This window comes from Streptomyces sp. NPDC079020, from assembly GCF_044542225.1.
In the GTDB taxonomy this organism is placed as follows: Bacteria; Actinomycetota; Actinomycetes; order Streptomycetales; family Streptomycetaceae; genus Streptomyces.
Genome location: NZ_JBITUB010000007.1, coordinates 228417 through 343759 on the forward strand (window position 1 = coordinate 228417; position 115343 = coordinate 343759).

General features: G+C 72.4%; 88 protein-coding genes, 1 tRNA gene and 1 pseudogene (2 of these 90 cut by a window edge). 38 read left to right on the forward strand and 52 right to left on the reverse strand.

Going from position 1 to position 115343, the window contains the following annotated elements; all coding sequences use genetic code 11:
- The 7 genes from ACIGJO_RS17135 to ACIGJO_RS17165 all read left to right on the forward strand — a co-directional run.
- A protein-coding gene (locus tag ACIGJO_RS17135) for an anti-sigma regulatory factor (RefSeq protein WP_266925709.1) crosses the window boundary here: on the forward strand, positions 1-255 show its 3' portion. Its footprint begins 204 nt before the window's first position; the window shows 255 of its 459 coding nt (coding positions 205-459); its start codon lies off the left edge, out of view; the stop codon is at positions 253-255.
- The gene (locus ACIGJO_RS17140; RefSeq protein WP_399958656.1) at positions 249-686 is read left to right on the forward strand and encodes a hypothetical protein; all 438 of its coding nucleotides are present in this window, start codon (positions 249-251) and stop codon (positions 684-686) included. Before ACIGJO_RS17135 ends, ACIGJO_RS17140 begins: the two co-directional genes overlap by 7 nt.
- Before the next feature lie 151 nt (positions 687-837).
- Positions 838-4566, forward strand: coding sequence for a DUF4132 domain-containing protein (locus ACIGJO_RS17145; RefSeq protein ID WP_399958658.1), 3729 nt, complete (start codon positions 838-840; stop codon positions 4564-4566).
- Positions 4563-5723, forward strand: a complete 1161-nt coding sequence (locus tag ACIGJO_RS17150; RefSeq protein WP_399958660.1) for an AAA family ATPase — start codon at positions 4563-4565, stop codon at positions 5721-5723. Before ACIGJO_RS17145 ends, ACIGJO_RS17150 begins: the two co-directional genes overlap by 4 nt.
- On the forward strand, positions 5723-8107 hold the full coding sequence (locus tag ACIGJO_RS17155) for a DUF5682 family protein (RefSeq protein WP_399958662.1): 2385 nt from the start codon (positions 5723-5725) through the stop codon (positions 8105-8107). The genes ACIGJO_RS17150 and ACIGJO_RS17155 overlap by 1 nt, the downstream gene beginning before the upstream one ends.
- Positions 8104-9288 carry a VWA domain-containing protein gene (locus ACIGJO_RS17160; protein ID WP_399958664.1) on the forward strand — a complete coding sequence of 395 codons (1185 nt, stop codon included), beginning with the start codon at positions 8104-8106 and terminating at the stop codon, positions 9286-9288. The genes ACIGJO_RS17155 and ACIGJO_RS17160 overlap by 4 nt, the downstream gene beginning before the upstream one ends.
- The gene (locus tag ACIGJO_RS17165; RefSeq protein ID WP_399958666.1) at positions 9285-11426 is read left to right on the forward strand and encodes a hypothetical protein; all 2142 of its coding nucleotides are present in this window, start codon (positions 9285-9287) and stop codon (positions 11424-11426) included. Before ACIGJO_RS17160 ends, ACIGJO_RS17165 begins: the two co-directional genes overlap by 4 nt.
- A 24-nt stretch (positions 11427-11450) precedes the next feature.
- Here the strand turns inward: ACIGJO_RS17165 and ACIGJO_RS17170 are convergent, their stop codons facing one another.
- Positions 11451-12797 (reverse strand): 6-phospho-beta-glucosidase, encoded by a 1347-nt coding sequence (locus ACIGJO_RS17170; RefSeq protein WP_399958668.1) that lies wholly within the window; start codon positions 12795-12797, stop codon positions 11451-11453.
- Between the two features lie 255 nt (positions 12798-13052).
- On the opposite strand from ACIGJO_RS17170, the gene ACIGJO_RS17175 reads away from it, so the two are divergent.
- Positions 13053-14378: an SGNH/GDSL hydrolase family protein gene (locus ACIGJO_RS17175; RefSeq protein ID WP_399958670.1), complete on the forward strand. Its 1326-nt coding sequence runs from the start codon at positions 13053-13055 to the stop codon at positions 14376-14378.
- 100 nt (positions 14379-14478) lie between these two features.
- Here the strand turns inward: ACIGJO_RS17175 and ACIGJO_RS17180 are convergent, their stop codons facing one another.
- The 5 genes from ACIGJO_RS17180 to ACIGJO_RS17200 form a co-directional block, all read right to left on the reverse strand.
- Entirely contained in the window at positions 14479-16158 is a 1680-nt protein-coding gene (locus tag ACIGJO_RS17180) for a cytochrome P450 (protein WP_399958672.1), read from the reverse strand.
- A 165-nt stretch (positions 16159-16323) separates the two neighbouring features.
- Entirely contained in the window at positions 16324-16938 is a 615-nt protein-coding gene (locus ACIGJO_RS17185; protein ID WP_399958674.1) for a GTP-binding protein, read from the reverse strand.
- Positions 16919-17290, reverse strand: a complete 372-nt coding sequence (locus tag ACIGJO_RS17190) for a DUF742 domain-containing protein (RefSeq protein WP_399958676.1) — start codon at positions 17288-17290, stop codon at positions 16919-16921. The genes ACIGJO_RS17185 and ACIGJO_RS17190 overlap by 20 nt, the downstream gene beginning before the upstream one ends.
- On the reverse strand, positions 17287-17694 hold the full coding sequence (locus ACIGJO_RS17195; protein ID WP_399958678.1) for a roadblock/LC7 domain-containing protein: 408 nt from the start codon (positions 17692-17694) through the stop codon (positions 17287-17289). The genes ACIGJO_RS17190 and ACIGJO_RS17195 overlap by 4 nt, the downstream gene beginning before the upstream one ends.
- A complete protein-coding gene (locus tag ACIGJO_RS17200; protein WP_399958680.1) occupies positions 17691-19349 on the reverse strand; it encodes a sensor histidine kinase in 1659 nt (552 codons plus the stop codon). The genes ACIGJO_RS17195 and ACIGJO_RS17200 overlap by 4 nt, the downstream gene beginning before the upstream one ends.
- A gap of 724 nt (positions 19350-20073) precedes the next feature.
- On the opposite strand from ACIGJO_RS17200, the gene ACIGJO_RS17205 reads away from it, so the two are divergent.
- On the forward strand, positions 20074-20835 hold the full coding sequence (locus ACIGJO_RS17205) for an IclR family transcriptional regulator (protein ID WP_399958682.1): 762 nt from the start codon (positions 20074-20076) through the stop codon (positions 20833-20835).
- A gap of 18 nt (positions 20836-20853) precedes the next feature.
- Here ACIGJO_RS17205 and ACIGJO_RS17210 read toward each other — a convergent pair whose 3' ends face one another.
- Together ACIGJO_RS17210 and ACIGJO_RS17215 are read right to left on the reverse strand one after the other, a co-directional pair.
- Positions 20854-21360: a MarR family winged helix-turn-helix transcriptional regulator gene (locus ACIGJO_RS17210; RefSeq protein WP_399958684.1), complete on the reverse strand. Its 507-nt coding sequence runs from the start codon at positions 21358-21360 to the stop codon at positions 20854-20856.
- Positions 21357-23066: an FUSC family protein gene (locus tag ACIGJO_RS17215; RefSeq protein WP_399958686.1), complete on the reverse strand. Its 1710-nt coding sequence runs from the start codon at positions 23064-23066 to the stop codon at positions 21357-21359. The genes ACIGJO_RS17210 and ACIGJO_RS17215 overlap by 4 nt, the downstream gene beginning before the upstream one ends.
- A 92-nt stretch (positions 23067-23158) precedes the next feature.
- Between ACIGJO_RS17215 and ACIGJO_RS17220 the strand changes: the two are divergent.
- Positions 23159-23407: pseudogene (locus ACIGJO_RS17220) on the forward strand (solute carrier family 23 protein); the annotation flags it as partial.
- A gap of 61 nt (positions 23408-23468) precedes the next feature.
- Positions 23469-23696 (forward strand): hypothetical protein, encoded by a 228-nt coding sequence (locus tag ACIGJO_RS17225; protein ID WP_399959024.1) that lies wholly within the window; start codon positions 23469-23471, stop codon positions 23694-23696.
- A gap of 77 nt (positions 23697-23773) precedes the next feature.
- Here the strand turns inward: ACIGJO_RS17225 and ACIGJO_RS17230 are convergent, their stop codons facing one another.
- Entirely contained in the window at positions 23774-24691 is a 918-nt protein-coding gene (locus tag ACIGJO_RS17230; RefSeq protein WP_399958688.1) for a phospholipid scramblase-related protein, read from the reverse strand.
- A gap of 72 nt (positions 24692-24763) precedes the next feature.
- Here ACIGJO_RS17230 and ACIGJO_RS17235 point away from each other — a divergent pair, with 72 nt between their 5' ends.
- The 4 genes from ACIGJO_RS17235 (at position 24764) to ACIGJO_RS17250 (ending at position 28003) form a co-directional block, all read left to right on the forward strand.
- Positions 24764-25192 (forward strand): hypothetical protein, encoded by a 429-nt coding sequence (locus ACIGJO_RS17235; RefSeq protein ID WP_399958690.1) that lies wholly within the window; start codon positions 24764-24766, stop codon positions 25190-25192.
- Between the two features lie 130 nt (positions 25193-25322).
- Positions 25323-25991 (forward strand): DUF3105 domain-containing protein, encoded by a 669-nt coding sequence (locus ACIGJO_RS17240; protein ID WP_399958692.1) that lies wholly within the window; start codon positions 25323-25325, stop codon positions 25989-25991.
- Positions 25992-26038: 47 nt separating this feature from the next.
- Positions 26039-26662, forward strand: coding sequence for a DUF305 domain-containing protein (locus ACIGJO_RS17245; RefSeq protein WP_399958999.1), 624 nt, complete (start codon positions 26039-26041; stop codon positions 26660-26662).
- A 114-nt stretch (positions 26663-26776) separates the two neighbouring features.
- Entirely contained in the window at positions 26777-28003 is a 1227-nt protein-coding gene (locus ACIGJO_RS17250; protein WP_399958694.1) for an ROK family protein, read from the forward strand.
- Between the two features lie 299 nt (positions 28004-28302).
- On the opposite strand, the gene xylA is transcribed toward ACIGJO_RS17250, so the two are convergent.
- Complete coding sequence (gene xylA / locus ACIGJO_RS17255) at positions 28303-29469, reverse strand: xylose isomerase (RefSeq protein WP_399958696.1); 1167 nt, start codon at positions 29467-29469, stop codon at positions 28303-28305.
- Between the two features lie 211 nt (positions 29470-29680).
- Between xylA and xylB the strand changes: the two genes are divergently transcribed.
- The 6 genes from xylB (at position 29681) to ACIGJO_RS17285 (ending at position 37197) form a co-directional block, all read left to right on the forward strand.
- Complete coding sequence (gene xylB / locus ACIGJO_RS17260; RefSeq protein WP_399958698.1) at positions 29681-31171, forward strand: xylulokinase; 1491 nt, start codon at positions 29681-29683, stop codon at positions 31169-31171.
- Between the two features lie 70 nt (positions 31172-31241).
- Positions 31242-32516 carry a VWA domain-containing protein gene (locus ACIGJO_RS17265; RefSeq protein WP_399958700.1) on the forward strand — a complete coding sequence of 425 codons (1275 nt, stop codon included), beginning with the start codon at positions 31242-31244 and terminating at the stop codon, positions 32514-32516.
- Positions 32516-33418 (forward strand): hypothetical protein, encoded by a 903-nt coding sequence (locus ACIGJO_RS17270; protein WP_399958702.1) that lies wholly within the window; start codon positions 32516-32518, stop codon positions 33416-33418. Before ACIGJO_RS17265 ends, ACIGJO_RS17270 begins: the two co-directional genes overlap by 1 nt.
- Before the next feature lie 146 nt (positions 33419-33564).
- Positions 33565-35145: an aspartate:alanine exchanger family transporter gene (locus tag ACIGJO_RS17275; protein ID WP_399958704.1), complete on the forward strand. Its 1581-nt coding sequence runs from the start codon at positions 33565-33567 to the stop codon at positions 35143-35145.
- A gap of 116 nt (positions 35146-35261) precedes the next feature.
- On the forward strand, positions 35262-35711 hold the full coding sequence (locus tag ACIGJO_RS17280; protein WP_399958706.1) for a hypothetical protein: 450 nt from the start codon (positions 35262-35264) through the stop codon (positions 35709-35711).
- A gap of 118 nt (positions 35712-35829) precedes the next feature.
- Positions 35830-37197, forward strand: coding sequence for a cytochrome P450 (locus tag ACIGJO_RS17285; RefSeq protein WP_399958708.1), 1368 nt, complete (start codon positions 35830-35832; stop codon positions 37195-37197).
- A 116-nt stretch (positions 37198-37313) separates the two neighbouring features.
- On the opposite strand, the gene ACIGJO_RS17290 is transcribed toward ACIGJO_RS17285, so the two are convergent.
- The 14 genes from ACIGJO_RS17290 to ACIGJO_RS17355 all read right to left on the reverse strand — a co-directional run bounded on the left by ACIGJO_RS17290 (position 37314) and on the right by ACIGJO_RS17355 (position 59095).
- Entirely contained in the window at positions 37314-38303 is a 990-nt protein-coding gene (locus ACIGJO_RS17290; protein ID WP_399958710.1) for an ABC transporter substrate-binding protein, read from the reverse strand.
- 1 nt (position 38304) lies between these two features.
- A complete protein-coding gene (locus tag ACIGJO_RS17295) occupies positions 38305-40329 on the reverse strand; it encodes an ABC transporter permease (protein ID WP_399958712.1) in 2025 nt (674 codons plus the stop codon).
- Positions 40329-41474, reverse strand: coding sequence for a glycine betaine/L-proline ABC transporter ATP-binding protein (locus ACIGJO_RS17300; protein ID WP_399958714.1), 1146 nt, complete (start codon positions 41472-41474; stop codon positions 40329-40331). Before ACIGJO_RS17300 ends, ACIGJO_RS17295 begins: the two co-directional genes overlap by 1 nt.
- Complete coding sequence (locus ACIGJO_RS17305; protein WP_399958716.1) at positions 41471-43045, reverse strand: GMC family oxidoreductase; 1575 nt, start codon at positions 43043-43045, stop codon at positions 41471-41473. Before ACIGJO_RS17305 ends, ACIGJO_RS17300 begins: the two co-directional genes overlap by 4 nt.
- A 200-nt stretch (positions 43046-43245) precedes the next feature.
- Positions 43246-44748: an aldehyde dehydrogenase family protein gene (locus ACIGJO_RS17310; RefSeq protein ID WP_399958718.1), complete on the reverse strand. Its 1503-nt coding sequence runs from the start codon at positions 44746-44748 to the stop codon at positions 43246-43248.
- Between the two features lie 136 nt (positions 44749-44884).
- Positions 44885-46723 (reverse strand): HEXXH motif domain-containing protein, encoded by a 1839-nt coding sequence (locus ACIGJO_RS17315; RefSeq protein ID WP_399958720.1) that lies wholly within the window; start codon positions 46721-46723, stop codon positions 44885-44887.
- 74 nt (positions 46724-46797) lie between these two features.
- On the reverse strand, positions 46798-46989 hold the full coding sequence (locus ACIGJO_RS17320; RefSeq protein ID WP_329946679.1) for an aldo/keto reductase: 192 nt from the start codon (positions 46987-46989) through the stop codon (positions 46798-46800).
- Positions 46990-47090: 101 nt separating this feature from the next.
- Positions 47091-48191 carry a caspase family protein gene (locus ACIGJO_RS17325; protein WP_399958723.1) on the reverse strand — a complete coding sequence of 367 codons (1101 nt, stop codon included), beginning with the start codon at positions 48189-48191 and terminating at the stop codon, positions 47091-47093.
- Positions 48188-49357, reverse strand: a complete 1170-nt coding sequence (locus ACIGJO_RS17330; protein ID WP_399958725.1) for a hypothetical protein — start codon at positions 49355-49357, stop codon at positions 48188-48190. The genes ACIGJO_RS17325 and ACIGJO_RS17330 overlap by 4 nt, the downstream gene beginning before the upstream one ends.
- A 108-nt stretch (positions 49358-49465) precedes the next feature.
- Entirely contained in the window at positions 49466-53800 is a 4335-nt protein-coding gene (gene fxsT / locus ACIGJO_RS17335) for an FxSxx-COOH system tetratricopeptide repeat protein (RefSeq protein ID WP_399958727.1), read from the reverse strand.
- Positions 53800-54852 carry an AAA family ATPase gene (locus ACIGJO_RS17340; RefSeq protein ID WP_399958729.1) on the reverse strand — a complete coding sequence of 351 codons (1053 nt, stop codon included), beginning with the start codon at positions 54850-54852 and terminating at the stop codon, positions 53800-53802. Before ACIGJO_RS17340 ends, fxsT begins: the two co-directional genes overlap by 1 nt.
- Complete coding sequence (locus ACIGJO_RS17345; protein ID WP_399958731.1) at positions 54849-56339, reverse strand: hypothetical protein; 1491 nt, start codon at positions 56337-56339, stop codon at positions 54849-54851. Before ACIGJO_RS17345 ends, ACIGJO_RS17340 begins: the two co-directional genes overlap by 4 nt.
- Positions 56340-56552: 213 nt before the next feature.
- Entirely contained in the window at positions 56553-57806 is a 1254-nt protein-coding gene (locus ACIGJO_RS17350) for a cytochrome P450 (protein ID WP_399958733.1), read from the reverse strand.
- The gene (locus ACIGJO_RS17355) at positions 57803-59095 is read right to left on the reverse strand and encodes a cytochrome P450 (protein WP_399958735.1); all 1293 of its coding nucleotides are present in this window, start codon (positions 59093-59095) and stop codon (positions 57803-57805) included. Before ACIGJO_RS17355 ends, ACIGJO_RS17350 begins: the two co-directional genes overlap by 4 nt.
- 311 nt (positions 59096-59406) lie before the next feature.
- Between ACIGJO_RS17355 and ACIGJO_RS17360 the strand changes: the two genes are divergently transcribed.
- Positions 59407-59889 carry a hypothetical protein gene (locus tag ACIGJO_RS17360; protein WP_399958737.1) on the forward strand — a complete coding sequence of 161 codons (483 nt, stop codon included), beginning with the start codon at positions 59407-59409 and terminating at the stop codon, positions 59887-59889.
- Positions 59890-60011: 122 nt separating this feature from the next.
- Positions 60012-61841, forward strand: a complete 1830-nt coding sequence (locus ACIGJO_RS17365; RefSeq protein WP_399958739.1) for a hypothetical protein — start codon at positions 60012-60014, stop codon at positions 61839-61841.
- A 46-nt stretch (positions 61842-61887) separates the two neighbouring features.
- On the opposite strand, the gene ACIGJO_RS17370 is transcribed toward ACIGJO_RS17365, so the two are convergent.
- Complete coding sequence (locus tag ACIGJO_RS17370) at positions 61888-64059, reverse strand: tetratricopeptide repeat protein (RefSeq protein WP_399958741.1); 2172 nt, start codon at positions 64057-64059, stop codon at positions 61888-61890.
- 235 nt (positions 64060-64294) lie between these two features.
- Here ACIGJO_RS17370 and ACIGJO_RS17375 point away from each other — a divergent pair, with 235 nt between their 5' ends.
- From ACIGJO_RS17375 to ACIGJO_RS17405, 7 genes are all read left to right on the forward strand, one after another.
- Positions 64295-65014 (forward strand): response regulator transcription factor, encoded by a 720-nt coding sequence (locus tag ACIGJO_RS17375; protein ID WP_399958743.1) that lies wholly within the window; start codon positions 64295-64297, stop codon positions 65012-65014.
- A complete protein-coding gene (locus tag ACIGJO_RS17380; RefSeq protein ID WP_399958745.1) occupies positions 65007-66959 on the forward strand; it encodes a sensor histidine kinase in 1953 nt (650 codons plus the stop codon). Before ACIGJO_RS17375 ends, ACIGJO_RS17380 begins: the two co-directional genes overlap by 8 nt.
- 165 nt (positions 66960-67124) lie before the next feature.
- Positions 67125-67562, forward strand: a complete 438-nt coding sequence (locus ACIGJO_RS17385; RefSeq protein ID WP_399958747.1) for a hypothetical protein — start codon at positions 67125-67127, stop codon at positions 67560-67562.
- 85 nt (positions 67563-67647) lie between these two features.
- A complete protein-coding gene (locus ACIGJO_RS17390; RefSeq protein ID WP_399958749.1) occupies positions 67648-68376 on the forward strand; it encodes a class F sortase in 729 nt (242 codons plus the stop codon).
- 115 nt (positions 68377-68491) lie between these two features.
- Positions 68492-69472, forward strand: a complete 981-nt coding sequence (sph, locus tag ACIGJO_RS17395; protein ID WP_399958751.1) for a sphingomyelin phosphodiesterase — start codon at positions 68492-68494, stop codon at positions 69470-69472.
- Positions 69473-69568: 96 nt separating this feature from the next.
- On the forward strand, positions 69569-70357 hold the full coding sequence (locus ACIGJO_RS17400) for an N-formylglutamate amidohydrolase (RefSeq protein ID WP_399958753.1): 789 nt from the start codon (positions 69569-69571) through the stop codon (positions 70355-70357).
- Between the two features lie 211 nt (positions 70358-70568).
- A complete protein-coding gene (locus ACIGJO_RS17405; RefSeq protein ID WP_399958755.1) occupies positions 70569-72065 on the forward strand; it encodes an amino acid permease in 1497 nt (498 codons plus the stop codon).
- Positions 72066-72080: 15 nt separating this feature from the next.
- Here the strand turns inward: ACIGJO_RS17405 and ACIGJO_RS17410 are convergent.
- Positions 72081-72168 (reverse strand) — tRNA-Leu (locus tag ACIGJO_RS17410).
- Between the two features lie 242 nt (positions 72169-72410).
- On the opposite strand from ACIGJO_RS17410, the gene ACIGJO_RS17415 reads away from it, so the two are divergent.
- On the forward strand, positions 72411-73715 hold the full coding sequence (locus ACIGJO_RS17415; RefSeq protein WP_399958757.1) for a DUF2254 domain-containing protein: 1305 nt from the start codon (positions 72411-72413) through the stop codon (positions 73713-73715).
- A 205-nt stretch (positions 73716-73920) separates the two neighbouring features.
- Here the strand turns inward: ACIGJO_RS17415 and ACIGJO_RS17420 are convergent, their stop codons facing one another.
- The 17 genes from ACIGJO_RS17420 to ACIGJO_RS17500 form a co-directional block, all read right to left on the reverse strand.
- Entirely contained in the window at positions 73921-74985 is a 1065-nt protein-coding gene (locus ACIGJO_RS17420) for a sugar phosphate isomerase/epimerase family protein (RefSeq protein WP_399958759.1), read from the reverse strand.
- Between the two features lie 54 nt (positions 74986-75039).
- Complete coding sequence (locus ACIGJO_RS17425) at positions 75040-76437, reverse strand: nucleotide pyrophosphatase/phosphodiesterase family protein (RefSeq protein ID WP_399958761.1); 1398 nt, start codon at positions 76435-76437, stop codon at positions 75040-75042.
- On the reverse strand, positions 76434-77609 hold the full coding sequence (gene eboE / locus ACIGJO_RS17430; protein WP_399958763.1) for a metabolite traffic protein EboE: 1176 nt from the start codon (positions 77607-77609) through the stop codon (positions 76434-76436). Before eboE ends, ACIGJO_RS17425 begins: the two co-directional genes overlap by 4 nt.
- 4 nt (positions 77610-77613) lie before the next feature.
- Positions 77614-78462: a TatD family hydrolase gene (locus tag ACIGJO_RS17435; RefSeq protein WP_399958765.1), complete on the reverse strand. Its 849-nt coding sequence runs from the start codon at positions 78460-78462 to the stop codon at positions 77614-77616.
- Entirely contained in the window at positions 78462-79127 is a 666-nt protein-coding gene (locus tag ACIGJO_RS17440) for an EboA domain-containing protein (protein ID WP_399958767.1), read from the reverse strand. Before ACIGJO_RS17440 ends, ACIGJO_RS17435 begins: the two co-directional genes overlap by 1 nt.
- Positions 79121-79978, reverse strand: a complete 858-nt coding sequence (locus tag ACIGJO_RS17445) for a sugar phosphate isomerase/epimerase family protein (protein WP_399958769.1) — start codon at positions 79976-79978, stop codon at positions 79121-79123. The genes ACIGJO_RS17440 and ACIGJO_RS17445 overlap by 7 nt, the downstream gene beginning before the upstream one ends.
- Entirely contained in the window at positions 79975-81207 is a 1233-nt protein-coding gene (locus ACIGJO_RS17450) for an SCO3242 family prenyltransferase (RefSeq protein WP_399958771.1), read from the reverse strand. The genes ACIGJO_RS17445 and ACIGJO_RS17450 overlap by 4 nt, the downstream gene beginning before the upstream one ends.
- Positions 81204-82325 (reverse strand): inositol-3-phosphate synthase, encoded by a 1122-nt coding sequence (locus ACIGJO_RS17455; protein WP_399958773.1) that lies wholly within the window; start codon positions 82323-82325, stop codon positions 81204-81206. Before ACIGJO_RS17455 ends, ACIGJO_RS17450 begins: the two co-directional genes overlap by 4 nt.
- Before the next feature lie 97 nt (positions 82326-82422).
- On the reverse strand, positions 82423-86130 hold the full coding sequence (locus ACIGJO_RS17460; protein WP_399958775.1) for a ThuA domain-containing protein: 3708 nt from the start codon (positions 86128-86130) through the stop codon (positions 82423-82425).
- A 335-nt stretch (positions 86131-86465) separates the two neighbouring features.
- Entirely contained in the window at positions 86466-87470 is a 1005-nt protein-coding gene (locus ACIGJO_RS17465) for a sugar phosphate isomerase/epimerase family protein (protein ID WP_399958777.1), read from the reverse strand.
- A gap of 12 nt (positions 87471-87482) precedes the next feature.
- Complete coding sequence (locus ACIGJO_RS17470) at positions 87483-88706, reverse strand: Gfo/Idh/MocA family protein (protein WP_399958779.1); 1224 nt, start codon at positions 88704-88706, stop codon at positions 87483-87485.
- A 47-nt stretch (positions 88707-88753) separates the two neighbouring features.
- Positions 88754-89788, reverse strand: coding sequence for a substrate-binding domain-containing protein (locus ACIGJO_RS17475; protein ID WP_399958781.1), 1035 nt, complete (start codon positions 89786-89788; stop codon positions 88754-88756).
- 71 nt (positions 89789-89859) lie between these two features.
- Complete coding sequence (locus ACIGJO_RS17480; protein WP_399958783.1) at positions 89860-90912, reverse strand: ABC transporter permease; 1053 nt, start codon at positions 90910-90912, stop codon at positions 89860-89862.
- Positions 90909-92465, reverse strand: coding sequence for a sugar ABC transporter ATP-binding protein (locus tag ACIGJO_RS17485; protein WP_399958785.1), 1557 nt, complete (start codon positions 92463-92465; stop codon positions 90909-90911). The genes ACIGJO_RS17480 and ACIGJO_RS17485 overlap by 4 nt, the downstream gene beginning before the upstream one ends.
- Positions 92466-92579: 114 nt before the next feature.
- On the reverse strand, positions 92580-93761 hold the full coding sequence (locus tag ACIGJO_RS17490; RefSeq protein WP_399958787.1) for an ROK family protein: 1182 nt from the start codon (positions 93759-93761) through the stop codon (positions 92580-92582).
- 269 nt (positions 93762-94030) lie between these two features.
- Positions 94031-94708, reverse strand: coding sequence for a GntR family transcriptional regulator (locus ACIGJO_RS17495; RefSeq protein ID WP_399958789.1), 678 nt, complete (start codon positions 94706-94708; stop codon positions 94031-94033).
- Positions 94709-94772: 64 nt separating this feature from the next.
- Positions 94773-95732, reverse strand: a complete 960-nt coding sequence (locus ACIGJO_RS17500; protein ID WP_399958791.1) for a beta-ketoacyl-ACP synthase III — start codon at positions 95730-95732, stop codon at positions 94773-94775.
- A 616-nt stretch (positions 95733-96348) separates the two neighbouring features.
- Between ACIGJO_RS17500 and fdhD the strand changes: the two genes are divergently transcribed.
- On the forward strand, positions 96349-97197 hold the full coding sequence (fdhD, locus tag ACIGJO_RS17505) for a formate dehydrogenase accessory sulfurtransferase FdhD (protein WP_399958793.1): 849 nt from the start codon (positions 96349-96351) through the stop codon (positions 97195-97197).
- 54 nt (positions 97198-97251) lie between these two features.
- Here the strand turns inward: fdhD and ACIGJO_RS17510 are convergent, their stop codons facing one another.
- Positions 97252-98337, reverse strand: coding sequence for a bile acid:sodium symporter family protein (locus ACIGJO_RS17510; RefSeq protein WP_399958795.1), 1086 nt, complete (start codon positions 98335-98337; stop codon positions 97252-97254).
- A gap of 117 nt (positions 98338-98454) precedes the next feature.
- Between ACIGJO_RS17510 and ACIGJO_RS17515 the strand changes: the two genes are divergently transcribed.
- The 4 genes from ACIGJO_RS17515 to ACIGJO_RS17530 all read left to right on the forward strand — a co-directional run bounded on the left by ACIGJO_RS17515 (position 98455) and on the right by ACIGJO_RS17530 (position 103201).
- On the forward strand, positions 98455-99339 hold the full coding sequence (locus tag ACIGJO_RS17515) for a LysR substrate-binding domain-containing protein (protein ID WP_399958797.1): 885 nt from the start codon (positions 98455-98457) through the stop codon (positions 99337-99339).
- Between the two features lie 436 nt (positions 99340-99775).
- A complete protein-coding gene (locus tag ACIGJO_RS17520; protein ID WP_399958799.1) occupies positions 99776-101575 on the forward strand; it encodes an AMP-dependent synthetase/ligase in 1800 nt (599 codons plus the stop codon).
- Positions 101576-101730: 155 nt separating this feature from the next.
- Positions 101731-102567: an aldo/keto reductase gene (locus tag ACIGJO_RS17525; RefSeq protein WP_399958801.1), complete on the forward strand. Its 837-nt coding sequence runs from the start codon at positions 101731-101733 to the stop codon at positions 102565-102567.
- Between the two features lie 163 nt (positions 102568-102730).
- A complete protein-coding gene (locus ACIGJO_RS17530) occupies positions 102731-103201 on the forward strand; it encodes an RICIN domain-containing protein (RefSeq protein WP_399958803.1) in 471 nt (156 codons plus the stop codon).
- Positions 103202-103229: 28 nt separating this feature from the next.
- Here ACIGJO_RS17530 and ACIGJO_RS17535 read toward each other — a convergent pair whose 3' ends face one another.
- Positions 103230-104177 (reverse strand): class I SAM-dependent methyltransferase, encoded by a 948-nt coding sequence (locus ACIGJO_RS17535; RefSeq protein ID WP_399958805.1) that lies wholly within the window; start codon positions 104175-104177, stop codon positions 103230-103232.
- 144 nt (positions 104178-104321) lie between these two features.
- Here ACIGJO_RS17535 and ACIGJO_RS17540 point away from each other — a divergent pair, with 144 nt between their 5' ends.
- The gene (locus tag ACIGJO_RS17540) at positions 104322-105287 is read left to right on the forward strand and encodes a LysR substrate-binding domain-containing protein (RefSeq protein WP_399958807.1); all 966 of its coding nucleotides are present in this window, start codon (positions 104322-104324) and stop codon (positions 105285-105287) included.
- Positions 105288-105378: 91 nt separating this feature from the next.
- On the opposite strand, the gene ACIGJO_RS17545 is transcribed toward ACIGJO_RS17540, so the two are convergent.
- Positions 105379-105684, reverse strand: a complete 306-nt coding sequence (locus ACIGJO_RS17545; protein WP_399958809.1) for a 4a-hydroxytetrahydrobiopterin dehydratase — start codon at positions 105682-105684, stop codon at positions 105379-105381.
- A gap of 106 nt (positions 105685-105790) precedes the next feature.
- On the opposite strand from ACIGJO_RS17545, the gene ACIGJO_RS17550 reads away from it, so the two are divergent.
- Complete coding sequence (locus ACIGJO_RS17550; protein WP_399958811.1) at positions 105791-106630, forward strand: helix-turn-helix domain-containing protein; 840 nt, start codon at positions 105791-105793, stop codon at positions 106628-106630.
- Between the two features lie 19 nt (positions 106631-106649).
- Here ACIGJO_RS17550 and ACIGJO_RS17555 read toward each other — a convergent pair whose 3' ends face one another.
- The 6 genes from ACIGJO_RS17555 to ACIGJO_RS17580 all read right to left on the reverse strand — a co-directional run.
- Positions 106650-107396 (reverse strand): YoaK family protein, encoded by a 747-nt coding sequence (locus tag ACIGJO_RS17555; RefSeq protein ID WP_399958813.1) that lies wholly within the window; start codon positions 107394-107396, stop codon positions 106650-106652.
- Between the two features lie 108 nt (positions 107397-107504).
- Positions 107505-109868 carry a protein translocase subunit SecD gene (gene secD / locus ACIGJO_RS17560; protein ID WP_399958815.1) on the reverse strand — a complete coding sequence of 788 codons (2364 nt, stop codon included), beginning with the start codon at positions 109866-109868 and terminating at the stop codon, positions 107505-107507.
- Between the two features lie 36 nt (positions 109869-109904).
- Positions 109905-110555 (reverse strand): hypothetical protein, encoded by a 651-nt coding sequence (locus ACIGJO_RS17565; RefSeq protein WP_399958817.1) that lies wholly within the window; start codon positions 110553-110555, stop codon positions 109905-109907.
- Positions 110552-111412, reverse strand: a complete 861-nt coding sequence (locus ACIGJO_RS17570; RefSeq protein ID WP_399958819.1) for a rod shape-determining protein MreC — start codon at positions 111410-111412, stop codon at positions 110552-110554. Before ACIGJO_RS17570 ends, ACIGJO_RS17565 begins: the two co-directional genes overlap by 4 nt.
- Positions 111413-111549: 137 nt before the next feature.
- Positions 111550-113673, reverse strand: coding sequence for an NAD-dependent DNA ligase LigA (gene ligA, locus ACIGJO_RS17575; RefSeq protein WP_399958821.1), 2124 nt, complete (start codon positions 113671-113673; stop codon positions 111550-111552).
- Between the two features lie 36 nt (positions 113674-113709).
- Positions 113710-115343 carry the 3' portion of a phage holin family protein gene (locus ACIGJO_RS17580; protein WP_399959001.1) on the reverse strand. It continues 598 nt past the right edge of the window, so only the last 1634 of its 2232 coding nucleotides appear in the window; the start codon falls outside the window, past its right edge — the gene reads right to left on this strand; it ends in the stop codon at positions 113710-113712.

The following is a 115343-nucleotide window of genomic DNA, read 5'->3' on the forward strand; positions in this document are numbered from 1 at the left end:
GCGGTCGTGCACACCGCGAGCGCGCGTGTGGTGTGCGAACTGAGATGCCTGGGCAGGCGCCTGCGCATAGCCGTACAGGACCAGGGCCACCAGCCGGGCGGCCCGCGACTGCGCCGGGCGGCCGACGACGAGCACGGACGCGGCCTGCTGCTCGTCGACGCGATGAGCAGCGCCTGGGGGTCCCACGACGCGGGGGACGCCTCCGGGCGCATCGTGTGGGCCGAACTGCCGCACGGCACGGAGCAGCCATGCTGAGAAACGCCATGTCCCGTCTGCGCGCGGCGCAGCGCTCCCACGACCAGCGGGAGGCACACGGGGGCCGGGTGCGGCTGCCGCTGCCGCCCTCGCTGTCGGCCAGCCTCGGCTGCGACGCCGTGGGGGTGCCCGCGCGGTACGGATTCCGGCTGATGTCACACCTGCCGCGCACGGGATGCGTGTTCGCGGACGCCGAGCGATGGTGGTGGATCGTTCCGGCAGGGTCGGACCTCGATCTGGACTGGCCGGAACAGATCTCCTACGAGACCGGGGCATATGTACCGGCGGCGCGGACCCGGCTGATCCATGCCCCCGACAGCCTCACGCCGTACACCCCGCCCATTCCGCTTTTCCTGATGGTGTGCCAGGTGACCGGGGTGACCCCGTCCTGGGCCGCCACCGGGCGCCCGAGCGTGGTCTCCGCACCCTGACGCGGTCCCCGGCGCGGCACCCCCGCGGCGCTGCCCGGGGCCGGTCGGGCACCCCGTCACGCTGCGTTGTCAGTGGTCGGCCCTACTGTGGCAGCACTGATCGAAAAGCCCGCGACGGAGCGGGCTGCCGGGGTGTGAAGGGGGCGTTCCTGTGCGGCGCTGGGAGTATGTCGAGGGCACTGCTTCGAAGTTCTGGGAGACCGGGGCGGACGGACTCACGGTCACCGTGCGGTACGGACGGTGCGGGAGCGACGGACGGACACAGACGAAGGAGTACGCGTCGGCGGACGCGGCCCTGGCGCAGATCCTGAAGACGATCGCGGAGAAGGAACGCAAGGGGTACCGCGAGGTGGGTGCGGCGGGGGCGGGTTCCGCGTCGGCTCCGGCGGCTTCCGCTTCCTCCGATACCGCGGGCGCTTCGGGTTCCGCCGATGCCGCGGGCGCTACCGGTTCCGCCGGCTCCCCGCCCTCCCCGGGTTCTTCCGGAGCGACCGGGTCCGGTGACGTTCCCGGGACCGAGGACGTTCCGGAGAACGGGGACTCTCCCGCGGGCGCCCTCCCCGACGAGGACACCTTCGAACTCCCGGCCAACTGGCGGCGGGTGCTCCACCCCCGCAGGGGTGGTGTGCCGCGGGCGCCCGGCAAGGCCCGTCGCCAGGTGCTGGAGGCGGTCGAGGCACGGGTGGCGGAGGATGCCGCGTGGATCGAGGAGTTCCTCACCTCGCCGCGCACCGATTCGGCCCTCGCCGCCAAGGTGCGTTCGCACCTCGCCGGTGATCCGTCCCCCGCCGGCGCGGCCGCGCTGGCCTCGATGGTCAGGATCTCCGCGCCGCACTCCGCCTGGGCGGACATCTGGGCCGCGCGCCACGGGCTGCCGTTCGCCGCGTGCGCGGCCGTGGAGTTCCTCCACATCAACGCCCGCTGGAACCAGAACGGGCGCGCGCGGAGCCGGCCCATCCTCCAGATGTCCGGCGCCGTCGGACACACCTACTGGTTCAACGAACGCCGCCCCGCGCTCGACCGAGTCCGGGCCCTGATCGCGGCCGCCGACGAGGAGACCTACCGCGCGACGGTCGCGGCGCTCGCCGACTGCCGCGCCACCGCTCAGCGCAGGATCGTCGCGGCGTATCTGGCGCCGAGCGAGAGCGCCTGGGTCGCTGATCTGTGCACGGACACCCAGGTGACCGGCGAGCGCGACCAGACCTTCCTGTCCATGGTGTTCTCCTCGCTCGACTCCGCCGAGCAGGTCGAGATGTTCAGCGACAGGCCCGGCTTCGGCCACAGCGTCGCCCTGATCGCGACCGTCGCGGAGGGCATCGGCACGGCTGTCGCCCCCCTGCTCGCGGAGGCCCTGGGCGGGCACTACTACGCGGACGGGGAGAAACTCGTCGCCCAGGCGCTGACCGAGATCCCGACGGACGAGGCCTTCCTCGCCCTGCTGCGCGACTCGGACAGGAAGCACTCCCGCGCGGCCCTCCTGGACGCGATGCGACGCTATCCGGTGCGCGCGCTGCGGCTGCTCGGTGCCGACGTGCGGGACTCCGCCGGAGCGACGTCCAAGACCTCGCAGAAGCTGCTCCTCGGCCACATCGGGGCCCACCGCGAGCTGGTGGCGTCCCTGCTTCCGGCCCTCTCCCCCGAGCTCGTGGAAACCGTCGAACCGCTGCTCAACCCCGTGGACCGGATCGCCGACGCGCCCGCGCACGCGCTGCCCGCCGTGCTGACGTCCCCGCCCTGGTCCAGGCCCCGTACGAAGGTCAGGGCCGTGGTCGTGACCGGACTGGAGGCGGTGGGCGAGCCCTCGGCCCGCTGGGAACGCGACGAGCGGGAGGCCTGGGCGGCATGCTCCAGCTGGTACACCCGTAAGGAGGACATCCGCGACTGGGACAAGGAGTTCGAGCAGCTGCGTCACTCCCTGGACTCCGACGGCCTTCACCCCGCCTGGGTCTACATCCACGGGCCCGAGGACCTCGTCGCGCCGCACCTCGCCACATGGGACCCGACCGATCTGTGGGACGGCGAGGACACGCTCAAGCCCATCGCCGCCCGTTTCGGCCTCGCCGCCCTGCCGTTGCTGCTGCGGGCCGTGCCCCGGCAGCCCGGACGGCTCGCGCCGCTGCTGCTCCCGTTCGCCGATGTGCGTGTCGCCCGGCACATGGCCGACTGGGCCGTGCGGCTCAAGTCCACGGCCGCGACCGTGCGCAGCTGGTTCGTGCGGCACGGGGCCGGGGCCGCCGGGCTGCTGGTCCCGGACGCGGTGGGCAAGGCAGGTGCCGCCCGGCGCTCCGCCGAGCACGCGCTGCTCCAGATCGCCGCCATCCACGGTGAAGCGGTGGTCCGTGAGGCAGCCGCGTCGTACGGCGAGCGGGCCGCGGAGGCGGTCGGGGGGCTGCTCTCCGCCGATCCCCTGGAGCGGGTCCTGCCCACGAGGATGCCGGAGGTACCGGGGTGGGCGGAGCCCGTGCTGCTCCCGCAGATAGTGGTCCGCTCCGGCGGCGCGCTGCCCGAGCGGTCGGTGCGCGACGCCGTGATGATGCTGGCCCTGTCCAGGCCCGGGGACGTGTACGCGGGCGTCGCCGCGCTCAGGGAGACCGCAGAGCCCGTCTCGCTCGCGGAGTTCGCCTGGGCCCTGTTCCAGCAGTGGCAGCAGGCCGGCCAGCCGGCCTCGGAGTCCTGGGTCCTGCACGCCCTGGGCCTGCTGGGCGACGACGAGACCGTCCGCAGGCTGACTCCGGTCATCAGGGCCTGGCCGGGAGAGGGCGCGCACCACCGGGCCGTCGAGGGGCTCGACGTGCTCGCCTCCATCGGCAGCGATGTCGCGCTGCTGCATCTGAACGCCGTCTCGCAGCGGGTGAAGTTCAAGGCGCTGAAGGTCCGCGCCCAGGAGAAGATCGCCGAGGTGGCGGCGGGCCTGGGACTGACCGGGGAGCAGCTCGCGGACCGGCTGGTGCCCGACTTCGGGCTGGACCCGGACGGCTCGACGGTCATCGACTACGGCCCGCGGACCTTCACGGTCGGCTTCGACGAGCAGCTGAGGCCCTACGTCCTGGACGCCGACGGCAAGCGGCGCAAGGACCTGCCGGCGCCCGGAGTCCGGGACGACGCCGAAGCGGCCCCGGCGGAGCGCAAGCGGTTCATGGCCCTGAAGAAGGATGTGCGGACCATCGCGGCCGATCAGGTCCGGCGGCTGGAAGCGGCCATGGTGGGTGGCCGTACCTGGACGGCACAGGAGTTCCGCGAGCTGTTCGTCGGCCATCCCCTGCTGTGGCACCTGGTGCGCCGGCTGGTGTGGCTGAGCGACCACGCGGGGGCGCGGGTGTCCTTCCGGGTGGCGGAGGACCGTACGTTCGCCGACGCCGGGGACGACGGGTTCGCCCTGCCCGACGGGGCGACGGTGGGCCTGGCGCACCCCCTGCACCTCGGGGACGAACTGACCGTCTGGTCCGAGGTGTTCGCGGACTACGAGATCCTTCAGCCGTTCCCGCAGCTCGGCCGTGCGGTGCACTCGCTGACGGAGGAGGAGGCCGGAGGCTACCGGCTGCCCCGGTTCGAGGGACTCACGGTGCCGATCGGCAGGGTACTGGGCCTGGAGCGGCGGGGCTGGCAGCGCGGGGTCCCGCAGGACGCGGGCGTGGAGCGCTGGATCTCCAAGCGGCTCGGCGACGACTGCTATCTCGTGATCGCCCTGGACGAGGGAATCGCTGTCGGCGTCGTCGACATGTTCCCCGACCAGAAGCTCGAAACGGTCTGGCTCGACACCGAGCCCACGGACCACTGGAGCAGGCGCACCTACGGCCTGCGTTTCGGCGCGCTCGATCCGGTGGTCGTCTCCGAACTGCTCGGCGACCTGGCGGAGCTCACCGAGGGAATCGTGGCATGAGCGTGGGGATGCGGGCGGGGAACGGTGGGGCCGCGAGGCCGGGTGACGCCGTCGCCGCCGGGGCGAGCGGACCGGCGGATGTGCAGCGGCCACCGGCCGAGGTGCGGTACGCGGACGAGCTGGCCGCGCTGCGGGCCGGGGACAGCGATCCGCGCCCGCCGGGCTGGGAACTGAGCCTGCGGGCGGCCCGGCGGTTCGTCATCGGTGACGGGAGCACGGGCGTCAGCCGCAAGTTCGTCGGCAATCCGTCGCTCGTCGACCGGGCTCTGGTGACGCTCGCGACCAGCCGCGGGCTGATGCTCGTGGGGGAACCGGGCACGGCGAAGTCCTTGCTGTCCGAGCTCATCGCGGCGGCGGTCAGCGGGATCTCGACGCTGACGGTGCAGGGCGGCGCGGCCACCACCGAGGACCAGATCAAGTACGGCTGGAACTACGCCCTGCTGGTCGCCGAGGGCCCCTCGCCCCGGTCCCTGGTCCCCGCCCCGATGCTGCGCGGCATGGCGGAGGGCCGGATCGTACGGTTCGAGGAGATCACCCGCTGTCCGCTGGAGGTCCAGGACTCGCTGCTCTCGCTGCTGTCCGAGCGGGTCGTGGCGATTCCCGAACTCCCGGGCGACGACGGCATGGTCTTCGCCCGTCAGGGGTTCAATGTCATCGCCACCGCCAACACCCGGGACCGGGGTGTCAACGAGATGAGCGCGGCCCTCAAGCGCCGGTTCAACTTCGAGACGGTCTTCCCGATCCCCGACCTGGACACCGAACTGACGCTGGTCGAGGCGGAGGTGACCACCCTGCTGCGGCGTTCGGGGGTGGAGCCGCCGCCGGACCGGGATGTGCTGGAGGTCCTGGTCGGCACGTTCCGGGAGCTGCGCGCGGGTGCCGGTTCGAAGGGCGGCGCGGGTCCGGACCGTCCTTCGGCGGTGATGAGCACGGCCGAGGCGGTGTCCGTCGCCCACGCCGTGGGAGTGCGCGGCTGGTTCCTGCGCGGTGAGCCCGGCAGCGCCGCCGATGTCGTGGCCGCGCTGGCCGGTACGGCGGCGAAGGACAGCCCGGAGGACCTGGCCAGGCTGCGCCGCTACCTCGAACAGCAGGTGCCCCGCCGCCGCGGCCCGCAGTGGCAGGCGCTGTACGACGCACGTCATCTGCTGGCCGACTGATGCCCGCCGTCTACCTGGGAGTGCGCCACCACTCCCCCGCCTGCGCCCGGCTCGTCGAGCGGACCATCGGGCAGCTGCGGCCCGCCCATGTGCTGGTGGAGGGCCCGGCCGAGATGAACGGCCGGCTGGACGAGCTGCTGCTCGGGCACGAGCTGCCGGTCGCGGTGTTCAGTCACTACCGGGACGCGGACCGGTCGGCCACCTCGTGGGCGCCGCTGTGCGACTACTCCCCCGAGTGGGTCGCGCTGCGGGCCGGCCGGGCGGCCGGGGCCGAGGTCCGTTTCATCGACCTGCCCGCCTGGCACCCGGCGTTCGCGGACCGGACCAACCGGTACGCCGACGCGGAGGCCCGGTACGCGGAGGCGACGGAGCGGCTGTGCCGGCACTTCGCGGTCGACTCGACGGACGCCCTGTGGGACCGGCTCTTCGAGGTCGAGCCGGAGGACGGACTCGCGGAGCGGCTCGACGCCTACTTCTCCCTGGTGCGCGGCGACGCGGAGGCCGATGGCCGGGACCGGGTCCGCGAGGCGTACATGGCGGCATGGGTACGGTCGGCTCTCGCCGTGTCCGGTGGGCGGCCGGTGCTGGTGGTGACCGGCGGCTTCCATCAGCCGGCGCTGCGCGCACTCGTGGACGACGCCCCCGGAGCGGGCGGTGCCGGACAGGGCGGTCCCGGCGTACCGGCCGATGCCGCGGACGCCTCGGCGGCCGGCCCGGAGGAATGGGCCACCGGTGCCGACGGGTGGCCCGAGGTTCCCGTGCCGCCGGCCGGCGCGTCGGCCGGGAGCTTCCTGGTTCCGTACTCCTTCCGCCAGTTGGACTCCTTCTCCGGCTATCAGTCGGGCATGCCCTCGCCCGGCTACTACCAGCGGATGTGGGAGTCGGGCCCCGAGGCCGCGGCGGACGGGCTCCTGCGCGTCGTCGTCGAGCGGCTGCGGGCCCGCGCGTACGCGGTCTCCACGGCCGATCTGATCGCCGCCCGGAGCCTGTCCCAGGGCCTCACCGCACTGCGCGGCCATCCCCGTCCGGCGAGGATCGATGTCCTGGACGGGCTGGCGGGCGCACTGATCACGGACGATCTGGACGGGCCGCTCCCCTGGACGTCGCGCTCCGCGCTGGCGGCGGGCACCCATCCCGCCGTCGTCGAGATGGTCGCGGCGTGCAGCGGCGACCGCACGGGGCGGCTGCACCCCGCCACCCCGGCGCCGCCACTGGTGCACGATGTGGCGGCACAGCTGGCCCGGCTGCGCCTGGACCGCCCCCCGGGGACCGTGTACAGCCTCGACCTCATGGATCCCGAGGATCTGGAGCGCAGCCGCGTCCTGCACCGTCTGCGGGTCCTCGCGGTGCCCGGCCTCACCCGGACCGCGGGCCCCGAGCACGGCGTCGACCCGGTGTTCACCGAGCGATGGGAGTCGGCCCCGGCGGCCGGGCGGGAGGCCGCGCTCGTGGAGGCCGGGGCGTACGGGGCGACGCTCGCCGATGCCGCCGTGTCTGCCCTCACCGGGCGCACGCACGGCATCGGTGCGCGGGCCGACGCCCTGGCCGGTGCCCTGTTCGACGCCGTGCTCTGCGGCGCGGGCGCCCTGTCCGGACCGCTCCTGTCCGAACTGGCGGACCGGGTGGGCGGGGTGAGGACACCCGGGCCGCTCGGCGAGGTGCTCGCCACGGCGCTGGGCCTGTGGCGTCATGACCGGGTGTACGGCGTCGCCCGCGGCCCGCTGCTCGGGGCCGTGATCGACGGCGCCGTGGTCCGGCTGCTCTGGCTGGTCGAGGGGGCCCGCGGGGCGGCGGGCGTGGACGGCCCCCGGCTGCGCGCGGTGGCCGCCTTGCGGGACGCGGTACTGCACGCGCCCGGACTGCTCTCCGTGGAGCGGGAGACCGTCACCGGGATCGCGCTGCGGATCAGCCGTGACCGCTGCGCCCCGCTCGATCTGCGCGGCGCGGCCTTCGGCCTGCACCGCGCGCTGGGCACCGGCGCCCCGGAGGATCCGGGTGAAGCCGTGCACACGGTCGCGGCCGGCGGTGCGGACGCGGTCGGTGACTGGCTGGCCGGGCTGTTCGCGGTGGCCCGCGAGGAGGTGACCGGCTCGGCGGCCGGAGGTCCCGCGTCGCTGATCGCGGTGCTGGACGACTTTCTCGGCAATCTGCCCGACCAGGACTTCCTGTCGGGGCTGCCCGCGCTGCGCCAGGCGTTCGCGTACTTCCCGCCCCGGGAGCGCGAGCGGATCGCGGCACGGCTCCTGGAGCGGCGCGGACTCCATGGCTCCGCGCGTTCGCTGCTGCGCACCACCGCCGACCCGCTGCTGACCGTCCGGGCCGCCGCCCTGGAGAGGGACGTGTCCCGCCTGCTCACCCGTTACGGACTGGGAGCCGCACCATGACCTCGCCCGAACCCCTGGCCCGACCCGAGCCCGTGACCTCGGATGCCGTCCCCGACGCGGGACTTGAGCGCTGGCGGCTGGTGCTGGGATCCGCGGCCGAGGCGCGTACCGGGCCACTGGGCCCGGGGGCCGCCGCGCAGGACGCCGCGCTCGACTGGCTCTACGGCCGGGACCCCGATCTCGAACGGCGTGGCGTCCGGCGCTCCGGTTCCGCGCCGCGCACCGGAGGTGACGGCCCCTCCGCCGTGACGGCGATCGACTGGCTGGAGGACATCCACCGGCTCTTCCCGAAGGAGACCATCGAGCGTCTGGAACGCGATGCCGTGGAGCGTTACGGCATCCAGGAGATCGTCACGGACCCCGCGGTGCTGGAGCGGGTGGAGCCGAGCCCCACCCTGCTGCGCGCCGTGCTGCGCACGAAACACCTGATGAACCCACAGGTCCTGGCGCTCGCGCGGCGCATCGTCGCCGCGGTCGTCAAACAGCTCCTCGCCCGGCTGCGGCCGGAGATCCGCCGCGCCTTCCACGGCACCCGCTCCCGCAGACCGAGCCGGGTGCCGCTGGCGAGGGACTTCGACTTCCGGCAGACGGTGCGGGCCAACCTCGCCCACTATCAGCCCGAGGAGCGGCGCGTTCTCATCGACCGCGCCCACTTCCACTCCCGTACCCAGCGGCATCTGGCCCAGTGGCAGCTGATCCTGCTGGTGGACCAGTCCGGCTCGATGGCGGGTTCGGTGATCCACTCCGCGGTGACGGCCGCATGTCTGTGGGGGCTCCCCGGGCTCAAGACCCACCTGGTGGCCTTCGACAGCAATGTGGTCGACCTGACCTCCGATGTGACCGATCCGGTGGAGCTGCTGATGCGGGTGCAGCTCGGCGGGGGTACCGATATCGCGCGCGCCGTGGCGTACGGGGCGGGCCTGGTGGAGAATCCGCGCCGGACGATCGTCGCCCTGATCACCGACTTCTACGAGGGGGGCGATCCCGTGCGGCTGGTTCGCTCGGTGCGTGCCCTCACCGAGCAGGGCACCACCGTGCTGGGGCTCGCCGCGCTGGACGAGGACGCGAACCCCGACTACGACCGTGAGCTGGCGGGGCGGCTGGCCGGGGCCGGGGCGCACATCGGCGCCATGACACCGGCCCGGCTGGCCGAGTTCGTCGCCGAGAGGCTGGGCCGATGACCGGCACCACCGCGGACCCAGGCACCGGCACGGCCGCGGCGGGCTCCGCCGCCCGCCGGGACCTGCTGGCCCTCACCCCGGACACGCTCGCCGCCCTCGCCAACAGAGGTCTGGTCAAACGCGCCACGAAGGAACTGGACGCGGGCGCGGTCCCCGCCGTCACCACCGATCCGGATGCCACCGTGCGCGCCCGCTTCGAGGACGGGACGGCCACGGCGCTGCCGCCCGGCGCGGGGCTGGACAACGGTGCCTGCAGTTGTGCGGCTCCCGGTGTGTGCCGACACCTCATCATCCTGGTACTGGCCTATCAGCGCACGGCCGCACTGTCGCCGGACCGCCCCCCGGCCGCGGCACCGGGGACAGGAACCGGCGCGGAATCGGACCCGGAATCCGGCTCGGGAACGGGCGCGGGGGCGGAATCGGAAACGGAATCGGAAACGGGCGCGGGGGCGGACCGGTCCGTGGAAGCCGGATCCGGCCCCACGGCGCACTGGTCTCCCGGTTCCTCGGACGACGCGGCTCTGACGGCCGCCTTCGGCGCGCGTGCGCTCGGTTCCGCCCGCCGCGCCTTCGGGCGCGGATACGCCGCCCGCGTGCACCGCCCCACGCCGGACCGCCCCGAACCATGGGTCGAACTCCCCACCTGCACCGTGCGCTTCCCGGTCCCCGGGGAGATCGCGTACGCGCTGACGGACGCGGCCACCGCGCTGAAGGGCGAGGTGGTGATCCTCGCCGTCTGGGCGTTCCGCGAGGCGGACCGGACCGGTGAGCTCATCCTCCACCTGGGCGGCGGCGCCACGGCCCACGCCACGGCCTGGCCGCAGCTGGACAGGGTGGCCGGTCTCGCCGACGAGCTGCTCCTGTCGGGCACCGCGCACGCGAGCCCGGTCCTCGGGGGCGCACTGGCCCGCGCGGGCGAGGAGCTGTCCTCGGCCTCCCTGCACTGGCCGGCCGGTGCCGTCGCCGAACTCACCGACCAGCTCTCGGCGTACACCGCCCGCGACGCCCACTACCGCCCCGAACGGGTCGCCGAGCTGCTCACCGAGATCCATGCCCGACGCCGGGCGGCGGCGCTCCCCGGCGTTCTCGGCACCCGGGAAGCGGGTGACACCCCGCTGCGCCGGGTCGGACTCACCTCTCTCGGCTGCCGGATACGCGGCGCCGGGACGGGCGCTGTCGCCGAGGTGTACTTCGCGCACCCGGGCGCCGCCACCGTGCTCGTGCTCCGCAAGGAGTGGGCCGCTGCCGAGGGGCAGCGGCCCACCGGGCACCGGCTCGCCACCCGGCGGGTCCTCGGTACGACGCTGGCCGCGCTGGCCACCGGCAGCCTGATCAGCGAGAGCGTGCGGCGCACGGCGAGCCGTGCGCTGACGGTCTCCCGGGGCCGGCTGGGCACGACCGGCATCACCCCGGTCGGCGCCTCCTGGGGGGATCTCGCCGCGCCCTTGCTCGTACGGGATCTGGCGGCCCTGACCGCGGCCTGGGACGGCAGACCGCCCCGGATCATCCGGCCGCGCATCGAGGCGGAGACCGTGCGGGTCATCGCGCTGTCGGACGTGGAGAGCGTCGGCTACGACCCGGCCGAGCAGCGGCTGGAAGCGGTCGTCCGGGACGCTGCGGGCACGCGGGCCCTGGTGTGTTCGGGCTACCGGCCGGAGTGTCCCGGTTCGCTGGACGCCCTGGCCGACGCGCTGTCGGACGGTGCCACCAGGATCAGCGGCGCCGTGCACCGTACGGGCGGCGGCATCCGGATCGACCCGATCGCGGTGCAGACCCCGGCCGGGGTCGTCGTGCCGGACCTCGCTCCGGGCGACGGCTCCACGGCGCTGGCCGCGGTGGAGCGGTATGCGCCCGATCCGCTGACGTCGGCGCTGGAGGAGGCACTCGCCGCCCTGGCGGCGGTGGCCCACAGCGGTCTGCGCCATCTGCCGGAGCCGGCCCGCGCCCGGATCGACGAGGCGGCCACCGCGCTGGCCAGGACCGGACTGGCCCGGTCCGCGGAGCTGCTCCGCGCCTTCCTGAACACCGCCACCGGCGGCGCCGAGCGCTCGGAGGCGGCGGCCCGGCCCGCCGCCTGGCTGGAGGCCCAGCTCCATCTCCTGGTCAGCAGCGAACTCCGGGCCGCCGAAACCCCCTGACGCCCCTGCCCCGGCGAAGCCCGGTCATGGCTTGTCGAGATAGGCGAGGCCCGGATGGACGCGGGTGTATCCGTCGACCAGCCGACGGGCCACCGCGACGGAGTCGACCAGCGGGTGCAGGGCGAAGGCCTGTACCGCCGTGGCGCGTGAACCGCTCGCGGCGGCGTCCAGCACCGTCCGTTCGACGGCCTTGACGGCGGTGACGAGGCCGGTCGCGTGGTACGGGAGAGGGGCGACGGCCACCGGATGGGCACCGTTCGCGTCGACGAGGCAGGGCACCTCGACGACGGCGTCCGCGTCGAGGGCCGACAGCGTGGTGCGGTTGCGGACGTTGAGGATCAGCGAGGTCCGCTCGTTGCGGGCGATGGCCCGCATCAGGGCGAGCGCGACCTGTTCGTACCCGCCGGACTCCAGGTCGCTCTCCTCGCGCTCACCGGCCCCCGCCACATCCCGGTTCTCCGACATATAGGTGGCCTCGCGTTCCGCTCGCGTGCGGTCCCAGGTCTCCCACGCGGGGGCGCCCGGTTCCTTCATCCGGGCGTAGAAGCCCAGTTGCTGCTCCCGCAGGAAGGCGCCCCGGGTCTGTTCGGCCTTCCGGTAGGCCCGCACCGCCTCGCGGTTGAAGTAGTAGTAGTGCAGATACTCATTGGGGACGGAGCCCAGCGACCGCAGCAGTTCGGTCCCGAAGAGTCTGCCCTCCTCGAAGGAACCGAGCAGGGCCGGATCGGCCAGCAGCCGGGGCAGTTCGTCGCGGCCGTCGACGTACAGTCCGCGTACCCAGCCGAGGTGGTTGAGTCCCGCGTAGTCGATCCAGGCCCGGTCCGGGTCGGCGCCGAGCATCCGGGCGATCCGCCGTCCCAGCCCGACCGGGGAGTCGCAGATCCCGATGACCCGGTCCCCCAGGTGCCGGGACATCGCCTCGGTGACCAGTCCGGCCGGGTTGGTGAAGTTGATGACCCAGGCGTCCGGGGCGAGGCGGGCGATGCGCCGGGCGAGGCCGTCCGCCACGGGGACGGTGCGCAGTCCGTACGCGATGCCGCCCGCTCCTACGGTCTCCTGGCCGAGCACGCCTTCGTCCAGGGCCACCCGTTCGTCCGCCGCGCGCCCTTCGAGTCCGCCGACCCGGATCGCCGAGAAGATGAAGTCGGCCGCGCGCAGCGCTTCGTCGAGATCGGTGGTGGCGAGGACGGCGGGGGCGTCCGGGGCACCGCCGGACTGTTCCTCCAGGACCCGGGCGACGGCCGTGAGCCGGTCGGCGTCCGTGTCGTACAGGGTCACATGGGACACACGGCCCTCGGCGTGATCCCCGAGCAGGGCCCCGTACACGAGGGGCACCCGGAATCCGCCACCGCCAAGAATTGTCAGCTTCACGCTGCTCGATGGTACGGGGGTGGCGCCCGCCACCGCGGTGTCCGGCTGCTGCCGTGGTGGCCCACGCGCGTCGTGGGGCCGCAGCGACAGGGTCCGGCCGAATCATGGGCGTGCGCGGGCCATTCCGCACCCTCTCGTAGACAGCGCTTACCACCGGGAGGGTCAATGCCTTCGGTAACCGCATGACATGCCCATGAAAAATTCGGTACCGGGGCGGGACGTGCCCGGCGATCGCAAGGGGAGGAAACAGCACCCATGAACATCACCGGACCACTGAGCGGACCCCGGCGGCGACGGCGCGTGCCGCTCGCCGCACTCGGCGCGGCCGTCGCCCTGGGCGCCGTACTGACCACGGCCGCGGTGTCCTCGGCCGGCACCGCCGAAGCAGTCGGCACCGCAGTAGCGGACGACACCGCCACGAACGGCGGGAACGGCGTTGCCGCCGGTGCCCCTGGTGCCCCTGGTGCCACTTCACAGGTGGTCACCTGGGCCGCGAGCGCCGACCGTCAGGTCACTCCCACCCAGGACCGGACCTACCGTCTCGTCGTCCGCACGAGCACCGGCGGCAAGGGCCTGCGGATCCGTCTGTCCAACGCCTTCGGCGATCAGCCGGTGACCTTCGGCCGTGCGTACGCCGGCCTGCGGGCGGCCGACGCTGCGGTGGTGCCGGGCACCAACCGCGCGCTCTCCTTCGGGGGTTCGCCGTCCGTCACCGTACCGGCGGGAGGTTCCGTCTACAGCGACGCGCTGCCCGGCAGCGTCCCGCCGCAGTCGGATCTGGCGGTCAGTATCTACGTACAGAGCGCCGGAGCGACCGCTTCCGGTCACCGGATGGCACTCCAGACCTCCTTTGTGGCGCCCGCCGGTGATCACGCGGCCCAGGAGTCCGCCGCCCCGTTCACCCAGCGGATCGCGTCGTGGTTCTATCTCGACGCCGTGGTGGTGGGAGCCCGGCACGGCACGGGCGCGGTAGCCGCGTTCGGTGACTCGATCACGGACGGGGCCAGTTCGACACCGGACACCAACCGCCGCTGGCCCGACCTGCTGGCGGGGCGGCTCGCCGCCGACCGGACCACGCGGATCAAGGGCGTCGCCAACGAGGGCATCTCGGGCAACAGGGTGCTCAGCGACGGTGCCGGGCAGAGTGCGCTGAAGAGGCTCGACCGCGATGTCCTGTCACAGCGCGGGCTGGAGACGGTGATCCTGCTGGAGGGCGTCAACGACATCAAGTCCGTTCCGGCCCCCACCGCCGAGCAGCTGATCACCGGATACCGGGAGATCATCGGACGCTCGCACGCGGCGGGGGTGTGTGTCGTCGGCGCGACCGTCATGCCGTACGAGGGCTGGCGCGACTGGAACGCGGACGGTGAGCGGGTCCGGCAGGCGGTGAACGCGTTCATCCGGGACAGCGGCTCCTTCGACGCGGTCGCCGACTTCGACGCGGAGACCCGGGACCCCTCGGCGCCCTCCCGGATGCTGCCCGCCTTCGACAGCGGTGACCATCTGCACCCGAACGACGCGGGCATGGACGCCATGAGCCGGATCGTCGACCCCGACGACCTGCGGTGCGACCGGCGCTGAGCCGGCGCCCGCGCGTACGCCCCACGTCTCCGTGCCGTGGGGCGGCCCCGGACCGCACGGAGCCTTCCGGGGCCGCCCGGCGGCGTTCGTCAACGGCGCCTCAGTCGCCGTTCCACCAGCGTGACACCGCCCGCCACAGCCGGGCGGGGGCGGCCGTCCCGCGCTGCTGCGGAATCACCGGGGCGACGGCGGGCTCCTCGGCCGGAGCGGCCGGCTGGGGAACGGCCGGCGGCGGAACGGCCGGCTCCACGGGCCCGCCGGCCACCGGACCGGCTTCCGGGACCACCGCCGGCTCCACGGGCAGCGCCTCAGGCACTTCTTCCGGCAGCGCTTCCGGCAGTTCCTGGTACGGGACCACGCCCGGCGCGTGGGCGGGCTGCGTCCCCACCTCGGTGGACGTGGGCAGTGGGACGGGCCGGGACGGGGAGGAGACCTCCCAGTCGACGGCCGGCCTCGACCGGGCCATCATCGACAGCGGATCCGAGTCGACCGCCTGCTGGGGGCTGGGTGCGAAGGTCGCGGGGAGTTCCACCAGGTGCCGCGACATGATGTTGCCCACCCAGCGCAGCTCGCTCTCGTCGACCCCGAGCTCCAGGTCCGGCAGGCGCATCAGCAGCGCGTCGACCCCGACATCGGCGATGGCGCGGCCGATGTCCTGGCCGGGGCACTCGTGCGGCCCGCCGCTGAAGGCGAGGTGCGCGCGGTTGCCCTCCATACCGGCGGCGAGGTCCGGGCGTACCTTCGGGTCGGTGTTGGCCGCGGCGATACCGACGAGCAGGCCGTCGCCCGCCTTGATCTGCTGACCGCCCAGTTCGGTGTCGCCGACCGCCCAGCGGCCGAAGACCGCGGTGAAGGGCGGCTCGTCCCACAGGGTCTGTTCCACGGCCTCCGGCACCGTCATGTGACCGCCGCTGAGCCGGGCGCGGAAACGGGGATCGGTGAGGACCATGCGCAGCACATTGGCCATCAGGTTGGTGGTGGACTCGTAGGCGGCGATGAGGATCAGCCGCAGATGCTCGATGACCTCGATGTCCGTCAGTGAGGCCGGGTGTTCGAGAAGCCAGCTGGCCAGGTCGGGGCCGGACTCCGCGCGGCGCTGTTCGACGAGCCGGGTGAGCACGGCCACGACATGGGCGTTGCTCGCGACGGCGGTCTCGGTGCCACGGATCATGTCGCGGGCGGCCTGCACCAGGGCGTCGTCGTACTCCTCGGGCATTCCGAAGATCGCGCACACCACCATCATCGGCAGGTGCTCGGCGAACTGGCTGACCAGGTCCGCGGTGCCCTTCTCGCAGAAGTCGTTGACGAGGCGGTTGCTGAAGCGGTTGATATGGCGGCGCACCCCGCGGGAGTCGATGCGCTCCATGCTGTCGGTGACCGCGCCGCGCTGACGCTCGTGGTTGGCGCCGTCGGCGAACACACAGACCGGCTGCCACGTGAAGATCGGGGCCAGGGGGTGGTCCGCGGCGACACTGCCGTCCTGCAGGGCCCGCCAGCGCCGGGAGTCCCGGGAGAACTGGGAGGGGGTCCGGGTCATGTGCAGGTTCTCGCTGTGCCCGAGGACGAGCCAGGCGGGTACGTCTCCGTGCAGCAGGACCGGGGCGACCGCGCCGTGTTCGGCACGCAGCTTGTCGTACAGACCCGCGGGGTCCTTCTCCGCCTCGGGCCCGTAGAGCCGGCGCAGCCCGCCGGGTCCGATCCCGAGTCCGCGAGCGGGGCACTCGGGAGGCGGGACCGGCCCGGAGAGTGCTCCGGGCTCTTGGTGGAAGGGGGTTGTCACAGTTGCTCCAGGGCTCGGGATACCAGGGCTCGGGCGAGGGGCGCGGAAACGGTGACGCACCTGCCCGAGGGGGGCGCGCCAGGTGGTGCCGTACGGACAGGGGCGGCGCGCGCAGGGGACGTACGCGCGCCGGTGCCGGGAGGAAAAGGTCCTCCGGCTCTGTCCTCAGGCCTGCGGGAGGGCCAGGCTGTGCAGATATCGCATCAGGGTCATCAGCACATCGCGGCTGGATACCCGCGTGCGGGCGTCGCAGTCGATCATCGGGATCTCGTCCGCCAGGTCGAGGGCTCTGCGCAGGTCCTCGACCGGGTGGTACGGCGCGTCGGGAAAGGTGTTCACGGCGACGACGAACGGGACGCCCCGCTCCTCCAGCCGGCCGATCACGTCGAAACTGACCTGGAGCCGCCTGGTGTCGATGAGGACGACGGCGCCGAGAGCCCCTTCGAAGAGTCCGTTCCACAGGAACCAGAAGCGCTCCTGGCCGGGGGTGCCGAACAGATAGAGGATCAGTTCCTCACTGAGGCTGATCCGGCCGAAGTCCATGGCGACCGTCGTGGCGGTCTTGCTCTCCACACCGGTGTTGTTGTCCACCCCGACGCCGGCCTCGGTCATGGTCTCTTCGGTCGTCAGCGGCCGGATCTCGCTCACCGAGCCGACCATCGTCGTCTTGCCGACCCCGAACCCGCCGACGATCACGACCTTCACCGCGGCGTTGGCCGTGGTGGGCAGGACGTCCTCGCTGCGGGGCCCGGAGATCGTGTCAGAGTTTCTGAAGTCCATGCATCACCGCTTCGAGGAGGGACCTGTCGGGGAGGGTCGCGCGGACGATGGGCGCGCGCGATTCGATGAGTTCGGCCGCGAGCAGATCCGTCAGGAGCGACGTGACCACGCTGAACGGCAGGCCGAGGTAGGCCGAGATCTCGGCGACGGACAAGGGTGCCTGGCAGAGCCGCAGGATCGCGGCCTGCTCGGGCTGGCACGTCGGCGTGGGCTCGGCCTGCGCGACGACCATGGTGACCAGGTCGAGCGCAGCCCGCCCGCCGCCGTCGAGTTCGCCGGTGATGACATAGAGCCGTTCCGGATCGCTGAGCGCCGGATCGGCCTTGCGGCGTTCTCGTCGGGGAGCACTCATCCGGGCTGCCTGTCGTGGCGCGGCGGACTGGTCAGATGGGCACCGATCCGGACGACCAGGTCACGCATGCGGGCGCCGACCATCCCGGCGTCGATGGTCTTGCCCGCCAGCACCGCGAGGTAGGCACCGGTTCCGGCCGCCATCAAGTAGAAGAAGCCGCCGGTGACTTCGATGACGACCAGCTTCATCAGACCGTCGCTGTAGGGGATCTCGGTGGCGACGGCGGCGGCCAGGCTCTGCAGTCCGGCGCAGGCCGCCGCGAGGCGGTCGGCGACATCGGGGTCGCCGCCGTGCATCGCGATGCGCAGCCCGTCCGATGACAGCACCACGATCTGATGGATGCTGGGCACATCGTCGGCCAGTTCCTTGAGCATCCAGTCCATGTTCCCGCGCTGCTGGATCACTTCAGGTCTCCCTTGTCCCACGCATCGTCAGAGTCCTCGCCGTTCTTCGGTTCCTGCGGCACACCGTTCACCGCCTTGGTGAAGGCCTCCAGCCAGAGGCCGGGGGGCTTCTCCTCGCTCCTGGCGGGTCCGCCCTCCTCGCCGCCCGCCCTGTCCCGCCGGCCGTCGTGCGCCCCGTTGGCGGAGTCGACGGCGGGCGGCTGGGGCTGCTGGGGGAGGTTGTGCGAACCGAGGGGGGCGCGGCCCCGGCTGCGGCGCTGTGGAAGGCCGCCCTCGGTCCACTCGGTCACGATCGGAACGTCGTCCATGGCTGACGCCGGAAGGACCGGGTGCGGCGAAGGTCCGGCGGAGGCTCCTTCGGGGAGGCCGGCCACCACGGAGGGCGGCAGGCCGGTGGACGCCGGCTTGGGCTTGCGCTTGCCGGGGGGCGGCACGACGTGCTGGAGCTGCGACATGTCCAGCGAGCTGTTGGGCCGTGAGGTGGCACCGATGCCGTGCGCGATTCCGGGCGCGGGCCCGGTGGTGATCATTTCGCGCGGCACGATGAGCACGGCCCGGACCCCGCCGTACGCCGACTGGCGCAGCGATACCTGGAGTTGGTACATGCGCGAGAGCCGGCCGACGACCGCCATGCCGAGCCGCGGGGACTCCCCGAGGTCGTTCATGTTGATGCCGGCCTGGGCCTGCGCGAGCATGTTCTCCGCCCTGGCGCGGGCCTCCTCGCTGAGGCTGACGCCGCCGTCCTCGATCTCGATGGCGATGCCGGTCTGCACCTCGACCGCGGTGACATGCACCTTGGTCTGCGGCGGCGAGTAGCGGGTCGCGTTGTCGAGGAGCTCGGCACAGGCGTGGATGAGCGGCTCGACCGCGGTGCCGACGATGGCGATCTTGGAGATCGAGTGGAGCTCGATCCGCGGGTACTCCAGGATGCGGGACATCGCGCCGCGCAGCACACTGAACAGCGGTACGGGCTTGGGCCACTGGCGGCTGGGCCGGGCCCCGCCGAGCACCGAGATGGAGTCGGCGAGACGGCCGATCAGCGCGGTGCCGTGGTCGAGGCGGAGCAGGTCGTCGAAGACCTCGGGATTGCGCCCGTAGTGGTCCTCCATCTCCCGCAGTTCGCTCGCCTGCCGGTTCACGATCGCCTGGACACGTCGGGCCACGGCGACGAAGGCGCGCTGCGCGGAGTCGCGCCGCGCCTCTTCGGCGTCGATGATGTCGAGGACCTGGAAGACCTGCTCGCGCAGCGCCCTGGGCAGATGACGGTTGGCGGGGTCCGCGTCGAAGACGTCGCGCATCACCTCTTCGGGCGAATTGCCCACGCGCAGCTGTCGGATCGCGGCGGGCATGACCTCCTTGGTGAGCCGCACCGTCTCTGCGTCGTGCGACAGGATGCGGTGTTCCAGGAAGGCGATGCGCCGTTCGTACTCGATGCGCTGGACGCGCATCGCGCGACGGCGGCGGTTCAGCGCAACGGCGAGCGCGCAGACCACGAGCGTGGCGATCGCGCCGCACACGGCGACTGGTATCCGAGCGACCTCGGTCACCAGCGCCCAACCGGCGGCGGTGGCGCCGGCCAGCAGCAATACGGGCAACAGGACTACGCGGACAACGGGAATTTCTCGGTCGGTCGGCGGTGGTTCAACACGGACCATCTAAACCCTCTGGCGGTTGATTCCGGGATGTATGCGTACGGGTGCGGATACTCATGAACAAGTGCTCGAATTCATATCAACTCGACTTCACTGCGCGTGAGCTTAGCCAGATCAGAACAGTGCTTCGGCATATTCACCCAACCCCCTGCGCGAGCACTCCGGCAGTAATACACTCACCAGTTTTTGCACTCAGCGCCCCCGAGCGTGCGCGGGGAGTGACGACGCCCCAGAATCAGCCGGCGTCATGCCCTTGCGTACCGCGGAGCGGGACGATCGAGGCACAGTAGTGATGACAGCGATTCAAGTAGCCCCTCCCGTACCGCAGAACGGGACAGACGCACATGTGCTCGAACCGGATCGAAAGGAGCAGATTCATGCCCGCCGGAAGAGTGGACGGCAAAATCACCCCGATGACGGGCCCTCCGGGCGTACGTGCGGGCGCGCGGGTGAACCCGCCGCCGCCCGAGGACACCGGCGCACGGAGCCGCGGGCGCGCGCACACCGTGCGGAGTCGCCGACCGACGCGCGCCGTGCGGAGCCGTGAACTCACGTACGCAGTGCGGAACCGTGAACTGGCACACCCCGCACGGAAGCGTGAACTCACGTACGCAGTGCGGAACCGTGAACTCACACACGCCGCACGGAAGCGTGAACTCACGTACGCAGTGCGGATCCCCGAACCCGCCTGCTCACCGCGGCGGCACCGGGCCGGAAGGGGCGCGGTGTGACAGCGGCACGCGGCTACACCATCGAATCACTGGACACCGGCCTGCGGCTGATGCAGCTGTTCCTCACCCATGACACCCTCACCGTCACCGAGGCCGCCGGGCTGCTGGGCATCGGCCGGTCCACCGCCCACCGGGTGCTGAGCACCCTGGAGGGCCGGGCGTTCGTGATCCGGGAGAGCTCGGGCCGCGGCTACTCGGCGGGCCCCGAACTGGTGCGGCTCGGCCGGCCGGCGGGCTTCGGCGCCGCCGTCCGCGAGCGGCTCGCGGCGGTGCTGGAGGACGCGGCACGGCGGACCGGCGAGACGGTGCAGAGCACCGCGCTGATCGGCGACCGGATCGTCGTCACCGACGGCAGGGAGTCCTCCCATCCGGTACGGGTGATGCTGGAGGGGGGCACTCGGCCGGCACACGCCACCGCGGGGGGCAAGATGCTGCTCTCGCGGATGACTCCGGACCAGGTGTGCGCGCTGTATCCGCACGAGGAGCTGGAGCGCGTGACCACGTCCACGATCACCTCCCGCGCCGCGCTGCTGGCCGAGTTGGAGCGGATCCGCGCGGCCGGGCACGCGCTCAGCCTGGGTGAGTCGGTCCCGGGCCTGAACGCCGTGGCGGTGCCGCTCGCCGGGGCCGGGTGGCGCGACCGTCTCGCCCTGACCGCGTCGGCCCCCGCCGGCCGCTCCGGGGACACCGCCCTGACCGAACGGGCCGGGCAGCTGCGGCAGTCGGCCGCGCTGCTGAAGTCCGTTCGCCTCCTGTGACGGCCGGGGCCCGCGCCGTCAGCGCCGGCCCCCTCCGATGCGGCCCTCCAACTGCACCAGCAAGTCGCTGAGCCGGGCACTGAGCAGCTCGCGCGTCCCGTCGTCGAGGCCGGAGAGTACCGCCCGTTCGTACGCGAGCTGCTCGGGAAGCAGCCGGTCGACCAGGCCGAGGCCCTCCTCGGTGAGCCGGACATGGGCGACCCTGCGGTCACGGGCGTCGCCGCGGCGGTCGATCAGGCCGCGCTCCTGGAGAGTCCGGAGGCGTTTGGTCACCGCGGCACCGGAGGAGAAGGTCTCGCGGGCCAGCTCCCCGGGGGTCAGCTCGCGGGCGGTGCGGCGCACGGCGCCGAGAAGGTCGAACTCGGCGCGCGTCAGCCCGGCGGCGCGCAACGGGGCGTCCTCCGCCTGCTGGAGGAGCGCGGCACAGCGGTTGATACGGCCGATGAGTTCCATCGGTCCGGTGTCGAGCCCCGGGTTGACGGCCTGCCACTGCCGTACCACCGAGGCAACGATGTCGTCGGTCACACCGCTCCGTTCTCCGGGGCGAGGGCGATCAGCCCCTGCCGTTGTGCTGTCGCGGCGAGCGTACGGTGTCCGGCCTGCTCGGCGGCGAGGAGCTCCCGCTCGGGCAGGGCGCGTTGCCACCATTCCCCGGCGGCGGTGTCGCCGGCCTCGCGGAGTTCCACGAGCGAGCCGGTCAGCCCGCGGCGCGCGCGGTCCAGACAGGCGGGTGCCGGAGCGGGGTCGGCGAGTATCCGCAGGGCATGGGCACGGGCACGGCCCGTGGCGGCCAGTGCCTTCTCGACACGTCCGGCGGCCCGCCGGTTGGTGACGAGCACCGCGGCGAGGAATCCCGTGAACGCGCCGAGGAGGGTGTCCAGGACCCGGTCGCCGATGAGTTCCCCGGCCGGATGGACGGTGCCGCCGAACTCCAGGACCAGCAGCGCCATCGGGGTCACGGCGACGGAGCCCAGCCAGTAGTTGCGGGTGATCAGGGCCTCGGCGGCGAAGCTGAAGAACAGGACACAGGCGATGAGGGCGAGGGGGCCGGTCCGGGTGAGGGGCAGGACGGCGGCGAAGACGAGGACGCCGAGCAGATTGCCCAGGGTGCGCTGGAGGGTCCGGTTCCAGGACAGGGTGACATTGGCCTGGTAGAGGGAGGCGGCGGTGACGATCGCCCAGTAGGGCCGGCCGACGCCGAGTGCGGCGCAGAGATATCCGGCGAGCGCGCAGCCGATCAGGGTGCGGGCCGCGACGGGCAGCAGCGGGGAGCCGGGGGCGAGGGCGCGCAGCAGCGTGCGGCGGGCGTCCCCCCGACCGCCCGCGGTGCGCCGCTCGGCACGTTCGGCGTCTATGCCGAAGAGTTCGTCCGCGGTGCCGGGGGCGGGCGGCGGGGTGGGAACGGGGCCGCGGGCGCGGGTGGCGATGGCCCAGGCGCGCAGCTGCGCGGGGCCGGCCGCCGCGGTGTGCCCGGGGAGCGCGGATCCGGCGAGCGCGGCTTCGGCGTGCACCACGAGACGCTCCAGGGCGCGGCGTACGGGGGTCGGCCTGCCGGAGGCGAGCAGGCACTGCCAGGCGGTGTGCACGGCGGCGGCCGCGGCGTGCCGGGTACGGGGCCCTGGGTCGGCGCAGCAGGCGGCCGTGGCGTCGAGCGCGCGGGCGGTGGCCCGGCGCTCGGGGCCCTCCCGGCGGATCAGCGCGGGCCCGACGACGGTGACCAGCCAGGACACGGCCCCCGCGGCGAGCGTCAGGGCGAGGTGGCCGGGGATCTGCCCGAGGTGCTGCGGGGCGAACAGCGCCGCGGAGGTGACGAACGTGAAGATCACATGGCCGGGCGGGCCGATCCTGGTCGCGTCGCAGAGCGTCTTCTGGGCGGCGGCGAGCAGCGCGGCGACCGCGACGAGGACGGCGGTCGATCCGGTGAGCGAGGCGGTGACGAGTGATACGGCGAGTCCCGCGAGCATGCCGAGCACCACACCGGCGACGGCGCGTGCCCGCCGGGCGTACGGCAGGCTGTGGCCGTACAGCGCGCACAGCGAACCGGCCATCGTGTACATCACGAGATCCAGCCGCCCGGCGGCGAACAGCAGCAGATTCGGTACGGCGGAGGCGACGACCACACTCAGCGCGGGCTTGAACCAGGTGTCCGAGGGACGGACGAGGCGGAGCGCGCCGGCCAGCGGGAGGCCGCGGACGAGGGGTTGCCGGGTTCGTGTAGTTGTATCGCTCACTCAAATACATTAACAGGTATTACACCTGTAAACGATTCGCCCTCGCGTCACTGGCGGAGGCGACGGGGCAGACGGTGCTGAACAGCGAGGCCGTGGGGCGCACGCCGGACGCGGCGCGCGATGTGCCGCGCATCTCCCGCGCCGACGCGGTGACCTCGCTGGGCGCCGGGGTCTTCGGTACGTCGCTGATGGTGACCAGCGCCGAGAACATCGGCATCGTGCAGCTGACCCGGGTGCGCAGCCGGTTCGTCACGGCGGGCGCCGGGGTGCTGCTGATCGTGTGCGGCCTGATCACGCCGCTCACCCGGCTGCCGGCGGCCATCCCCGAACCGGTGGTCGGCGCGGCGGGCCTGATCATCTACGCGGTGATCGCGACGATGGGGTTCGGCATGCTGGTTCGGCATGCTCAGCCGGGAGAACCTCTCGCACGGGTCCAACGGGATCGTGGTGGCGCCGGCGCTCCGCGTCGGTCTGCTGCCGGTCTTCGTGCCCGAGATGTACGCGGGGCTGCCGGTGTGGGCCCGCACGGTCTTCGGCAGCGGGGTCGCCGCCGGGGCACTGGCAGCGGTGGTCCTGGCCGCGGCGTTCAGCCGCTCGGGCCCGCCGCAGGAGCGGCGCGACGCGGTCTGACCTCCCGGTGACGCGACCCGGTGTGCCCCCGACGCCCGCATCGGCGCCGGGGGCACATCCCCGTTCGGCACCGGCGGTCAGCCGAACCCGCGGGCGTCCTGCTTGAGGGCGGTGTCCACGGTCAGCGCCGTCGCGACGACGAGGCTCAGCAGCGGCTCGGGCAGCTGGTAGTGGATCTGCAGCACATAGTTGTCGGCCGTGGTGAACATGGTCTTCGCGAGACCTTCCCAGGTCTTGGTGATCCGGGCGATCTCGGCGTCGTTGTGGTCGACGATCGCGAAGTTCCAGGCACGCCAGTTCTCGGCCTTGATCGCGCCGACCTGCCGGCCGTCGGCCATGATCGCGAAATTGATCTTGCCGATGGCGTTCTGCTGGACGATCTCGCCGACCGGCCCGCCGTCGGGGCGCTGGACGATGATCCGGGACTTGATGAACTTCGCGGGGCGGGTCAGCAGCAGCTGCGGCGTTCCCTGGGCATCGCGGATCTCCAGCCGGTGCGTCAGGTACTGGTCGATGCTGGAGACGAACCGGAGCACCTTGCGCAGGGCGCTCTGGCCGACCTGCACGACCGAGCCGATCGTGCTGCCGTGCTGGTCGAAGACGCTGTACTCGTTCGTCAGCTCGATCAGCTTGGCCTTCTGGTTGACCACCAGGACCTGCTGCGTGAACAGCGAGGGGACACCCGGCCCGGCCTGCTGCGGCGGCACATGCGCCTGCTGGGGTGCATGGGCAGGCTGTACCGCCTGGGGTGCCTGGGCCTGCTGAACCGGCTGAGGTGCCTGGTCCTGCTGCGGCAGGTGCTGCTGTTGTGGCACCTGGCCCTGCTGGACCGGCTGGGGCTGCTGGACCGGCGCCTGGGCGGGGGCTGCGGTCTGCTGCCCACCGGCGGGATGCGTGTGTTCGGTCCACTGCGAGCCGTCCCAGTAACGCAGCAGCTGAGGGGCTCCATGAGGGTCCGAAAACCAGCCCGCAGGTATGTTCGATTGCGTGGTCACCGGGGCACACTATCCTGCGGGCCTGCGCCCCCACACTCCTTGAACCTTCATATACCTATTACGATGGCGGCGATGAACAGGCTGAGCGTGCGGACCGACCGGCGACGGGGCAGCATGCGCACGCCCGCCTCGCTCGGCTGGGTGTTCGTCCTCCTGGCGATGTTCTTCTGCTGCTCGCTGACCACCTCGGCCGCCGCGGTGCCGCCGGCCGGCACGCACGGCTCGGCCGCCGCCCACGCGATGACCCCGACGCCCGAGGCGGTGGCCGCCCTCGTGGTCGCGGACGCCACGGGCGACCGGGGCATGGGCACGTCCTGCCACGGCACCTCGGACCACTCGAAGGCCATGGTCCTGCCGGGCCCGTCCGCTCCCGCCGCGCTGCCCTCCGCCGTGACCGTGGTCCCCGTCGCCCCGCTCACCGGCGCGGCCGCCATCCGCGGCCCCGCCAACGACGGTGTGCGCGCCGTCGATCACCTGCGTCTCCAGGTCCAACGGATCTAGAGGGCCCGGGGCCGTTCCCCTGCCGAAGTTCCGCGCACGACGTGCCGGACCGGCGGGGACGGCCGTCCGTACGCCCTCTTCCCTCCATGCATCACCACGTATGCATCCCGTTCGAACCCGAGGACCCTCCATGGCTTCCGCCAAGAACACGTCTTCCCCCAGGAACCAGAACAGCGCCACCGCCGCGCGCCGCGCCAAGCTCGAAGAGGCCCGCCGCAAGGAGCGGGCCCGCGAGCGCCGCAACCGCATCATCACGATCAGCGCCTCCGTGGCCGTGGTCGCCGCGCTCGTCGCCGGGGGCGGCTATCTCATGGCGCAGGCCGATGAGCAGGACAAGGCCGAGGAACAGGCCAAGTCCTCCCCCGTCACGGGTGAGCGCAGCTGGGACAAGCTGGCCCAGAACCACGTGGACAAGCCGGTCAGCTACCCGATGAACCCGCCCGTCGGCGGCGACCACAACCAGGTGTGGATGAACTGCAACGCCGACGTCTACACCGAGGCGATCCCGAAGGAGAACGCCGTCCACTCCCTGGAGCACGGTGCCGTCTGGGTCACGTACAACGAGAAGGCGAAGCCCGCCGACATCAAGGCGCTGGGCGAGCGGGTCTCCTCCACCCCGTACTCCCTGATGAGCCCCGTCAAGGACCAGGACGCCCCCCTGATGCTCAGCGCCTGGGGCAAGCAGGTCACCGTGAAGAGCGCCTCGGACGCCCGCGTCGCGCAGTTCTTCACCAAGTACGTCCAGGGGCCGCAGACTCCCGAGCCGGGCGCGGCGTGCTCCGGTGGGCTCGCCAAGTGACGGCCGCCCCGCACACGAGTGCCCCGCACCCGCGCGGCTCGCGCCGGATGGCCGTGGCCGGAGCCGCGGTGCTGTTGCTGGCGCTGGGCCTGGTGGCGCTGATGGTCGTACGGCCGTCCTCCGCCGCCCCGTCGGACCAGCGGCCGGCGTCCGGGCCGGCGCCCGCCGGGAGTTCGGTCGACGCGGGCTTCGCCCGGGACATGTCGATCCACCATCAGCAGGCCGTCGAGATGTCGTTCATCGTCCGGGACCGTACGGATGACGAGGACGTGCGGCGCCTCGCGTACGACATCATCAACACACAGGCCAACCAGCGCGGCATGATGCTGGGCTGGCTGGAGCTGTGGGGCCTGCCCAAGAGCGCGGCCGGACCGCCGATGGCCTGGATGGGGCACACCATCACGCCCAAGGGGGACGGCTCGCTGATGCCGGGCATGGCCACCGACGCGGAACTGGACGAACTGCGGGCGGCCGGGGGCCGGGACGCGGAGGTGCTGTTCCTCCGGCTGATGACCGTCCACCACCGTGCGGGCGCCGACATGGCGCAGGCCGCCGCCGGTTCCGCGGACACGGACGCGATCAGGAATCTGGCGGCCGGCATGGTGCGCGGCCAGCAGTCGGAGATCGGGCTCATGGCGGACATGCTGAAGGCACGGGGCGCGAAGCCCTGAGCCGGGCGCGCCGGTACGCCTCCTCACCGGGGCGGGCGGCACGCCGGGCGGGGGCGGATCCCCGTCCCGGCGCGCTGCCCGCCCCGCCCGGCATCACATAGGCTCGGCGACGATATGAAGAGCACCCCCGCACCGTTGGGCCCCAAGGCCGACAAGGACACCGTCCGACGGAACAATCTGAGCCTCGTCCTGCGCGCCGTCCGGGATGTGGGCGAGGCCGGGGAGGCGACCCGGGCAGGGGTGGCCGCCCGGGTCGGACTGACCCGCGCCGCGGTGTCCTCGCTGGTCGAGCAGCTGCTCGACATCGGCTTCCTCACCGAGTCGGGCAAGACCTTCAGCGGCCAGGCCGGACGTCCCGGTACGGCGCTGAAGGTGGCGCGCACCGGCCCCGCCGGCATCGGCGTGGAGATCAACATCGACTATGTGTCGGTCTGCGTCGTCGATCTGGCGGGCACCGGCCGGGTCCGGCAGACCGAACACCTGGACAACCGGGGCGCCCCGCCCGGGGAGGTCCTGGCGCGGGCCGCCCGGATCGCGGCCCGGACCCTGGAGTCGGCGCGCGAGCAGGATCTGCACCCCGTCGGTGCGGCCCTCGGGCTGCCGGGGCTCGTCCGCGGCGGTTCGGTGCACCAGGCGCCCAATCTGGGCTGGAACCGGGTGCCGGCCGAGGAACTGTTCGCCAACGCGCTCGACGGGCTGCGGCCCGGCCGGACGGCGCTCGCTGTGCGCTCGGAGAACGAGGCCAATCTGGCGGCGCTGGCCGAGCTGTGGTTCGGCGGGCTCGACAAGGTCCGCAGCTTTCTGTACCTGACGGGTGAGATCGGGGTCGGCGGCGCGCTCGTGATCGACGGAGAACTGCTGCGCGGTGCGCACGGCTTCGCCGGGGAGATCGGGCATGTGGTGGTGGACCCCGCGGGCCCGGAGTGCCGGTGCGGATCGCGGGGCTGCCTGGAGCAGTACGCGGGGCAGGCGGCGCTGTTGCGGGCGGCCGGGATCGACGGGGCCGGCGGGGTCGCGGAACTGGAACGACGTGCGCGGGCCGGGGACGCGCGTGCGGTGGCGGCGGTCGACGGGGCGGGCCGGATGCTGGGGCGGGTGCTGTCGGGCGCGGTGAATCTGCTCGACCCGGACGCGGTGGTGCTCGGTGGGATCTACCGGGGCCTGATGCCCTGGCTGTCGCCGCCCGCCGACGAGGAGCTGACCGGCCGGGTGGTGTCCGGGCTCTGGTCCCGGGACGGCGGACGGCTGCGGGCATCATCCGTGGCGGGTGACGCGGCGCGCGGCGCGGCGGCGCTCGTGGTGCGGGATGTCCTGACGGATCCGGTGGCGTACGCCTGGTGAACCCGCCCCGCGACGGGCGGGGCCGGCACATCGGGTACGCGTGCGCACCGGGCAGGCGTACGGAGACGGCGTTTGCGGAAACGGCGCGTGCGGGGCGTGCGGGACGTCGAGCCCGCGCGTACGGGGCAACGCGTACGGAGACGGCGTACGGGGCCGACGCGTACGGGAACGCCGGCGCGTACGGCGACGACGGCGCGTACGGCGACGACGGCGCATGCGGGGCCGGGGCCTCGGAGCCCCGCCCCGCACGCGGGGCCGGCCCCGCGCAGGCACCCGCACCCGGCCCCGCGCAAGCGGCCCTAGACGCCGAGCAGATGATCCATCGCCAGCTGGTCCAGCACCTCGAAGGCCATGCCGCGCTCGGCGGCGGCGGTGACGTCGAAGTCCTCGTACGCGGAGCGGTCGGCGAGCAGTCCGGCGACGCCGTCCTCCGCGGTGCGCAGGGCCAGTTCGTCGAGGCGGGCGGCGCGCAGCGCCTCCTGTACGGCGGGGTCGGCCCGGAAGGCGGCCGCACGCTCCTTGAGGATCAGGTAGTTGCGCATGCAGCCCGCGGCGGAGGCCCAGACACCGTCGAAGTCCTCGGTCCTCGGCGGCTTGAAGTCGAAGTGGCGCGGGCCCTCGTAACCGCCCCGCTCCAGCAGGTCGACCAGCCAGAACGCCTGGCGCAGATCACCGGCGCCGAAGCGCAGGTCCTGGTCGTACTTGATGCCGGACTGGCCGTTGAGGTCGATGTGGAAGAGCTTGCCCGCCCACATGGCCTGGGCGATGCCGTGCGGGAAGTTCAGCCCGGCCATCTGCTCGTGTCCGGTCTCCGGGTTGACGCCGACCAGTTCGGGGCGTTCCAGGCGCTCGATGAAGGCGAGGGCATGGCCGATGGTGGGCAGCAGGATGTCGCCGCGCGGCTCGTTCGGCTTGGGTTCGATGGCGAATCGGAGGTCGTAGCCCTGCTCGGTGACATAGTCGCCCAGCAGGTCGAACGCCTCCTTCATCCGGTCCAGCGCGACCGGGACGTCCTTGGCGGCGCCCGACTCCGCGCCCTCCCGGCCGCCCCACGCGACATAGGTGGTGGCGCCGAGTTCGACGGCGAGGTCGATGTTGCGCAGCGTCTTGCGCAGTGCGTACCGGCGTACGTCACGGTCGTTGGCGGTGAACGCGCCGTCCTTGAACACGGGGTGCGTGAAGAGGTTCGTCGTCGCCATGGGTACGACGAGGCCGGTCGCGTCCAGGGCCTGCCGGAACCGCTTGACGATCCCTTCGCGCTCCGCGTCCGTCGAGCCGAACGGGATCAGGTCGTCGTCATGGAACGTCACCCCGTGGGCGCCGAGCTCGGCGAGCCGCCGCACGGAGTCGACCGGGTCGATCGGGGCCCGGGTGGCGTCGCCGAAGGGGTCGCGGCCCTGCCAGCCCACCGTCCACAGACCGAAGCTGAACTTGTCCGCCGGGGTGGGGGTGAAGCGTTCCGTCATGGTCTGGCCGCCTTCGGATGCCGTCGGTCCGCCGACGCCCGCACCGGCCGGACCTTATTTGTTCACTGTCATGACTAATCATGCACGGATCCCCCTCACGGCAAAACCCCCTGCTTCACGCGAGGCCGGAGAGCCCCCTGTCCGAAGGGGACTCGTTCGCGTAATTTGTTTTCCTCGCAACCAAATACCCGTACAGCGAATGAGGTAGCCCATGCCGTCGCGTTCCGTCGTCATCGGCGTGGACAGCTCCACGCAGTCCACCAAGGCGGTCGTCATCGACGCCGTGAGGGGTGAAACGCTCGCCGTCGGCCGCGCCCCGCACCTGGTCGGCGGGGACGGCGGGGCGCGGGAGAGCGACCCCGAGGTCTGGTGGCGGGCGCTGTGCGAGGCCGTGGGTGCCGGGATGAAGGAGTCCGGGGTGCCCGCCACCGCCGTCACCGGCATCGCGGTGGCCGGGCAGCAGCACGGGCTCGTCGTGCTGGACCGGTCCGGCCGGCCGCTGCGCCCCGCGCTCCTGTGGAACGACACGCGTTCCGCACCGCAGGCCACCGCCCTCACCGCCGCGCTCGGCGGCCCCGGCGCCTGGGCCGCGCGGACCGGTTCGGCGCCGGTGGCCGCCCTCACCGCGTCGAAGTGGCAGTGGCTGCGCGAGCGGGACCCGGCGAACGCCGCCGCCGCGGCGGCCGTGCGGCTCCCGCACGACTTCCTCACCGAACGGCTCGCGGGCACCGCCGTCACCGACCCCGGGGACGCCTCGGGCACCGGCTGGTACTCCACCGCCACCGGCGCCTACGACCCGGAGATCCTCGCACTGCTCGGCCTGGACGCCGCTCTGCTCCCCGAGGTCGCCCCCACCGGGGCGGCCCGCGCCGGCTCCCTGACCCCGGCCGCCGCCGGGGCGCTGGGGCTGCCCGCGGGAATCGCGGTCGCGGCCGGGACCGGCGACAACATGAGCGCGGCCGTCGGCCTGGGCCTCGGCGGCGCCGGCCTGCTCGACCACCCGGTCCTCAGCCTCGGCACCTCCGGCACGGTCTTCGCCGCGACCCGAACCCGGCCCGTCACACCGTCCCTCTCCGGCTTCGCCGGGGCGGACGGCACCTACCTCCCGCTGGCCTGCACGCTCAACTGCACGCTCGCCGTCGACAAGGTCGCCGCCCTGCTGAACCTGGACCGCGAGGACGCCGCCCCCGGGGGCGGGACGGTGATGCTCCCCTATCTGGACGGCGAACGCACGCCGAACCTCCCCGCCGCCGCCGGACTGCTCACCGGCCTGCGTCACGACACCACCCCGCGGCAACTGCTCGGCGCCGCCTACGAGGGGGCCGCCGTCACCGTCCTGCGGGCGCTCGACGAACTGCTGCGGGCCTGCGGTCTCGACCCCGCCGCACCCGAGGTCGCCGCCCGGCCGCTGCGGCTGATCGGCGGCGGCGCCCGGGGCCGGACCTGGGTGGAGACCGTACGCAGGCTCTCCGGCCGCCCCCTGGTCGTTCCCGGCAGCGTCGAACTGGTCGCCCTCGGCGCCGCCGCGCTCGCCGCCTCGGCGGCCGGAGGTGGCGACCCGGTGGCCCTGTCCGCCTCCTGGAACGAGCGGGCCCCTTCCTCCATGGACCGTCAACTCAACGCCGTACCAAGGGATATGGAAACCTGGCAGCGGGTCACCTCGGTACTGGAACGGGCGGCGGAGCCACTGCTCGGCGGCTGAGCGCGAGGGGGACGTCACACCGCACCCCATCCGTTTTGGGATGCGAACTGATCTTCAATAGGATCCGGCGATGATCACAAGAAAACGGCTGACGGCCGGGGTGGGCATAGCGCTTGCCACTCTGACCGCCGGGCTCGGCACCGCGCTCCCCGCCGCCGCCGACGAACCCCGCGCCTCCGCACCGCCCAAGGTCGAACTGGTCCTCGACGTCAGCGGCTCCATGAGCACCCGCGACATCGACGGCCAGTCCCGCATGACCGCGGCGAAGAAGGCGTTCAACGACGTCCTGGACGGGGTGCCCGAGGAGGTGCAGCTCGGCATCCGGACCCTGGGCGCCGACTACCCGGGCGACGACCGCAAGGTCGGCTGCAAGGACACCAAGCAGCTCTACCCGGTCGGCCCGCTCGACCGCACCGAGGCGAAGACCGCGGTCGCCACCCTGGCACCGACCGGCTGGACCCCGATCGGCCCGGCCCTGCTGGGAGCCGCCGACGACCTCGGGGAGGGTGAGTCGACCCGCAGGATCGTCCTCATCACCGACGGTGAGGACACCTGCGGACCGCTCGACCCGTGCGAGGTCGCCCGGGACATCGCCGCCCGCGGAGTGCACCTCGTCATCGACACGCTGGGCCTGGTGCCCAACGCGAAGATCCGGCAGCAGCTGACCTGCATCGCCGAGGCCACCGGCGGCACGTACACCGCTGTCCAGCACACCGAGGAACTCTCCGACCGCGTCTCGCAGTTGGTGGACCGGGCCGCCGAGCCCGTCATCACCCCGGTGGCGACCGAGGGCGCGGACAGCTGTTCCGCCGCTCCCCGGCTCAAGGCCGGTCTCTACACCGACCGCCAGGAGTTCGGGCGGCACCGCTGGTACCGGGTGGACGTCCTGCCCGGCCAGGAACTGCGCGCCTCCGTGAGCGTGGCCGCCGACCGTGCCGTCGGCAACGACTACGGCGTGCTGCTCCGGGCGGTGACGGTGCACGGCAGGGAGATCGTACGGGGCTCGGAGTCCGGCACCGGCCGTACGGATGTGATCTCCTCCGGACTGCGCTACCCCAAACCGGAGCTGGACGACGATGACGGGAAACCGGCCGCCGAGGCCGTCTGCCTCCAGCTCGGCAACTCCTTCTCGGCGGCCTCCGCCTCCGTGAAGACCACCCCCGGACTGCCCGTCGAACTGACGGTGGACCTGGTGGACGGCCCGGACAACGCCTCCGACCCCGCCGCGTTCGGACTCGGCAGGGGCTGGTGGCTGCTGGGCCTCCTGGTGCTCACCGGTCTGCTCGCGGGTCTGCTGACCGGCTGGATCTCGCGCTGGCGCGTCGCCGTATGGAGGACCAACTGATGCGTAGGACCCACCACCGCGCGAGCGGCCCGAACCACGTGAGCAGCCTGAAGCGCGCCTTCGCCGGCGCGCTGCTCGCCGGGCTCACCCTGCTCACCTCGGCCGGGGCCGCCGTGGCCGACGGCCCGTCGGCCACGGCGAGCGCCGGTGAGGACGGCACCGAGAAGTCCGGACCCACCGAGGCGGGCACCACCTTCCGTACCGCCACCTCGCTCCAGCAGGGGCAGCGCGGCACCGCCGACGCCTCCGCGGGCGACTATCTGTACTGGGTCTTCCCGGCCGACGCCGGACAGCGGGCCACCGTCAGGGCGAGGGTCACGCTGCCGGAGACTGCCACCCGGCACGGCGCGTCGACCTGGCAGATCGATGTGTACGACGGACTGCGGCGCCGTCAGGCCTGTATGTACGGCCACCAGACCAGGAAGGCGGCGGCCGACGCGGCGTCGGTCGAGCTGTCCTGTGTGCTGCGCACCGTGCGTGCCTGGTCCGAACCCTGGGCGGACGACCCGCTGCCCGGCAGCTACTACGTGCGGCTGACCGTCCTCGGTCTGCCCGCCACCGATCTCGGTCTGCCGATCGGGGCCGAGATGAAGGTCACCTCGGTCGACCGAGGCGGCGCCCACGACGTGGACGGGACGCTCTCCGAGCCGCTGGTACCGGGCGTGTCCCTGGCCCGCCAGGCCTCGGACGACTCCTCCGACGACGCCTCGTCCGACAGCGACGCGTCCGGGCCCCGGGTGTCGCTGGGCAGCGAACCGGACGACGGCTGGAGCTCCGGCTGGTGGACGGACCGCTGGCTGTGGACCGCGGGCGGCGGAGTGCTCGCGGCGCTCGCGGCCGTGTTCGGCTACTCCCTGACACGCGGCGGAGGCCGCCCTTCCCGGGTGCCCCCGGGCGTCTGACCGCCCGTCCGGCGGGCGGACCGACGGCGCCCCGTCCCCCACCGGGGCCGGGGCGCCGTCCTGTGCCGAGTGGCAGGCCGCACCGACCTCGAAGATCCTGGGCCCGGACAGCGGCTCCGGCGCTTCGAGACGGGGAGGAACAACCCGTGTGGCAGTTCTTCGCGGACAATCCGTGGGTGGCCGTCTTCTCCGTGATCACGGTGGGCGCGCTGCTCGGCATGGTGCGGTTCGGACCCGTGAAGCTCGGCGCCGCGGGAGTCCTCTTCGTCGGCCTGTTCGTCGGAGCGCTCGACGAGGACATCGCCGCCGCCGTGCCCGCCGGGGTCTCCGCGCTGGGACTCGCCCTGTACGTCTACACGGTCGGACTGGAGTCCGGCCCCGCGTTCTTCCGTGAACTGCGCGGCCAGCTCCCGGTGATGGCCGGAGCCGTCGTGGCGCTCGCCGTCACCGCCGTCGTCGTCGGCTTCGTCGGCCACAGCGGGTTCGGGATCAGCGGGCCGTTCCTCGCGGGCGGATACGCGGGCATCGGGACCACCACCCCCGGTCTGGCGGCCGCCCAGGACGCCTCGCTGGACCCCACGGAGCCCGCCGTGGGATACGCCATCGGCTACCCGCTCGCCGTGGTCATCACCATCATGTTCGTCGCCGCGATCGCGGCCCGCCGCAGCTGGACCGCCCGCCGCGACCCGGACTCGGGTCTGCCGTCCACCCTCGTCACCCGTACGGTCCAGGTGGCCCACGACCGTGTCTGGTCCGAGGTTCCGGGCGTCACCGAGCACCGGGTGCTGGCCAGCGAGTACCGGCCGGCCGGGGGCCGGACCCGGGTCGCCGGGGCCCTGGACCGGCTGCGCACCGGCGACCTCGTCGTGCTCGTCGGCGGCGAGGACGACGTACGGGCCGCGACCGGATTCCTCGGCTCCCCGGCCCCGCTCCATCTGCTGGACGACCGCAGTGCCGTGGACTACCGGCGGATCCTGCTGACCGACCCGGCCCTCGCCGGCCGCACCGTCGCCGGGCTCGGTCTCGCCGAGCGGTACGGCGCGGCCGTCAGCCGGGTACGGCGCGGCGACTTCGACATGCTCGCCCACGACGGTCTGGTGCTCCAGCTCGACGACCGGGTCCGGGTGGTCATGCCGCGCGAACGGGCGAGCGAGGTCTCCGCGTACCTCGGTGACACGGAGGCGAAGGTGAGCGAGGTGAGCGCGGTCAGCCTGGGGCTCGGCCTGGCCCTCGGCTTCCTGATCGGGATCCCGTCGCTGACTCTGGGAAGCACCACCCTGGCGCTGGGCACGGGAGCCGGACCGCTGGTCATGGGCATGGTCCTGGGCTGGCGACGGCGCACCGGACCGCTGGTGTGGACCCTGCCCACCCGCGCCAACCTGACGCTGCGCCAGATCGGGCTGCTGCTCTTCCTCGCGATCGTCGGACTCACCTCCGGCTACTCGTTCCGGGAGAACGCCTTCTCGCTGTTCGGGCTGAAACTGGTGGCGGTCCTGGCGATCGGCGCGGCGGTCAGTTACGCGTTGATGGTGCTGGTCGCCAAGGTGCTGGGGCAGAGCCGGGAGCGGACCATGGGCCTGCTGTCCGGCTATGTGGGCAACCCGGCGATCGTGGCGTACGCCAACAGCCGGGCGAGCGACAGCCGGATCAACAACGGCTACTCGACGCTGTTCGCGCTCGCCATCCTGGTCAAGATCGTCTGCATTCAGCTGATCGTCGGTCTGTGACGCCCGCCCCTTGTCGGCTCCGCCGCGCACCGGCCGGGGTGGTGCGCACCGGCCCGGACGGTGGCGCTCACCTCTACCCTGGGGCCGTCACTCACCGGCCCGGAGGGAGCGTTCTGTTGAGCGAGGCACTGTACGTGAGGTTCCAGAGCACCGTGCGCAGTCCGAGGGGCCACTTTCCCGGGGTGTTCGCCCTCGCCAACGGCCTGGCCAGGGAGGGCAGGCTGAGCGAGGAGCAGTACCGGTTCCTGCGCGCCGGCAACGACTGGTACGACAGCAACTATCCCAACCCGTCCGATACCGACCCGTCCGTCTACGATCCTGCGGTGAACCCGGGAGCCGTGGCCTGGTTCAGGGTAACGGCCGTGGAGCTCATCGGACGGGTCGACGGCTATCTCGCACTGCTGGCCGAGCACCGGGTGGAATGCGAACGGGTCGAGTCCTCCGAGCCCGGCACGATCGTGTACGAAGACGCCTACCAGGTCGTCGTGACACCCCCGCGCGACAATCGCTCGAACATCGGACCCACTACGGATACCCTCGACAACTCACGTGCTCCACAAGGCTGATGACGGATACCGGCCATGCCGACCCCGCGCCCTGGTGGAGCGCCGGCCCCGTCCTGTTCGATGGGGGACGAGTCACCGCGCACCGCTGTGGTGCGCCACCAGTGAGCGGAGTCCTTTGATGTCCACGGAGACCGGCACGGCGCTCGACGCCGCCTCCCGCACCCTCGCACCCGTACCGGGCCCGAAGGGACTGCCGTTCCTCGGGAGCATGCCGCAGTTCGCCAAGGACCCGCTCGCGTTCTTCGAGCGGCTGCGCGGGCACGGCGACATGGTGCGCTGGCGGTTCGGCCGGAACCACTGCCTGTTCATATCCCACCCGGACTGCATAGGTGAGCTGCTCACCGAGACGGAACGTTCCTTCGACCAGCCCGCGTTGGGCATCGCCTTCCGTACGGTGATGGGCAACGGCGTGGTGGTGGCGCGGGGTTCGGACTGGCGGCGCAAGCGGTCCCTGGTGCAGCCCTCGGTACGGCCGAAGCAGGTGAAGTCGTACGCGTCGACGATGGCCGACAGCGCGGTGGAGCTCGCCGGCACCTGGTCGGACGGTCAACGCGTGGACATCAAGCGGGAGATGGCAGCCCTGACGCAGAAGATCGCCGTCCGCACCATCTTCGGCGTCGACACCCCCGCGGACGCCGAGTCGATGGGCCGGGCGATGGACGTCGCCCAGCGCGAGATCGGCAAGGAGTTCAGCGGGATCGGCGCGCTGCTCCCCGACTGGATGCCGACCCCGGGCCGGGCCAGGATCAAGAAGGCGGCCGCGGTCATCGACGCCGAGGTGGGCCGGGTCGTGGCCCGGCACCGCGACGGCGAGGAGGAACGCCCCGACCTGCTGAGCCGTCTCCTCACCGCCGTCGACGAGACGGGCGCGCGCCTCACCGACCAGGAGATCCGCGACGAGACCGTCACTCTGTACATCGGCGGCCATGAGACGACCAGCTCCACCCTGGTGTGGGCCTGGTACCTCCTGTCCTGCAACCCCCGGGCGCGGACCGCGCTCGCCGAGGAGCTGGACCGGGTGCTCGGCGACCGCGAGCCCGGGTTCGACGACTACGCGCGCCTCACGTACGCCCAGTCGGTGGTCAAGGAGACGCTGCGCCTGTATCCCACGATCTGGCTGGTCACCGGCATGGCCAAGGAGGGCGCACGGATCGGTGGCGTACCCGTGCCGCGCGGGACCAGGGTGTGGTGCAGCCAGTGGTCCACACACCGGGACGCGCGGTGGTTCCCCGAGCCGGAGGAGTTCCGGCCGGAGCGGTGGGACGCGGAGCGGGGCGAGGAGATCGCGGAGTACGCGTGGTTCCCGTTCGGCGGTGGCCCCAGGGTCTGCCTCGGTACGCGCTTCGCGATGGTCGAGTCCGTCCTGATCCTGGCCGTGCTGGCCCGGCGCTTCGCACTGGACGTGGACCCCGGCACGGTCGGTCCGGTACCGACCCTGACGCTCCAGCCCGACCGCGACGTCATGGCGACGGTGCGGGCGCGCTGACTCCTGCCCGCCGGATCAGGTGCCGGCCCCGACCGGCCCGCGCCGCGCGGGCCGGGGGCACGTCCACGGGGATGTGCTCCCCGGCCCGCGACCCGCTCACGCCGGTGACCGGCCGGTCACCGCGGCAGCCACTGCCGCCACACGTCCGGGTTGGCCCTGATCCACCGCTCGGCGGCCTCCCGCGGGGTGAGCTTCTCCGAGGCGATCAGCGCCGACACCTCGTTCTGCGCCCCCTCGGACCACCGGAACTTCTTCAGGAACGCGGCCGCCTCGCCGCCGCGCCGCGCGAAGTCCGCGTTGAGGTACTTCTGGAGCGGCGTCCTCGGGTACGCGCAGTCGATGTCCGCGGGCGCCTTCGCCCCGCACTCGTCGGTGTACGCGGGAAGCTCCACCTCCACCATCGACACCTCGTTGAACAGCCACTGCGGCCGGTACCAGTAGCTGAGGAAGGGCTTCTTCTCCTTGGCGAACTGCTGGATCTGGGTGATCTGCGCGGCCTCGGACCCGGCGAAGACCACCTTGTAGTCCAGGCCGAGGTTCTTCACCAGCGCCGTGTCATTCGTGACGTACGACGGTGAACCGTCCATCAGCTGGCCCTTGTCACCGCTCTCCGCGGTGCGCAGATCGTCCGCGTACGCGTTCAGGTTCTTCCAGTCGGTGACGTCGGGGTGCTCGTCCGCCCAGTACTTCGGTACGTACCAGCCGATGTGCCCGGTGACCCCGAGGTCCCCGCCGCGCACGATGGTCCTCTTCTCGTCGACGTACAGCTTCTCCTGGTCCGGGTGCCCCCAGTCCTCCAGGATCGCGTCGACGCGGCCCTGGCTGAGCGCGTCCCAGGCGGGGACCTCGTCCGTCTGCACGAGGTCGACGCGGTAGCCGAGCTCGTCCTCCAGGAGCCGCTGGGCGACCGCCACGTTGGCCTGGGCGCCGACCCAGGACTGCACGGAGAGGGTGACGGTCCTGATCCCGCCGGGCGCGGCGAAGGGCGATGTCTGGCGGGTCATGTCGGCCGCGCCGCAGCCGGTGACGGCCAGCAGCGCCGCGGCCGACGAGACGGCCGCGAACGTACGGACGCGGGTACGGGTGCGGGTACGGGTGCGCGTCATGTCAGCTCTCCTGGTGCCGGCGGCGGTCGGTGGGCTGGGTGACCCGGTCCAGCATCAGGCCGAGGCAGACGATCGCGGCCCCGGCGACGAGTCCGGTGGCCAGGTCGCCCTGGCCGAGGCCGAGCACCACCTGGTAGCCGAGCGCACCGGATCCGACCAGTCCGCCGATGATGACCACCGCGAGGACGAGGACGACACCCTGGTTCACGGCGAGCAGCAGGGCGGGCCGGGCCAGGGGCAGTTGGACCTGACGCAGCTGCTGGCCGCGGGTGGCGCCCAGCGAGCGGGCGCACTCCATGGCGGCCGGGTCGACGCTCCGCAGGCCCTGCGTGGTGATGCGGACGACTGCGGGCAGCGCGTAGACGACGGCCGCCGCGGCGGCGGGGGCGCGGCCGACGCCGAACAGGGCGACGACGGGGATCAGATACACGAACTGCGGCATGGTATGGAAGATGTCCAGCACCGGCCGCAGCAGCCTCTCCAGGCGTTCGCTGCGGGCCGCCGCGACGGCGATGGTGAAGCCCAGGACGAGAGTGACGGCGACGGCGGCGATGACCTGGCTGAGTGTGTCCATGGACGGTTCCCAGACGCCGAGGACACCGATGGCCGCCATGGCCAGGACCGCGGTGGCCGTGGTCCGCCAGGTACCGAGGGTCCGGGCGAGGGCCGCGACGATCAGCAGCACCGACCACCAGGGCAGGCCCTGCAGTGCGCCGCGCAGCGGGTTGAGGATCCAGTCCGTGAAGCCCGCGGCCCAGTCGGCGGTACCGCCGACGACGGGCACTCCGGTGTAGAGGTGGTCGACCATCCACTCCTTGGCGGTGTTGACCGGCTGGGCGATGGCCACGGTCAGGCCCTCGGGCCAGACGCGGCCGTCCGTGAGCCGTCCCGCCACGGCGACGGCCGCCGTGATCCCGGCGGCCAGGGCCCAGCCGCGCGCGCCCCGCGGAGCGGCGGAACCGGCGGACGCCGTGCCGATCCGCCGTCCGGCCGCCTCCGTCGTACGGTCCAGGACGACGGCGAGGAGCACGATCGGGATGCCCGCGGCGAGGGCTGCGCCCACATCGACCGAGGACAGGGCCTGGTAGACGCGGTCGCCGAGGCCTCCGGCACCGATCACCGACGCGATGACGGCCATGGACAGCGCCATCATGATGGTCTGGTCGAGGCCCAGCAGGAGTTCCTTGCGGGCCAGCGGCAGCCGGGCGGTCAGCAGGCGCTGTCCGCCGGTCGCGCCGAGCGAGGACACCGCCTCCATGACCCCCCGGTCGGCGCCGCGCAGGCCGAGGGCCGTGAGCCGCGCCATCGGCGGAGCCGCGTAGACGACGGTGGCCAGGACCGCTCCGGGCACACCGATGCCGAAGACGAGCACCACGGGCAGCAGATAGGCGAAGGCCGGCAGCACCTGCATGGTGTCGAGCACGGGCCGCAGCACCCGGAAGGCCCGGTCGGAGAGCCCTGCCGCGAGCCCGAGGAGCAGGCCGAGCACCACGGAGGCGAGAACCGCGACGGTCATCAGCGCGAGCGTCTGCAGGGTCGGCACCCACATGCCCAGCAGCCCGCACACGAGGAACGAGACCGCGGCCGTCAGGGCGAGCCGGAGGCCGGCCGCGCGCCAGGCGACGACGGCGGCCAGCGCGGTGACACCCGCCCAGCCGAGGGCCAGCAGGAAGAGGTAGACACCGCGTACGCAGACCACGACCGCGTTGCTGATGTGGCCGAAGAAGTAGAGGAACACCGGGTGGCTGTCGCGGTTTCCCACGATCCAGGCGGTCACGTCGCCGAGCGGCGCCGACAGGTCCACGGTGAGCGCACCGGGCCAGGCTCCACTGCCCCAGCGGGCATGGACGAGCGGCACCACGACGGCGGCGAGCACCGCGAGCAGCACGAGTCCGGCGAGGGCGGACCGGCGGCGCGGCGCGGCCACCGGCCCCCGGCGCGGACTCCCGGGCGCCGGGCCGGTGGCGGTGGCGGAGGCGGAGGCGGAGGCGGAGGGAGGCGCGGGTGAGGGCTGGACGGTGGCCATCAGGCGGTCACCTCGTGGCCACCGTCCGGGGCCTGTGCCCCGGTGCCACCGAAGGGCGCTTCACGGCCGGCCCGGTCGCGGGCGGGGAACCCGTCGGAGGATTCCGCGGGCGCCCCGGTCCCCGCGACGACGGCGAGCAGGCACGCGTGGTCGACGACGCCGACCAGCCTTCCGCCGGCCATGACCCGGGCGGCGGGCTCACCGGTGCGGGCGACCGCTTCGATCGCCTCGAGGACGGTGGCGTCGGGGCGCAGCGCCGGACCGCGTCCGCTCTCCCCGGCGGCCGGGGGCCGCATGGCGGTGGAGACGGTGAGGACCTGTTCGCGCGGCACGTCCCGGACGAACTCGCGTACGTAATCGTCGGCGGGCGATCCGACGATCTCCTCGGGGGTGCCGAGCTGCACGATGCCGCCGTCGCGCATCAGGGCGATCCGGGTGCCCAGGCGCAGCGCCTCGCCGAGGTCGTGGGTGATGAACACCATCGTGCGGCCCTCCTCGCGGTGGAGTCTGACCACTTCGTCCTGCATCTCCCGGCGGATCAGCGGGTCGAGCGCGCTGAACGGTTCGTCGAAGAGGAGGACGGACGGGTCGACGGCGAGTGCCCGTGCCAGCCCGACGCGCTGCTGCTGCCCGCCGGAGAGCTGTGCGGGGCGGCGGTCCTCCAGACCGGACAGGCCTACCTTGGCGACGAGTTCGGCCGCCCTGGCCCGTCGCTCGGCGCGGCCCAGGCCCTGGATCTCCAGGCCGTAGGCGACGTTGTCGAGGACATTGCGGTGCGGCAGCAGCCCGAAGTGCTGGAAGACCATCGCGGCACGGTGGCGGCGCAGTTCGCGCAGCCGGGCGCGGTCCATCGCGAGGACGTCCTCGCCGTCGATGGCGATGGTGCCGCCGGTGGGCTCGATCAGCCGGGTGAGACAGCGTACGAGGGTGGACTTGCCGGAGCCCGACAGGCCCATCACGACGAACACCTCGCCCTTGCGGACGTCGAAGGACACCTCGCGCACGGCGACGGTGCATCCGGTGCGCTCGCGCAGTTCGGCGGCGGGCAGGGCGGCGTACTCGCTGCCGGGGACGCGGGCGGCGCGGGGGCCGAAGACCTTCCACAGGTCCCGGACGGCGAAGACGGGGGCAGCGGCTCCGGTCATCGGCCCTCGCCCCCGGTCCGGGCGTCGGCCGCGAGCAGTTCGGCGCACTTCTCGCCGACCATCAGGACGGCGATCATCGGGTTCACCGCGGGCATGACCGGAAAGACGGAGGCGTCGGCGATCCGGATGCCGTCGAGCCCCCGGACGCGCAGCCGCGGGTCGACCACGGCCCCCAGGTCCCCGGGCGCACCCATCCGGCAGGTGCCCGCGGGGTGGTAGACGGTGTGCGCGGCTCCGCGGGCGTAGGCGCTGATGTCCTCGTCCGAGGTGATCTCGGGGCCGGGGCACACCTCCCGCTTGAGCCAGCGGGCGAGCGGTTCCGTCTTCGCTATCTCGCGGGCGAGCCGGATGCCGTCGACGAGGGTGCGGCCGTCGTGGTCCTCCTCGTCGGTGAAGTAGCGGAAGTCCAGGGCCGGTTTGACCTCGGGATCGGCGCTGGTGAGGTAGAGCCGGCCGCGGCTGCGGGGTTTGGGGATGTTCGGGGTCATCGACACCCCGTGCGCGGGCTTCTCGTAGCCGAGCCGCTCCGGGTTGTCGGTGAACGGGAGCTGGTAGAAGTGGAACATCAGGTCCGGGCCCCGGGACCCGGGGTCGCGGCGGACGAAGAGTCCGGCGTCGGAGTCCATGGCGGAGTTCTCGGGGATGGGCCCGTCGGTCTCCCAGACGATCACCGACTCGGGGTGGTCGAGCAGGTTCTCGCCGACCCCCGGCAGGTCGTGGACCACGGGAATGCCCAGTTCCTCCAGGTCCTTCGCGGGCCCGATCCCGGAGTGCAGCAGCAGCCGCGGGGTGTCCACCGCGCCCGCGCAGACCAGGACTTCGCGCCGGGCGCGCAGCAGGATCTCCTCGCCGTCCTTCGTGCGGACGCGCACACCCGTGGCGCGGTTGCCGTCGAACTCCAGGTGGTAGGCCCAGGTCTCCAGCAGGATCGAGAGGTTCGGGCGGTCACCGGCCTCGATGTGCGGATGGAGGTAGGCCACGGAGGCCGAGGAGCGTTTGTTGTTCTCGGGGTGGTAGGCGAGGTCGAAGAAGCCCACGCCCTCGTGGAACGGCTCGCTGTTGAAGCTGTCGACACGCGGGACCCCGGCCGCCGTCCGTGCCGCGTCGACGAAGTCGCGGGCGATGGCGTTACGGTCCTTCTCGTCGACGGGCACGATGTTGTTGCGCAGCCGGGCGAAGTACGGGTCCATGGCTGCCGCGTCCCAGCCCTCGGCACCCGCCTCGGCCCACTCGTCCCAGTCGCCGGGCAGTGGTTTGAAGCTGATCAGCGTGTTGTGGGAGGAGCAGCCGCCGAGCACCCGGGCCCGGCTGTGGCGGATGTGGGAGTTGCCGCGCGGCTGTTCGGTGGTGGGGTAGTCGTAGTCGAGGTCGCCGCCGAGCAGCCCGAGCCAGCGGCGCAGGGTGAGCACGTCGTCGCGGTCGATGTCGGTGGGGCCGCCCTCGACCAGTGCGACGGTGACGTCGGGGTCCTCTGTGAGCCGGGAGGCGATGACCGATCCGGCGGTGCCGCCTCCGACGATCACGTAGTCGACGGGCTCGGGGAGTGCGGTGCTGTGGGGGGACGGGGGCATCGGCTTCACTGCTCCTTCTGCGAAATGCGCGTACGAGAGGGGAAGTTCATGCGACAGCGGTGATGTGGGGGGATGCGGGGGGCACGAGCGTGCGGGGGCACCGCGCCGCCCGATGGGCGGGCGCGGGCGCGTGCGGCGCTGTTCCTGCCGGGACCGCCGGAAGGCCGGGACAGCCGGAAGGCCGGATCAGCCGGACCGGTTCAGCCGGCGAACCAGCGCTGCGGGCGTGGGTTGAGGTTCTGGTAGATGTGCTTGGACTCGCGGTACTCCGCGAGTCCGGTGGGGCCCAGTTCACGCCCCGTACCGGACTTGCCGAAGCCTCCCCATTCGGCCTGCGGAAGGTACGGGTGGTAGTCGTTGATCCATACGGTGCCGTGGCGCAGCCGTCCCGCCACCCGCCGGGCACGGCCCCCGTCCGAGGTCCAGACGGCGCCCGCGAGACCGTAGTCCGTGTCGTTGGCCAGCGTCACGGCCTCTTCCTCGGTACGGAAGGTCTCCACGGTGAGGATCGGGCCGAAGGTCTCCTCGCGTACCACCCTCATCCCCCGGTGGCAGCCGTCCAGCACGGTCGGGCGGTAGTAGTAGCCGCCGGCCGGCCGCACGGCGGACGGTTCGGGGCGGGCGCCGCCGGAGCGGACGACCGCGCCCTCCTCGCGGGCGGAGGCGACGTACGCCTCGACCTTGGCGAGCTGCTGGGCGGAGACGAGCGGGCCGCACTCGACGCCCGGCTCGGTGCCGCGGCCGAGCCGGATCGCGTCGGCCCGGCGGGCCAGTTCGGTGACGAAGCGTTCGCTGACGGACTCCTCCAGGATGAGCCGGGCCCCGGCCGAGCAGACCTGGCCGCTGTGGAAGAAGGCGGCGTTCAGCGCCTGGTCGACCGCGGTGTCGAAGCCCTCCTCGGTGGCGCAGGCGTCGGCGAACACCACATTGGGATTCTTGCCGCCGAGCTCCAGGGCGACCTTCTTCACAGTGGGGGCGGCGGCCCGCGCGACCTTCGTGCCGCTGGCGAGGCCGCCGGTGAACGAGACCAGGTCCACGTCCGGGTGCTCGGAGAGCCGGGCCCCGACCGGGTCGCCCGCGCCGGTGACGAGGTTGGCGGCGCCGTCGGGCAGTCCGGCCTCGGAGAGCAGCCGGATCAGATGGACGGTGGAGAGCGGGGTGACCTCGCTGGGCTTGAGCACGAAGGTGTTTCCCGCGGCGAGCGCCGGGGCGATCTTCCAGCTGGCCTGGAGCAGCGGGTAGTTCCAGGGGGCGATCAGGGCGCAGACGCCCACCGGCTCGTGCACGACGATGCTGTGCACGTCGGGGTCCCCCGCGTCGACGACCCGGCCGCCGCTCTCGTTCATGACGAGGTCGGCGAAGTAGCGGAAGGCACGGATCACGTCGTCGACGTCGACGCGGCCCTCTTCGAGGGTCTTGCCCGTGTCGCGGCTCTCGGTGAGCGCGATCTCCTCGCGGTCGCGTCGGAGCAGCTCCGCGACACGGCGGAGCAGTCCGGCGCGCTCGGCGACGGGCCTGTGCGGCCACGGGCCGTCGTCGAAGGCGCGGCGCGCGGCCGCGACGGCGTCGTCGGTGTCGGGGACACCGCCCTCGGCGACGACCGCCAGGACGGTGGCATCGGCGGGGTCCAGGATCTCGCGTGTCGCCCCGGATCCGGCGGCCCGCCAGGTGCCGTCGATGTGGATGGTGCTGAGCGCCGACATGTCATGTTCTGCCTTCCGTGCCCGAAAAGCTCCCCGCGGGTCGGCCGGGAGCGCCCTGTGCGCGGCGGACCGGGTTCGCGGTCGCGCCGGCGGCCTGGACCCCCTCCCCGGTGCGAGGGAATGTATGCCGGGATCCTCACTCCGGGTGACATGCCTCACGTCGGGCGGCATCCCGGTCTCCGTCCGGCTCCCGGCTCTCCGGCCCCGTCCGCGCCAGCCATCGCGCGACCCGCTCCCAGCTCCCGGGGTCGTGCTCCCGTGCCACGGCGGCGAACCGCTCGGGCCGGGCGAGCAGCCGCCGGTGCCCGGGGTGGATCTCCGCGTGGGCGAGCAGCCAGCCCGCCATCAGGTGCGGATCGGCCGGGTTCGTACGCGCGCCGGCCCCGTACCCCTCGCGGGCCGCCCGCGCTTCGCCGGCGACGAGCAGTTCGTCCGCCGTGCGCCGCGTGGCGGACGGCGGACGGGGACGCGGATAGAGGCTGCCGCGGCCGTCCGTCCAGTACGAACGGCCCCCGGCCGCCGGGACGATCAGGGGCGGACAGGGCGGAACGGGGGCGGCTCCGGAGCCCGACGCGGCCAGCAGCGCGGCGCGTTCGCCCTCCGGGCACCGCAGATTGCGCAGCCGCCACTCGACGCGGTGGCTGGTCGCGGCGGCTCTGGCCCGTGCCACCGCCGCTTCGTCCACGGGCTCCCGCAGCCAGCCGTCCACGGTGTGCGAGAGCCGGGCGACCAGGCGCCGCCCGGGGCCGGTGAGCCGCGCCCGCGTGGCGAGGGTGCGCAGCACCATACGGGTCTGGAGGCGGCGCAGGGCGAACTGGAAGGGGGCCAGTTCCTCGGGGTCGGCGGATCTGTCGCCGATCCGGTCCCGCCAGAATCCGGCCACGCCGACGAAGGCGTACGCGCCGTGGAGCAGCCCCGGCAGATGGCGCGGGTCGGAGCGCCAGGGGGCGTAGTGCCGCTCCTCGCGGTCGTCGTCGAGCATCGGGAAGAGATGGAGCAGGGCGCCGAGCTTGCTGTGCTGGAACTCGTGCACGAGGGTCTCGGCGAGGGCCAGCCCGTCGCCGGGCCTGGCCACCACCATGGAGCCGAACGCGTCGCCGGTGGAGGCGCTGAGTCCGGCGGCCGGTACGGGGAAGCGCCGGCCGTCGCCCTGCGGGCGCCAGGGGACGATCCGGCCGATCTCCTCGGGGCGCAGCGCGCCCGCGTCCGCGCCGCCGGGCCGCAGGATGGCCAGGGCGTCCCGGAACAGGGCCTGCCACGAGTCCAGTTCGCCGGGAAGCAGGCGGGCGGGGGCGATCGGTTCGTCCAGGTCCCGGTAGGGATCGGTGTCGTCCAGCTGGACGTGCCGCGCCCCCTCGCCCACGGGCAGTCGGTGCATGGGCTGCCAGTGGGCGGATTCCGGGTCGGTGAGGGGCCGCACGGCGACCGGTTCGCCGTATCCCCCGCCGCTCTCCCGGCACCGGACCGTGATCGCTCCCCCGGACACCGCCGCGTGCACCGGGTGGAAGGCGTCCGCCGGGGGGTGCGGCAGCCTGATGAGTCCCAGCGCCGGGAGGCTGAGCGTCGCGGAGCGCGCGGGCAGCAGCAGTGCGGCGTCCGTTCCGGCGTGCAGCGCCGCCGTGGCGGCGACGGCGGCGAGCTGTCCGGCGTCCGCCCACAGCGGCGGGCCCGAGGTGGTGCCGTGCAGACGGCGCAGGGTGTGGGCGAGCCAGCTGCCGACCTGCGGGCTGAGCAGGAGCGCGTCCACGGCTTCCGGTGCGCGGGCGGCGGCGGTCTCCAGCACGGGCCAGATCGCGGGCGCGTCCAAGGGGCCGAGAATGCCGGGGTGTTCGTCGAGCCGGTCCAGGAGCTCGCGCAGCAGCAGAAGGCGACGGGTCCGCTCACCCTCGACCAGGAACGCGACGGCCTCGCGCGAGCCGCCACCCGAGGCGATCTCGTCGAACAGCGGGCCGGGCATGCGGATCGGGGCGTACACATCGCTCCCTGTCGTCGGCGGTGGGCTCCCTGCCCGTGCCCTCCGTTCGGCCGTGCGGTCCTGCGGCGATGCGGCTATTCGGCCCGTCCGGGTTCGGAACCGCCGACCATGGCGTTGCCCCGGGCGCGCCGGATCTCCGCCAGCAGCCGTGGGCCCGGGTCGGGGGCCGGGAGGCGGCGCAGATCGGCGATGCTCACGGCCGCCAGGTCCATGACGTCGCTCTCGACGTGGTCATTGGTGCGGTCGGCGGGTACCGGCTGGTACAAGGCGCGCTCCCCCTTCGCGAGCGGTGGCACACGATGCCACCGTTTACTCCATCATGACGAACGGGACCCCTTCCGGAAACCCGTGTGATCACGCCAGTCGATCATTTTCCTGCCCGCTGGGAAGCGATCAACTCCTTTATGGCCTCTTGGAGTTCGGCGGCCCGTTCCGGATCGACGTCGAACAGGGTGACCGCGTCGAAGAGTTCTCCCAGTCTGTCCGGATGCGCCCCGAGAGTCCGGACGATGCCGATGACATCGGTCCGCGGCATCGAGTGCCTCGGCATCCGCCCGACGACGGCGGCGGGCAGTTCACGGACGAGCGCCTGCCGTTCCTCGCGGTCGCTCATCAGGGGGTAGGCCAGCAGCGCCTCGACGAGCCGGGCCAGCGACCGGGCCCCTGCCGCACGGGCCCGCGCCGGGTCCCGCGGTGAAACGGAGGCCTCGGTACGGCCGGGTCTGTGCAGGTGGAGGGTCGGCAGCTGGTCGGTGCCGCCCGCCGCCCGGAGCGCGTCCAGCCGGCCGCGTACCGCCTCGAACAGGGCGTCGGGGTCGGGCACCGGGTCGGCGGGGAGTTCCCGCAGCACGATGTCCGAGAACACCCCTGTCCGGCGCTCGGGATCATTGGCCGCGCGCTGCCCCCTGGTGGCCGCGAACATCAGGACCTGTTCATGGGCCTGGACCCGCTGCCCCACCGGGAGCCGTTCGTCCGGCAGTGAGTGCGGGAAGTTGTGGCGTTCGTCGAACGTCTGGCAGGCGTCGACCATCCACGTCTGCCTCGCGAAACCGGTGAGCGTGTCGCTCCGGAGGGTGCTGCGGGCCGATTCGACATCGATGTTGCGCCGGTCGGGAACGGTCGCGTCGGCGCAGTAGAGCCGCAGCCGCTCGTCCCTGTCCAGCACCCCGTGCCCGCCCCACCACACCCACAGCGCGTCGCCGGTGCGGGCGGGGATGTCTGTGACGAAGGCGTTCCGCAGGGAGTTGTGGTCCGCCCTGCGGAAGGGGACGCCCGGGTCCTCGCCGTCCAGCGGCGCGAGGTGGAGCAGGATGTTGGTCTCCGGTACGCCGCGTGCCAGCAGCCAGTCACGGAACCGCAGGGCGTCCCTGACCGGTCCCGGCAGGTTCCAGCTGTCACCGGCGGCGTACCGCTCGATCCCGACCACCAGGGCGAGCACCCGGTGCGGTGCGGTCCGTTCCCGGGTCATGGGAGCCGCTCCCCGATCGCGCGGTAGACGGCCGGATCGCTCCAGTAGGCGCTGTGCGCGACGGGAAAGGGCTGCCTGCTGTCCGTCGCGATGTCCTGTGCGCGGTTCGGGAAGAGCGGCTCGGCGGCGTACCCGAGCAGGTCCCGGCGGTCGTAGAGATTCAGCCAGTGAGGGACGTGAGCGGGCAGCGGACCGGGGTGGGCGAGCGAGGGCAGTGCGCCGCTCTCGTACAGGAACGGGCCCTGCGACCCCACGGTCACCAGCAGTTCCACCCCGGGCAGCGGGCCCGATATCAGGGTGTCCAGGGCGATGATGCCGCCCAGGCTGTGGCCGAGCAGGACCACCGGGGGTTCGGTGGCGGCGACGAGGTCGCGCAGTCCCTGGCGCGTCCGCTCGCCCCGGGCCAGGTACTTGAGGATGTCCCCGGCCGCCGGGTGGGCGGCGTCCGTCAGGGCGCGGCGCCGCCGGACGGCGTAGTGGGATCCCAGGCGGACGAAGGGGCCGGCGACCAGGCCGAGGACCGCGCCGCGCTCCGTGCCCGCCGGGACGGCACCGAGCCGCGCGGCGAGCGCCTCGACCGCCGCGTCCCTGGCGTCCCCGTCCGCCAGTACCGGTTCACCGGACTCCAGGGCCGCCGTGAGGACCGTGGCGGTCAGCGCGCGGGCCAGTACCCAGGGCAGTTCCCCGGCGTCCAGCGACTCGGCCGCGGGCGCGAGCAGGGGGCTGCGGGCCAGTTCGGCGGCGGCCCGCTCCAGCCCCGGCCCGAGCTGTCCGGCCCGGTCCTCGCCGCGTGCGGCCAGGCCGGTGAGCAGGGCCCGGGGCCGCTCGTCGGGGAAGGCCGCGCCGGGCGGCGTGACGTGTGCGGTGGCGCCCGCCGCGGCCAGGGCCAGTTCGGCCGCGGGGTCCTCGTACAGCCGGGCCCAGGCCTCGGTCCCGTCCTCCGGGTCCCCGGGCCCCTCGGCGCTCCGGTGCGTCCCGGTGCCCGGTCCGGACGGGATGCTCGCGCCGCCCGCCGCGAGCGCGGCCCCGTACCGCTCGCCCCAGCGGTAGGCGGACAGGAGGACACCGGGTGCCGCTGTGCCCAGGCCCCGCGTGATCCGGTCGAGCAGGCCGGTGAGATGCGGTTCGCGCACTCCCGTGCCGTGGATGAAGAGCACTGTGGTCATGGGTCCGCCCCCGTTGGTCCCTCGTCCCCGGACCGGCCCGCCGACCGTGCGGCCGGCGGGCCGGGAGGGACACTCCGCTACGACAGGTCGGTCACACCCGCTGCCCGGTCACAGCGGCAGCGCGGCGATGTCGCATTCGATGCGCTGGTGCAGCCGGGCCGCGGTCTGCCAGGGGTGGTCGTCCCCCAGCGCCCGCGAGAATCCCTCGATCGCGACCGCGTTGAGGCGGTCGGCCTCCGCCGACTGTCCCAGACCGCGCTGGTCCAGGGCCAGGTTGGCGGTGCACACGAGGGTCAGCGGGTGTTCGGCGCCGACGCTCTCGGTGAGCCTGGCCAGGATGCCCGCGTCGGCTTCCTTGGCCCGGGAGAAGTCGAGCCGGGCGTAGTGGTTGTTGGCCCGGCTCATGGCCGCCGTGAGCGTGTTGATGTGCCGCTCGCCCAGGGTGCTCTCCAGCAGCTGCCAGGCTTGGATGTCCAGGGCCTCGGCCTTGTCGATGTCGCCCTGCGCCCGCAGGGTCGCCGCCAGGTTGACCTTGGCGAACTGGGTGTGCGGGTGCCGGGCGCCGACCACGGTGCGCAGCCCGGCGAGCGCCTGCTCCCCCAGTTCCCGGGAGCCCGCGAGGTCTCCGTTGAGCCGCCGCTCGACCATGGTGTGGATGGCGGCGGCCAGGGCGTCCAGGTTGTTGAGGCCGTAGCGGGTGGTGAACCGTTCGAGGTTCTGCTCCGCGAACGCTGCCCCGCCCTCGACCACACCGGCCCTGCGCCGGCACACGGCGAGGAGCAGCGCGGATCGGATGGTGGCCGCGTTGCTCTCCCCGAAGTGGGTGACGTAGGCCTGGTAGTTGGACTCCTGAAGGGCGCGCGCGCCGAGGTAGTCGCCGTTCTCGCGGATGTCGATGGCCAGACCGTTCAGCGTGTTGAGGGTGAGGCCGCTGGCCGGTCCGTACAGCAGCTCGCGCTGGCGTGCCGTCTCCTCGTCGATCTCCCTGGCCTCGACGAATCGCCCGCGCGCCCGCAGCGAGACGCAGTAGTCGTGCGCGGCGCTCAGTGTGGCCGGGTCCTCCGGGCCGAACAGGTCGCTGGCCCGGGTGAACGCCTCCTCGTCGAGGTCGCAGGCGGCCTGGAACTCGCCCCGCTGGCGGAGCGCGCCCGCCATCTGCCACATGGAGTCGATGAGTTCCTCGTCCGGGATCTGTGCCCCGCGCGAGATGGCGAGCGCCCGTTCGTTGTGGGCGGCCGCCTCCTCGGACTTGCCGAGCAGCCGGAGGTAGAAGCCCAGCAGCTTGGTGACCCGGATGACATGCAGGTCCTCGTCGCCGGACTGGGCGCGCCAGGCGTTCCAGGCGAGCCTGGCCTGTGCCGCTCCCGATTCGTGGGCTCCCCAGTAGTAGAGGAAGAACACCATGTCGTAGACCAGGTCACGGACCCAGGCGTCGGAGCTCTCGACCGCTCCGGAGGCGATCACATGCGGCAGGATCGCCTGGTAGGCGGGCCATTGGTCCGGGGAGGCGGGGGCGCCGGGCTTGGCGGTGGTCAGGAGCAGGTGGGCGGCCCGGGTCATCTTCGCCCGTTCCTCCTCATCGAGCCTGGCCACGATGACGTTCTGCATCAGTCGGTGCATCTGGAGGGTGCCGGACTTGTGGTCCAGCCGCACCAGGGACAGTTTGCTGAGGTCACGGGTGGCGCGTGCGAGGAGCAGCGGGTCACGCAGCACCGGGTCGAGTTCCGGGGTGATCTCGACGTTCCGGCCGCCCCTGAGCATGTTCAGCGGGATCGGCTCCGGCGCCATGCAGGCGCAGATCTCCAGCAGTTGGCGTGCCGCCGGGTTGTCCTGCGAGAGCCGGCCGAGCGAGATGTCCCAGACCGCCGCGACGGGCAGCGGGTAGTCGGGGGACGGGTCGAGCTCAAGGATCTCGGGGCGGCGCTGTTCCAGCAGGTCGAGGTATTCGTTCACCGGCATGCCGGTGGCGGCGTGCCAGGCGCCCGCCTGCTCGACCGCCAGCGGCAGGTCACCGAGTGCGGCGGCGAGCCGGTCGGCGTCGTCGGCGCTCATGCCGCGCGCCCGGCGCTGCAGCAGGGTGATGCTCTCGTCGCGGTCGAACACGTCGACGCTGAGCGGGGTGGCCACCCGCTCCCACTCGCGGTTGCGCGAGGTGACGATGATCTTTCCGGGGCCGCCGTTGGGGAAGTACGAACGTACGGCCTCGATGTCCTCCGCGTTGTCGAAGACCAGCAGCCAGTTGTCGAACGGCTTGCCGGTGCGCAGTGCTTCGCGCACGGCCGGGACGGCGGCATTGGCCTGGGGTCCGACCTCCAGGCCGAGGCTGCGGGCCAGATCGGCGAGCGCGCCGAGGATCAGGTTCTCCTGCTCCGCCGGAATCCACCAGATGACGTTGAACTCGGCGCTGTGCCGGTACACATACTCGACGGCGATCTGGGACTTGCCGACGCCGCCCATGCCGTGCAGCGCGTGCGGGAGGACGGCGGTCGTCTCGTCCTCCTGCAACTGCCGCTCCACCGCTGCCAGAAGGCTCTCCCGACCGGTGAAGTTGGGGTTCTTCGGCGGCACATTGCCCATGATCTTCGGCTGGCCGGTGCGGACGAATCGTAGCTCCGGTGCTGTGCCGTCCATGCTCTGCTCGTCCCTCCGGACATCCTTGTCAGCTGTTACGGGTGTCGTGGGCGACACAGATCCTCCTGGTGAAGCGGCCGGATGCGACCGGAGAGCTGGAGCATTCACATCAAATGCCTCTTTATCATCCCTGGTCGCCTCCACTGCAGATCCCGCGCCGTGCAGCAGCCGGTCGGCCAGGCGAGCCGCACGATGTCTGTACGGCAGGCCGCCCAGAGCACGCAGTACGGCCAGTTCGATGCGGAGCCAGGCAGGTCCGGCTCCGCTGTCCGGGAGCGCGGCCCGCACCGGGTCCCGCAGTGCCGCCCTGAGCCTGATGCCCTGTGCCTGCCCGGCGCGCGACTCGGCCAGCAGCCCCACCGCACGGGCCAGCTGGGTGCGGTTGCCGGTCGCCAGCAGCGCCTCACGCACCCCTTCGGCGAAGTCGGGTCCGCCCTCGCCCTCGGGCTCCCAGTCGATGAGCCCGCCCATCATGATCTCGGCCAGATGGTCGGGGCCCGACTCGGGAAAGGCCCGGTCGCGCAGTTCCTCGATGACGTCGATCCGCAGTGGGGCGACCGCCAGCAGCACCGCGAGCTGCCGGGCGAGCGGACTGGCCAGCGAGGCGAACTTCCGTACGGCGGCCACCGCCGAGCGCGGCCCGTCGATCCGGGGTCTGCGCAGCCCCGGCGCCGCGACCCCCTTGGTCATGGCTCCGGCCAGCACCACCGGAAGGGTGCGCCGCACTCCGCGCTCACCGGTGATCAGATCGGCCCACGAGCGGAACGACCCGGCACGCAGGCTCAGTACGGGAACCGGTACGGAACCGTCGTCCGGGTCGGGGATCCGGCGCGACCGGTCCCACGCGCCGAGCGGCGGACGGCAGCCGAAGTGCCGGTTGAGCGACCCGAATCCGGCCGCGTCCAGCTGGGCGCGGAAGGGGTACAGCGAGGAGCGGTGCCGCAGGTAGGGAGGCAGCAGATGAACGAGTGCGGTGGGCCCGCCGGAGGTGAGCCGGCCCAGCAGTTCGTCCGCGCCCCGGCCGGCCCAGCCCCGGGCCAGCCCGTCGGTGACGACGAGGAAGAGCCGCGAGCCGCGTCCGTCCAGCAGCTCCGCCGGGTCCGCGTGCCGGTCCCCGGGCCAGCGCAGCACCGGCGCCCCCTGTCCGGGCAGCGCGACCTCGACCGTCCGGACGTCGCGGAAGGCTCCGCTGCGGACGGCCTCGTCGGTGAGCCGGCGGACCGTGCTGTCCCACACGGGCATGGTGGGCGCGCTGTCGACGAGGAGCATCAGGTCGAAGGCGCGCTCCCGCACGGGCCGGAGGTAGGGAATCCACAGCCCGTCGCTCAGCCCGCACTCCGCGGTGCGCGCCTCGTCCAGGCGGTTCCCGTGCCGCGAGGGGACACGTCGCCCCAGCCCGTGCAGCGACCTGGCCAGTCTCAGGGGTGCCACGCGCCGCACGGGAGGCGTCACCGTGGGGACGGCCGTGTCCGGCCGGGCGGACCGGGTCTCCTCGACCGCGCTCAGGACGAGTTCGCGCGAATCCTCGCCGTGGGCGATCCCGTCGGGCGGCAGCTCCGGCGCCGTGTCACCCGAAGGAGGCGGAACGGCGTCGGGCAGCGCCTCCGGCTCGTCGGGCAGGAGCGCCGGTTCGTCCGCCGCCCGCGGGGAGCCGCGTCCGGCCGACTGCCAGGCCGCTGCCAGCCAGGCCGCGTCGGCGAGGTCCTGCCAGCCCAGGTCGCCGCTCGTGTCACCGCGTAAGTCACGCGCGGTGGCGGCACCGCCCGCTGTGGACGGCGCGTCCGGAGCACGCTCCCGGGGCAAGCCGTTCATCAGCGGCCCTTCGAGAGGTCGCGGAGCAGCATCTCAATCAGCTTACGCCCGTCCTCGTCGTCCTGGAATCCGTCGGCCGTGGTGAGTTGGACGGCATTCAGCAGCTGGTCGACCGACTGGGTCCCGCCGCTGTGCAGCCGCTGCTCGAACTCGTCCACCAGTGCCGAGACGCCTTCGGGCCGGCGGCGCAGATGGCTGACGACGATGGAGATCAGCTGTTCCCGGCCGGGCGGGCGCATCTCCAGGGGCAGACAGCGGCGCCGGAACGCGGCCGGGAACTCGCGTTCGCCGTTGCTCGTGATCACGACGACGGGGAACTCGGCGCATTCGACCCGGCCCGCCTCGATGACCGCCCGGCGCTTGGGGTCGTCGGTGAAGACCGACACCTCCCCCACGCTGCTGCGCACCAGCTCCGGGATGTCGTAACTCCCGTTCTCCAGCACGTGGAGCAGGTCGTTCGGCAGGTCGATGTCGCTCTTGTCCAGCTCGTCGACCAGCAGCACGCGCGGGCGGGCATGGGCGAGCAGCGCGGTCCCCAGGGGGCCCAGGGTGACGAAGTCCCCCAGGTCGGGTGCGCCCGCCCCGTCCGCGGCGGCTCCGGTGTCACCGCCCGCCCGCCAGGCGGCGATCGCCTGGGCCCTGCCGATGGCGTCGTACTCGTAGAGGCCACCGCGCAGCGTCGTACGGCTGACGATGCTCCACGGCAGCACCCGGCCGAGCCCCAGCTCATGGGCGATCAGATAGGCGAGGGTCGACTTGCCCACCCCGGGCGGCCCCGTGACGAGCAGCGGGCGGCGCAGCAGGAGTGCCGCGTTGACCGCGTCGATCTCCTCCTCACGCAGCTGGGGGCCCTCCTGCACGACGCCGAGGCGGCGTCGGGTGGCCTGGGCGTCGTCGGGCGGCTCCGGCTGTACGGGGCTTCCGGCGAACACCCGCCAGGGCGGCGGCTCGGGAAGCCCGGGAGGATCTCCGGCGGGCTCCTTCCCGGTGGCGTGGAAAACCCTCCAGGAGGGCGGCAGCGCCGGTGGTGCGGTGGTGTCCTGCTCGGTCATGCCGACATCTCCTCCTCGCAGTCGACCAGCCTGTGGGGGTCGTCCCAGAAGAACGCAATATGTCTTCCCAGAAGCAGGCTTCCGCCATCCAATTCTTCAGCCCCTTTACGCAACTGTCGTACTTTTGAAGACAGTTGGGCTGGATTATGTCCAAGCAGCACCGTCAGCACCTCACCCGACTGGGCCGGGCTGTCCGGCCGGCGGTCCCATGCGGCGAGACCCACCCCCTCCGCGATGGCGGCGGCGAGTGCCTCCAGGCCGTGCCCCGGCAGCGCGGGCACGTCGAGTATGACGGCGGTCAGCCGCGGCTCGGATGCCAGCGTGGCACGCCAGCGGTCGAGTTGCGCGCTCTCTCCGGAACGCCAGCGGTGGGGCTCGGCGGCTCCGGCTGTTTTCAGCCGCTTCCAGCGGGCCCGCCAGCGCCTCAGCTGGGCGGGGTCGCGGTTCCTCATACGTTCGAGGCTCCGCAGATGGATGTGGTACCGAAGGCCGATCGGCAACGGGTCGTAGGACTCCGTACCCAGTTCCAGCCGGGCCATGTCGTGATTGAGCAAGGGGTACGGAAGGACGAACTCCACCTGCACGGGAGGCTCGTTCTCCAGCTCCGGCACATCCGCCCAGTACGCCTCACCGCTGCCGACCGCCCGGTCCACCGCCACGGCGAGGGTGTCGAGGGTCGCGCGCTCCACGTCGCCGGCCACCGGCTCCCAGTAGCCGGGCGCCGGATTGACCCAGTGCCGTACGAAGACGTCCGCCGATCCGTCGCCGGCGGGCTCCACCATCACGACGAGACAGCGCGGCACCTCCGGGTCGGCCCTGGACGGGCTGGCGATCCCCTGCCGCCGCAGCGCCAGCGCCTCCACGGCGTCCGCGCCCGCCTCCCGGGCCCACCGGTCCGACCACTCCCGTAACTTGTCGCCCACCGGTTTGGACTGATGGGCGATCACCTCGACCAGCACCAGGGCCGGAGGCAGCCCGTCGGCCTGCGTGTTGACTTCGCGCAGATAGTCGAAGCGCTGCATCGGGGACAGCCCGTAGGGCACATCGACCCCCAGTTCCCGGCCGAGAACCGTGTGCAGACGTCCGTCGTCGGTGTCCCGCACCTCGCCGAGCAGCCGTCCGATCTCCCGCAGGGCGCTGTCACTGAAGACAGGGGCGAGATCCGCGGTCGTCTCGGCGGGATAGGAGCTGCCCACCAGCCTGGCCAGCCGCGCGGAGTCCTCGGGGCCGGAGGCGACACTGACGCCGAAGATCAGGGCGTCGAGCCCGCCGTCACGCTTGAGGACGTCCATGACGAGCGACAGCATGTCGACCCGCGGCGTCTTGCGCGCGTAGTTGATGTCGGCACGGAGCTGGAACGCCACCAGTGCCACGAAGTGAATGCACTGTTCCGGGTCGCGCACGCAGTCCAGCGCGCACAACTCGTCGACCAGCGCGCCGACCAGACGCGGATCGATGTCGCGCGGTCCTTTCGGCCCGAGTGCCACCACCGACCATCCCTCGTTGCGCCGGTAACCCTTCCACGATCGATCGCGAAGCTATCACGCGGGATCTTCCGCAACCAGGTTCGGAGGAAGGCCCGTTGGGGCCATTCCACCCCTTCGGGCCGGTTGCTCCGCACAGATACAGCACGCCGCGACACGTACCGCCGTCCGGGCCTCTCACCCGGACGAGTGGACCGCGGCGCGGACGTCGGCCGCTCACCCCAGCAGCACGGGGAAGGACTCCATGTCGTTCTGCGTCATCACGGGCAGCTTGCGGATCTCCTCGTCCGGCACGGCGAGCCTCAGCCCGGGGAAACGGCCGAACAGGGCGGGCAGCGCGATGGCCGCCTCCACCCGGGAGAGTGCCGCGCCGGGGCAGATGTGCGGGCCGTGGCCGAAGGTCATGTGCCGGATGGGAGTGGGCCGGGTGATGTCGAAGGCGTCGGCGTCGCCGCCGTGCTGCTCCGTGTCCCGCCCGATGGCGCGGTAGGAGATGGCGACTCCCTCGCCCCGCCCGATCACCTGGTCCCCGACCTGGATGTCCTCGGTGGCGAACCGCATCAGCAGATGCGTGGTGGGGGTGTCCCAGCGCAGCGTCTCCTCGATCACCGCGTCCCAGCCGATCCGCCCGTCCAGCACCATCCGCAGCTGGTCGGGGTGCGCGAGCAACGCCCGTACGGCATTGAGGATGAGCCCGATGGTCGTCTCGTGGCCGGCGGCCACCATCGCCTTCAGATTGCCCACCACCTCTTCCTCGGTGAGCGGGTCCCCGCCCTCCTCGGCCAGGATCAGCGCACTGGTGAGGTCGTCGCCCGGCCGCGCCGTGCGCTCCCGGACCAGGGCGTAGTAGAAGACATCCAACTCGTCCAGCAGCGCGAGGCGTTCCTCCTGCGGGGTGAGCATGGAGAAGAAGGCCTTGTACCGCTTCATCAGCATCGGATGCCGGTCCTCGTCCACCCCCATCAGCATGCCGACGACCCGCATGGGCAGCGGCTGGGCGAACACGGACTTGAGGTCGACGACGCCGCCGTCCCCGCCCTGCTCCTGAAGATGGCCGAGCAGTTCCTCGGTGAACCTCTCGATGTCGGGGCGCAGCGCTTCGAGCCGGCGCGGGGTGAGGGCCTGGGAGGTCTTGGTCCGCAGCCGGCGGTGCTCGTCGCCGTCCACCGTGAACATCGAACGCCCCGCGTCGATCATTCCGATCAGCGGCCAGTCCCGGGTCACCGCCCCGCTGCGCCAGAGCTCCCAGACGCCGATGTCCTTCACCAGCCTCGGGTCGACGAGAAGCCTGCGGGCCTCTGCGTGCCGGGTGACGGTCCAGGCGGGCACCCCGAGCAGTTCGATCCGGGCGAGCGTGCCGGCCTCCCGGAGCCGGGCGGTCTCGCCGTCCAGGTCCTGGACCATCGGGTCGATGACGACGGCTCCGCCGCCCGGAGTGGACCGGTGGCCGGCGGCGTGCGGGCATTTCACGACGGGTCTCCTGTCGTACGTACGGGAGTGAAGCGGACGGGCAGCGCGGTCATCCCGCGCAGGAAGGCGGAGGGACGGCGGACCAGGTCCTGTGCGGCGACGGCCAGTTCGAGGTCGGGCAGCCGGTCCAGCAGGATCTCGATGCCGGTCCGGGCGATGGTCTCGGCGATCTCCTGGGCGGGGAACGGGCAGCGGTACTCACCGTGGCTGAACGCGAGATGGGCACTGTTGCCGCCCTGCCCCGGCCTGCCTCCCTGCGACGGGAACTGCTGGCGGATGTGCGGGTCGGCGTTGGCCGCGCCCAGCCCCAGGAGCAGCATGTCGCCCCGGCGGATGTTCCGCCCGCCCAGATGGGTGTCCCGGGCCGCCCAGCGGCCGGCGAGGATCTGGGTCGGGCCGTCCTCCCACAGGACCTCGTTCATGGCTTCGGCGACACTGTGGCGCCCGCCGGACAGGGAGGCGGCGAACTGGTCCTCCGTGAGCATCAGACGCATGGAGTTGCCGATCCAGTCGGCGGTGGTCAGGTGACCCGCCGCCGTGATGGCCATGAGGTCGAGCGCGTACTCCTCGTCGGTGAACCGCTCGGGGTGCGCGAGCATCCGGGAGGTCACGTCCTCGCCGGGCGCCGACCGTTTGGCCGCGACCAGCCGCCGCATGTGCTCGGCGAAGCGCGCGTGCGCCTCCTGGGCCCCCGCTCCGCCGTCGGCCAGGTCCCCCAGCACCCGGGCGATGTCCGCGCCCTCCGCGTCCGGGAAGCCGACCAGCCGGGCGAGCACGAGGACGGGCAGCGGTACGGCGAACTCGGCGATGAGATCGGCCGTGCCCCGGATGCAGATTCCGTCGATGAGACGGTCGGCCAGCTGTTCGCAGTGTGCGCGGATTTCGAAGGGGTCCGCGCCTTCGAGCGCGGGCCCCACCATCTCGGCGTGCCGCCGGTGCTCGGCCCCCGCGGTGAAGTAGATGGACGGCATGGGCTGCCCGACCATCGGCAGCAGCGGCCAGTCCTCGGGGACCCGGCCCCACTGGTTCCACAGCGAGACGTCCCGGGGGAACAGTTCCCCGTCACTCGTGACCTGATGGAGTTCGCGGTAGCCGATGACCAGCCAGGCGGGTATCCCTCCGGGCAGTTCGACGGGGACGACCGGTCCGTGTTCGCGCCGCATGGAGCGGTAGAGGGCCTGGGGCTCGGCGCCGGAATCGGCTCCGCCGAGCGGCACGGCGCCCGGGGCACCGCCCGCGGGACAGCCGCCGGCCGGGGAAGCGGGCGCGGTGGGTGAGGGGTTCGTCATCGTACGGACTCCAGTGGCGACGGCTTCGCGCGTTGCGACCATACGATCAACGCGGCACCACTATAAGGAGGTTAGGTGAAGCTTCGGGGTTCCCATCGGAGCCTTTCCTGAATGCTTCCGATCAGCTACGGGCGACATCTATGCATCATTGACCACAAGATCGACACATAGGGGGAGCCGGCCACCAGGCCCCTCTGGGGGACAACCCTCAGTGAGGTCAGGGTCTATCTGGGTCGCACGGTGGACGCCGGGTCCATAGATTCTGAGGTGGAATCGAACGCACCGCACACCATCCCCTCCGGAGGAACCCCGTGACCGCCCCCTCGCACCTTCCGCACCGCCGGCCGCTCCGGGCCCACCCGCTCGTGGCGGCCTTCGTGCGCTTCGTGGTGTGCGGCGGCGGGGTCGGGGTCGCCTCCAGCGGGGTGCTCGTCCTGCTCAACGGACACCTGCCGCTGATGGTGGCGAACGCCCTGGTCACGGTCGTCTCCACGGTGATGGCGACCGAGCTGCACCGCCGCGTCTCCTTCCGCAGCGGACGCGGGGGCTGGGGCGTCCACCTCCAGTCCGGCCTGACGGCCGCCGTGAGCTACGCGTTCACCACCGGGGCGCTGTTCGCCCTGTACGCCCTCGACTCCACGCCCTCCGCGCCGGTCGAGCAGACCGTCTACCTGTCGGCGTCGGCGCTCGCGGGGGTCGGACGGTTCGCGCTGCTGCGGATCATGGTCTTCGCCGAGCGGCCGGCGGCGAAGTCCTCCGCGCTCGCCAGGTCGACCGTGGCGATGGCCGCCTGACACGTCGTACGCGCCCGCGCGGCCGCCGGGTTGGCTATCGTGGCCGGTCACGTGCTCCACACCGGAACGCACGGACGGGCCGGGCCGCGGCCGTGGGTGGACCGGGCGAAGGAGGGGCGCGGATGGGGCAGGCCGGGACCGGACGGGTGCGGGTGCCGGTCGGGGACGACGCGGCCCGATGGGCGACGCGCGGGAAGTGTCTGCGGGTACTGGTCGTCGTCCACAACGTGACCTCCGCGACCCGGCTGCTCGATGTGCTGCCCCTGTTCGACGACGATCTGCGCGTCCAGCTCCTGGCCACCTGCACCGGCTCCTCCGCCTTCGCGGCGGGCACGGCCGAACTGCTGGCCGATACCGGGGTACCGGTCCTGCCGTGGGAACAGGCCGTCGGGACGCCGGTCGACCTGGCCGTATCCGCCAGCTTCGGCGGGCAACTCCAGGCGCTCGCCGGAAAGTTGACCGTCCTCTCGCACGGTGTCGGATACACCAAAAGACTGGCGGCACCGGACACCGGACAGGGACCGGGGCCGGACGCGAAGGCGGGAGCGGGAGCCGCGCCCGTGTTCGGGCTTGCGCCCCAGTGGCTGCTGTCGAACGGCGCGCCCGTCGCCGACGCCCTCGTCCTGTCCCATCCCGAGCAGTACGAGCGGCTGCGCCTGGCCTGCCCCGAGGCGGCGCCGACCGCCGTCCTCGCCGGTGATCCGTGCTTCGACCGGATACTGGCCGCCCGCCCCTACCGTGAGCGGTTCCGCCGGGCGCTCGGTGTGCGGCCGGGGCAGCGGCTGGTCGTCCTGAACTCCACCTGGAATCCCGAGTCGCTCTTCGGCGACGGGGGTACGGCCGGCCCGGACGGTGCCGGGGGCGACCTCCTGCCCTCCCTGCTCCCCCGGTTCGCGGACGAGTTCCCCCTGGACGAGTACCGCTTCGCCGCCGTCCTGCACCCCAATATCTGGCACGGCCACGGTCCCGGTCAGATCCGTGCCTGGCTCGACCGGGCCCGGCGCGGCGGGCTGGCGCTGATCGACCCGCTGGAGGGCTGGCGGCAGGCGCTGCTGGCGGCCGACGCCGTCGTCGGGGACCACGGCTCCGTCACGTACTACGCGGCGGCGCTGGGCACTCCCGTACTGCTGGGAGCCGCGCCGCTGGACTGCCTCGACCCCGACGCGCCGATCTCCGCATTTCTGCGGGAGGCGCCGTCGCTCCGTCCCGAGGCCCCGCTGCGGCCGCAGTTGGACGCGCTCATCGAGCATCACCGGCCGCTGCCGGGGCCCGCCGAGTTCACCACCTCCGTTCCGGGCGAGGCGGCTGTCCGGCTCCGGACGCTGTTCTACTCGCTGATGGGCGCGGCGGAACCGGACTGGCCCGCTTCGCTGACGCCGCTGCCCCTCCCGGCCCATGAATCCGCCGCCCTCACCGTCCCCCTGCGGGTGCTGACCCGGGTGCTCGGGCCCGGCGAGGTCGCGGTGAGCCGCTGGGCAGGGTCCCGGCCGCCCGCGGAACAGGCGGGCGGTGACCTGCACATCGCCGTGCACGAAGACACCCGTGAGACCGGCCTGCTGGAACTGGCGGACGTCATCCTCCGGGACGGCGCTCCCGACGACCCGCGGTTCGGCTCACCGTCCCACTGGACCGCTGAGGTGCTCCGACGCCACCCCGACTGCGCGCTGGCGGCCTATGTGACCGGACCGTCCACCTGCGCGGTCCGGGTGCGCGGCGGAGAGCTTCTGCTGCTGACTGCCGCCGCGCAGACCGGTACGCACTCCGGTGCCGGTGCGGGCTCCGGTGCGGACCCGGCGGCGTACGCCTCCGCGCTCCACGCCTGGCTGACGACGGGAAGCCCGGGCGCCCCGTCCGTCGCCGAGCGCCTCGCCCATGCGGTGAGCGTCGGCATGACGGTGCGCACGGGTGCCCTTGCGCATCCGGTACGCGTCGCCCCGGCTCCGCCGGAGTGAGTGCCGCGGCGTGATCCCGGCTGGAGATGTCCCCGCGGGATGGGCGTCACGGGTTCACGCAGCGCTCGCGCATGTCCCGGAGATGGGAAAGGTGGTATTCGGCACGATGCCCGCCGAGCGTCGTGATCGCCTCATCGATCAGCGGCAGCGCGGCATCGGTGTCCTCCACGTCCAGCCAGGTCCAGGCCAGATCCGTAAGTGTCCGCGCTGTGTTGTACGTGTCGCCGCCCGCCCGGAAGTACCGCAGCGCGCTCGCCAGCTTCGCCCGCGCCTCCTCGCGCCGCCCGAGGCCGCGCAGGGCACGGCCCCGGTGCCGCTCCAACAGGGCGCCGGCGCGCGGCAGATCGGCGACGCCCTCGTCCGCGGCGCCCAGGGTCATCAGGATGCTTCCCGCCTGCTCGAAGCACGCGTACGCCTCCTCGTACCGCCACTGGCGCAGCCGCAGCAGCCCCAGGAACTCCACCGCCGACGCGTGGCCCCTGACATGGCCTGCCGTCTCCTCGGCGCGCGCGGCCGCCAGCGACTCGGTCTCGGCCTCGTCCCACAGGCGCAGTTCGGTCAGGCTGTGCGCGAGCTGGGCGTGCAGCGCCCCGGCGTCTGCCGAACCCGGGAAACGGGCGTCGGCGAGGCGCGCCCCAGCACGCAGGGCGGGCAGCAGCGTCTCGTGGTGACCCGCCTTGAGCTGGAGCGGCCACAGGGAGCGGCACACGCTCACGGCGGTGCGCGGATCACCGGACTCCTCGGCGCACCGCACGGCCTGGACCAGGTTCCCGGACTCCGCCAGGAGCGCTTCGAGCGCCGCGCCCCGGTCCTCGTACACGGGGGTCCGCCGAACGGCGGAGTCGGACGCGGGGCCGGGTTCGATGGCGGGCGCGGGGACACGCCAGCTTTCCGGCAGCGCCTGATGAGCGGCGGACGCGGCCAGCACCGCGTATCCGCGCAGGGTGCGCGCGAGGGCGGCCGAGCACGCGGCGATGCCGTCCTCGCGCGCCGCGGCGGCCTCGGCGTGCTCGCGGGCCGCGGGCCGGTAGTGGTAACGCCCGGTGTCGTGCGCGTCCGCGTCGCACTCCAGCAGCATGCTGTCGGCAAGCGCCTCCAGCGCTCTCCCCGCTTCCCCGGCCGCCGTGCCCGTGGTCCACGCGGCCGCCTCGGCGTCGAACGCGGGCCAGGCGGACAGTGCCATCAGGCGGTAGAGCCGGGCGGCAGGCGGGTCCAGCAGGCGGTAGGCGTCCTCCGCCGCCGCCCGTACGGGGTCACTTCCGTGCACGTCGGGAACCTCCCGTGAGGTGGGGTACGCGGGAACGGAGAGCCGGGGCACCGCGGCCCGCAGGGCGTAGGGCGAGCCTCCGCAGCGTTCGAGGACCGAAGGCAGCGCGGCTCGGGCCGCCGCGACAGCGGGCTTGCCCGCGATATCGGTGAGCAGCCGCACGGCGTCCTTGTCGGTGAGCGGTCCGACGGGGACACGTACGGCGTCGAGGCCGGGAAACGGGTGGCGGGCCACCACGATCGTGAACACTCCGGGGGCGGAGGTGAGAAGGGGCCGGACCTGAGCGCCGGAGTGGGCGTGGTCGAGCACGACGAGCAGCCGGCGGTCCGCCACACAGCGGCGGTAGAACTCGCCGAGCTGCCGACCGCCGGGCGGAATCTCCTCCTCCCGTACGCCGAGTTGGCGGAGCATGGTGCGCAGGACGGCGCCCGGGTCGCGGGGAGCCGAGGTGTCGCCGCCGAGTTCCGCGTGGAGCTGGCCGTCCGGGAAGAGGCGGGCCTGCTTCGATCCCCAGTGCACGGCCAGGGTGCTCGTGCCCATGCCGTCCGGGCCGTGCACCAGAGCGAGCCTGGGCCGGCCGTCGGCAGGGCGCGACGCCTCACGGTCGAGGCTCTTCAGCGCTTCCTTACGGTCCGTGAAGAACCGTATCGAGGCGGGCAGCCGAGGCTGTCCGAGCCCGGCCGCGGCATCCGGCGCGCCGGTGTTCACCCGGCTCGCGAAGGCGCTCCAGGAAGCGGCGCTACGGGGGTCCCTGCGCACCTGTTCGTACACCAGACGCGCCACCTCGTCGATCTCGCCCACGCCGACCGGGGCCGGGACCTCCCGGCCCACGATTCTGCGGACGAAGCCGCCGGCCGATTCCCACACCCATTTCCCGGCCTCGTTGGCCGTGCCCAGACCGACCGCGCCGAGTACCGCCGTGATGGCGGTCAGCGAAATGGGATCCAGCATGTCGCGCACTCCCCGTTCCCGGTGTTCCGCGCGATGCGACCTCCCCCGCACCGCCGCTGCCACCGTGCGGATCAACGTTAGCGCCAAGCGTCGGACCTTGGGGAAAGTTGGCCGGTGCCCCGGACTCGGGCGGCGGATTCCGCGGGTGGGGCGGAGTACGGGAAGTGACGGCGGGAGGGGTGGCGCCGCCGCCCGGACTCCGGGCCGTACTTCGCACTCACCTACGATCGACCGCGTGTGCGCAAACGTCATAGTCGCCGAAGACGACGCGAAGCAGGCCGAACTGGTACGCCGCTACCTCGAACGGGAGGGCCATTCCGTGCGGGTGGTGGGCGACGGGCTCGCCGCGCTCGATGAGGTACGGCATCAGGAGCCGGACCTGCTCGTGCTCGATGTCATGATGCCGCGGGCCGACGGTCTGGACGTGGTGCGGGTGCTGCGGGCCGAGTGCCGGGAGCTGCCCGTGCTGATGCTGACGGCCCGCACCACGGAGGACGACCTGCTGCTCGGGCTCGACCTGGGCGCGGACGACTACATGACCAAGCCGTACAGTCCGCGCGAGCTGATGGCGCGGGTCCGTACGCTGCTGCGCCGCACCCGGCGGCCGGGGGCGGTCCCGGTTCCGGAGCACCGGGTGCTGCGGGTGGGCGCGCTGGCGGTGGATCCCGACCGGCACGAGGTGACGGTGGGCGGTGGGCGGGTGGAGTGCACCCCCGGTGAGTTCCGCATCCTGGCCGCTCTGGCCGCCCAGCCCGACCGGGTCTTCACCCGGCAGCGGCTCCTGGAGGAGCTGCACGGTTTCGACCGGTACATCGGGGACCGGACCGTCGATGTGCACATCATGAACCTGCGGAAGAAGATCGAGCCCGCCCCGCGCCGGCCGGTCAGACTGCTCACGGTCTTCGGTGTCGGGTACAAGCTGACGGACCCCGAGAAGGGAATCCGGCGTGCCTAGCGGGCGCGGCCCGGACCGGCTGCCGCTGCGCAGAAGCCTGTTCGGACGGCTGCTCGGCGTATCGGCGCTGGTGGCGGCCTGTTCGGTGGCGGCGACCGCGTGGCTGGCCGTGCAGACCACCTCCGGGGCGATCAGGCAGGAACAGGGGCGGAACCTCACGGCCGACGCACGGATCTACGACACGCTGCTGGGATACGCGGCCCTCAACTCCACCTGGGACGGCGTCGGGCCGACCGTGGAGCGGCTGGCCGAACAGTCCGGGCGCAGGGTGGCGCTGACCACGCAGGGGCGGCAGCCCCTCGCCGACTCCGCCACCGGGCGGACGCCGGCCGCGCTGCCTCCCCAGGCGTCCGCGGTCGTCGACCCGTTGTCCGTGGACACGGTGCTGGCACCCGAGAGCGCCGGCCGCTCCGGTACGGCCGACGACCGGGTCGACGCGCGTGCGGTCGGGCCGTTCAGGCTGTCCGCGGCGGAGCGTACGGCGCTGCGGCGGACCGCCGACCGGGGTGTGGTGTGCCTGAGCCGGGCGGGGATCGCCTCGGACGTGGTCGTGGAACCGAGCGGACGGCCCCGCATCCAGGTCGTGGGCAACGACCCCGAGCGGGTGCGGGGCGCCCGGTGCGACCCGGGGACGCTGGAGGAACCCACCCGCACCGAACAGCGGGCGCTCGGGGCCCTCAACCAGCTGGCCGACGCCTGCTTGAAACGCCAGGGCCGGGACGCTGTGCGGCTGAACCAGGATCTCTCCTGGGCACAGGACTCCGAGGCCCGGCCCGTGCCCTCGGCGGGTCATGTGAAACTGCCCGCCCCTGCCGTGAGGCCGACCACGCACACGAGTGAGGGCGACCGGGCCATCGCCTCGTGCGTGGGGACGGCGCGCCGCGAACAGCTCAGCTCCTATGTGGCCTCGCCCGCCCTGCTGTTCATCGGCGACGAGGGCGGCACCACCGTTCCCGGCTTCGACCTCTCCCCGGCGAACACCGCCAAGATCGCCGGTGCCGCCGCCCTGGTGCTCGCCCTCACCGTGGGCGCCTCGGTGCTCGCGGGCGCCCGGCTCGTACGCCCGCTGCGCGCGCTGACCGGCGCCGCGCAGCGTATGCGCGACGGCGAGGAACCGGCCTCGGTTCCCGTCACCGCGGACAACGAGATAGGCAGGCTGGCCAGCGCCTTCAACGACATGTCCGCGCACCGGGCGCGGCTGGAGGAACAGCGCAAGGCCATGGTCAGCGATGTCGCGCATGAGCTGCGCACCCCGCTGAGCAACATCCGGGGCTGGCTGGAGGCCGCCCAGGACGGTCTGGCCGATCCCGATCCGGCGTTCGTCTCCTCGCTCCTGGAGGAGGCGGTGCAGTTGCAGCACATCATCGACGACCTCCAGGACCTGGCCGCGGCCGACGCGGGCGTGCTGCGGCTGCACCCCGAGCGGCTGCGCGTCGCGGAGCTGCTGGGGCAGGTGGCCGCGGCACACCAGGTGCAGGCCGAGACCGCGGGCGTGACGCTGACGGTGGACACGGTCCCCGGGCTCACCGCCGACGCCGATCCCGTCCGGCTGCGGCAGGCCGTGGGGAACCTCGTCTCCAACGCGGTACGCCACACCCCGGCGGGCGGGCGGGTCACCCTGCGTTCGTACGGCTCCGCGTCCGGGGAGCACCTCGTCGTCGAGGTCGTGGACACGGGCAACGGCATCGGGCCCGACGACCTTCCCCATGTGTTCGACCGCTTCTGGCGCGCCGAGAAGTCCCGCAGCCGCCGCACGGGCGGCAGCGGCCTGGGGCTGGCCATCGTCCGCAAGCTGACCGAGGCGCACGGGGGTACGGCGAGCGCGACGAGCACCGAGGGTGCCGGTTCGGTCTTCACCCTCCGGCTGCCCGTGGCAGGGGCCGGTATGACGGGCACCGGCGTGTCAGGGACCGGCATGTCAGGGACCGGCAGCCCGGGGGGCTGACGCAAAGGGCGGAGAAGAGAAGGCCGGCCGGAGGCGCTGATGGGATGACCACAGCGCTCTGACAGCTTCTTCATAACTTCACGCCAGCCTGGCCGCATGCCCCGTACCCGGTGCGAACCACCGTCCGGAGATGTCACGGGGCCGAGCTGGATTGGAGCCATCTGTATGACCGCTCGTCTCTCCCTGCGTGCCGCCGTGCTCGTCGCCGTCGCGGCCGGTGCGGTGCTCGTGCCGTCGGCCGCGGCCTTCGCGGACACCACGCCCAAGCCCGCCTCCCCGCGTGTGGAGGCGCCGTCGCCCGCCCCCGCGAAGGCCGGCGTGGACGCCAAGGACGCTCCGCAGCCGTCGGCCAAGCCCCGTGGCGGTGTCGCCGCGGGTGACCGGCCCGCCCCGGCGGTGAAGGAAGCGCGGCCCGGGCAGGAAGGGGCGGGGACCACGCGGCCCGCCGTCACCCCCCGTGGTGGCGTGGCCGCCGGTGAACGCCCCGTCGGCGGCGGGGACGGCACCACCGCTCTCGCCGGGTCGGCCGCCGGTGCGGTCCTGCTCGCCGGCGCGGGCACCATCGTCCTGCGCCGCCGCTCCGCGGCCCACCGCAACGGCTGATCCGCCCACCACTCACCAGTGACCGTGGCGTCGTCCTCACCGGACGGCGCCACGGTCGGCCGTTGTCCCGCCTACTGGAGTACCCGTGTTCCGTACGCACCACCCGCTCTCCCCCACGCACCGTCCGGCCTCCGCCACGCACCGCGTGCCGTCCCGCGCGCACCGCCCGTTCCGGCGAACCGCCGGAATACTGCCCGCTGTCGCCGTCTGCGCCGCGCTGGCCGGCTGCTCCGCCACCCCGCCCGACGCCGCGCCGCCGGCCGCCACCGCGTCCTCGTCCGCCGGGTCCACGGGGTCCTCCGGCTCCACCGGCTCCGCAGGTACGGCGTCCGAACCGTCCGGCGGCTCTCCGCAGGGGGAGAAGGCCGGGCAGGCGCACCCCGCCGGAGTGTCCATCCCCTCCATCGGCGTGAACAGCACCATCATGCGGCTCGGTCTCCAAGCGGACGGCACCGTCGAGGTCCCGCCCGCCGAGCAGGGCATGACCGTGGGCTGGTACACCGGTGGCGCCGTTCCCGGGGAGCCCGGGGCCGCCGTACTGATAGGCCACAACGACACCCGGTTCGGCCGGGCCGTCTTCCACAACCTGAGGAAGATCCGCGAGGGCGCCGATGTCGTCGTCCGCGACAAGGCGGGGAAGAACGTCCACTTCACGGTCACCGGTACGGAGACCGTCGACAAGAAGGCCTTCCCGACCGACAAGGTCTATGGAGCCACCGAGGGCAGCACGCTGCGTCTGATCACCTGTGACGGCGACTTCGACGCGGCCGGGCATCCCGTGGACAACCTGATCGTCTACGCCGAGCTGCGCTGACTCCGGATGTCGGCCGGACGTAAAGATCGCCGGCATCCCGAGTCTACCGGCGGGTAACCAGTCCTGCTTTGATGGGTGCCACCCGCCCACCCCCTCAGCAGAACCAGGAGACCTCGTGCCGCACACCGCGCTCCGCCGCCTCTCCGGCGTGACCCTGTCCGCCGCGCTCACCGCCGTCACACTGGCCGTCGGCACCCCGCAGGCAGCGGCCGCCGAAACGCCGTCACTGCGGGTCCTCTCCTACAACGCGTTCATCTTCAGCAAGACTCTGTATCCCAACTGGGGCCAGGACCACCGGGTGGCGGAGATACCGAAGACCTCGTTCTTCCGCGGCAACGACGTGGTCGTGCTCCAGGAGGCGTTCGACAACTCGGCCTCCGACGCCCTGCTGCGCAACGCGTCCGCCCAGTACCCGTACCAGACCCCGGTGGTGGGCCGGAGCAGGAGCGGCTGGGACGCGACCGGCGGATCGTACTCGGCCACCACACCGGAGGACGGCGGGGTGAGCGTGCTGAGCACCTGGCCGATCGTCCGCAAGGAGCAGTACGTGTTCAAGGACGCCTGTGGCGGTGACTGGTTCTCCAACAAGGGCTTCGCCTACGCCGAGCTGAACGTGAACGGCACCCCGGTCCATATCGTCGGCACCCACGCCCAGTCGACGGACCCCGGGTGCACGGCGGGCCAGGCGGCGCAGACGCGCAGCCGGCAGTTCAAGGAGATCGACGCCTTCCTCGACGCCAAGCGGATCCCCGCCTCCGAACAGGTCATCGTGGCAGGCGACTTCAACGTGGACTTCCACTCCTCCGAGTACGCCTCGCTGCTCGCCGACGCCGGCCTGAGCGCCGCCGACGCACGGACGGGGCACCCGTACTCCTTCGACACCAGGGACAACTCGATCGCCTCCGAGCGCTACCCCGACGACCCCCGGGAGGACCTGGACCACGTCCTGCACCGCGCCGGGCACGCGAAGCCCTCCGGGTGGACCAACGAGGTGGTCAAGGAGCAGAGCGCACCCTGGACCGTCTCCAGCTGGGGCAAGGACTACACATACACGAACCTCTCCGACCACTACCCGGTGGTCGCGTCGGGCCGGTAATCCCTCCGGAGGACAATCGGACTGCGGCGAGGACCGGCCCGGACGGGCAGGCTCCTCGCCGCAGTCCGCATGCCGTCCCCGCGAAGGAACCTCCCCATGGGCGCTACCCACCCGTTCGACCTGATCCCCGGAGCGGCCGGGTCACCCGTACTGCTGCACGTACCGCACTCCTCGCGGGCGCTGCCGCCGCATGTCCGGGACGGAATCGTCCTGGACGGAGCCGCCCTGGAGCGGGAACTCGACCACATCACGGACTCCCACACGGCGGAGCTGGCGGAGCGGGCCGCCGCGGCCTGCGCGCTCACCCCGTGGCGGTTCGTCAACGGCCTCTCCCGGCTCGTGGTCGATCCCGAACGGTTCCCGGACGACCGGGAGGAGATGCTGGCCGTGGGCATGGGCGCCGTCTACACCCACACCACGCACCGCGAACGCCTGCGCCCGCGCGGCATGGATCCCCAGCCTCTGATCGACCGCTACTTCCACCCGTACGCCCGGGCGATGACCGCGGCGGTCGACGCGCGCCTGGCCGACGCGGGGCGCGCCGTCGTGATCGATGTCCATTCGTACCCGAGCGCACCGCTCCCCTACGAACTCCACGGCGACGGGCCGCGCCCGCCGGTCTGCCTGGGGACCGACGGTTTCCACACCCCGCCGGAGCTGCTGGCCCGCGCCGAGTCGGCGTTCGCGGGATTCGGCGGAACGGGGCTCGACAGCCCCTTCCCCGGCACCTACGTACCGCTGAAGCACTACGGCAAGGACCCGCGGGTCAGCGCGCTGATGATCGAGATCCGGCGCGATGTGTATATGTCCGAGCCGGGCGGCGCCGCCGGTCCGGGCCTGCGCGAACTGGCCGAGGCACTGGCCGAACTGGTCGCCGGGGCGTAGCCGCGCTCCGGCGCACCCCGGTGTGACCATCGCCTTGCTTCACCTCTGCACAACCTCTGAAGTACCGCAGTTCGATTCCTCAGCGGCACCGCGCACTGCCAGAATCGCAGGATTCCCCGGCCCGGCGCCATAGGGCCCGCCACGGTGACGACCCCCACGCCGGACCTGGCCGGGAACGCCAACCTTCCCCTCACGAAGGCGAATCCCGTCCATGAATGACCGCACCCCCGCGGCCGGTCCGCCCGCCGCCGCCCCACCGGCGGCGGGCGGCTCCCCCCATGTGGACGCCGGTGACGCCGGGTACAGCAAGGACCTCACCTCCCGCCACATCAACATGATCGCCATCGGCGGCGCGATCGGCACGGGACTGTTCCTGGGCGCGGGCGGGCGGCTGGCCGGAGCGGGCCCCTCCCTCGCCCTCGCCTACGCGGTCTGCGGTGTCTTCGCGTTCTTCGTCGTCCGCGCGCTCGGTGAACTGGTCCTGTACCGCCCCTCCTCCGGCGCCTTCGTCTCGTACGCCCGTGAGTTCATGGGCGAGAAGGGCGCCTTCGCGGCCGGCTGGCTCTACTTCCTGAACTGGTCGACCACCGCGGTCGCCGACATCACCGCGGCCGCCACCTACGCGCATTTCTGGGGCATGTTCAGCGACGTCCCGCAGTGGACGCTCGCCCTGATCGCCCTCACCGTCGTACTCGCCGCCAATCTCATCTCGGTGAAGTACTTCGGTGAGATGGAGTTCTGGTTCGCGATCGTCAAGGTCGCCGCCCTGGTCGCCTTCATGCTGATCGGCATCTTCCTGGTGGTGACCCAGCACCCGGTGGACGGCCACACCCCGGGGTTCGCCACCGTCTCCGGCAACGGCGGGCTCTTCCCCGTCGGCATGCTTCCGATGCTGCTGGTGATCCAGGGGGTCGTGTTCGCGTACGCCTCCGTCGAACTGTGCGGCGTCGCGGCGGGCGAGACCCGCGAACCCGAGAAGGTCATGCCCAGGGCGATCAACTCGATCATGTGGCGCGTCGGTCTGTTCTACGTCGGCTCGGTGGTGCTGCTCGCCCTGCTGCTGCCCTACACCTCGTACTCCGACGACCGGAGTCCGTTCGTCACGGTGATGGACGGACTGGGCGTTCCGGGGGCGGCCGGTGTGATGAACCTGGTCGTCCTGACCGCGGCCCTGTCCAGCCTGAACTCCGGCCTGTACTCCACCGGCCGCATCCTGCGGTCCATGGCCCTGGCGGGCTCCGCGCCCGCGTTCACCGGCCGGATGAACAAGGGCAGGGTCCCCTACGGCGGCATTCTGCTGACCGCGGGCTTCGGAGTCCTCGGTGTCGGGCTGAACTACGTCATGCCCGGGGAGGCGTTCGAGATCGTCCTCAACTTCGCGTCGATCGGCATCCTCGGCACCTGGGGCATGATCATGCTCTGCTCCCTGCTGTTCTGGCACCGCTCACTGGACGGCCGCGTCGCACGCCCCTCGTACCGGCTGCCCTGGGCCCCGTACACCCAGATCGTCACCCTGTTCTTCCTGCTCTGCGTCGCCTTCCTGATGTGGTGGGGCGGCGGAGTGGGCCGCACCACCGTGTCGCTCCTGCCACTGATCGCGGCCGCCCTCGTCGCAGGCTGGTTCGTCGTCCGCGCCCGGGTGGGCGAACTCGCCCGCGAGCGCCCGGACGCCCGCCCCGGCCCCGGAACGCGAAAAGACCCCAGATGAACTGGGGTCTCCTGCTGGTGTCCGAGGGGGGACTTGAACCCCCACGCCCGATAAAGGGCACTAGCACCTCAAGCTAGCGCGTCTGCCATTCCGCCACCCGGACAAGGTGTCTGCCGTTCGCGGTGTTTTCCCCGCGGCGACAAAGAGAACAATACCAGGGGTTCGGCGCGCCTCTCACCTGCATATCCGGTGGTCAGTGCGGTGCCGCGGACCTTCGGGGCACAGTCCGGCCGCTCCGTCACTTGTCGGTCACGGAAGGTCATGACGGCCGTGTGCGCCGCGCGGCGTGCCGGTTGCCCGCCGATGTCCGCCGTGCGCGGGGCCGGCGCCGTTACCTTCGCGTTCATGAGTGATCGCGGCTATCGAAGGCCCCTCGCGCTGTCTCCCCTGCGCGAGCATCTGCGCGACACGTTCTGGTTCGCGCCGACCCTGGGGCTCGTGTGCGTCTTCGTGCTGTGGTGGGCGGCCTCCTCGCTGGACACGGAGATCGTCGCGCATCTCCGCGCGGAGCGGGCGTACACCGAGCTCGGCGACCTGATGTCGTTCGCGCAGGACGCGAAGACGATCGTGACCACCATCAGCTCGGCGATGATGACCTTCATCGGTGTCGTCTTCAGCATCTCGCTGGTGGCGGTGCAGATGGCGAGCGGGCAGCTCACGCCCCGGGTGGTGCGGATCTTCGTCAGGAGCCGCATCAGCAAGCTCACCCTGACGGTGTTCCTGGCGACGTTCCTGTTCTCCCTGCTGGTCCTGACCTCCTACGAGAGTGAGGCCGACCCCCGCCGGGTGACCTCCGTGCCGCTGGTGCAGAGCATGCTGACGCTGGCGCTGCTCGGCCTGAGCCTGCTGCTCTTCATCGCCTATGTGTCGGCCACCCTGCGGCTCATGCAGGTGGGTCCGGTCACCGACCGGATCACGCGCGAGGCGTTGCGGGTGATCCGGCGGATGCCCCGTGCGCCCCTGTCCGAGGAACCCCTCGCGCCGGAGACCGCGCGGGTGATGCACACGGGGCGGGCGGGGGTACTGCGGGATGTGAACGTGGCGCGGCTGGTGCGGGCCGCGCGGCGGCAGGGCATCGTCCTGCGGCTCATCCCGCGGATCGGGGATTTCGTGGTGCCGGGGACGCCGGTCCTGGCCGTCCACGGCGGGGCCGCGCCGCCCCGGCACGCGCTGGCGTACACGGTGTCGGTCGGGGTGGAGCGCACCCCGCACCAGGACCTCGCCTTCGGGCTGCGGCAGCTTTCGGACATCGCGCTGCGGGCCCTGTCGGCCGCCGTGAACGACCCGACCACCGCCGTGCAGTGCCTCGACCGCGTCGTGCAGTTCCTCGCGGCCGTGGTCCGCCTGCCGCTCGGCGCCGTGCACCACCGCGACGGCGCCGGGCGTGTGCGGCTCGTCCAGGACGTGCCGGAGTGGACGGATCTGGTGGACCTCGCGTTCGAGGAGATCCGGCGGTGCTCGGCGGACAGCCCGCAGGTGTCCCGACGACTGCTGGCCGGCATCGACGATCTTCTGCTGCTCGCTCCCGCCGACCGGAGGAAACCGCTGCTCAGACACCGTGCGCTGCTGACGCAGGCGGTGGAGCGCTCGGTGCCCGAGGCCGCGGAGCGGGCGTTCGCGCTGTCCCCGGACCATCAGGGAATCGGCTGAGGGAACCTGCCCGGCAGCGCCGTCCAGGTGCCGTCCGGCAAGGACATGGGTTCGCGTGCCGGATCGTGGACACCGCGCTGGTTGTGAAGCGGCCGGGGCTCCCGGAACCGCCGGGTGCGGAGACCGGCCGAGCGGTTCGCGGCGGGCCGGCCCTCCCCTGCGTACGGGGAGGGCCGGCCCGGGTGCCGGTGTGTGCGCGCTGCCGTCAGTCCCCGCAGCGTCCCTCGCGCAGCGAGTGGAGGTGCTCGCTGGACTTGCGGGCGAAGGCCGTCGGGTCGGCCGGGTTGTCGTGCTCGGTCTGCCAGTGGTGGTAGGTGCGGCCCCGGTGGGTCCGATGGGTGACCTCGGACAGGAACGACCGGTAGTCGATGTCTCCGTCGCCGACGTCCGACATGCGGTAGCCGTCGCGCGCGGTGTCGTCGCGGACGCCGTCCTTGACATGGAACAGGGGGTATCGGTCGGGGTGCTTGAGGACGTACTTCAGCGGGTCCAGCGGGGCCGGGGTGCCGTCCGCCCGCCTGGAGAACCGGAACTGGGCGCAGTAGGCCCAGTAGATGTCCATCTCCAGATAGACCAGGTCGGGATCGGTCTCGGCGAGCAGGACGTCGTAGAGGCGTACGTCCGGCCTGTCGGTCGCGAAGGAGAACTCCTCGGCGTGGTTGTGCTGGTAGAACTTCATGCCGCGCTCGCGGGCGGCGGCGCCGTAGGTGTTGAACTCCTCGGCGACGCGCTTCCAGCCGTCCACCGTGGAGCCGTAGCGGAAGGGCCCGGAGGGCGTTCCTATGTGCTTGAGTCCGAGTGCCTGGGCGTCGTCCAGGACCTTGGTGAGGTTCTGGGCGAAGGTGTACGCCCCCGGGTTGTTGTCGTCGGAGTGGCCGACGTGGCTGCCGATGGGGTTCAGGCCGTGGTCCCTCGCCAGCCTCCTCAGCTGGGCGAGGGTGAGGGCACCGCCCGTGGCCTGGGTGTATCCGGCGAACTCGATCTCGTCGTACCCGTACCTCTCCAGCTCGGCGAAGACGGGGGCGAAGCCCAGGGCCGAGATCTTGTCGCGGAGGCTGTAGAGCTGGATGCCGAGGCGGCCGGGGGGCAGGACGGGCCGGCCCCTGCCGTGGCCCTTGCCCCGGCTCTCGGCGGCGGACGGGTCGCGGCTGTCGGCCGAGGCGCCGGCGGCGCCGATGATGGTGGCCGCGGTGGCTCCCGCGGCGACGCCCAGGATGTTGCGGCGGCTGAGTCTGCTCGCGAGTTCGAGATCCTCGGGGGTGCGGCTCATGGTCACGTGACTCCCTTGATGAGACCTGGTGGATGAGCGGGTCCGGCCGGGCTGTCAGTGCAGTCCGGCGAGCCGGAGAAGCAGGGACTTCACTTCGGTGGCCCGGACCCGGCCGGGGAAGGCGTGGGGGGTGGAGCAGAGGATGAGCGGACCTTCGTCGTCGCTCGTGGGGAGGCGGCCGTGGCTGCCCCGGATGGGTGAGGGGTCGAGCGGCACGACCGCCATGCGGTAGCGCATGCCGAGCTTCTTGCGGGCGACGGCCGTGGCGGCCTTGACCCGGACGTAGGGGTCCTCGGGGTCCATGAAGAGCTCGACGGGGTCGTAGCCGGGTTTGCGGTGGATCTCGACGAGCTGGGCGAAGTCGGGGGCGCGGGCGTCGTCGAGCCAGTAGTAGTACGTGAACCAGGCGTCCTTCTCCGCGACGGCGACGAGCTCGCCGGAGCGGGGGTGGTCCAGGTGGTGGGCCTTCTTGCCCTCGTCGTCCAGGAGCCGCTCGATGCCGGGCAGGTCCGCGAGGGCTTCCCGGGCCGCTTCGAGGTCCTCGGGTCGTCGTACGTAGATGTGGGCGATCTGGTGGTCGGCCACGGCGAAGGCGCGGGAGGCCATCGGGTCGAGGTACTCCATGCCGTCCTGGGTGTGGACCTCCAGCAGGCCCGCCCGGCGCAGGGCCCGGTTGATGTCGACGGGCCGCTCGACGCGGGTGATGCCGTACTCGGAGAGCGCGACGACGGTACGGCCTTCGGCGCGGGCGTCGGCGAGCAGCGGGGCGACGGCCCGGTCGAGGTCGGCGGCGGCACGGTGGGAGCGCGGGTCGTCGGGACCGTAGCGCTGGAGGTCGTAGTCGAGGTGGGGCAGGTAGCACAGGGCCAGATCGGGGGTGCGGGTGGCGAGGATGTGCCGGGTGGCGTCGATGATCCACTGGGAGGAGACGAGGTCGGCCCCGGGCCCCCAGAAGTGGAAGAGGGGGAAGGTGCCGAGCTTGTCGGTGAGCTCGTCGTGGAGGGCCGGGGGCCGGGTGTAGCAGTCGGGTTCCTTGCGGCCGTCGGCGTAGTAGACGGGGCGCGGGGTCACCGTGTAGTCGGTGTCGGCGCCCATCGCGTACCACCAGCAGATGTTGGCGACGGTGTAGCCGGGGTGGGCGCGGCGGGCGGCGTCCCAGAGCCGGTCGCCCTCGACGAGTCCGTTGTGCTGGCGCCAGAGCAGGACGTCGCCGAGTTCGCGGAAGTACCAGCCGTTGGCGACGATGCCGTGCTCGTCGGGGGTGGTCCCGGTGAGGAAGGTGGACTGGGCGGCGCAGGTGACGGCGGGCAGGACGGTGGACAGCGGCGCCTGGGCACCGGACGCGGCCATGGCCCGGAGGTTGGGCATATGGGCGAGGAGCTGGGGGGTGAGGCCGACGACGTCGATGACGAGGAGCGGGGTGGGGGCGCTGTCCTTCGCGGGGGTGCTCATGGCAGCTCCTTGAGGCCGAGGTCGACCAGGAGGTCGCGGGCGAGGGTGAGTTCGGCGGCGATGCCGTCGGCGAGCTGGGTGCGGTTCCTGGGCCGCAGCTCGGCGGGCAGTGCCTGCCAGGTGTACGTCTCGACCTCCAGATGCCGGGTCAGCGGCGCTGCGCCGCCGACCAGCCGGGCGAGGGTGTCCCGGAGCACGGGGAGGGTGGAGGTGAGCGGGGGCGCGGGCGGGGCGTGCAGCGGTACGTGGAAGTGGGAGCGCCACGGGGTGCTGTCGGGGAGCGTCCGGCCGGTCAGTGCCTCGTCGAGGTCGTCGGTTCCGTGCAGCCCGGTGGCGGTGCGGGTCCGGGTCTGGTGCAGGAAGCGGGGCTCGGCGAAGGCCGCGAGCGCCGTGCGCACCTCGGGCAGGTGCGGGTGTTCCGCGTGCAGGGCCGCGGAGAGCTGGGACTTGACGACGGGCACTCCGGCCGCGGCCAGTGCGTCCAGCGCGGTGCCGGGGTCCTCGAAGGAGGTGGCGAGGTGGCAGGTGTCGACGCAGATGCCGATCCGGTCGTGGCCCACCTCGGTGAGCGGGGTGATGGCGTCGGCGGTGGTCTCCACCGTGCAGCCCGGTTCGGGTTCCAGCCCGATCCGGACCGATTTGCCGGTCAGTTCGGCGAGGACGTCCAGCCGCTGGGCCAGGGTGGTGAGGGCCTTGCGCGCGGCGGCGGGCGCGGCGGTGTCGCCGTCGTACGGGGTGCGCCAGGCGATCGGCAGGGTGGAGATGGTGCCTTCGGTGACATCGTCGGGGAGCAGAGCGGCGAGGAGGCGCGCGAGGTCGGTGGTGTGGGCGAGCCGCTCGGGGTCGGTCCAGTCCGGCGCGTAGACGCGGTACTTGACCTCCTCGGCGCCGAAGCCCTCGTACGGGAAGCCGTTGAGGGTGACCACTTCGAGGCCTCGGCGGTCCAGTTCCGCGCGCAGCGAGCGCAGTTCGGCGGGGTCGTTGACCAGCGTCCGGGCGGCGTCGCGGGCGAGCCAGAGGCCGATGCCCAGACGGTCGCGGCCCAGGCGTCTGCGTACCGGTTCGCTGTGGTCGCGCAGCTGGGCACGGACGCCTTCGAGCGTTTCGGCGGGATGCACGTTGGTGCAGTAGGAGAGGTGGACGGTGGAGCCGTCGGGGTGGCGGAATCGCATCGCCTCACTCCCCGCCGCGCAGGATGGAGTTGCCTTCGTGGAGCGGGGCGGGGGCGGGGGTGTCGAGCTGGAGCCGGCCGCTCTGTCCGTAGAAGGCGACGGGGTTGCGCCAGAGGACCTGGTCGACGTCGTCCTCGGTGAATCCGGCCTTCAGCATGGCGTCGGCGACCTTGCGGGTCTTCAGCGGGTCGCTGCGGCCCCAGTCGGCGGCCGAGTTGACGAGGATCTTCTCGGTGCCGTGGTTCCGGAGGATGGTGACCATCCGGTCCTCGTCCATCTTGGTGTCCGGGTAGACGGAGAAGCCGGCCCAGCAGCCGCTGTCGGCGGCGGCCCTGACGGTGGTCTCGTTGAGATGGTCGAGCAGCACATGCTCCGGGGGGAGGTGCGATTCACGGATGACGTCGATGGTGCGGCGCAGTCCGGCGAGCTTGTCGCGGTGCGGGGTGTGCACGAGGGCGGGCAGCCCGTGGTCCGCGGCGAGCTGGAGCTGGGCCGCCAGGGCGGTGTCCTCGGCGGGGGTCATGGAGTCGTAGCCGATCTCGCCGACGGCGACGACGGAGTCCTTGACGAGGTAGCGGGGCAGGGCGTCCAGGACGGGGGTGCAGCGGGGGTCGTTCGCCTCTTTGGGATTGAGGGCGAGCGCGCAGTGGTGGGCGATGCCGTACTGGGCGGCGCGGAAGGGCTCCCAGCCGAGCAGGGCGTCGAAGTAGTCGAAGAAGCTGGCGGGCGAGGTGCGGGGCTGGCCGAGCCAGAAGGAGGGTTCGACGAGCGCGCGCACCCCGGCGTCGTACATCGCCCGGTAGTCGTCGGTGGTCCGGGACGTCATGTGGATGTGGGGGTCGAAGATGCGCATCAGGACTCCTCCGTGGGGGCGGCGGGCGCGCAGGGCCCGGGGGCCGGGGCCTGTGCGAGGGCGAGGACGGTGCGCAGACCGGCGGGTACGGGGCGGCCGGCGGCGGTGCGTTCGGCAGCGAAGTCGCCCAGCATCCGGGCGAGTTCGGCGTCACCTCGGGCGCGGCGGCCGAGTCCGGCGACGGCCTCGACGGGGACCTCGGTGAACAGGCATTTCAGGACGGCGTGCCGCCAGCCGTGCGGGTCGAGGTGTTCCGCGGCGTACGGGCCGACCGCCGCGGCGACCAGCCGGGTGTCGTTGGTGCGCAGGGCGTCCTCGACGAGCGGGAGGGCGAGGGCGCCGAGGGCCAGCCGGTGCAGGGTGAGCAGGACGGCCCGCCGTTCCGCCGCGGTGCCCTGCTCGTAGAGCCGGGTCACGGACGGCAGGCCGGCCCGTGCCTCGGTCAGGAGGAGGGAGCGTACGGAGTCGGCGTGTTCGAGTCCGCAGTGCCGGCCGGCGGCGGCGTAGCGCAGCTCCCAGGGCGGTGCGGCGTACGGGCTGCTCTCCGGGGCCCGGCCCGTCAGGCCGGTGGCGGCGTCGTGCGCGGCCTCGGCGAGCGCTTCGTGGAGCCAGGCCCTGGCGGCTCCGCCCAGCTCGCCCTCCAGTTCCTCGCGGGACTTCAGCACGGATGGGCTCCCTTCGCCATGGCCTCGCGGAGGAAGTCGAGGGAGGTGCGGGCGAGTTCGGGCCCCGCGTGCGAGTGGCGGGGCAGTTCGACGACGGTGAGGCCGCGGTAGTCCGCCTCGGCGAGTGCGGCGAGCACCGGCGGGAAGTCGATCTCGCCGTCTCCGAAGGGGAGATGTTCATGGACACCGCGTCGCATGTCCTCGATCTGGACATGGCGGAGCCAGGGGGCGGACGCGCGGACGCACTCCACGGGCGAGGCCTCCTCCAGGCACTGGCAGTGGCCGATGTCGAGGGTCAGTCCGAGGGGGGCCGGGTCCCCGAGGAGCGTACGGAGGTGGTGGAAGTCGGCGAGCGTGGCGAGGAGGTGCCCGGGTTCGGGTTCGATGGCGAGCGGGATGCCGGCGCTTCCGGCGGCTTCGAGGACGGGGGTGAGCGCCTCGGCGAGCCGTTTCCAGGCGGTGTCCTCCCCCGTGTCCGGTGGGGTGATGCCGCTGAAGCAGTGCACGGCGTGCGCGCCGAGGCCGGCGGCCACGTCGACGGCCCGTACGAGCAGCCGGGTGCGGGCCGCGCGGGCGTCGGGGTCCGGGTCGAGGAGGGAGGGGCCGTGCTTCCGGCGGGGATCGAGGACGTAGCGGGCCCCGGTCTCCACGGTGACGCCCAGCCCCAGGGCGTCCAGCCTGCGCCGCACCTGACGGGTGCGGGCGGTGAGGTCCGGGGCGAGGGGGTCGAGGTGCATGTGGTCGAGCGTCAGGCCGACTCCCTCGTACCCGAGGTCGGCGAGGAGCGCGAGGGCGTCGTCGAGCCGGAGGTCGGTGAGTCCGTTGGTGCCGTAGCCGAGGTGGAGGGTCATGTGGGGCTCACCTTCCGTGCGAGCTTCCGGGCGACGGGGACGAGGCCCATGACGGCGAGTGCGGCAGCCGGTGCCCCGGCCCGTGCGGCCAGTGCGGCCTGGAGCGGGATCATGGCCCGGATGCCGCCGCCGACCGCACGCTGGGTGAGGGCCGGGGACGGGTTGAGGGCCGCGTGCAGGAGGGGCGGCGCGGCGGTACGGAGGTAGGCGGCGGCGAGGGCTGCGGCGAGCAGCCGGTCCGGGGCGGGTGCGGGTGCGAGGGCCGGGGTGGCACGGGGCGGCCCGCCGGGGTGGCACTCCGGACCGGACCGGCCGGGGGCCGGGGGCGGTCCCCCGGCCCGGTGGCGCGCGCCCGCCGCGGCGAGGCCGAACGCCGCGGTGGCGCCGAGCGCGGCGAGCGGCGCCACGGTGGATCCGCCCTGTGCCTCGTTGCGGGATACGGCGGTGACGGCATAGGTGTGTGCCCCGAGCAGCGCGGCGGCGGGCAGCGCGGAGCGGGCGGCGGGCAGGGGGCGCGGTGCGGCGGCACCCGGGCGGGGCGGCGCCGCGAGGGGTCCGGTGTCCCGGTCCCGCCCGGCAACGTTGCCGGCTGCTCCGGCGCTCGCGGCCGCGCCCAGGAGCAGATCGAGCCCGCGCGCCGCGGCCATCGCCGCGGGGCCCGCCTTCGTGTGCTTCAGCCGCAGGTCGTACGCCCAGACGGTGGCCGCGAGGCCCGATGCCACCAGGAGCGCGGGGCGCCCCGCGCGGGCCGCCAGGGCCAGTCCGGCGGCCGTGAGCGCACCGGCCGCCCCCAGTGCCGCGGCGGGCGTGATCCGGCCCGAGGGGATCGGACGGTGCGGGCGGTCGACGGCGTCCTCGTCGCGGTCCGCCCAGTCGTTCAGGGCCATTCCCGCCTCGTACAGGCACAGCGAGGCGCCCACCGCGAGCGCGGTGCCCCGGCCGGGGCGCAGTCCGGCCGCCGCCGCGCCGGCCAGCGCGTCGCCGGGCACCGTGAACAGTGCGGACACCCGCAGGAGTTCCGCCCACGCACGGGCCCGGCCACCGCGTGGCCCGGTACGCCTGTCCGGTGCGGGCGCAGTCCCGCCCGCACCGGACAGGCTGTCTGTAGGGGCGGTGACCTCACCCGCGCGCACGGCCCCGGTCCCGGTCCCGGCGGTGGCGGTGGCGGACCGCAGTCCGGTCACCGCGGTCAGCAGGGCTGCCGGGACGCCCGGCAGTCGCCTCTTCACCGCTGCCCCCGCAGCCGTCCGGCGAAGGCCAGCAGGGCCGCGTACTGCTCGGCCAGGGCGGCCGGGGAGCCGCCGTCGGGGTCCTTGAAGTAGAAGCCCAGCTCCGGCCGCGGTCCCGTCAGCCCGGCCTCGTGGGCGCGGGCCAGCAGCCGGGCCAGGTCCAGGACCAGCGGTGCGGCCAGGGCGGAGTCGCAGCCCTGCCAGATCGTCTGGAGGATCATCCGGGAGCCGAGGAATCCGTCGAAGGCGATGTGGTCCCAGGCCGTCTTCCAGTCCCCCATCGCGGGGACGTCGTCGATGTGGACCTCGCCCTCGGGGGCCGTTCCGAAGGTGTCGGCCAGCACGCGTTCCTTGCCCGCGTTCTTGGCGGCGGCCGCGGCCGGGTCGGCCAGCGCCGCCCCGTCCCCGCCGCCGAGCAGGTTCGTGCCGGACCAGGCCCGTACGGGCAGGGCGCGCTGCAGGAACATCGGGGCGAGCACGGAACGGAGCAGTGTCTGCCCGGTCTTGCCGTCGCGGCCCGCGTGGGGAAGCGCGCAGGTGTCGACGGCGCTCCGCAGGGCGGGGCTGTGCAGTCCGGTGGAGGGGGTGAAGTTGACGTACGGGCAGCCGGCCCGGAGCGCGGCGGCGGCGTAGAGGGTGCTGGCGGGGAGCCCGTGGTCGTCCGCGCCGGGGGCGGGTTCCGTCGAGGAGACGTTGATGACGACGGTGCGCGCCAGTTCGTTGCGCCGGGTGAAGTCGGTGAGGTCGGCGGTGAACGCCGCGATGAGTTCGGCGTCGGTGCGGGTGTCGCCGGGGAGGGGTCCGCCGATCCGTATCTCCGCGTCGGCCCTGGTGAGTTCGGCGCGGACGGCGGAGGGCAGACCGTGCGGGAGGACGTCTCCGGCGGCCAGTGCCTCGGCCCGCTTGGGCAGGGGGCAGTCGATGGTGTCGTGGCCGCCGAAGACGAGGGAGTTCATCGGTGGCAGTCCGGCGTCGGCGAAGGGCGGTGTCTCGGTGACCATGCCGGTCGCCGGGTGGAGACCCGCCGCTATGGCGGCGCAGCCGGTGGTGGCGGTGGTGGCGACGGAGCCGCGTGCTCCGATGAACCAGACTCCGGTACGAACGGCACGTGCGGTCACGGGGCTGCCTCCCTGGGGGGATGAAGAGGGGTGGAGGACGACGGGCGGGGGAAGGTGTGTGAGCCTCCCCCGCCCGCCGTCGGCAGAGGTGGCCGCCCTACGTCGAGGGCAGCTCCTTGAGCTGGATGTTCCGGAAGGACACCTGGTCGTCGGCTCCGTGGTTCTGGAGGCCGATGTAGCCGTCCTTCAGGCTGCGTACCGGATCGGTGTTGGTGAAGTCGTTGATCTTCACCCCGTTGAGGAAGACCTGGAGACGTTCGCCCTGGACCCGGATCTCGTAGCTGTTCCACTGTCCCGGCGGGCGCAGCACCTGGTCGCGGGCCTTGATGTCGGCCGACTTGAAGGTGTAGACGGCGCCGGTGGTGCGGTCGGCGGCGTCCGTGGCGTCGATCTGGATCTCGTAGCCCTTGTTCACCGCCGACCAGGGGTCGTCGGACTCGGGGAAGCCGACGAAGATGCCGGAGTTGTCGTCGCCCGCCATCTTCCAGTCGAGCTTCAGGGAGTACGACTTCAGCTCCTTGGCCTGGTAGGTCAGCAGGCCCATGCCCCCTTCGGAGCGCAGTTCACCGTCGGTGACGCTGAACCTGCCGGGGCCCGCCTGCTTCCAGCCTTCGAGCGTCTTGCCGTTGAAGAGGGAGCGGTAGCCGGTGCCGGGCTTGCAGTCGGCCTTGACCTGGCCGGCTGCGTAGCGCAGTCCGCCCAGCAGGTGCCGGCGGAAGGCCGGTTCGGCGTAGGACTCCTTGGTGTGGCCGAGCCCGGTGTAGAAGGAGCGGCCGCCCTGGTAGGTCTGGCACCAGGAGATCGGGTGATCGCCCTTCATCGTGCCGCCGGTGTAGGTGGTCTCGTCCAGAGTGGCCAGCACCTTGGCCTTGCCCCGGGGGTTGGTGCGGTAGTTGTACCACTCGTCGGTGCGGTCCCAGGCCTCGTCCAGGTGGGCGGTGGCGGGGTGGTCGTGGTCCTCGGCCCGGACGGTGGCGGGCTGGATCTGGGGGTGGGAGGAGAAGTAGGCGCCGACCAGTCCGCCGTAGAACTCCCAGTCGTACTCGGTGTCGGCGGCGGCGTGGACGCCCATGTAGCCGCCTCCGGTGGCCACGTAGTTCTCGAACGCCTTCTGCTGTTCGGCGTTGAGGACGTCACCGGTGGTGGAGAGGAAGACGACGGAGTCGTAGCGCGCCAGGTTGGCGGTGGTGAACTGGCCCGCGGCCTCGGTGGAGTCGACGGTGATGTTGCTGTCCTTGCCCAGTTCCTTCAGGGCGGTGATGCCCGCCGGGATCGAGTCGTGGCGGAAGCCGCCGGTCTTCGAGAAGACCAGGACACGCTTGGCGGTCCTGTCCACGGCGCTGCTGGAGAGCTCGAAGTCGTCGACGTCGTAGAGCGCTCCGGCGCCGCCCTTGAAGACCAGGAAGAGTTCGGTGGCCTTCCTCGGTGCCCCGCGCAGGGGTACGTCGATGTCCTGGAAGGTGTCCCAGCTGCCGGTCACCGGTACCGGTGCGGAGCCGAGGATCTGGCCGCTCGCCGATCCGGCCCGGACCTCCAGGAAGCCGCCGGCGCCGTCGGAGGAGACGCGCGCGGTGAGCTTGGTGGTGCCGGCCAGGATGTACGGCTTGAACGATATCCAGTCGTCGTTGTGGATGTCGCCGACCGTCTTGCCGCCCCGGGCGCTCGCCTTGTCGTACGTCTTGACACCCGACGAGGCGCCGAAGTGCTCGGCCTGACGGTGCTTGGGCTGGAGCTGCGCCTGGTCACGGCCGGTCAGAGCGGCCTGGCCGCCGCCTCCGCCGTCGGTGTAGGAGGCCGAGATGCCGCCGTAGATGTTGGCGTTGGGGTCGTGGCCGCCCTCCATCGCCGTCTTGATGGTGCCTTCGCAGCCGTGCTCGGTGGTGATGTCATGGCCGTGGCTGTCGTGGCCGAGCGTGAACTTGACCTCGACCTTGGTGCAGTCGATGGTCCCGTCCTCGGGGTCGGTGACGTTCACCTTGAACGGCACCTCGTCTCCGAACTCGAACTGCTGGCCGTCCGAGGGGAACACCATGTCCACGCTCGGCGCGGTGTTGCCGACCGTCACATGGACGCTGGCCGAACCGGTGCGGCCCGAGGGGTCCTTCGCGGTGAGGGTGGCGGTGTACGTACCGTTCTTCTTGTACGTGTACGAGGGGCCGGCGGCCGTGGACTTCCCGCCGTCGCCGAAGTCCCAGGCGTAGGTGAGGGCGTCGCCGTCACCGTCCGCGGTGCCCGCCGAGGAGAACTTCGCCTTCAGCGGGGCGGTGCCCGAGGTCTTGTTCACCGAGGCCTCGGCGATCGGCGAGCGGCCGCCGGTGGCGTTCTCGATGCGGTAGAGCGCGGAGTTCTCGTCGCCGCCGAACCAGGCGAGGCCGTAGTCGAGGACGTACAGCGCGCCGTCCGGACCGAAGGCCATGTCCATGACCTGCGTGCCGGTCCAGGGGATGTCGTTGATCGACTGGACGGCACCCTCGCCGTCCTGCTCGATGCGCTTGATCCACTTACGGCCGAACTCTCCGGCGAAGAAGTCGCCGTCGTACGCCTCGGGGAACTTCACCGGTGAGTCCAGGGCCGCGTCGTAGCGGTAGACGGGGCCGCCCATCGGCGACTCCGAGCCGGAGCCGAACTCGGGGACCGAGCCGCCGTCGTACGGGATCCAGGCGGCCTGGGCCGGGGGAAGGTCGACGAGGCCGGTGTTGTGCGCCGACTCGTTCTTCGGGGCGGCGCAGTCGAAGGCCGCACCCGAGGTCTTCGTCGCGAAGTCGTAGTCGATGTACGGCTTGTTGTCGCCGACGCAGTAGGGCCAGCCGAAGTTCCCGGCCTTGGTCACCCGGGCGAACTCGACCTGTCCGGAGGGTCCGCGCTTGGGATCGGCGGCACCCGCGTCGGGGCCGTAGTCGCCGACGTACACGATGCCGGTGGGCTTGTCGACGGTGAAGCGGAACGGGTTGCGGAAGCCCATCGCGTAGATCTCCGGGCGGGTCTTCGCGGTGCCCGGGGCGAACAGGTTGCCCTCGGGGACCGTGTACGTCCCGTCGTCGGCGACCTTGATGCGCAGGATCTTGCCCCGCAGGTCATTGGTGTTGCCCGCGGTGCGGCGCGCGTCGAACGCCGGGTTGCGGTCGGGCCGGTCGTCGATCGGCGTGAAGCCGTCGGAGGCGAAGGGGTTGGAGTCGTCCCCCGTCGACAGATACAGGTTGCCCTGTGCGTCGAAGTCGATGTCGCCGCCCACGTGGCAGCACATGCCGCGCGACGTGGGTACGTCCAGGACCTTCTTCTCGCTGGCCGTGTCCAGGGTGCCGTCCGCCTTCAGGACGAACCGGGAGAGCCGGTTCACCCCGTCGAACTTGGCGAAGTCCGCGGCGGTCCCGGTCTCCGGGGCGTCGCCGGCGGGGGTGTTCATCGGGGGTGCGTAGAAGAGATAGACGGCCCGGTTCTCGGCGAAGTCCGGGTCGACGCCGACGCCCTGGAGCCCTTCCTCGTCGTGCGCGTACACGGGGAGGGTGCCGGATATCCGGGTGTTGCCCGCACTGTCGGTGATCCGCAGCTCGCCGCTGCGCGAGGTGTGCAGCACGCTGCGGTCCGGCAGGACCGCCAGCGACATGGGCTCGCCGGTCTCGGCGGCGCCCTTGGCGAGGGTGACCTGCTGGAAGTCCTCCGCGGCGGCGTCCGGTGCGGCCTGCGCGCCGGGGTCGGCGGTGGCTCCGGGCGCGGACCCCAGAGTGAGGGTCGCGGCGGCGAGGAGTCCGCCGGTGAACAGGGCAAGGGCTTTGTGTACGCGGAGCCGCTTTCTGGTTCGGTGCACGAATGTCCTCCGGAGAGTGCCGGTTGTACGGGCGGGTGGTGCCATGCCGTGCCGCGCGGGGACTGCCGCGCGCTCGTCATCCGGAATCCGGTGGGACTCCGGTGACGCGAGTCATGTGCTGTACACGTTGGGGACGGTAGACCTGTTCTTCCCGGACGGAAAGCCCTTGTGCGGGAGTGAAGTCGGCCTTCTTCCCGCGACAGGACAAAGCGCGTTCCGGGCAGCCCGGACCGACCCGGTGGCAGGTGTGCCGCCGGGTTCCGCGGGGCGGTTCCCCCGAGTGCTCCGCCCCGTTGCCCGCTGGTCGCGGGCGGGTCGGAGCCCTCGGGGACAGGTCAGCCGTTGCCGCCGAAGGCCGCGTCGAAGGACGCCGACGGCGGGTCGAAGTCGAACCGCTTCAGTGCGGCGAGCGCTTCGGGGGCTCCGGTCAGCCGGTCCATGCCGGCGTCCTCCCACTCGACGGAGACCGGCCCGTCGTAGCCGATGGAGCGGAGCATCCGGAAGACGTCCTCCCACGGCACGTCGCCGTGCCCGGCCGAGACGAAGTCCCAGCCGCGCCGGGGATCGCCCCAGGGCAGGTGCGAGCCGAGGCGCCCGTTGCGTCCGTCGAGCCGCTTGCGGGCCTCCTTGCAGTCCACGTGGTAGATCCGGTCCCGGAAGTCGTACAGGAAGCCGACCGGGTCGAGGTCCTGCCAGACGAAGTGGCTGGGGTCGAAGTTCAGCCCGAACGCGGGCCGGTGGTCCACGGCCTCCAGGGCGCGGTGCGTGGTCCAGTAGTCGTACGCGATCTCACTGGGGTGCACCTCGTGGGCGAAGCGCACGCCCTCCGCGTCGAAGACGTCGAGGACCGGGTTCCAGCGCTCCGCGAAGTCCTCGTAGCCCCGCTCGATCATGTGCGGCGGGACCGGCGGGAACATCGCGACGAGGTGCCAGATCGAGGAGCCGGTGAACCCGATGACCGTACGGACCCCGAACGCCGCCGCGGCGCGGGCGGTGTTCTTCATCTCCTCGGCGGCCCGGCGGCGTACGCCCTCGGGTTCGCCGTCGCCCCAGACGCGGGCGGGCACGATGGCCTGGTGCCGCTCGTCGATCGGGCTGTCGCAGACCGCCTGACCCACCAGGTGGTTGGAGACGGCGAAGCAGGAGAGCCCGTACGTGTCGAGCAGCTGCCGCCGCCCGTCCAGATAGCCGGGCTCGGACAGCGCCCGGTCGACCTCGAAGTGATCTCCCCAGCAGGCGAGTTCGAGTCCGTCGTAACCGAAGTCCCGGGCGTACCGGCAGACCTCCTCCAGCGGAAGGTCGGCCCACTGGCCGGTGAACAGGGTGAAGGGGCGGGGCATGCGCGGAACCTCCTAGAACGGGACCGGGGTGTGTACGGAGTTCTTCTCGGCGCTCTCCTCCACGGCCGCGAGCACCCGCTGCACCTGGAGTCCGTCGGCGAAGGAGGGCACGGGGGCCGACCCGTCCGCGATCGTGCGGACCACATCACGGGCCTGGTGGACGAAGGTGTGCTCGTAGCCGAGGGCGTGGCCCGGCGGCCACCACGCCTCCAGATAGGGGTGCTGGGGTTCGGTGACGAGGATGCGCCGGAAGCCCGCCGTGACGGCCGGCTCGGTGTGGTCGTGGAAGGACAGTTCGTTGAGCCGCTCCAGATCGAAGGCGAGCGAGCCCAGTTCCCCGTTGATCTCCAGCCGCAGCGCGTTCTTGCGGCCCGCCGCCATCCGGGTCGCCTCGAAGGAGGCCAGCGCGCCGGAGGCGAGCCGGCCGGTGAACAGCGCGGCGTCGTCCACGGTCACCGCCCCGTGCCCGGAGGTGTCCGCGGCCGCGGAGAGTCCCGCCGGGGCACCGGCGGACAGCGGCCGCTCCCGTACGAAGGTCTCGGTGACGGCCGACACTCCGACCAGCGGCTCCCCCGCCAGGTACTGGGCGAGGTCGACGATGTGCGCACCGAGGTCGCCCAGCGCGCCGGACCCGGCGTGCTCGCGCTTGAGCCGCCAGGTCAGCGGCGACTCCGGGTCCACCAGCCAGTCCTGGAGGTAGGTGGCCCGTACGTGCCGCAGGGCACCGAGCCGGCCGACCGCGATCAGCCGGCGCGCGTAGGAGATCGCGGGCACCTTGCGGTAGTTGAAGCCCACGATCGCCACCTGGCCGCGGGCCGCGGCGAGTTCCGCGGCATGCACCATCGCCTCCGCCTCCGCGACGGTGTTGGCGAGAGGCTTCTCGCACAGCACGTGCTTGCCGGCTTCGAGGGCGGCGATGGCGATCTCCGCATGACTGTCGCCGGGGGTGCAGATGTCGACCAGCTGCACATCGTCCCGGGCGATCAGTGCCCGCCAGTCGGTCTCCGCCGCGGCCCAGCCGTGCCGGGCCGCGGCGGCGTCGACCGCCGTACGGTCGCGCCCGCAGATCGCGGCGAGAGCCGGTCTCATCGGCAGGTCGAAGACGTGTCCGGCGGTGCGCCACCCCTGGGAGTGGGCGGCGCCCATGAACGCGTATCCGACCATGCCGACCCCGAGCGTCGGCGGCTGTGGCGGCGGCGCTGCGGCTTCCTGCTCCGTCTCTTCCCTACGGGCCATACGGACTTCCTCCTCGTCGGTCGATCGGTGGCGGCGGTGGGGCCCGGTCAGCTGAAGCCCGTCGGCAGGTACTGGTCGACGTTGTCCTTGGTGACCACGGCCGAGTAGAGGGTCAGGGAGGTCGGGATCTCCATCTCGGCCAGCCCTCCGATGCCCTTGCCCTGACCGAGCGCGCGCGCCAGGTCGATGGCGGACGCGGCCATCGTCGGCGGGTACAGCACGGTGGCCTTCAGCACGCTGTTGCCGGCCTTGATGGCGTCCATCGCCGACTTCGAACCGGCGCCCCCGACCATCAGGAACTCGTCGCGGCCCGCCTGCTCGATGGCGCGCAGCGCGCCGATGCCCTGGTCGTCGTCGTGGTTCCACAGTGCGTCGAACTGCTTCTGTGCCTGGAGCAGTTGGGCCATCTTGGCCTGGCCGGACTCGACGGTGAAGTCGGCGGCCTGACGGGCCACCAGCTTGATGTTGGAGTAGTTCTTCAGGGCATCGGCGAAGCCCTGGCTGCGCTGCTTGGTGAGCTCCAGGTTGTCGATGCCCGCCAGCTCGACGACCTTGGCGTTCGGCTTGTCCTTGAGCTGCTCGCCGATGTAGTGACCGGCGTTGAGGCCCATGCCGTAGTTGTCGCCGCCGACCCAGCAGCGGTACGCCTGCGGGGAGGCGAAGATGCGGTCCAGGTTGACGACCGGGATGCCGGCCTTCATGGCCTCCAGGCCGACCTGGGTGAGGGCCTTGCCGTCGGCCGGGAGGATGACCAGGACGTCGACCTTCTTGTTGATGAGGGTCTTGACCTGGCCGATCTGGGCGGCGGTGTCATTGGAGCCCTCGGTGATCTCCAGCGTCACCTCCGCGTACTTCTCCGCACGCGACTTGGCGTTCACGTTGATCGCGTTGAGCCAGCCGTGGTCGGCCTGCGGACCGGCGTAGCCGATGGTGACGGGACTGCCCGGCTTGTCGTCGGCGGGCCGGTCGCTCGCCACGGTTTCGCTCTTCTTCGGTTCATTGCTGGTGCAGGCGGTGAGGAGCGCTCCCGCGGACACGGCCGCGGTGCCGAACAGCAGTCCTCTGCGACTGGTTTCTGGCATGGCTGTCAAACCCTTCATCCGGTGCGTGGCATACGGAACAGCAGGGGGTGGCGAACACGCGGGCCGTCCCGTCAGGTCCCTCCGCCGGGCAGGGTGCGGCGCTGGACCAGGACGGCGGCGACGATGATGGCGCCCTTGGCGATCTGCTGGACATCGCTCTGGAGGTTGTTGAGCGCGAAGATGTTGGTGATCGTGGTGAAGACGAGGACGCCGAGCACCGAGCCGACGATGGTGCCGCGGCCACCGCTGAGGAGGGTGCCGCCGATGATCGCGGCGGCGATGGCATCGAGTTCGTAGAGGTTGCCGTTGGTGTTCTGCCCCGATCCGGACAGGATGATCAGCATGAAGGCGGCGATGCCGCAGCACAGCCCGGAGAGCAGATACAGGTAGAGGCGCTGGCGGCGTACGTCGATCCCGGCGAGCCGGGCCGCTTCCGGGTTGCCGCCGACCGCGACCGTACGGCGTCCGAAGGTGGTCCGGTTCAGGAGCAGCCAGCCGACGACGGTGACCGCGGCGAACATCAGGACCAGCGGCGGGATCCCGAGGATGTACGAGTCGGGCAGACCGAGGTCCAGGACCGAGGGGACCGTGACGATCTGGGTCTTGCCGTCGGTGATCTGGAGCGCGAGCCCGCGGGCGGAGGCGAGCATGGCCAGCGTCGCGATGAACGGGACCATCCCGCCGTACGCGATGAGCAGTCCGTTGACGAGTCCGGCGGCGAGCCCGACGATCACGGCGGTGAACAGGATGCCCGCGAAGCCGAACTCCTGGGTGGCCAGGGTCGTCGCCCAGACGGAGGCGAGGGCGACCATCGCGCCGACCGACAGATCGATGCCGCCGCTGGTGATGACGAAGGTCATGCCGACGGTGACGACACCGATGACGGATGCCTGGGTCAGGACCAGCTGGAGGTTCCCGGTGTCCAGGAAGGCGTCGGGCTCCGTGAAGCCCCCGACGGCGACGAGGACGGCAAGGACGCCGAGCAGCGACAGATTGCGGACGTCGAGGCGCAGGCCGAGTCCGCGCGGGCCGCCGCCCGCCTTCGAGGGGGGCGCGGCGGAGGGGCCGGTGAGGGTCCCCCGGTCCGGCCCGTTGTGCTGCGCCGACGGTACGGGCTGTGTCATGGCGTCGGGCTCCCTTCCATCACGAGGTCGAGTACGCGGTGCTCGTCGAGCTCCTCGGCGGCCGCCGTGTGGACGACGCGGCCCTCGCGGAGCACCAGCACCCGGTCGGCGAGGCCCAGCACTTCGGGCACTTCGCTGGAGACGAGCAGGACGGCGAGGCCGTCGTCGGCCAGCCGGCGGATCACGGCGTAGAGCTCGGCGCGGGCGCCGACATCGACGCCCCGGGTGGGTTCGTCGAGCAGCAGGACCCGGCATCCGCGCAGCAGCCAGCGGGCCAGGACGGCCTTCTGCTGATTGCCGCCGGACAGGGTCCGGACGGGTGTGTCCGGGTTGTCGGGCCGCAGCGACAGCTCGCGGGTGGCCGCCCGGGCCGCCCGCCGTTCGGCGCCCCGGTCGATCCAGCCGGCGCGGGCGAAGCGGGAGAGGGAGGAGACCGACACATTGCGGGTGACCGATTCGGTCATCAGCAGGGCCTGGGCCTTGCGTTCCTCGGGGGCGAGCCCGATCCCGGCGGCGACGGCCGCGCGGACGCTGCCGGTCCTGAGCGCTTCGCCCGCCACGGTGACGCGTCCGGTGCTCGGCTTGCGCGCGCCGTAGATCGTCTCCAGGATCTCGGAGCGGCCGGAGCCGACGAGCCCGGCGAGCCCGACGATCTCACCGGGCCGCAGCTCCAGGTCGACCGGCGCGAACTCGCCCTTCCGGGACAGCCCTTCGACCTTGAGCACGGGCTCGGCGCGGGCCGCCGCCGCCTCCCCGGTGGTCCGGTCCTGGACCTGGGTGGTGTCCCCGGAGCGCCGGGGGAAGACGTGCTCGACATTGCGGCCGGTCATCATGGCAACGATGTCGCGTGTCGGTGTGGACTCGGCGGGCAGTCCGACGGCGACGGCCCGGCCGTCCTTGAGCACGGTCACCCGGTCACCGATCCGGCGGATCTCCTCCAGCCGGTGGGAGATGTAGACGACGGCGACACCGTCCGCGGTGAGGTCGGCGACGATACGGAAGAGGTTGTCGACCTCGTCGGGGTCCAGCGCGGCGGACGGCTCGTCCATCACGATCAGCCGTACGTCGTGGGAGAGCGCGCGTGCCATGGAGACGATCTGCCGGTGGGCGGCGGAGAGTTCACCGACCTCGCGGGCGGGGTCGATCTCCGGGTGCCCCAGCCGCTCCAGCAGTGCGGCGGCCGCCGTGCGGCCCTCGCGGGTGCGGACGACGAAGCCCGCCGCGGTGGGTTCATGGCCCAGGAACACGTTCTCGGCGACCGAGAGCCCCTCGACCAGGTCGAGTTCCTGGTAGATGGTGGCGATGCCCAGGCGCATCGCGGCGATCGGCGACTTGAGCGAGACGGGCGCGCCGCGCCAGGTGATCTCGCCGCCGTCGGGCTGATGGGCTCCGGCCAGCACCTTGATGAGGGTGGACTTGCCGGCGCCGTTCTGGCCGAGGAGGCAGTGGACCTCGCCGGCCAGGACCTCCAGGTCGACGCCGTCGAGGGCGCGCACGCCGGGAAACGACTTGGTGATGCCGGACATGGTGAGCAGGGGTGGTTCTGGAGCCATGGCAAATCCCCTCGGCGGGTGCGGCCGGTGAGCGGACAGGGCGCAGGGCTGGTGGTGCCGTACTGCCGGCGGCACCACGAACGGCTGCTGACGAAGGCGCGGGAGAGAGGGCGTTCAGGCCGGTGAGAACAGATGGTCACTGATGAGCCGGGCCGCGCCGATCACTCCGGCGGCGGGTCCCAGTTCACCGAGCACGATGGGGAGGTTTCCGGTGGCCAGCGGCAGGGACTGCCGGTAGACCTGGGTCCGGACGCTGGCGAGGAGGTTGTGACCGAGGCCGGTGACCCCGCCGCCGATCACCACCAGACCGGGGTTGAAGAAGCTGACGAGTCCGGCGATGACCTGGCCGACCCGGTTGCCGCCCTCGCGGATCAGGTCGAGTGCGGCGGCGTCCCCGGCCGCCGCGGCGGCGGCGACGTCGACGGCGGTGAGCCTCCCGGCCTCCGCCAGCCGGGCGGCCAGCTCCGGCGAGCGCCCGGCACGCGCGGCGTCCTCGGCGTCGCGGGCGAGCGCGGCACCGCTGAAGTGTGCCTCCAGACATCCCCGGTTGCCGCAGGCGCAGGCGCGGCCCTCCGGTTCCACCTGGATGTGCCCGATGTCGCCGGCGCTGCCCGTCGTACCGCGGTAGACCTCACCGCCGACGACGATGCCGCAGCCGATTCCCGTACCGATCTTGACGCAGAGGAAGTCACCCACGGAGCGTGCGACGCCCGCGTGCTGCTCCCCCATCGCCATGAGGTTCACGTCGTTGTCGACCATGACGGGGCAGCCCAGCTCCTGGCTGAGTGCCTCGCGGACCGGGAAGCCGTCCCAGCCGGGCATGATCGGCGGGGCGACCGGCACGCCCTCGGGAAAGCGGACGGGACCCGGTACGCCGATGCCCGCGCCGTCGAAACCCTCGGCGAGTCCGGAGGCCCGGAGCTTGGCCGCCAGCGCCAGCACCTGTTCGAAGATGGCGACGGGGCCTTCCCGTACGTCCATGGGGTGGTTGAGGTGTCCCAGTACCTCCAACTCGGCGTTGGTGACGGCCACATCGATGGAGGTGGCGCCGATGTCGACGCCGAGGAAGCGCAGCGCCGGGGCGAGCCGGATGTTGTGGGAGCGGCGTCCGCCGCGGGATGCGGCGAGTCCGTCGGCCACCACGAGTCCGGTCTCCAGCAGCCGGTCGACCTCGACGGCGAGCTTGGAGCGCGAGAGATCGACCTGATCCCCCAGCTGGGCACGGGAGTTGGGCCCGCCGTCCCGCAACAGCCTGAGCAGCCGGGCCTGATGGGCGTTCGCGGGTCGTGCCGTCATGCGTCTCACTCGTCCCTCCCCGCCTCACCGGCCAGTCCGTCGGGCTTTCGATGGGGAACGTAGCAGCGCTTTGCCGGAGTGGGAAGAAGTTGAGCAGGAATCCACTCCAACTTTCTCCACACTCAGGACAAAGATGCGGTCGACACGCGGCCGGGGACGGTGCCTGCGCCCACCCCGGAGCGGGCGGCGGGCGCGGCCGGGGTGGGCGGCGGGCGCAGCACGAAGGGCCGGGGCGCTCGGCCCCGGCCCTTTCCCTCGGCGTGTGCCGGTCAGTTGCTTTCGCGCTGGTGGTAGGTCCGGCGGGTGTGCTCCGTGTGTGAGCGCATGATCTCCGTGGCCCGCTGCTCGTCCCGCGACGAGATCGCCGCGATCAGCGCACGGTGCTCGATCCAGGACTGGGTGCCGCGCTGCCGGGCCACCGGCGTGTAGTACCAGCGGACCCGGCGGTCGACCTGCCCGGCCAGCTCCGCCAGTACGACGTTCCCCGCCAGCTCCATGACCTTGGCGTGGAAGGCCGCGTTGGTCGCGACGGCCAGGTCGACGTCGCCGTCGGCGACGGCCCGCTCGCCCTCGGCGCAGAGCTCTTCGAGTGCGGCGATGCCGGTCTCGCCGGAGTTCGCCGCGGCCAGCCGGGCGGCCTCCGCCTCCAGCAGCGCACGGACCGAGAGCAGCTGGTCGGCCTCTTCCTCGGTGGGTTCGTGCACGAAGGCACCCTGCGCGGGGCGCAGATCGACCCACCCCTCGGTGTTCAGCCGCTGGAGCGCCTCGCGCACCGGCTGCCTGGACACGCCGAGGTGTCCGGCCAGTTCGCTCTCGACCAGGTGCTGGCCCGGCCTGAGCGCACGTGTGGTGATCAGTTCGAGGAGCGCCTCGTAGACACGCTCGCGCAGCGGACCGGGCCGTTCCAGCTTCGGCACAGCCCCTTGTGGCAGTCCTGTGGACAACATCGCGGTCCCCCTCCGGGCGACGAGCAATTGCTTATCGTCTACAGTCTACCGAGCACAATGCCGGTCAGGGACAGCGGATCACTTGACCCGCGTACGAGAGATTCCCGCCGAACCCGAAGAGCAGCACCGGAGCCCCGCTCTCGACCTCGCCGCGCTCCACCAGTTTGGACAGGGCCATCGGGATCGACGCGGCGGAGGTGTTGCCGGAATCCACCACATCCCGGGCGATGACCGCGTTGACCGCGCCGATCTTCCTGGCGACGGGTTCGATGATCCGCAGATTGGCCTGATGCAGTACCACCGCGGCCAGGTCCTCAGGGGCGATCCCCGCCTTGTCGCACACCTTGCGGGCGATCGGCGGCAGCTGCGTGGTGGCCCAGCGGTAGACGGACTGGCCTTCCTGCGCGAAGCGCGGCGGCGTCCCCTCGATCCGTACCGCGTTGCCCATCTCCGGCACCGAGCCCCAGAGCACCGGGCCGATCCCGGCACCGGCCGCACCCTCCGGGGCGGACGGATCGGCGGTGACGACCGCGGCTCCCGCGCCGTCCCCGAGCAGGACACAGGTGGTGCGGTCGGTCCAGTCCGCGATGTCCGCCATCTTGTCGGCGCCGATGACCAGGGCCCGCGCGGCCGCACCGGCCCGGATCGCGTGGTCGGCGGTGGCCAGGGCGTGGGTGAAGCCGGAACAGACCACATTGATGTCCATCACCGCGGGCGAGCCCATGCCGAGGCGGGCCGCGACCCTGGCGGACATGCTCGGGGAACGGTCGATGGCGGTGGATGTGGCGACGAGGACCAGATCGATGTCGGCGGGCTGCAGGCCGGCCGCCGCCAGCGCCTTCGCTCCCGCGTGCGCGGCCATCTCGTCCACCGGCTCGTCGGGGCCGCCCACATGACGGGTCCTGATGCCGACCCGGCTGGTGATCCACTCGTCACTCGTGTCGACCATGGCTGCCAGATCGTCGTTCGTGAGCACCTTGGCGGGCTGATAGTGGCCGAGCGCCACGATACGTGAGCCGGTCATTACTGGTTCCCCTCGCTACATATGGCAGGAACCATCCAGTCTTGGTCGCTACCGCCCGGTACAGAGGCACGTGATCCCACAGGAATATCGGCCGCGCGTTGGAGCCTTGACGACAGCCTCGACCCGCTGGAAGGGATATCGTAGACAGCATTCTGTCGACCTGACACCCTCGCACGGCCCTCCCGCCGGACGGCGAGCCGTGCCGGGCGAGGCCATCAGCGCTGGTGGGACCGGCGGGTCCGGGTCACCGCGCGACCGGTCGCGGCGCGAGCCCGGCCGCGAGCGAGGAAGAGGCCCGCGCGCGGATATCCGCCGGACGCGAGGATTCCTGGATCAGGCTTCCGGGGAAACCCCTGTCCGGTCCGGCCGGCACACCGGCCCGGCCCACCGGATCCCGGACGAAGCGTCGCAGACCGTACGGCGACCGCCCCGGACCCCTGCGGTGCCGGCCCCCTGGCACAGGCACCCACGGTGTCGGATGCGGGCCCGCTCCGCGCGTGCGGGACAATGGGGTCGCTGAAGTCGCCCCGCCGTGCGGTGATCCGGTGGCCCAGGGCGACTTCCGGGTTCAAGGGCCGGTTCGGCTTCCCTCACCTACAGAATCGGGTTCACGGCTATGGGACGGGCCACCGAGCGCCGCCGCACCATCCGCATCCGGGACGGGGTGCTCTCCACCCGGCCCGACACGCTCGTCGCGGAGGAACCGCTGGAGATCCGGCTGAACGGCAAGCCGCTCGCCATCACGATGCGCACCCCGGGCGACGACTTCGCGCTCGCCGCGGGCTTCCTGGTGAGCGAGGGCGTGATCGGCGAGGGTTGCGAGGTCCGGTCGATCGTGTACTGCGCCGGGGCGACGGCGGACGGCGTGAACACGTACAACGTCGTCGACGTTCAGCTCGCGCCCGGTGTCGTGGTGCCCGACATCACCCTGGAACGCCATGTCTACACGACCTCGTCGTGTGGTCTGTGCGGCAAGGCGAGCCTGGACGCGGTACGCACCACGACCCGCCACCCCCTCGCCGACGCTCCCCCGGTCCGCGTCACACCCGGGCTGCTCTCCGGACTCCCCGACAGGCTGCGCGCATCCCAGCGGGTCTTCGACCGGACCGGCGGACTGCACGCGGCCGCGCTCTTCTCGCAGGAGGGCGAACTCCTCGACATCCGCGAGGACGTGGGCCGGCACAACGCGGTCGACAAGCTGGTGGGGCGGGCGCTGACGGACGGCCGGCTGCCGCTCTCCCGGGCCATCCTGCTGGTGTCGGGCCGGGCGTCGTTCGAGCTGGTGCAGAAGGCGGTGATGGCGGGGATCCCGATGCTCGCGGCCGTGTCCGCGCCGTCCTCACTGGCCGTGGATCTGGCGGCCGAGAGCGGAATGACCCTGGTCGGCTTTCTCCGGGGTCCGTCCATGAACGTGTACGCGGGTGAGCACCGCATCGTCCTGGAGGAGCCGGCCCACCGGGACTGAGACGCCCCTGGGCGGCGCGGGCCGGGACGGACGGCGGAAGGGCCCCGGTGGAGGTCAGTCCCGTCCGGCGGCCGAGGGCAGCCGATCCGCCGGCGCCCGGCCCCGGCTCCGGCTCCGGCCCGGCTCGCGGTCCTGGTCGCGATCCTGGTTCTGCTCCTGGTCCGGCTCGCGGTCCTGCGAGCGGCGCTTCGCGATCACCGCGCAGACCATCAGCTGCATCTGATGGAACAGCATCAGCGGCAGTACGGCCAGACTCGCCTGGGCCCCGAACAGGACGCTCGCCATCGGCAGCCCGGCGGCCAGGCTCTTCTTCGACCCGGCGAACTGGATGGCGATCCGGTCCCCCCGGTCGAAGCCGAGCCGCTTCGCCCCGCACCAGGTCAGCGAGAGCATCAGGGCCAGCAGCACCGCTTCGGCGGCCAGCAGCGCCCCGAGCCGGGCCGGTGTCACCTGGTGCCACACACCGGCGACCATGCCCTCGCTGAACGCGGTGTACACGACCAGCAGGATCGAGCCGCGGTCGACAAGGCCGAGGACCTTCTTGTGCCGGACGAGAAAGCCACTGATCCAGCGGCGCGTCAGCTGTCCGGCGATGAAGGGCACGAGCAGCTGAAGGACGATCTTCAGCAGCGAGTCGGCCGAGAATCCGCCTCCGGTGCCGCCGAGCAGCAGTGCGGCGAGCAGCGGGGTGAGGAAGATCCCGGCGATGCTGGAGAAGGACCCCGCACAGATCGCCGCGGGCACGTTGCCCCTGGCCATCGAGGTGAAGGCGATCGAGGACTGGATGGTGGACGGCACCAGGCACAGGAAGAGGAATCCGGCCTGGAGCTGCGGGGTCAGCACATACGGGACCAGGCCCCTGCTCGCCATCCCCAGCAAGGGAAAGGCGACGAAGGTGCAGATCAGGACGGTGAGGTGGAGCCGCCAGTGCCGCAGGCCGTCGAGCGCCTCGCGGGTCGAGAGGCGGGCCCCGTAGAGGAAGAAGAGCAGGGCCACCGCTCCGGTGGAGGCCCCGCCGGCCACATCGGCGGCCCGGCCCGACGCGGGCAGCAGCGCCGCGAGCACCACCGTGCCGATCAGCGCGAGTATGTACAGGTCGATCGGCAGCCAGGACGGCAGCTTCAGGGTGCGGCGGCTCATGTGCTCCACGTGTCTCTCGGTCAGGTCGTGCCCTCTCCATCCTGCTCTTGATCATCGCCATCGGGAATCCGGCATACCGCTCTTACTGTCATCACGGTTCGCGATAGCGTGGCACCCATGTACGACCCCGCCCAGCTCCGTACGTTCCTCGCCGTCGCCCAGACGCTGAGCTTCACCCAGGCCGCCCGCAGGCTCGGCGTACGGCAGTCCACGGTGAGCCAGCATGTGCGCCGCCTGGAGGAGGCGACGGGACGGCAGCTGTTCGCCCGCGACACGCACCGGGTCGATCTCACCGAGGACGGCGAGGCGATGCTCGGCTTCGCCCGGACGATCCTTCAGGCGCACGAGCGGGCCGCGGCCTTCTTCACCGGCACCCGGCTGCGCGGCAGGCTGCGTTTCGGCGCCTCCGAGGACTTCGTCCTGACCCGGCTGCCGGAGATCCTGGAGTCCTTCCGCCGCGAGCACCCGGAGGTCGAACTGGAGCTGACCGTGGAGCTGTCCGGGACGCTGCACCGGCAGCTGGCGGCGGGGCGCCTGGACCTGGTGCTGGCCAAGCGGCGCGCCGGTGACACGCACGGCGAGCTGGTCTGGCAGGACGCACTGACCTGGATCGGTGCCCCGCAGCTGAGGGTCGACCCCGAACGCCCGGTTCCGCTGATCGTCTTCCCGCCGCCGGGCATCACCCGGGCCCGCGCCCTGGAGGTCCTGGAGGAGCACGGCCGGTCCTGGCGGATCGCGTGTACGAGTACGAGCCTGAGCGGGCTGATCGCGGCGGCCCGCGCCGGCCTCGGGGTGATGGCCCACACCCGGGGACTGATCCCGCCGGGACTGGTCCCGGTACCGGCCAGGGCGGGGCTGCCGGAGCTGGGCGATGTCGACTTCGTCCTGCTGCACGGCCGCCGCCGGGACGCCGCGCAGGAGGCGGCGGACGCGCTGGCGGCGGCGATCCTGGCGGGCGGCGACCGGCTGCACCGCGGGCTCGGCGGCCGCGAGGGCGGGTGAGGGACCCGCGGGCGCGCGAGGGCCGGGGAGGGTAGGGCGGCCGGTATGCGGGCTGAGCTGAGGGACCCGCGGGCGCGCGAGGGCCGGGGAAGCCCGCGTACCGAGCGCGCGTGAGGGAGCGTGAGGGCCCGAGGGAGCCGAAGCAGTGGGCCGGACAGGCGTGGACAGGCCCGGAGCAACGTCCCCGTACCGGCGTAGAGCGGGAGTGATCGCCGCGTTCAGATTCGGTGGAGATTCCGGCGCCGGTCACTTACTCCGTGCTCAGAAGTACGCCCGAGCCTTGCCCATCTGGCCGGATTTCGACGACCGGCCTGTACAGATGGCATGTTTTACGGAGACATCTGCCCCTCCCGCGGGCGCGTTCCTTGGGGTAGCGTCGCGGCGCTGTGCGGAGCGCTGAGGAGCAGGTCATTTGCGTGAGTTCACTGTCCCACCCATGACGGCGGCGCCTCTTGCCGGCGGTCTCGCCGATGCGGTCTTCGCGTACGCGGAGGACGACCCGCACCGGGTCGCCCTCGGCCGCAAGGACGCCTCCGGACAGTGGCGCGATGTCACCGCCGCGGACTTCCGCGACGAGGTGCTGGCGCTGGCCAAGGGGCTGATCGCCCACGGCGTCCGGTTCGGCGACCGGGTCGCCCTGATGTCCCGTACGCGCTACGAGTGGACACTCTTCGACTACGCGCTCTGGTCGATCGGCGCCCAGTCCGTGCCCGTCTATCCCACGTCGTCGGCCGAGCAGGTCCTGTGGATGCTCCATGACGCCGAGGTGGCGGCGGTGATGGTCGAGCACGAGGACCACGCGATGACGGTCGGTTCGGTCATCGACAGACTGCCGCGTCTCAAGCGGCTGTGGCAGCTGGACGCCGGCGCGGTGAGCGAGCTGGCGGAGGCCGGCGCGGCGATCGGCGACGAGGTGGTCCACCGCCACCGCAGGGCGGTGACGCCCGATTCCGTGGCCACCGTGATCTACACCTCCGGCACGACGGGCCGCCCCAAGGGGTGCGTGATCACCCACGCCAACTTCATGTTCGAGGCCGACACCATGGTCAGCCGCTGGGAGCCGGTCTTCCACTCCAGGCCCGGCGACGAGGTCTCCACCCTCCTCTTCCTGCCGCTGGCCCATGTCTTCGGCCGCATGGTGGAGATCGCGGCGGTCCGGGGCCGGGTGAAGCTGGGCCATCAGCCGGAGCTCTCCGCGCGGGCGCTGATGCCGGACCTGATGACGTTCCGGCCGACGTTCGTCCTGGCCGTGCCGTACATCTTCGAGAAGGTCTTCCACGGTGTCCGGCGCAGGGCGGAGGCGGAGGGCCGGAGCGGGCCGTTCGACAAGGCCGTCGAGATCGCGGTGAAGTACGCCGAGGCGATGGAGGAGCGGGCGTTCGGGACCGGACCGGGACCCTCCGCCGGACTGCGGATGCAGCACCAGTTCTTCGACAAGGTCGTCTACAGGAAGGTCCGCGAGGCCCTGGGCGGCCGGATGCGGCACGCCATGTCGGGCGGCTCGGGCATGGAGCGCAGGCTCGGGCTGTTCTTCGAGGGTGCGGGCGTCACGGTCTTCGAGGGGTACGGCCTCACCGAGTCGAGTGCGGCGGCGACGGCCAACCCGCCCGAGCGCACCCGGTACGGCACGGTCGGACAGCCCATTCCCGGCACCACGGTGCACATCGCGGAGGACGGTGAGGTGTGGCTGCACGGCGCCCATGTCTTCTCCGGCTACCTGGGCGATCCGGACTCCACCCGGGCCGTGCTGAACGACGGCTGGCTCGCCACGGGGGACATCGGCGCGCTGGACGCGGACGGTTATCTGACGATCACCGGGCGGAAGAAGGAGATCCTGGTGACATCGGGCGGCAAGAGCGTGTCCCCGGCCGGTCTGGAGGAGCGGGTACGGGCGCACCCGCTGGTCGCGCAGTGCATCGTCGTCGGCAACGACCGGCCCTACATCGCGGCGCTGGTGACCGTGGACCAGGAGGCGGTGGACCACTGGCTCGCCATGCAGGGCCGCGACCCGCTGACCGGCAACGAACTGGTGCGGGACCCGGACCTGGAGATGGAGGTGCGCCGGGCCGTGGTGGCCGCGAACACGGCGGTGTCCCAGGCGGAGTCGATCCGTACGTTCCGGATCCTGGCGCACCCGTTCACCGAGGAGCACGGGCTGCTGACCCCCTCGCTGAAGCTGAAGCGCAAGGCGATCGAGACGGCGTACGCGGTCGAGGTGGACGCCCTCTACCACTGACGGTCCCCCGGCGGTCAGCGGAGGCTTCCCCGGCGGCTCTGTGGCGTCTCCCCGGCGATCACGGACGGGGACCCGCGGGCCGGGCGGGGAATGGTTCGGGTGCGCTGATCGTTGTCGTGGGGAGAAAGCACCGACGACGTAAGGATCGACCGCTCGTGAGCCAGGTCCCCTCCATCACCCTCAACAACGGCCTCGAAATGCCTCAGCTCGGTTTCGGTGTCTGGCAGGTGCCGGACGACGAGGCCGAGAAGGCGGTCGCGACGGCCATCGAGTCCGGGTACCGGAGCATCGACACCGCCGCCGTCTACGAGAACGAGGCGGGTACGGGCAAGGCCATCGCCGCCTCCGGGGTCGCCCGCGACGAGCTCTTCGTCACCACCAAGCTGTGGAACGGCGACCAGGGCCACGACGCGGCGCTGCGCGCGTTCGACGCCTCGCTCGACCGGCTGGGCCTGGACTACGTCGACCTGTATCTGATCCACTGGCCGGTGCCCGCCGCGGACCGCTACGTCGACACGTACAAGGCCCTGGAGAAGATCCGGGCCGAGGGACGCGCGAAGTCGATCGGTGTGTCGAACTTCCTGCCCGAGCACCTTGAGCGTCTGCTCGGTGAGACCTCCGTGGTCCCGGTGCTCAACCAGATCGAGCTCCACCCGCAGCTCCAGCAGAGCGAGTCCCGCGCTCTGCACGCCGAGCACGGCATCGCCACCGAGGCCTGGTCGCCGCTGGGCCAGGGCAAGGGCCTCCTGGACGTCCCGACGGTCGTCGCCGTCGCGCGGAAGCACGGCCGTACGCCCGCCCAGGCGGTGCTCCGCTGGCACCTCCAGCTGGGCAACGTGGTGATCCCGAAGTCCGTGACACCGTCGCGGATCGCGGAGAACCTGGACGTGTTCGGCTTCGAGCTGGACGCGGACGACCTCGCCGCGTTCGCCGCCCTGGACGAGGGCAAGCGTCTCGGACCGAACCCGGCGGAGTTCAACGTCGGCGCCTGAGCCGCGCCCGTTTCCACCGGCTCCCGGACCACGCCTCTGCGGCCGTCCGTCCGTCGCCCCCACCGTGCCACTGCCGGTGGGGGCGCCGCTGTTCCCCGCGGACTCGCGCCCCTGTCCGCCCCCGCCACCCTCACCCGCAGCACCGCCCGAAGGAGACCAGAGCATGAGCAGGGACAGCGCCCCCGTCGTCGAAGCCGGCCTGTACCGCCTGCGCAACATCTGCAGCGGGCTGCTGCTGGAGGTGTACGGGGCGGCCAAGGGCAGCGGCGCCCCGGTGCGGCAGGGCGAGGAGAGCGGGTCGGCGGCGCAGCACTGGCAGCTGTCGCCGGTGCACGAGGGTGCCGCCCTCTACCACCTGGTCAACGCGCACAGCGGCAAGCGGCTGGACGTCGCCAACGCCTCCACGGAGAACGGTGCCACCGTCCAGCAGTGGAAGGCCAACAACTTCGGCGCCCAGGAATGGCTGATCGAACAGCATCCGGAGGCCCCGGGCACGGTCACCCTGGTCAGTTTCATCAGCGGGCTCGTTCTGGAGGTCGCCGACGGTTCGACGGAGGCCGGGGGCAGGATCCAGCAGTGGGAGGACACCGACTCCCCCTCCCAGTGGTGGCGTCTGGAGGCTGTGGCGCCGTGAGGCGCCACAGCCGGGACACCCGGGGCGTTCAGTCGCGGCGCGCCAGCTGCACCGTGCGGGCGGTGAGCAGATAGACATCGGGCCGCAGGTGCAGACCGGCCGGGTCCTCGGGGTCGAGCAGCCTGTCGAGCACGGCGATGTCGTCGGCGTCGAGCAGGTCGGCGTACGCCTCGCGGGCCCGGACGAAGGTCTCGACGACGTATTCACGAGCCGCGTCGGAGAGCGGGGCGGTCAGGTCGAGCAGGAAGCTGCGGGTGCCCCGGGGAGTCAGTCCCGCCGCGCTGAACAGGGCGTTCCAGTCCTCGGTCTCGTGCTTGGCCGCCGGCAGCTCGGACCGCATCGTCTGGAACCATGCGGAGGCGACCGCGTCCAGCCGGGCCTCCAGACCGGGCCGCCCGATGCCGGTGTCACGGGGCAGCCGGCGGGTCGGCAGTCCGCCCTCGACGAGCGCGACCATGCCGCCGGGGCGCAGGTGCTCGGCAAAGCCGGCCAGAACACCGCGCTGGTCACCCATGTGGTGCAGGGAGTTGCCCGCCCAGATCAGATCGGCCTCGCCCAACCGGGAGATCCCTTCGGGGAGTTCGGCCTCCAGGGTACGGACGCGGTCGCCGAGCCCCAGGCGCCCGGCGCGGGCGGCCGTCCGTTCCAGAAGGGCCGGGGTGGCGTCCACGGCGACGACCTCCGCCCCGGGGAACACCTCGGCCAGCAGGCAGGTCACCACTCCGGGACCGCTGCCGATGTCGAGGACGCGGCGCACCTCGGGCGCGTCGGGCAGGCCCGCGATCCAGCGGGCCGCCTCCTCGTACTGCGCACTGCTGAGCTCGGCCTCCCGCTCCAGCCTGGGGCCCATCGCGTCCCAGTCGAAGTCGGTCGTACCGTGTATGTGCCCGGATGATGACGGTGCGTGTGAGTGCCCGTGCGCGTGGGACGGGGTGTGCGACTGGGTGTGGTGGCCGTGCCCGACATGATTGGTCATGGGGCCAGCTTCCCCAAGGATTGCCCATCGGGCCAAAATAATGTTGCTGTTTCGGCAATTCGCCGCCCGTAGGCCATGGTCGGGTTCCGGGCGGTTGTGGGCACAGATATTGCCGGTGGGTCCCCGGACCCATAACTTGCCGTTATGGAGCTGGAGTTGCGCCATCTGAGAACCGTACGTGCCATCGCCGACACCGGCAGCCTGACCAAGGCCGCCGGCGCTCTCGGGCTTGCCCAGCCCGCGCTGAGCGCTCAGCTGCGGCGGATCGAGAAGGCTCTCGGCGGCGCGCTGTTCGAGCGGGACCATACGGGCGCCCGGCCGACCCCTCTCGGGGAGCTGGTGCTCGAACGGGCCCGGGTGGTGCTGCCCGCGGTCAGTGAGCTCCAGGCGGAGGCGGTCCGGTTCGCGAACGCCACGGGGGCCATGGACCGGTTCCGGCTCGGCGGGACGCACGGTCCCCTGCTCGGCGGTCTCGTCGACCGGCTGGCCGCGGCGCACCCCACCGCGCCGGTGTCCACGTACACCGCGTGGTCGGTGACGGAGATCGCCTCGCTCGTGATCGACGGACGGCTGGACTTCGCGCTGATCGGCACCTGCGGCGAGAGCGCACCGCCGATGGCGGACCGGCTGGTCTGGCAGGTCGTCGGCGTCGACCCGGTGTTCGTGATGCTGCCGGAGGAGCACCCGCTGGCGGGCGAACCGGAACTGAGCCTGGCCGCGCTCGCGGACGAGTCCTGGGCCAATGTGCCGGGTGACGGCTGTTTCGCGGACTGTTTCGCCGCCGCCTGCGCCCGGACGGGCTTCACGCCCGTCTCGGTGTTCGAGACGGACACCGTCTCGGTCGTCCATCTGGTTCAGGTGGGCCGGGCGGTCGGGCTGTGCCGGGCGACGTTCCCGCCGACGCCCGGCCTGGTGACCCGGCCGATCGCCGGGTCGCCGCTGAGCTGGCGCCATCTGCTGGGCTGGCATCCGCGCTCGCCCGCCGCGGACGCCGCGGCGGGCGCGGTGAGCGGGCTGGCCCGCTCGGCGTACGCCGAGGCGGTGTCGCGCAGTCCCAGTTACGAGGCGTGGCTCGCCGCGCATCCGCGGTTCGGCGTGGTGACCCCCTGAGCGACGGCCGCGCCGGGCTCATGAGGTGTGCAGCCGCCGGCCTCATGAGCACGGTGCCGCCGGAGTGATGACGTGTGCCGCCGTCCGCGCGTCATTCCGCGCCGTGCGCGGGAGCGGCGGCCGTCACCCGCGCGGCGAGCGCCAGGTCCTTCTCCGTGATCGCGCCGCCCGCGTCATGGGTGTGCACGGACAGGGCGACGGTGTTGTAGCCGAGCGTGAGATCCGAGTGGTGCCCCAGCTCCTCCTGGATCTGCGCGACATGGACGGTCAGGGCGGCGGCGGCGAAGTGCGAGGGCAGCCGGTAGGTACGGGTGATCCGGTCCCCTTCCAGGGCCCAGCCGGGCAGCGCGCCCAGCCTGGACCCGATCTCGGCGGGCGACAGCGGTTCTGCGGACATGGCACGGCTCCCTGCGTCACGGAGTGGATCGGATGGGTCCGGTGGACCGGGTGGACCGGGTGGACCGGATACGGACCAGTGGTGCCAGTGACGTTACGGTCTGCGTATGACGACTGCCGCACGTGACACGGAAGTGGGGCCGCTGCTGCGCCACTGGCGGGAGCGGCGGCGGATCAGCCAGCTTGAACTGGCCCTGCGCGCGGACTCCTCGGCCCGGCACATCTCGTTCATCGAGACGGGCCGCTCCCGGCCCAGCGAGGAGATGGTCCTGCGGCTGGCCGAGCAGCTCGACGTTCCCGTACGGGAACGCAATGCCCTGCTCGTGGTCGCCGGATACGCGCCGCGGTACAGGGAGACCCCGCTGGAGGACCCGTCGATGGACGCCCTGCGCGAGGGCATGGAGCGGCTGCTGCATGGCTACGACCCGTTTCCGGCGCTCGTCGTGGACGGTACCTACACCGTGGTGGCCGCCAACCGGGGCAGTTCGCTGCTGCTGGCCGGGGTGGCCGAGCACCTGCTCGCGCCGCCGCTGAACGCCATGCGGATCACCCTGCATCCGGAGGGTCTCGCCCCGCGCATCCTGAATCTTCCGGAGTGGCGGGCGGATCTGCTGGCGCAGATGGAGCGTCAGATCGCCCTGGCCCGGTCGTCGCGGCTGCGTGCGCTGTACGAGGAGGTCGCCGCGTATCCCCCGCCCGTGGCGGCCGGCGGGCCGTGGCCGGGCGAGCGGGGCGCGGGCGGGCCCGCCGGCCGGCCGGCGAGGGACGCACCCACGCCGTTCGCGCTGACGCTGCGGATCGCGCACGAGGGGCGGGTGCTGTCGTTCGTCGCCTCCATCGCGACGTTCAACACACCGATGGATGTGACGGTTGCGGAGCTGGCCATCGAGACGTTCCTGCCCGCCGACCGGGAGACCGCCGGGTATCTGCGCTCCATGAGCCTCTGAAGGCCGGCCCGTACACGTCTCACTTCCCGGACGGCTCGGTCCAGGGTGCCCCGCTGCGGGCCAGGAGTGCGGCGGCCGCGCTCGCGACGGCCAGGACGGCCACCACCAGCAGGAGCGGCAGCGTCGGCCGGCCGTTCAGGACGGCCGCGCCTCCGGCCAGCGCCCCGAGCAGCATCGCGGCGGCCGACATGACCCGCCGCCCGGCACGGCTCCCGCCGCCCCCGGCCAGGCGGCTGTCCGAGGCGACGCCCGTGAGGGTGAGCGTCAGCACGGTGGTGGTGAGGTCGGGTACGGCGAGGGCGCGGGAGGCCGCGTTCTGCACACCGAGCCCGAGGCCGAGCAGCACGATGAGCGTGAACCTGACCCCTCCGGAGTACGGCGTGCCGGAGATCAGGGTGACGACCAGCGCGGCCGTCACGAACACGGTCTCGGCGAGCAGCGCGTACTGGAGCATCCGGCCCCGGTGGGTGCGGGCGCCGGTGCGGTGGACGATCAGACCCCCGGTCAGTGCCCCGGAGGCGAAGGCGGCCAGTGCCACCAGGGAGGCGGCCAGGGAGAAGCCGGGGGCTCCGGCGAGGGCGAAGCCGGAGAAGACCACGTTGCCGGTCATGTTGGCGACGAAGACCCGGCCCAGCAGGAGATAGCTGACCGCGTCGACGAGCCCGGTGACGAAGGTCAGGGCGAGCATCAGGGGCGGCAGGGGGCCGTGCCGGCTGTCCGGGTCCGGCACGACGGTGGACCACGCCTCGCGCAGGACGACAGCCATGGGCACGCTCCGATCACCGGGTGTGGTCCGGATTGTGCCGTGTTGTGCCTGCGGTTCGTGGCCACCGACGCGCGCCGCCCCCGCATCGCGGCGGGGGCGGCGCGGGGGTCAGACCCTGGCTCCGTTGTCCAGCGGGTCGCGGCGTTTGGCCGGCGCGGTCCGCCGGCCCTTGGACCGGGCCGGCGGCGGTGCCTTGCTGCTCCTCTCCAGCACGATCGCGCCCGGCACGGCGGTGAGCACCGAGGAGTACGTCCCCACGCAGACGCCGATGAGGAGGGCGAGCGCGAAGTCGGCGAGCGAGTCGCCGCCCAGTACGGCGAGCGCGGCCAGGATGAACAGGGCGCCCATACCGGTGTTCACGGTTCTGGGAACGGTCTGCAGGACCGCCCGTTCGGCGACGGTGGCCAGCGGTGAGCGCGGACTTCTGGCCCACAGTTCCCGCACCCGGTCGAAGACCACCACCGAGTCGTTGACCGAGTAGCCGATGACGGTGAGCAGCGCGGCCAGGAAGATGCCGTCGACCGGACGCCCCAGCCAGGCGAAGGCGCCGACCAGCACGATCACGTCGTGGACGAGCGCGCCGACCGAGGCCACGGCGAACGTCCAGCGGAACCGGACCGCCAGATAGGCGAGTTGGACGAACACGGCGACGGCGAGGGCAATCAGGGCGTTGCGCCGCAGCTCGTCGCCGAGGCTGGGCCCGATCAGTTCGTCGCGCACCTTGGTGGTCTCGCCGCCCTCGGCGGCCAGGGCGGAGCGCAGTGCGTGCTCCCCGTCGTTGTCGAGCTTCCCGGTGCGTACGGAGAGGTCGCCCGCCCCCGCGGTGGTGACCTCGGCGTCGCCGAAGCCCGCGGCGGCCAGGGTGTCGCGGGCCGTGTCCACGTCGACGGGGCGGCTGGTGGAGTACTCGATGAGGCGGCCGCCGGTGAACTCGACGCCGAGGTTGACGCCGCGCACCGTGATGCCGAGCACGGCGACGGCGACCAGCGCCGTGGAGAACAGCAGCCAGCGGCGGGGCGAGCGGAACAGCCGCGGATCACGGCGGGTCAGCCAGGTCCGTACCCGGCCGGGCCGGGCGATGCCGTTGACCCCCGGGTAGGTGCTGACGAACCGGGAGCCCGCCGCGATCTCGGTGAGCGCGCGGGCGATGACGAGCGCGGAGAACATCGAGGCGAGCACTCCGATGGCCAGGGTGACACCGAAGCCCTTGACCGGGCCCGAGCCGAGGAAGAAGAGGAGCCCCGCGGCGATCAGCGTGGTCACATTGGAATCGGCGACCGCGCTCCAGGCGTTGCGGAATCCGGCGGTGAGCGCGGACGGCAGGGAACGGTTCGGCCGTAGCGCGCTCTCCTCCCGGGCGCGTTCGAAGACCAGGACGTTCGCGTCGACGGCCATCCCGATGGCGAGGACGAATCCGGCGAGCCCGGGGAGGGTGAGGGTGACGCCGAGCGCGACCAGGGCGGCATACGAGATCACCCCGTAGGCGGCGAGGGCCACGGCGGCGAGGGCTCCGAAGAGCCGGTAGACGCAGGTGATGAACAGCGCGGTGGCGGCCGCTCCGATCAGCGCCGCCTTGGCGCTCGCCTCGATGGCCTCGGCGCCGAGGGTCGGGCCGACGGTCCGCTGTTCGACGATCTCGACGGGTACGGGCAGCGCGCCGCCCTTGATGAGCAGGGCCAGGTCACGGGCCTCGTCGGCGCTGAAGGAGCCCGTGATCTGGGTGTTCCCGGACGGAAGCCCGACGTTGCAGCCGACCGACGGGTCGACCTGCGGCGAGGAGATCACCTTCTGGTCCAGGACGATGGCGACCCGGCGCCGCTCGTCCTGGGCGGGGTGACAGGCGGCCTCGCCGGTCAGCCGCTTCCAGTCCCGGCCCGCGTCCTTCTCGAAGTCGAGCGACACGGTCCATCCGGCGCCGCTCTGGGCGTCGAAGGCGGCGGTGGCGTCCTTGACCCCCGCGCCGGAGAGCCGCTCGGGGCCCAGCGCCAGGGAACGGCCCTGCTCGTCGGAGAGCGTCAGGGTTTCGCCGCCGGGGGTGTCCTTCTTCTCCGGTGCGTCGGGGGTGTCCGGTGCGTCGGGGGTGTCCTTCTCCTCCGGTGCTTCCGCGTCCGGCGCGACGCCCGGTCCCTGTACGGGGTGGAAGGTCAGCTGGGCGGTCTTGCCGATCACCTCGGCGGCCTGGCGCGGGTCCTGCACGTCGGGGAGTTCGACGATGATCCGGTCCTCGCCGGAACGGGTCAGGGTCGGTTCGGAGACGCCGAGGGAGTCGATGCGCTGCCGCAGCACCTCCAGGGTGCGGTCGGTGCTCTCCCGGTCCGCTTTCGTGGTGCCGGAGTCCTTGGCCTGGAGCACCATACGGGTGCCGCCCTGGAGATCGAGGCCGAGTCTGGGTGACATGGTCAGCGTGATGAACACGGAGACGAGCAGCACGGCGGCAGCCAGTACCGCTCGCACCGTGGTGGCGCGAGACATGGGAAATCCTCCGGTGGGGCGTCCTGCGCCCTCACCTCAGCGAGGACGGGACGGCAGGTCTGTGGGACGGGACCGGTGACCGGTCGTGGGACCGGACGCCGCCCCGGGAGGACCCCGTACACCGGGGAGCGTGGCCGGACTTCCCTCGGGTACCCGGGAGGCGGCGTGGGTGAAGGACACCGTGCGGGTGCCCGGAACGGGCAGGACCGGCGCATGCGGTGGCAGAACGCTGTGGGCGGGCGGAGGCGAATGGCTGGGCGCCTGGGCCCGCAGGAGGCCCGCCCGGGGATGCGGGGCGGCTGTGACCGCTGCCCGGGGGCGCTCGTCGGCGGTGGTCGCCGCGGTGCGGGTGCCGCGGATGTCCGGTCCGGTGGCCACCGCCGTACGGATGTCGTGTCCGTGCGCCGCGGCCGGCCGGGCCCGGCGGGAGTCGTGGATCTGCCAGGTGCGTGCCGTGCGGTCGGTGTGCTGGGCGGGAGCGAAGGCGACGGGTGCGTGGGCGGCGACGTGCGCCGGCCCGGAGAAGACCCGGGCGGGGAGCGCCGCTCCGGCGGCCGCGGGCACACCGCCGATCAGGGTGAGGACGGCGAGGAGCAGCAGGGCCAGGGTGTGCCGCCCGCGTGCCGGTGCGGCCTGCCGTCCCCGCGGGGGTGCGCTGCCCCGGGGCGGCCCCGGGAGGGGGGTCACCTCGGAGGGCCGGGCAGGACGGCCGGCGTGGCGGCGTGCCGGAGGACGGAGCTGAGGATCAGCCCGGCGCCCCGTACGACCGTGGTCGACGGATCGTCGGCGAGACGGGGCCGTACCCCGAGCCGGAGGGCGAGCCGGTCGGTGATGTCGGGGCGCAGCGCGCCGCCTCCGGCCAGCACCGGGCCCTTGCGCAGGGCGCCGAGGACGGTGCCGTGCCGGTCCTGCCGCCACATGGACATGATCATGTCGAGCACGGTGCGGACGAGCGCCGTCGGCAGGGTCGCCGGGTCCAGGTCGCTGAGTCCGGTCTCGGCCTGCCGGGCGTCGGCGACCATGCCGTTCACGAGCAGCGTCACCTCGGTCAGTTCGGCGCCCATGTCGACGACGAGCAGCGGCCCGCTGTCCTGCGGTCCGGCGTACGCGGCGGCGGCGCGGGCGCTGTTCAGCACGAGGACTCTCGTCGGGCCGAGCGCGGCGAGCAGCCGGTGTGCCTCGGTACGGTGTTCGGCTCCGGCGAGGACCGGATGGCTCAGGACGATCACGCTGTCACTGCGGTCCGGGCCGAGGGCCGCGTCGGCGATCCGGCCGAGCAGCCGGCCGCAGGACTCGGGGTCGACGATGCGTCCGCGCCGCACGGGCCGCCGGGAACCGTCGTCCGGGACGGGGTCGGCCACGAGCCCGTGTCCGGGAACCCACACGCGGGTCCGGGAGCTGCCGAGGTCGACCGCGAGGCCCCGCCCGGCGAGCGGCCGGTCGCCGGGTGCCGGACGCACGGGGTGCTCCCGGTGGGCCCGGATCGACGGACCTTCCCGGTGGACGGGCCGGACGAAGCGCTGTCCGTCGCGCAAAGAACGCATCGCCCCTCACCCCCGGCCTGCCACCACAGCCGTCCGCATACCCATGTGACCCGCTGATAGCGAGGCATGACCGATCCCTCACTATGCAATACCGCGGCAAGGAAAGCCACTTCCTTGCCCAATCAAAGGTTCCCTGATCAGGCCTCCTGCTCCAGGAACGCGGCGATCAGTTCCGCGAACTCCTCCGGCGCCGCGATCCGGACGCCCAGGTCCTCCGCCTTGCTCCGCTTCGATCCGGCCTTCTCCCCGGCGACCAGCAGGCTCGTGCGCTTGGAGACGCTGGAGGAGGACTTGCCGCCGGCCCGCTCGATCAGCTCGTTCATCTGATTGCGGGACAGCTTCTCCAGGGTGCCGGTCATGGCACCGGTGACCACCACGGTCATCCCGTCCAGGGGCAGGTCCGCGGCACCCTCACCGGCCTGGGACCCCGGGCCCGCGTCCGCTCCGGCGTCCTGCTCCGCCCCGGGCTCCGGCGGCGGCGTGGCGCCGGGCTCCGTCATGTTGACCCCCGCCCTGACCAGCTTGTCGATCAGCGGGGCCAGCTCGGCCAGTTCCGCGACCACACCGGTGGCCTTCTCCTTGCCGATGCCGTCGACCAGCTGAAGCGTCTCGGTGTCGGCGGCGACGATCCGGTCCATGGTGGCGAAATAGCGGGCGATCCGGCGGGACATGGAGCGCCCCGTGCCCCGTACCCCCAAGGCGCAGAAGACGCGGGACAGCGGGCGGCTGCGGGCGGTCTCGATGGCGGCCAGCAGATTGTCGGTGGACGTCTCGCCCATCCGCTCCAGGGTCAGCAGCTGCTCCCGCTCCAGCATGAACAGGTCCGCGAAGTCGCTGACGAGGCCCGCGTCGACGAGCTGGACGACCCGGGTGGCGCCCAGCCCCTCGATGTCGAGCTGGTCGCGGCCCGCGGCGTACGACACGGAGGCGACCAGCCGGCAGTCACGGCCCCGGGTGCAGCGCCAGCGCTGCTCGCTCGTGTCGATCTCGGAACCGCACTGCGGGCAGCTCCCGGGGAATTCGATCTTCTGCTCGTCGCCGGTCCGCAGATGCGCGACCGGTGCCTCGATGCGCGGAATGATGTCGCCCGCCTTGTAGACCATCACCTGGTCCCCGAGGCGCAGGTCGCGGCGGGTGATGTCGGCGGGGTTGTGCAGGGTCGCGTAGCTGACGGTCGACCCGTCGATCTCCACCGGTTCCAGCACCGCGCGCGGCGCGATGATGCCGGTGCGGCCCACGTTCCACTCGACGGCCAGCAGACGGGTGACCTTCTCCACGGCCGGGAGCTTGTACGCGATGGCCCAGCGCGGGGCCCTGGTCCCGGAACCGGCCTCGCGCTGGTCGGCGGCGAGGTCCGCCTTGATCACGATGCCGTCGATCCCGAACGGCAGCGAGGCCCGCAGGGCGCCGATCCCGGCCACTCCCGACTGCACTTCCTCGACGGTGTTCACCGTGCGCGGCGCCACGTCCGTGTCCGCCGCCGTGTGCACGCCGAGCCCGGCGACGTACGACAGGACCTCGCTGTGCGGCAGTTCGGCCAGGGTGTCGGTCAGCTCCCCGGAATCGGGCAGCGCGAGCGCACCGTAGGCGAAGAAGGTCATCTCGACACGGTAGGGCCGGTCCTTGGCACGCAGGGTGCCCGCCGCCCCGTTGCGCGGATTGGCGAAGGGGGCACCGCCGTGTTCCGTACGCGTGGCGTTGGCCTGCTCGAACTGCTCGTCCGTCATGAGGATCTCGCCGCGCACCTCCAGGGTGACCGCTTCGTCGAGCCGCTCGGGGAGGCCGAGGATCGTGCCGATGGCGTGCGACACGTCCTCGCCCGCGGTGCCGTCGCCCCGGGTGATCAGCCGGTCGAGCCTCCCCTGCCGGTAGCGGGCGGCGACGGCGAGGCCGTCGAGCTTGGGCTCCACGCTCCAGGCGGCCACCGGCCTGCCGATCCGCCGCTCCAGGGAGGCGGTCCAGGTGACGAACTGCTCGGCGGAGAAGACGTTGTCCAGCGACAGCATGGGGACCGTGTGCGGTATGTCCCCGACGGCCCCGCCGCCCGCGACCTTGCCCGTCGGCGAGGCCGCCAGCACCTCCTCCGGGTGCGCGTCCTCATATGCGGCGATCCCGCGTGCCAGCCGGTCGTACGCGTCGTCGTCGAGCGGGCTCTCGCCCGTGGCGTAATACGCGGCGGCGGCCTGCGACGCCTGTTCGACAGCGGCGGCGTAGGCGGCGGCATCGGCGAGCACAACAGCTGAGTTCGTCATGGCCACCATCCTGCCGCCCACCACTGACAACGCCCCGCGGACAGCTCAGCCCGGACTGCCCGGCACCGTCTCATCGGTGTCCGGTACGGGTGTGTGCGGTACGGGCGTGTCCGGTGCGGGGTCGGCCGGTACGGGCGTGTCCGGTGCGGGGTCGGCCGGTACGCGGTCGGCCGGGAACGGCTCGTCCGCCCGCTCCGCCCCGGCGAATCCCGCCGGGCTCACCGGCACCTGCGGCCCCGAGAGTTCGCTCAGCCAGCGGGCCAGTACCCGGTGGACGGTCTCGGCACCCACCAACTCGCTCCCGGACACCCGGCTGCCGCTCTCCGCGCCCTCCTCGCCCTCCGCTGCGACGATGTCGAACGGGTCCGTCAGGGCGCGCGGCCACAGCAGGAAGGGGCGCGACTGCTCGCCTCCGAGCCCGCCGTGCGAGCCGATCTGTTCCTCGAAGGCGTGCACGAAGCCGGTGCTGGGGTCGTACATCGAATTGACCATGATGTCCGCGACGTTCCGGAAGGTGTCGGTGCGCCGCACCGCGGCCGCCGCACCCGGGGCGAACCCGGCCAGCGGGCCCGTACCGTCCTTCAGCTCCCGCACCGGGACCTCGGCCCCGCCCCGGCCCAGCACCACCGAGCCGTGCTCCTCGCTGCGGACGAGGAGGAATCCGATCCCCGGGTGGTTGGCCAGCGTGCTGAGCAGCGCGGGGTGGCGGCGGTCGAGCTGTTCGCGAGAAGCGCGGCCCGGGATGTCGGGGAAGGAGAGCAGTCCGAGGTTTCCGGAGGCGAGCACGATCGGGTCGGAGAGCTTGGCCGGGTGCTCGGCCTCCTTCTCCTCCACGGGTCGGTGCAGCGCGATCCGGACCGCGTCGCGCGCCTCCGAGGCGCTGCGGGTGCGCTGCGCCCGGCGCGGTACGGGCAGCCCGCAGCCCGCCCGTACCAGGTCCTTGAGGGTGAGCCCGTACATTCCGGCGAAGGTCTCCCCCGGGCTCTGGCCGTGGTCGGAGAGCAGCACGATCCGGTAGGTGCGCGGGGTGTGCTCGGCGACCTTGGTGATCAGAGCGAGGGAGCGGTCGAGCCGGGCGAGGACCTTGTCCGCGTCGCGGCTGTGCGGCCCGGAGTGATGGGCGACCTCGTCGTAGGCCACGAGGTCGGCGTAGACGGCGGTGCGTCCGGCGAACATGTCGCCGATGACGGCGGAGACCACCACATCGCGTTCGACGACGGTGGCGAAGGCCCGGATGAAGGGGTAGAGCCCGCCCCGCTTGATCCGGGGCGCCTCCTTGCGCAGCCGGGCCAGGGTCGACTGGCCTATCTCGCGGCCGACCTCGGCGACGAAGGACAGCGCGGTACGGACGGCGTTGGCCGGATCGGAGAAGTACGCGAAGTACCCGGCGCGGGACCGGCGGCCCTTGCCCCGCCGGGCGGCCATCGACAGGACGAGCGCGAGCTGGTCGGCGCCGCCGCTGAAGAGGTTGCCGCGGCTCGCGCCGTCGACGGTGAGCAGTCCGCCGTCATGGGTGTGCGCTATGGCCCGGCGCTGCATGTCGAGGGCGCTCGCCGGTCGGCTGGAGACCATAACGGTCCCCGTCTCCTTCTCGTACCAGCGGAAGGCGGGCACATCGTGGTTGCTGCCGTGCAGGATGGCGAGCTGGCTGGCACCGGTCTGGCTGGACCAGTCGGTGC

What these genes read in the sequence shown, in the direction of transcription:
- ACIGJO_RS17305 (WP_399958716.1), bottom strand. Translation starts at nt 43,045, where the DNA reads ATGCCCCCGTCCCCCCACAGCACCGCACTCCCCGAGCCCGTCGACTAC.
- ACIGJO_RS17270 (WP_399958702.1), top strand. Translation starts at nt 32,516, where the DNA reads ATGCGTAGGACCCACCACCGCGCGAGCGGCCCGAACCACGTGAGCAGC.
- ACIGJO_RS17535 (WP_399958805.1), bottom strand. Translation starts at nt 104,177, where the DNA reads ATGACCAATCATGTCGGGCACGGCCACCACACCCAGTCGCACACCCCG.
- ACIGJO_RS17415 (WP_399958757.1), top strand. Translation starts at nt 72,411, where the DNA reads ATGAGTGATCGCGGCTATCGAAGGCCCCTCGCGCTGTCTCCCCTGCGC.
- ACIGJO_RS17370 (WP_399958741.1), bottom strand. Translation starts at nt 64,059, where the DNA reads ATGCTGGATCCCATTTCGCTGACCGCCATCACGGCGGTACTCGGCGCG.
- ACIGJO_RS17265 (WP_399958700.1), top strand. Translation starts at nt 31,242, where the DNA reads ATGATCACAAGAAAACGGCTGACGGCCGGGGTGGGCATAGCGCTTGCC.
- ACIGJO_RS17340 (WP_399958729.1), bottom strand. Translation starts at nt 54,852, where the DNA reads ATGACCGAGCAGGACACCACCGCACCACCGGCGCTGCCGCCCTCCTGG.
- ACIGJO_RS17515 (WP_399958797.1), top strand. Translation starts at nt 98,455, where the DNA reads ATGTACGACCCCGCCCAGCTCCGTACGTTCCTCGCCGTCGCCCAGACG.
- ACIGJO_RS17520 (WP_399958799.1), top strand. Translation starts at nt 99,776, where the DNA reads ATGACGGCGGCGCCTCTTGCCGGCGGTCTCGCCGATGCGGTCTTCGCG.
- secD (WP_399958815.1), bottom strand. Translation starts at nt 109,868, where the DNA reads ATGTCTCGCGCCACCACGGTGCGAGCGGTACTGGCTGCCGCCGTGCTG.
- ACIGJO_RS17235 (WP_399958690.1), top strand. Translation starts at nt 24,764, where the DNA reads ATGAACAGGCTGAGCGTGCGGACCGACCGGCGACGGGGCAGCATGCGC.
- ACIGJO_RS17155 (WP_399958662.1), top strand. Translation starts at nt 5,723, where the DNA reads ATGCCCGCCGTCTACCTGGGAGTGCGCCACCACTCCCCCGCCTGCGCC.
- ACIGJO_RS17310 (WP_399958718.1), bottom strand. Translation starts at nt 44,748, where the DNA reads ATGTCGGCGCTCAGCACCATCCACATCGACGGCACCTGGCGGGCCGCC.
- ACIGJO_RS17385 (WP_399958747.1), top strand. Translation starts at nt 67,125, where the DNA reads ATGACCGCTCGTCTCTCCCTGCGTGCCGCCGTGCTCGTCGCCGTCGCG.
- ACIGJO_RS17465 (WP_399958777.1), bottom strand. Translation starts at nt 87,470, where the DNA reads ATGCCCCGCCCCTTCACCCTGTTCACCGGCCAGTGGGCCGACCTTCCG.
- ACIGJO_RS17355 (WP_399958735.1), bottom strand. Translation starts at nt 59,095, where the DNA reads ATGACGAACCCCTCACCCACCGCGCCCGCTTCCCCGGCCGGCGGCTGT.
- ACIGJO_RS17530 (WP_399958803.1), top strand. Translation starts at nt 102,731, where the DNA reads ATGAGCAGGGACAGCGCCCCCGTCGTCGAAGCCGGCCTGTACCGCCTG.
- ACIGJO_RS17200 (WP_399958680.1), bottom strand. Translation starts at nt 19,349, where the DNA reads ATGGTCCGTGTTGAACCACCGCCGACCGACCGAGAAATTCCCGTTGTC.
- ACIGJO_RS17150 (WP_399958660.1), top strand. Translation starts at nt 4,563, where the DNA reads ATGAGCGTGGGGATGCGGGCGGGGAACGGTGGGGCCGCGAGGCCGGGT.
- ACIGJO_RS17295 (WP_399958712.1), bottom strand. Translation starts at nt 40,329, where the DNA reads ATGGCCACCGTCCAGCCCTCACCCGCGCCTCCCTCCGCCTCCGCCTCC.
- ACIGJO_RS17540 (WP_399958807.1), top strand. Translation starts at nt 104,322, where the DNA reads ATGGAGCTGGAGTTGCGCCATCTGAGAACCGTACGTGCCATCGCCGAC.
- ACIGJO_RS17555 (WP_399958813.1), bottom strand. Translation starts at nt 107,396, where the DNA reads ATGGCTGTCGTCCTGCGCGAGGCGTGGTCCACCGTCGTGCCGGACCCG.
- ACIGJO_RS17420 (WP_399958759.1), bottom strand. Translation starts at nt 74,985, where the DNA reads ATGAGCCGCACCCCCGAGGATCTCGAACTCGCGAGCAGACTCAGCCGC.
- ACIGJO_RS17500 (WP_399958791.1), bottom strand. Translation starts at nt 95,732, where the DNA reads ATGACCGGCTCACGTATCGTGGCGCTCGGCCACTATCAGCCCGCCAAG.
- ACIGJO_RS17510 (WP_399958795.1), bottom strand. Translation starts at nt 98,337, where the DNA reads ATGAGCCGCCGCACCCTGAAGCTGCCGTCCTGGCTGCCGATCGACCTG.
- ACIGJO_RS17445 (WP_399958769.1), bottom strand. Translation starts at nt 79,978, where the DNA reads ATGACCCTCCACCTCGGCTACGGCACCAACGGACTCACCGACCTCCGG.
- ACIGJO_RS17225 (WP_399959024.1), top strand. Translation starts at nt 23,469, where the DNA reads ATGCTCAGCCGGGAGAACCTCTCGCACGGGTCCAACGGGATCGTGGTG.
- ACIGJO_RS17160 (WP_399958664.1), top strand. Translation starts at nt 8,104, where the DNA reads ATGACCTCGCCCGAACCCCTGGCCCGACCCGAGCCCGTGACCTCGGAT.
- ACIGJO_RS17290 (WP_399958710.1), bottom strand. Translation starts at nt 38,303, where the DNA reads ATGACGCGCACCCGTACCCGCACCCGTACCCGCGTCCGTACGTTCGCG.
- ACIGJO_RS17165 (WP_399958666.1), top strand. Translation starts at nt 9,285, where the DNA reads ATGACCGGCACCACCGCGGACCCAGGCACCGGCACGGCCGCGGCGGGC.
- ACIGJO_RS17495 (WP_399958789.1), bottom strand. Translation starts at nt 94,708, where the DNA reads ATGTTGTCCACAGGACTGCCACAAGGGGCTGTGCCGAAGCTGGAACGG.
- ACIGJO_RS17475 (WP_399958781.1), bottom strand. Translation starts at nt 89,788, where the DNA reads ATGCCAGAAACCAGTCGCAGAGGACTGCTGTTCGGCACCGCGGCCGTG.
- ACIGJO_RS17285 (WP_399958708.1), top strand. Translation starts at nt 35,830, where the DNA reads ATGTCCACGGAGACCGGCACGGCGCTCGACGCCGCCTCCCGCACCCTC.
- ACIGJO_RS17425 (WP_399958761.1), bottom strand. Translation starts at nt 76,437, where the DNA reads ATGAGCACCCCCGCGAAGGACAGCGCCCCCACCCCGCTCCTCGTCATC.
- ACIGJO_RS17550 (WP_399958811.1), top strand. Translation starts at nt 105,791, where the DNA reads ATGACGACTGCCGCACGTGACACGGAAGTGGGGCCGCTGCTGCGCCAC.
- ACIGJO_RS17175 (WP_399958670.1), top strand. Translation starts at nt 13,053, where the DNA reads ATGAACATCACCGGACCACTGAGCGGACCCCGGCGGCGACGGCGCGTG.
- ACIGJO_RS17470 (WP_399958779.1), bottom strand. Translation starts at nt 88,706, where the DNA reads ATGGCCCGTAGGGAAGAGACGGAGCAGGAAGCCGCAGCGCCGCCGCCA.
- eboE (WP_399958763.1), bottom strand. Translation starts at nt 77,609, where the DNA reads ATGCGATTCCGCCACCCCGACGGCTCCACCGTCCACCTCTCCTACTGC.
- ligA (WP_399958821.1), bottom strand. Translation starts at nt 113,673, where the DNA reads ATGGTGGCCATGACGAACTCAGCTGTTGTGCTCGCCGATGCCGCCGCC.
- ACIGJO_RS17570 (WP_399958819.1), bottom strand. Translation starts at nt 111,412, where the DNA reads ATGCGTTCTTTGCGCGACGGACAGCGCTTCGTCCGGCCCGTCCACCGG.
- ACIGJO_RS17545 (WP_399958809.1), bottom strand. Translation starts at nt 105,684, where the DNA reads ATGTCCGCAGAACCGCTGTCGCCCGCCGAGATCGGGTCCAGGCTGGGC.
- ACIGJO_RS17330 (WP_399958725.1), bottom strand. Translation starts at nt 49,357, where the DNA reads ATGACCACAGTGCTCTTCATCCACGGCACGGGAGTGCGCGAACCGCAT.
- ACIGJO_RS17405 (WP_399958755.1), top strand. Translation starts at nt 70,569, where the DNA reads ATGAATGACCGCACCCCCGCGGCCGGTCCGCCCGCCGCCGCCCCACCG.
- xylA (WP_399958696.1), bottom strand. Translation starts at nt 29,469, where the DNA reads ATGACGGAACGCTTCACCCCCACCCCGGCGGACAAGTTCAGCTTCGGT.
- ACIGJO_RS17400 (WP_399958753.1), top strand. Translation starts at nt 69,569, where the DNA reads ATGGGCGCTACCCACCCGTTCGACCTGATCCCCGGAGCGGCCGGGTCA.
- ACIGJO_RS17250 (WP_399958694.1), top strand. Translation starts at nt 26,777, where the DNA reads ATGAAGAGCACCCCCGCACCGTTGGGCCCCAAGGCCGACAAGGACACC.
- ACIGJO_RS17485 (WP_399958785.1), bottom strand. Translation starts at nt 92,465, where the DNA reads ATGGCTCCAGAACCACCCCTGCTCACCATGTCCGGCATCACCAAGTCG.
- ACIGJO_RS17140 (WP_399958656.1), top strand. Translation starts at nt 249, where the DNA reads ATGCTGAGAAACGCCATGTCCCGTCTGCGCGCGGCGCAGCGCTCCCAC.
- ACIGJO_RS17480 (WP_399958783.1), bottom strand. Translation starts at nt 90,912, where the DNA reads ATGACACAGCCCGTACCGTCGGCGCAGCACAACGGGCCGGACCGGGGG.
- ACIGJO_RS17365 (WP_399958739.1), top strand. Translation starts at nt 60,012, where the DNA reads ATGGGGCAGGCCGGGACCGGACGGGTGCGGGTGCCGGTCGGGGACGAC.
- ACIGJO_RS17490 (WP_399958787.1), bottom strand. Translation starts at nt 93,761, where the DNA reads ATGACGGCACGACCCGCGAACGCCCATCAGGCCCGGCTGCTCAGGCTG.
- xylB (WP_399958698.1), top strand. Translation starts at nt 29,681, where the DNA reads ATGCCGTCGCGTTCCGTCGTCATCGGCGTGGACAGCTCCACGCAGTCC.
- ACIGJO_RS17300 (WP_399958714.1), bottom strand. Translation starts at nt 41,474, where the DNA reads ATGACCGGAGCCGCTGCCCCCGTCTTCGCCGTCCGGGACCTGTGGAAG.
- ACIGJO_RS17435 (WP_399958765.1), bottom strand. Translation starts at nt 78,462, where the DNA reads ATGCGCATCTTCGACCCCCACATCCACATGACGTCCCGGACCACCGAC.
- ACIGJO_RS17240 (WP_399958692.1), top strand. Translation starts at nt 25,323, where the DNA reads ATGGCTTCCGCCAAGAACACGTCTTCCCCCAGGAACCAGAACAGCGCC.
- ACIGJO_RS17245 (WP_399958999.1), top strand. Translation starts at nt 26,039, where the DNA reads ATGGCCGTGGCCGGAGCCGCGGTGCTGTTGCTGGCGCTGGGCCTGGTG.
- ACIGJO_RS17185 (WP_399958674.1), bottom strand. Translation starts at nt 16,938, where the DNA reads ATGGACTTCAGAAACTCTGACACGATCTCCGGGCCCCGCAGCGAGGAC.
- ACIGJO_RS17325 (WP_399958723.1), bottom strand. Translation starts at nt 48,191, where the DNA reads ATGACCCGGGAACGGACCGCACCGCACCGGGTGCTCGCCCTGGTGGTC.
- fxsT (WP_399958727.1), bottom strand. Translation starts at nt 53,800, where the DNA reads ATGAACGGCTTGCCCCGGGAGCGTGCTCCGGACGCGCCGTCCACAGCG.
- ACIGJO_RS17190 (WP_399958676.1), bottom strand. Translation starts at nt 17,290, where the DNA reads ATGAGTGCTCCCCGACGAGAACGCCGCAAGGCCGATCCGGCGCTCAGC.
- fdhD (WP_399958793.1), top strand. Translation starts at nt 96,349, where the DNA reads ATGGGACGGGCCACCGAGCGCCGCCGCACCATCCGCATCCGGGACGGG.